Here is a 115343-nt window from a genome sequence, read left to right as displayed (position 1 = left end):
GGCGTCGACGGCCGCGGTCTGGTCGGTGGTCGAGCTGGAGGCCGCGCCGGTGCCCCAGGTGTCGTCGGCGTCGGTGAACAGGGTGCCCGCGGAGGAGGAGGTGGCCCGCGCCTTGTTGTACGTCTTGTGGCTGCCACGGGTGGTGTCGGTCAGCTGGTACGTCGAGCCGGACAGCGTCGTGGTCAGGGCGACGGTGCCGGAGTACAGGCTCTTGCCGGTGCCGGTCTCGATGCCCTGGTACTCGTACAGCTTCTTGCCGGTGGCCGCGTCGGTGACGACGTGCAGCTCGTTCGGGGTGCCGTCCTCCTGGAGGCCGCCCACGACGGTCTCGTACGCGAGGGTCGGGGTGCCCGAGGCGGCCCAGATCACCTTGCGGGGGGCGTTCGACGCCTTCGACTCGGTGGAGCCGGCCTTCTTGGCGAGCGTGACGGCCTGCTTCTCGACGGCGGTCGTGGTCACCTCGGGGGAGAGGTCGGTGACCTTGAGGGCGGCGTTGTGCGCCTTGGTCACGCCCGCTGTCTCACCGGCCGCGTTCTCGTGCACGACGAGGTCGCCGCCGAGGACCGGCAGGCCCGCGTAGGTGCGCTCGTAGCGGGTGTGGAGGGTGCCGTCGGCGTCCTTGAGGACGTCACGGACGACGAGCTTCTCCTGGGCGCCGAGGCCTATCTCGTCGGCGGTCGCCGGGGCTTCGGCGGCGGCTTCCTGGATGAGGGCCGTGCGCGTGGCCGGGGTCAGCGTCATCGGTACGGCGGCGGCCCCGGCCTTGGTGGCGGTCGGCTCGGTCTCGGCGGAGGCGCCGGTGGTCAGACCGGTGGTGAGGAGGGCTCCGGCCGCGAGGGCGGTGGCGATGGCCAGGGTCGTGCGCTTGTGACGCGCGTAGATGGGGGTCACGCGAACTCCTTTGTGGGGGATCCGGACGGTCTTGGGGTGATCGTCCGGAGGTGGTACCTGTGCAGTTGGAGTGCTGTTGCGGCGTGCGGTGGAAGAGTGACATCGGGGGCGCGTACATGTCAGGACCCCAAAGTGATGTTGGCCGAAAATCAACTGCCGGGTGAATATTTCGTGCACGTAACACGACACGACCGGACGCGATCCGGAGCAGTGCCGGGGCAGCCAAGAGGGGTGCCGCCCCGGTGAGTTGTTCCACCGGGGCGGCACCCCTCCCGCTGAGCCCCTACGGGCCGTGTGTTCAGGTCGTCGGGAAGGTGATCTTCCAGCCGTTGATCCTGCCGACGTCCTGCGCCGCCCGGTCCTGGACCCTCAGGACCCAGGTTCCGTTGGCGACTTCGGAGGAGGCGTTGACCGTGAACGGTTCGCTCACGTCGTCGGCCGAGTCACCTGAGCTGAACGGCTTCAGGTTGTAGACCGTGCCGTCCGGCGCCACCAGGTCGACGACGAGGTCGCCGCGCCAGGTGTGCGTGATGTCCGGCGTGACCACCAGGTTGGTCGGCGCGTTGCCGGTGATGCCGGTGACCGCGAGCGGCGACGTCACGGCGGCGCCGTTGTCCGGAATCGATACGTCGGTCGTGGACTCGAAGTTGGTGCCGGTACCACCGCCACCGCCACCGGGACGCGTGCCGACGTTCACACCGGCCCACGCGTTCTGCACACCCACGTACTCGGCGCTGTCGGTGCCGTACAGCTCGCCGGCCGCCGCGAGGGTGCCGGTGCGGGCCGCCGCGTAGTTGGTGGTCGTCGTGAACTTCGTGGTGAGCGCGCGGAACCAGATCTTCTCCGCCGCGGCCCGGCCGATGCCGGTCACCGCGAGCCCGTCCGAGGTGGGCGAGTTGTAGTTGACGCCGTTGATGGTCTTGGCGCCGCTGCCCTCGGAGAGGAGGTAGAAGAAGTGGTTCGCGGGGCCCGACGAGTAGTGCACGTCGATCGACCCGATGCCCGAGTACCAGCTGTCCCGCGACGACCCGTCCTTGTCCGGCTCGTCCATGTAACGCAGCGGCGTGCCGTCGCCGTTGATGTTGATCTCCTCGCCGATGAGGTAGTCACCGACGTCGGAGGAGTTGTTCGCGAAGAACTCGACCGTCGAGCCGAAGATGTCGGACGTCGCCTCGTTGAGACCGCCCGACTCGCCGGAGTAGTTCAGCCCCGCCGTGACAGAGGTGAGACCGTGCGTCATCTCGTGCGCGGCCACGTCGATCGACGTCAGCGGGTTGGCGTTGCCCGAGCCGTCGCCGTACGTCATGCAGAAGCAGCTGTCCTGCCAGAACGCGTTGACGTAGTTGTTGCCGTAGTGGACGCGCGAGTACGCGCCGACACCGTCGCCACGGATGCCGGAGCGCCCGTGCACGTTCTTGTAGTAGTCCCAGGTCAGCGCGGCGCCGTAGTGGGCGTCGGCGGCGGCCGACTCCAGGTTGGCCGGCAGGCCGTTGCCCCAGATGTCGTCGGCGCCCGAGAAGAGGGTGCCGGTGCCGGAGGTGCCGCGGTTCAGGTTGTACGTCTTGTGGGCGCCGCGCGCGGCGTCCGTGAGGTTGTACGTCGTCCCGGACTGCGTGGTGCCGAGGTTGACCGTGCCGCTGTACACCGTGTTGCCGGTTCCGGTTTCGATCGCCTCCCACTCGAAGAGCTGCTCACCGCTGGTGGCGTCCGTGATGACGTGCAGCTCCTGCGGGGTGCCGTCGTGCTGGAAGCCGCCGACGACCGTCTCGTACGCGAGGACGGGGGTGCCGCTCGCCGCCCAGATCACCTTGCGCGGCGCCTTGTTGACGTCGGGGCTCTTGGCCTCCTCCGCCTTCGCCGCGCCCAGCGCCTGGCTCTCCGCCTTCGAGGCGGCGATCTTCGGCGTGAGGGACGCGACCTTGATGGTGGCCCTGGCCGCCTTCACGATGCCTTCCGTGGCACCGGACTTGGCGGTCTCGACCACCATGTCGCCGCCCAGCACCGGGAGTCCGTCGTACGTGCGCTCGTAGCGCGTGTGCAGGGTGCCGTCGCCGTCCTTGAGGACGTCACGGACGACGAGCTTCTCCTTGGCGCCCAGACCGAGTTCGGCGGCCGTCTGCGCCTTGGTGGCGTTGGCCTCGGCCAGCAGCGCGGCGCGCTGGGCGGGGGACAGCTTGACGGACTCGGAGCCCGGTATGACCTTGCCCGCGGCCAGAGGTGCCTTCTCCGGGGCTGCGGTGGCGGCACCGGACTGAACGGCCGCTGCCAGTAGGGCGGTTACCGCGACGAGGGCGCCGGTGGCGACCCGTCGCTGGGTACTGCGGGAGAACCGGGAGGTGCTGGTGGGGGTCGCGTGGGGGGTGCGTCTGTGGGACTGGCGTCTCAACACTGACTCCTTCTGCTTGGCCACTGATCGAGCGGCCAGGGGGGACCGGACGGTGGTGGCCCGTCCGGGGCAGAACAGGTGCGTGCGGATGCGCGGCGAGAACACAGCGGTGTGGCTGTGGAGCCGCTGTGAAGGTGCCGTGGGAAGAGTCGCAGGCGAGCGCCTGCCCTGTCAGGACCGCGTCAATAAGTTGGCTGGAAACGGTCCGTTGTCCGGATGGTCATGTTCGCTATACGGGCTATTTAGTAGAAGTTGGCCGCGCGTCCCCGGAGTGGGACTCCGGCTGCTCCCCGTGCCACGACCGCCACAGTGCCGCGTACGCCCCGTCCGCCGCCACCAGCCCCTCGTGCGTGCCGAGTTCGGTGAGCAGCCCCTCCTCCATCACGGCCACCCGGTCCGCGTCGTGCGCCGTGTGCAGCCGGTGTGCGATCGCGATCACGGTCCGCCCTTCGAGTACGGCGGCCAGCGCGCGCTCCGTATGACGCGCGGTCGCCGGATCGAGCAGCGCCGTCGCCTCGTCCAGGATCAGCGTGTGCGGGTCGGCCAGCACCACGCGGGCCAGGGCCAGTTGCTGGGCCTGCGAACCGTCGGTCGACTCCCCGTCGCCGCCCAGCGCGGTGTCCAGCCCGGCCGGCAGCCCGCGCACCCAGTCCTCGGCGCCGACTGCGGCCAGCGCCGCCCACAACTGGGCGTCCGTGGCGGCCGGTTCGGCGATCAGCAGGTTGTCCCGGACCGTGCCGAGGAAGACATGGTGCTCCTGCGTGACGAGCACGACCTGCCGCCGCAGCTCCTCGGGCCCCAGCGAGGCGATCGGTACGCCGCCCACGGTCACCGTGCCCGAACGCGGCTCGTCGATCCCCGCGAGCAGCCGGCACAACGTCGTCTTGCCCGCACCCGACGGCCCCACCACCGCGAGCCGTTCACCCGGCCGCACCGTCAGATCGACCCCGCGCAGCACCTCGCCCCCACGGTCGTACGCATACCGCACACCCACCACGTCGATCCGGTCGTCCACCGGCACCGGGGACTCCTCCGACCCGCTGGGGCCTGTCGTCACATTCCCGCCTGCCTGGCGACGCCATGCACGCCCTCTCGCCGCACCGGGCACAGACCCACGTACAACCAGTACGAGGGCCAGTGCCCGGCACGCCGAGAGCACGCACCTGACGCCGCCAGGCCCGCCCTTCGGGCGGACGACGGGAATGTGACGACAGGCCCCAGGCGCCTGGCCGAGCCCCTCCACTCGTGCGAACGAGGCGCTGCTGGACTGGAGTTGCTCGGCCCAGGTCAGCACCTCGTCGAGCGGCGCCTCCAACTGCCGCAGATACAGGGCAGCCGCCACGACCGCACCCAGGCTCACCGCCCCCTCCCCGAGCAGCGCGCCGCCCACCACCAGCACGGCGACCACGGGAAGGACGTACGACACCTCCACCGGCGGAAAGAACACGGTCCGCAGATACAGCGTGTGCAGGCGCCGGCGACGGGACTCGTCCAGCGCGTCCCGGCTCACCGCCACCCGCCGCTCCGCCAGCCCGAACGCCTCGACCGTGCGGGCCCCGGTGGCGGTCGCCGCGAGGATCTCCGCGACCTCGGAGTTCGCGGCACCCTCGGCGAGATACGCGGTGCGCGCCCGGCGCAGATACCAGCGCAGCGCGAACCAGATGCCGGCCTGCGCGAGCAGCGCGGACAGGCCCAGCAGCGGGTCGAGCGCGAACACGGCGCCGACGATGAACAGACACTGCACCGAGGCGATGAGCAGCTCCGGCCCCGCATCCCGCAGCGTCGCGCCGACCGTGTTGACGTCGGCCGTCCCCCGGGCCGTGAGATCGCCGGTCCCCGCCCGCTCCACCACCGAGGCGGGCAGCGCGAGCGCCCGGTCCACGAACTCCTCGCGCACCCGCGCCAGCGTCCGCTCCCCGAACCGGTACCCCACGTACCGCGCCCAGCGCGCCAGCAGCAACTGCGCCACCGCGCACACCACGATGACCAGCCCGAGCCGGTCCACGGCCCCGACCCCGGCGCCCGCCCGCACCTCGTCGATGATCCGCCCGAGCAGCCAGGGCGCGACGAGCCCGGCACCGGCCGCAGCCGAGTTCAGCAGCAGCACGGCGGCGAAGGCACGGGAGTCGGCGCGGATCAGCCGGACGGCGGCCCGGCGTACGTCGGCGGCGCCGGCGATGGGCAGTTGGGCACTCACCGTACGGACTCCTCGATGTCTGCGATGCCTGCCAGCTCTTCTTCTTCGTCGGTCTCGTCCGCGTCGCGCGCCACCAGGGCCCGGTATCCGGGTTCCTCCGCGAGCAGCCGCTGATGACTCCCGACGGCCGCCGTCTTGCCGTCGACCAGGTAGTACACGGTGTCCGCCCGGTCCAGCAGCAGCGGCGAGGTGGAGGCCACCACGGTTGTACGGTCCATGCGGTCGCCGCGCTCGGCGCGCAGCCGGTCCGCCACGGCGGCCTCGGTGTGCGCGTCCAGCGCCGAGGTCGGCTCGACGGCGAGCAGCACCTCGGGGTCGGCGAGCAGCGCCCGCACCAGCCGTACGCGCTGCCGCTGCCCGCCGGAGAGGTTGCGGCCCTGTGCGTCGATCGCCGAGCCGAGCCCGTCCGGCAGCCCGAGGACGATGTCCTCGGCGACGGCCGCCCGCACCGCCCGCGCGATGGCCTCGTCGGTCGACTCCCGGCGCCCGCAGACCAGTTCGCGCAGCGTCCCGGCGAACAGATCGGCCTCGTTGTCGGCGACCAGGATGCGGGCGCGGACCTCGGCCAGCGACATCCCGTCGAGCCGTACGCCGCCCCAGGTCACCGCCGACGGCACGAACCGGCCGAGCCGGTCGACGACGACGGCGGCATCGGCGGGCCGGGCACCGGTGAGCGCGGTCAGCCGCCCCGGTACGGCGTGTACTCCCGACTCGGGGTCGTGCAGGGCGGCGGGCGACACCGGCGCGTCCAGGCAACCCCCGCTGTCCGCCCCCGTGTCGGTGTGGTCGGGTTCGAGGCGCAGGAATCGCACGACCCGCCCGGCGGCCACCAGGGCGCGGCTGATCTGGAAACCGCACTCGATGAAGAAGGCCACCGGCACGATCAGGACGGCGACATAGCCGTACACCGACACCAACTCGCCGATGGAGATGTCCCCTTGGGCCGCCAGCCGGGCCGCGAGCCAGGTCACCAGGGCCAGGAACAGCGTCGGCAGCCCGACCCCGAGCGCCTGGATCCAGCTGCTCACCGCCCCGACCCGGTACCCCTGCTCCTGGAGGCGGCGCGAGTCACGGCGGAACGCGTCGGCGAACAGCCCTTTGCCGCCGAGTCCGTTGAGGACGCGCAGCCCGCCCGAGAGGTCCCCGATCCGGGCGGTCAGGACACCCTGCCGCTCCCGGTACGACGACTCCACTCCCTGCAGCCGCCCGAGCAGTGGTCCGACGAGCAGCGCGACGACCGGCACGCCCAGCAGGATCACCGCGGCGAGCGTCGGCGACACCGACAGCAGCAGCCCGGCGACCACCCCGTAGGAGACGATCGCGCCGACGCCCGGCCCGACGAAGGTCAGCGACTGCGCGATCGTCGACACATCGCCGACGCCGATCGTGACGACCTCCCCGGCCCCGACCTGCCGGGGCAGCGCCGCCCCCAGCCGCACGGCCTGCCCGATCACGACCTTGACCGTACGGAAGTTGGCGTCCATCCGGACCCGGGTCATCGTGCGGTGCCGCATGATGCTCAGCCACGCGCTGAACGTCCCGGCGGCGAGTATCCCGGCGGCCCAGCCGGCCAGCACCGCCTGGTCGCCCGGTTCGAGACCGTCGTCGATGGCCCGCGACATCAGATACGGCGACAGCGCCATCAGCGTCGTCCAGCTGCTGCCCAGCAGCGCCCCGACGGCACACCGCCGCCACTGCTGCCGCACCAGCCACAGCAGATATCGGGCGGAGCCACGGGAGTCGGGCGTGCCGGGATCCTCGTACGCGTCGATCATTTTCCTTCTCGTCCCCGTTCCGACCCGGTTCCCGTCCTGCACCTACGAACTCACGACGTCACGAACTCTCGAACTCACGCCAGGCTGTCCCGCCAGGCGCGGTGCAGATCCGCGAACCGGCCCGTACCGGCGATGAGTTCGTCCGGTGGCCCGTCCTCGACGACCCGTCCGTGCTCCATCACCAGCACCCGGTCGGCGATCCCGACGGTCGACAGCCGGTGGGCGATGACCACGGCGGTACGCCCCTTCAGCACCGTCGACATCGCGCGCTGCACGGCCCGTTCCCCCGGGATGTCGAGCGAGCTGGTCGCCTCGTCGAGGATCAGCACCGCCGGATCGGCGAGCAACGCCCGCGCGAACGCGACCAGTTGACGCTGCCCGGCGGAGATACGGCCACCTCGTTTGCGTACGTCCGTGTCGTAGCCCTCGGGCAGGGCGCTGATGAAGTCGTGGGCGCCGATGGCCTTCGCCGCCCGTTCGATCTCCTCGCGCTCGGCGTCGGGGCGGCCGATGGCGATGTTGTCGGCGACGCTCCCGGAGAACAGGAAGGCCTCCTGCGTCACCATCACGACCCCGCGCCGCAGGTCGGTGCCCGACAGGTCGCGCAGATCGACGCCGTCGAGGAGGACGTGTCCCTCGGTGGGGTCGTAGAAGCGGGCGAGCAGCTTGGCCAGGGTGGACTTGCCTGCGCCGGTCGAGCCGACGACCGCGACGGTCTGCCCGGCCGGGAGGGTGAGGTCGAAGCGGGGCAGCACCTCGCCGCCGGTGCGATAGGCGAACCGGACCCCGTCGAAGACGACCTCGCGACCCGGGTGCTCCGACTCGAGTACCGGGAGCTGTACGGGAGTTGACGGCTCCGGAACGGAAGGTGTCTGGGCGAGCAGCCCGGAGATCTTCTCCAGGGAGGCGGTGGCCGACTGGTACGAGTTGAGGAACATGCCGAGCCGGTCGATGGGGTCGTACAGCCGGCGCAGATAGAGCACGGCGGCGGCCAGCACACCCAGTTCGAGGGAGTCGTTCGCGACCCGGTGGGCACCCCACAACACCATGCCCGCGACAGCGGTGTTGGCGACGATCCGGGAGCCGACGACGTAACGGGCCATCTCCAGCAGCGCGTCGCCGTTCGTGCGCTCGTGGCGCCGGTTGAGCACCTCGAACTCGGCGTCGTTGGCGCGCTCGCGGCGGAACGCGCGCACCGGCCGGATGCCGTTCATCGTCTCGACGAACTTGACGATGACGGTCGCGATGGCGGTGGACCGCCGCCCGTACACCCGGGCGGCCCGGCGCCGGTAGAGCCGGATGAGGAGACCGAGGGGGACGAAGGACGCGACGGCGAGCGCGCCGAGGCCGAAGTCCAGCCAGAGCAGGACCACCGAGATGTAGGCGAACGACAGGGCGACGGTGACGAGTTCCTGGAGCCCGTCGTTCAGCAGCTCGCGCAGCGACTCGACGTCCGCCGTGGAACGGGAGATCAGCCGGCCCGAGGTGTAGCGCTCATGGAAGTCGAGGCTGAGCGCCTGCGCGTGCCGGAAGATACGCCCGCGCAGATCGAGCAGCGCGTCCTGACTGACCCGGGCGGCGGACGAGACGAACCAGTACTGCAGCGCGCCCGACGCCACCGCGCACAGCAGATAGCCGACCCCGACGGCGACGAGCGGCCCGTTGTCGTGGTCCCGGAAGGCCGGTACGGCACTGTCGATCGCGTACGCGACGAGCAGCGGGCCCGCCTGGACGGCCGCCTGCTGGAGCAGCAGGAGCACGGCGGTGAGGACGACCCGGCCCTTCATCGGAGCGAGCAGGGAGCGCAGCAGGCCGGCGGTGGCACCGGGCGGCGTGGGGAGGTCGTCCTGGTCGAACGGGTCGCCGGTGGCAGGGAGTTGGGGAGCGCCGGGGGCAGGGGAGGTGTCCGCGTCGGAGTCCTGCCGGGGGTGTTCGTCCGGGGTCGGCGCGGTGGTCGTGGGCGCCGTCATCGGGCGGCCTCCTCGAAACTGTCGGTGCCGTGAGCGGTGTCGCTGCGATCGGTCTCCTCGTCCGCGCCGGCCATCAGCCAGGCGTACTCGGCGTTCGTGCGCAGGAGTTCGTGGTGGGTGCCCACGGCGGCGACCCGGCCGCCGGAGAGCAGGGCGACCCGGTCGGCGAGCAGGACCGTGGACGGGCGGTGCGCCACGATCAGGGCCGTGGTGTCGGCGAGGACCCGGCGCAGCGCGGCCTCGACGGCGGCCTCCGTGTGCACGTCCAGCGCGGACAGGGGGTCGTCGAGGACGAGGAACCGGGGCCTGCCCACGACCGCCCGGGCCAGCGCCAGCCGCTGCCGCTGGCCGCCGGACAGGCTGAGGCCCTGCTCGCCGACCTGGGTGTCCGTCCCGTGCGGAAGCGAGTGCGCGAACTCGGCCTGCGCGACGGAGAGCGCGTGCCGCAACTCGGTCTCGCCCGCCTCGTCCCCGGCGCCCATGAGGACGTTGTCGCCGACGCTCGCCGAGAAGAGGGTGGGCTCCTCGAAGGCGACGGCGACGAGGGCGCGCAGCTCTTCTCTGGGCAGGGCGGCGATGTCGCGCCCGTCGAGGGTGATGCGTCCCGAGGTCACCTCGTGCAGCCGGGGGACGAGCGCGGTGAGCGTCGTCTTGCCGCTGCCCGTCGTACCGACGAGGGCCATGGACTCGCCGGGCCGGATGTGGAGGTCGACGCGGTCCAGGACGGGCGGGGAGTCGGCGGGAGCGTCGGGATACCGGAAGGTGACGCCGTGGAAGCGCAGCCCGGCTCCGCCGGTTCGCAGTATTTCGGCTGCGGGCTCGGTGGGGGCTGGTCGCGCAGTTCCCCGCGCCCCTTCGGGGGCGCCGTAGTGACCGTGGGGGGTCGCGTGCCCGTCGGACGCAGCGGGGGCACCGGAGTTGGGAAGCGCCTCGTTCCCCGCCTCCCCGGCCCCCTCGGGCTGCTCGTCCATCACCTCGAAGTACCGTTCCGTGGCGGTGGCCGCGTCCTGGCTCATCGCGAGCAGGAAGCCGATGGAGTCGACGGGCCAGCGCAGGGCGAGGGCGGTGGAGAGGAAGGCGACCAGCGTGCCCGCCGACAACTCACCGTCGGCGACCTGCACGGTCCCCAGCACGAGCGCCGCCCCGATCGCCAGCTCCGGCAGCGTGACGATCACCGCCCAGATCCCCGACAGCAGCCGGGCCTTGTGCAGTTCGGTCCCGCGCAACGTCCGCGACAGCTCACGGAACGCCCGCGCCTGACTCCGGTGCCGCCCGAACCCCTTGATGATCCGGATGCCGAGCACGCTCTCCTCGACGACCGTCGTCAGGTCGCCCACCTGGTCCTGGGCCCGCCGGGCCACGAGGTGGTAGCGCCGCTCGAAAATGATGCACACGATCAGTACGGGGATGGCGGGCCCCAGGATCACCAGCCCGAGCGACCAGTCCTGAACCAGCATGATGATCACGCCGACCAGGATCGTCACCCCGTTGACCAGCAGGAACGTCAGCGGAAAGGCCAGGAACATCCGCAGCAGCATCAGGTCCGAGGTCGCCCGGGACAGCAACTGACCGGACGGCCACCTGTCGTGGAAGGCGACCGGCAGCCGCTGGAGCCGCCGGTACAGATCCGCCCGCATCGCCGCCTCGACCCCGGCCAGCGGCCGGGCCACCAGCCACCGCCGCAGCCCGAACAGCACCGCCTCCCCGAGCCCGAGCAGCAGCAGCCACAGCGCCCCGAACCACACGCCGCGGGAGTCCCCGTCGGCGATCGGCCCGTCCACCATCCACTTCAGGACAAGCGGGATCACCAGCCCCATGCACGACGCGAGGACGGCGACGAACGCGGCCGTGAACAGCCGTACGCGCACCGGCCGCACATAGGGCCACAGGCGCAGCAGCGTGCGTACGGCGGAACGGCCGCGGGTGTTTGCAGTTTCAGGTTCCTTGGTGTTTGCACGTGTCGTGGACATCAGAGCCGAGCCTACGGATCCCCACTGACAGTGCCTACCGGGTTTTGGCCCGGATCGGGTCGGGCGCAGGTCCTACGACCTGCGTGTTCGAAGAGTCGTATGTGAAGTCGTACGTGTGCATCAACCGATCGGCTGATGCCGGTCCGAGCGCGTCGGCCGATGTGCCGTCCGTTCCCGTACCGCGACTCTGATGGGCATGTCCGTCATCGAAGTAAGCGAACTGCGCAAGTCCTACGGCGGCCGACCGGTCGTGGACGGCGTCTCCTTCGCCGTCGAGGAGGGCGAGATCTTCGGCATCCTCGGCCCGAACGGCGCCGGCAAGACCACCACCGTCGAGTGCGTCGAGGGCCTGCGCGTCCCCGACGCCGGCCGGGTCCGCGTCACCGGCCTCGACCCGGTCGCCGACCACGAGGCCACCAGCCGTGTCCTGGGCGCCCAGCTCCAGCAGAGCGAGTTGCAGGCGAAGCTCACCGTCCGCGAGGCCCTGGAGCTGTACGCCGCCTTCTATCCTCTCCCGGCCGACTGGCACCCTTTGGCCGAGCGCCTCGGCCTGACCGCCCACCTCACGGCCAGGTTCGGCAAGCTCTCCGGCGGCCAGAAACAGCGCCTGTTCATCGCACTCGCACTGATCGGCAACCCGAGGGTGGTCGTCCTCGACGAACTGACGACGGGCCTCGATCCCCGCGCCCGCAGGGACACCTGGCAACTCATCGAGGACGTACGGGCAAGCGGCGTGACGGTCCTCCTGGTGACCCACTTCATGGAGGAGGCGCAGCAACTGTGCGACCGGATCGCCGTGATCGACAAGGGGCGGATCGCCGCCCTGGACACCCCGGCCGGCCTGATCCGCCGCTCGGCGGGCGCCACGTTGATCAGCTTCACGCCGTCCGCGCCGCTGCCCGAGGACGCGCTGCGGACGCTTCCGGCGCTCGCCTCGGTCGAGTACAAGGACAGCCGAGTCACCCTCTCCGGCACCGACGAGACCGTCGACGCCGTCCTCACGCTCCTCGCCCGCAGCCATGTCACCGCCCACCAACTCCGTGTCACCGACGCCACGTTGGACGACGCGTTCCTCGACCTCACGAAGGAGGAAGCGGCATGAGCGCCATGAGTGCCACGAGCACGTCCGTCGTCAACACCGCCGTACTGAAGACCGAGTTCCGCCTTCTCCGCCGCGAACCCGGCGCCCTCTTCTGGATCCTGCTCTTCCCGACCCTCCTCCTGGTGATCCTCGGCGCGATCCCCGCCTTCCACGACCACGAACCCGGCCTGGGCGGCCTGCGGACGATCGACGTGTACGTCCCCGTGGCCGTGCTGCTCGGGCTGATCGTCGGCGGGATCCAGGCCATGCCGCAGACCCTCACCGCTTACCGCGAGCACGGCGTCCTGCGCCGGATGTCCACCACCCCGGTCCGCCCGGCAGCCCTTCTCTCCGCGCAGATGCTGGTGTACGGCGGGGCGGCCCTGACGTCGTCGCTGCTCGCCCTCGCGGTCGGGCGCCTGGCCTTCGACGTACGACTGCCACAGCAGCCCTTCGGCTACGCGGCGGCCCTGCTGCTGACGGTCCTGGTCGCCCTCGCGCTCGGCGCCGTGATCTCCGCACTGTCCCGGACGACGAAGATCGCGGGCGCGATCGGCTCGGCCGTGTTCTTCCCGGCGATGTTCTGTGCGGGCGTGTGGCTGCCGGTGCAGACCATGCCGGACGTGTTGGCCGAGGCCGTCGGCTACACACCGTTCGGCGCGGCGTCCGAGGCCCTGAACCAGGCGGCGGCGGGAGACTGGCCCGGCTGGGACCACCTGGGCGTGCTCGTGGCCTGGACCGTGCTGCTCACGGCGGGCGCCTCGCGCTGGTTCCGCTGGGAGTGAGGGGAGAGCCCGTGCAGACCGGGGAGACTCGGCAGACTGGGGAGATGACCGCGGCGGACCAGCAACTCGAGCATCGTTGGGACCAGCTCCACACCTGGGGTCCGTACGGGCTGCTCGTTGTCTCCTCTGTCCTTTCGATCCTCGCCGGCGAGCTGATGGCGGGCCCCGCCGAGTGGTACGCGGCCGGCGCGCTGGTGGTCGCCGCGGTGGCGCTCCAGCTGTGGCACGGGCCTCGCCGCGGCCGCCGGACCCCGTCCCGCCGCGGGACCGTCTACTACGTCCTGCGCTGGGTGATCTCCTTCGCCCTCACCTGGCTGAACCCGTTCTTCGCGTTCTACGCGTCCACCGGCTACTTCGACACCGACGAAGTGGTGGCCGGAACGCGCCGGCAGCGGCTCGGCCTCTTCGCCACAATCGTCGTGGTGGCGGGCGCACAGGCAGGCGGGCTGCCGTTCCACAACCCGGTCCAGTGGGTGCTGTTCGGCGTGATGGTGGTCGCGAACAACGCCCTGCTCATGATGATCGGCCATCTCACCCAGCAGGAGGAGCAGCGCTCCCGCGACCGGGCCGTCACCATCGCCGAACTGGAGCGCACCAACACGGCGTTGCAACAGGTCCTCGACGAGAACGCCGCCCTCCACGCCCAACTCCTCGTCCAGGCAAGGGAAGCGGGCGTCGCGGACGAACGCCGCCGGCTCGCCGCCGAGATCCACGACACCATCGCCCAGGGCCTGACCGGGATCATCGCCCAGCTCCAGGTGGTGGCGAACACACCGGACCCGGCGACCGCCGGTGAACACACCCGCCGCGCAACGGAGTTGGCCCGCCACAGCCTCGGCGAGGCCCGCCGTTCCGTACAGAACCTCGCTCCTGTGGCACTGGAGAACGACGGCCTGCCGCAAGCCCTGAAGAAGACGGTCGCCGAATGGGCCGAACGGACGGGCGTACGCGCCGAGTTCACGGTTGCCGGCCCGACGGAACGCCTCCACACCGAGCTCTCGGCCACGCTCCTGCGCATAGTCCAGGAGGCCCTGTCGAACGCCTCCCGCCACGCCCGCGCGACCAGGGTGGGCGTCACCCTCACCTACCTCGGCGACGAGGTGATCCTCGACATCCGCGACGACGGCAAGGGCTTCGACCCGCACGCGGCCCGCGAACGCACCGGCACCGGCGGCTTCGGCCTCGACGGCATGCGCGCCCGCGCCGAACGCATCGCGGGCTCACTCACCGTGGAGTCCGAGCCGGGCCACGGCACGGCGGTCTCGGCCCGCGTACCGTTGGTACGCCATGACAACTGACGCGCCCGAGAAGAAGACGATCTCTCTCCTCATCGTCGACGACCATCCCGTCGTACGGGACGGTCTGCGCGGCATGTTCGAGTCGGCACCGGGATTCACGGTCCTCGACGAGGCGTCGAACGGCGTCGAGGCGGTCGAGAAGGCCGCCGCCCTGGACCCGGACGTGATCCTGATGGACCTGCGGATGCCGGGCGGAGGCGGCGTGGAGGCGATCGCGCGCCTGACGGGAACGGGCGCCCGCGCGAAGATCCTGGTCCTGACGACCTACGACACGGACTCCGACACCCTCCCCGCGATCGAGGCGGGCGCGACGGGCTACCTCCTCAAGGACGCCCCGAGGGACGAACTCTTCACGGCGGTAAGGGCAGCCGCCCAGGGCCGCACGGTCCTCTCCCCGGCGGTCGCCTCCCGCCTGGTCTCGGCGGTCCGTTCTCCCCGATCTCCCGGCAAGGAGCCCCTCTCCGCCCGCGAACGCGAGGTCCTGGCCCTGGTCGCCAAGGGCACGTCGAACCGGGAGATCGCCCGCGTACTCTTCATCAGCGAGGCCACGGTGAAGACCCATCTGACCCACCTGTACACCAAGTTGGGCGTGAAGGACCGGGCAGCGGCGGTGGCGACGGCGTACCAGCGGGGGATCCTCGGCTAACTCGGCTAACTCCGCTAACTCGCCTGAGTCGCGGTGCCAGGGGGACGGCGGGGGCGTCAAGAAGGTATCCACGGACCGGAACCCGGGGTGAAACTCACGCGACAGCGCGGGACGACTCTGGAACGCTACGGGACCGGGCCGGCCCCGGCCCGGACCTGGATGGGGGAGATCGATGGGCTTCACGCTGGACGGACCGGTTCTTGAAGGCTCGCTCGTGCGCCTGGAGCCCCTGGACCACCGTCACGCGCCGGACCTGGCCGCCGCGGCGGAGGAGGACCGCAGCTCGTACCGGTTCACTTGGGTACCGAGGGCGCCCGAGATCGGCGCATACATCGACGCCCAGCTCGCCCGTACCGCTGCGGGCCGACTGGCACCGTACGCACAGGTGGACCGGGCGTCGGGGCGTGCGGTCGGGGTCACGGCCTACTGGGAGCCGCGGCTGTGGCCGACGGGAGACGGCCTGTGCGCGATCGAGGTCGGCTTCACCTGGCTCGCGGCGTCGGCCCAGGGCACCGGGCTCAACACCGAGGCCAAGTACCTGCTGTTCCGGCACGCGTTCGAGAGCTGGGACGTGGCCCGCGTCGACCTGAAGACGGACGCCCGCAACGACCGTTCACGGGCCGCGATCGCAAAGACGGGCGCACAGTTCGAGGGCGTACTGCGGAACTGGTCCCCTTCCTGGGTACCGGGCGAGGAAGGCCGCCTCCGTGACTCCGCGATCTTCTCGATCACCGCGGAGGAGTGGCCGACCTGCCGGGCGAGCCTCGAACAACGCCTCACACGCGCTGGTGCACAGGGCGAACCCAGTACACCGGGGACCCCGAGTACAGGCCTCTCCGCCCCGGCCTGAACCGCACCTGCGGGCGGCGAGCGGGAAGAAGCCGCTCGGTCAGTCCTTGCGCCCGGTCGCGGCCACGGTGACGCCGAGGCCGATCATCGTGATCCCGCCGATCCCGCCGACGATGGAGAGCCGCTGGGGTGAGCGGGCGAACCAGTTCCGCGCGGTGACCGCGGCCAGCCCCCACACCGAGTCCGACGCGATCGCGATGGCAGTGAAGACCAGACCGAGCACCAGCATCTGAACGGCGACATTCCCCTGGGCGGGATCGACGAACTGCGGCAGCACGGCGGCGAAGAACACGATGGTCTTGGGATTGCTCACCCCGACCGCGAACCCCTCCCAGAACGTACGCCGCCCGCCGTGCGCCGCCTGGTCACCGGCGAACACGGCCTGCAGCGACCGGCGTTCCCGCCACGCCCTGACACCCAGGTACACGAGGTAGGCGCCACCCGCCACCTTGAGCAAGGTGAACACGAGCACCGACCGCTCCACGACGGCCCCGACCCCGAACGCCACGGCCACGACGAGCGCGTAGGCACCGAGCGTGTTCCCCACGACGGTGGTCAGCGCGGCACGGCGCCCCTGCGACAGCGCCCGCCCCACCACGAACAGCACACTGGGCCCAGGGATCACGATCAGCAGGAACGACATGGCAGCGAAGGCGAGCAAGCGGTCGGTAGACACCATGGAGCCCATGTAAACACCGGGGGTGTTCGCCCTTCCAGCCCTTTTCAGGAGACGCGGAGCGCCGTGCGTCGGTCACCTCACCCCACCACCCGCAACAGCAGAACAGCCCGCCCCGGCACCTCGATCCCCGCCCCCGCCCGATGCACCACCCCCGGCGCCTCCCCCTGCTCCTCCCGCGACGTGTCGACGACCACCTCGTACCGTTGTGCCCACGGCGCCCCCGGCAGTACGAAACTCGTCGGGCGGTCGCCCGCGTGCAGTACCGCCAGGAAGCTGTCGTCGACGATCGGGGCGCCCCGGGCATCGCGTCCCGGGATGTCGCGCCCCGAGAGATACATGCCCAGCGTCGCCGCCGGGGCGTACCAGTCCCGTTCCGTCATCTCCGTGCCGTCGGCCGTGAACCAGGCCAAGTCCCGCAGCCCGTCCGCCGAATGGGCCCGCCCCGAGAAGAACGCCCGGCGGCGCAGTACGGGATGGCGATGCCGTAGTGCGATGAGCCGTGACGTCAGTTCGGTCAGAGCCCGCCAACCAGGCTCCTCCAGCAACCCCCAGTCCACCCAGCTGATCTCGTTGTCCTGGCAGTACGCGTTGTTGTTGCCCCGCTGGGTGCGCCCCAGTTCGTCGCCCGCGACCAGCATCGGAACGCCCGTCGACAGCAACAGAGTTGTCAGCAGGTTCCTCAACTGGCGGCGCCGTAGCGCCTGTACGTGCTCGTCGTCCGTCTCGCCCTCCACGCCGCAGTTCCAGGCCCGGTTGTCGTCCGTGCCGTCCCGGTTGCCCTCACCGTTGGCCTCGTTGTGCTTCCGCTCGTACGACACCATGTCCCGGAGCGTGAAACCGTCGTGCGCCGTGACGAAGTTGACCGAGGCGTAGGGGCGCCGGCCGCCCCACGCGTACAGGTCGCTCGAACCCGACAACCGGTATCCCAGATCCCGTACGTCCGGCAGCGCGCCCCGCCAGAAGTCCCGTACCGCGTTGCGGTAGCGGTCGTTCCACTCCGTCCAGAGCGGGGGGAACGCGCCTACCTGGTAGCCCCCGGAGCCCACGTCCCACGGCTCCGCGATCAGCTTGACGCGGCGCAGCACCGGGTCCTGCGCGATGACCGCCAGGAAGGGGGAGAGCATGTCGACGTCGTGCATCGAGCGGGCCAGGGCCGCCGCCAGGTCGAACCGGAACCCGTCCACCCCCATCTCGGTCACCCAGTACCGCAGCGAGTCCGTGATCAGGCGCAGTACGTGCGGCTGGACCACGTGCAGGGTGTTTCCGCAGCCCGTGTAGTCCGCGTACCGGCGGGCGTCGGTCTGCTGGAGCCGGTAGTAGCCCCTGTTGTCCATGCCGCGCAGCGACAGGGTCGGGCCGCGTTCGTCCGCCTCCGCCGTGTGGTTGTAGACCACGTCGAGGATGACCTCGATGCCCGCCGCGTGCAGTGCGTGCACCATGCGCTTGAACTCGCCGACCTGCTGGCCCGCCGTGCCCGTGGCCGCGTATCCCGCGTGCGGGGCGAAGTAGCCGATCGAGTTGTAGCCCCAGTAGTTCTTCATGCCCCGGCGCAGCAGATGGTCCTCGTGCGCGAACTGGTGCACCGGGAGCAGTTCCACCGCCGTCACGCCGAGCTTCGTCAGGTGCTCTATCGCTGCCGGGTGTGCCAGGCCCGCGTAGGTGCCGCGCAGTTCCTCCGGGATGCCCGGGTGCGACTTCGTGAAGCCCTTGACGTGGACCTCGTAGATCACCGAGTCCGCCCAGGGGGTTTTCGGGCGGCGGTCGTCCGCCCAGTCGTCGTCATCGTGGACGACGACGCCCTTCGGGACGTGCGGTGCCGAGTCGCGGTCGTCGCGCACGGTGTCCGCGACCTGCTGCTGGGGCCAGTCGCGGACGTGTCCGTACACCTCCGGCGGGAGGCTGAAGTCGCCGTCGACGGCCCGCGCGTACGGGTCGAGGAGCAGCTTCGCCGGGTTCCAGCGGGCGCCGGTCCAGGGGTCCCAGCGGCCGTGTACGCGGTAGCCGTACCGCTGACCTGGCATGACACCCGGCACGAAGCCGTGCCAGATCTCGTGCGTCAGTTCGGTGAGGGGGACGCGGGTCTCCACCTCTCGACCGCCCCCCTCCCCACCGCCGTCCTCTCCACCGGCGTCCTCCACCTCTCCGAACAGGCACAGCTCCACCGCCTCCGCCCCGCCCGCCCACAGCGAGAAGTTGGTGCCCGACACCCCGTCCGGGCCGGTGCGGAATCGTGCGCCCAACGGCATCGGTGTCCCCGGCCACACGGGCACGGCCGGCAGCGCGGCGCGTGACGCGCCGTTCAGCACGGTGTCGGTGCCGGTGTCGGGCAACACGGAGTCGGGGCGCCCCTCCTCGACGGCGTGCTGCTGGGCCACCGCCTTCTGCTCGGCTGCGCTGGACACCTTTCCGCCTCCCGCGGCTCGTGGAACGAAGCGAGAACAAGGTGTACGGCATCCCGGCCGCGGCGCCCTGTCGCGTCGTTCTCCTCCCTGTTCTGCCCAGAGCGCGGCTCGCACTCACGTTTCCCCAGGGCGGGCCGCGTCGTTGGGTCGTGCGTGAGGCACGTACAAGGGCGCGCTCGGCGCGCGAGGGCCGGGCTGGCCGCCGTAATGACATGGGCAGGACTGCTGGCCGGAGCCGCCGGCTGCACTTCGGAGGAGGTGGGCGGGACGGACTCGGTGTTCGGGAAACCCCGGGCACCAAAGGACGTGATCCGCGTCTCGCCGGACGACGGAAGCCGTTCCGTGCGTCCTGGGGACCCCCTTCTCGTACGGGTGCCCAGTGGGCGCCTGGAGTCGGTGAAGGTCGTCAGGTCCCAGGACGCGCAGGAGTCGGCGGTGCCCGGGCGGATCTCCGACGACGGGCTCTCCTGGCGGCCCGACGACGCGCGGCTCGCGCTGGCCGCCAGGTACACGGTCGACGCCGTGGCGCTCGACGGCCACGGACGCCGTTCGGCACGGCACACGACCTTCACCACGTACGTACCTGATGAGCGGTTCATCGGATACGTCACCCCGGAGCACCGCGCCACCGTCGGCACCGGAATGATCGTGTCGCTGGAGTTCAACCGGGAGATCACCGACCGTGCGGCCGTCGAACGCGCCGTCCGCGTCACCGCGGAACCCGCCGTCGAGATCCGGCCCCACTGGTTCGGCGACGACCGCCTCGACTTCCGGCCCGAGGAGTACTGGGCACCGGGCACCGAGGTCACCGTCGACCTGCGGCTGCGGGACGTCGAGGGGGCGCCCCGGGTCTACGGGATCCAGCAGAAGACGTTCACCTTCACCGTCGGCCGCAGCCAGGTCTCGCTGGTCGACGCCGCCGCCCACACCATGCAGGTGCGGCGCGACGGCGAGCTGCTCGCGACGGTGCCGATCACGGCGGGGGCGCCGAAGACCACGACGTACAACGGGAAAATGGTCGTCACGGAGATGCTGGAGCTGACCCGGATGAACGGCGCCACGGTCGGCTTCAAGAAGAAGGACGGCAAGGGCGAGTACGACATCCCCGATGTGCCGCACGCGATGCGCCTGACCACCTCCGGCACCTTCCTGCACGGCAACTACTGGGCGTCGGGCGTCTTCGGCAACACCAATGTCAGCCACGGGTGTGTCGGTCTGAGGGATGTGAAGGGCGGTAGCTCGGACAGTCCGGCGGGCTGGTTCTTCGACCGGAGCCTCGTCGGTGACGTCGTCGAGGTCGTCCACAGCAATGACAAAAAGGTCGCTCCCGACAACGGGCTCGGCGGGTGGAACATGGGCTGGAAGGAGTGGAAGACGGGCGGTGCCGTGAAGTAACGGTCACTGAACCGACGTAAAGAGTCGGGTCCGACTATCTGATGATGTTGGGACGGAACGGTGACCTTCGAGGGCCGCCGGGGGGTGTGACCTTGTGCTTAATATGCGCCGGGGTGCGCGGGACGCGCCGGGGAAGTGGGCCTGACCAGGCCACGGGAGGGGAGAAAGATTGAACGCGCGACCAATATCGGGGGTAACGGGCGCACTGCTCGCCGGAGTTCTGCTCGTCGCCGTCACCGCGTGCGGCGGCGGCGGTGACTCGGACCCCGGGACCGACGACGCCAAGCCCAAGGGCAAGGACTCCAGCACGGCGCAGACCCAGCAGTCGGAGGCGGTCGTCACCATCGCCCCCAAGGACGGCGCCAAGTCCGTGAACACCAGCGGCGCCCTCACCGTCAGCGCCGCCAAGGGCAAGCTGACCGAGGTCAAGGTCGAGGACTCCAAGGGCAACGCGGTAGCGGGCGCGCTGGCCGCCGGTGACACCAAGTGGGCGCCCGCGGCGCATCTCGCCGCGTCCACCACGTACAAGGTGCACGTCGTGGCGAAGGACGCCGAAGGGCGTACCGCGGCGGAGGAGTCCTCCTTCACCACCCTCACCCCGAAGAACACGTTCGTCGGCACGTTCACGCCCGAGGACGGCTCCAAGGTCGGCGTGGGCATGCCGTTCTCGATCCGCTTCACGCGGGGCATCACGCATCCCGAGGACGTCGAGAAGGCCATCACGGTCAAGACCGAGCCGGCCGTCGACGTCGAGGGCCACTGGTTCGGCAACGACCGCCTCGACTTCCGCCCGGAGAAGTACTGGAAGCCGGGTACGAAGGTCACCGTCTCCCTCGCCCTCGACGGCGTCGAGGGGCGCCCCGGCGTCTACGGCAAGCAGGCCAAGCAGGTCTCCTTCACCATCGGCCGCAGTCAGGTCTCCACGGTCGACGTCAAGACCAAGACGATGGTCGTACGACGGGACGGCAAGGTCGTCAAGACCATCCCCGTCACCACCGGCGCGCCCGGCTACGAGACCTGGAACGGCCAGATGGTCATCACCGAGCGCCTCGAAGTGACCCGGATGAACGGCGAGACGGTCGGCTACGGCGGCGAGTACGACATCAAGGACGTCCCGCACGCCCAGCGCCTGACGACCTCCGGCACCTTCATCCACGGCAACTACTGGGGCGGCGACGCCTTCGGCAACTACAACGCCAGCCACGGCTGCATCGGCCTGCGGGACGTACGCGGTGGCTACGACGGCAAGATCGCGGCGGCCTGGTTCTTCAACCGGTCGATGATCGGCGACGTGGTGGTCGTGAAGAACTCCAACGACCGGATCGTCGACCCGGACAACGGGCTCAACGCCTGGAACATGTCCTGGGAGAAGTGGAAGGCGTAACCACGGTCATGTGGTGGCGGGCCCGGTGTGACGGACGGCACCGGGCCCGTTGGCGTTAGCCACGGTTAACCTGCTCTGCATGACTGTGCATCTCGAAGTCGCCGAAGGTGTCGGCACGCTCCGGCTGGACCGGCCGCCCATGAACGCGCTGGACGTCGCCACCCAGGACCGTCTCAGGGAGCTCGCGGAGGAGGCCACCCGTCGCGAGGACGTGCGGGCGGTCGTCGTCTACGGCGGGGAGAAGGTGTTCGCGGCCGGCGCGGACATCAAGGAGATGCAGGCCATGGACCACGCGGCGATGGTCGTACGGTCCAGGGCCCTTCAGGACTCCTTCAGCGCCGTTGCCCGGATCCCCAAGCCGGTCGTCGCCGCGGTGACGGGCTACGCGCTCGGCGGCGGCTGCGAGTTGGCGCTCTGCGCCGACTACCGCATCGCCGGCGACAACGCGAAGCTCGGCCAGCCGGAGATCCTGCTGGGCGTGATCCCCGGCGCGGGCGGCACACAGCGCCTCGCCCGGCTGATCGGCCCGTCGAAGGCCAAGGACCTGATCTTCACCGGCCGGATGGTCAAGGCGGACGAAGCGCTGTCCCTCGGCCTGGTGGACCGGGTGGTACCGGCGGCCGACGTGTACACCGAGGCGCACGCGTGGGCGGCGAAGCTCGCGCAGGGTCCGGCGATCGCGCTGCGCGCGGCCAAGGAGTCGATCGACGCGGGTCTGGAGACGGACCTGGAGACGGGGCTCGCGATCGAGCGGAACTGGTTCGCGGGCCTGTTCGCGACGGAGGACCGGGAGATCGGGATGCGCAGCTTCGTGGCCGAAGGTCCCGGTAAGGCGAAGTTCCTCTAAAGCGCTTGCAGTTGACGCGCTGTCTTATCCGGGTCCCTCGATGGGGCGGTTTATGGGAGCCTTGGGGCAACCTTGAGCCTGTCCTGCCGAGAGGGCCTGTCGCTTGCCCGAAAGTGAGCTTCCGCCGCAGGTCAGAGAGGCTTTAGCGGCCAACGAAATGCCTCCGGAATATGCCGGAGGGTCAATTCGGAATGACGTGTTCCGGGGGGCGTATTCCTCGGGAACGGCCCCGGGGAATGGCCCGGGCGGCCATGATGGGGGCATGGCGGGGCTGGAGGGCATCGAACAGCCGCGGGGACACGGCCGTGCGACCGCGGCGCGCTGGTCGCCTGCGGTGGAGGACGAACGGGCACTCAAGGCGCTCGAGTTGTTCGGGAACCCGACGGAGGCCGAGGTTCCGCTGCCGTCCCGCCCCGAGTCCGCCGCGACCGCCCGCCGCCTCGCCCAGGTGGTGGTCCTGCGCCAGTGGGGGCTCACCCCCAAGATCACGGAAGACGCGGTCCTGCTCGTCTCCGAACTGGTCGGCAACGCGGTGCGCCACACCGGCGCGAGAGTGTTCGGCCTGCGCATGCGCCGCCGGCGGGGATGGATCCGGGTGGAGGTCCGGGACCCCTCGCGAGGGCTGCCGTGTCTGATGCCGGTGCAGGAGATGGACATCAGCGGACGGGGGCTGATGCTGGTGGACAAGCTCTCCGACCGATGGGGCGTCGACCTGCTGCCGCGCGGGAAGACGACGTGGTTCGAGATGCGGGTCGCCGACCGGTAGGTGCCCTACGGCCCAGTAGCACTGTGGTGCTACTGGCTGCGTAGCACTGTGGTGCTACGGCCGTACCGCTCCACGGTGCTACGGCTGCGCAGCCGCCTGGGCGGGCCGCCGATCGGGCTAATCGCCCGTTTTCCTCCCCAACCCCCCTTAAATGGTGCGGGTGACCACGACCGACCGTCGGGCGGTGCTGCGTGCGGGTGCCGGGATCGTTGCCTCGGGGGTGCTGACCACCGGGTGCGCGACCGGCGGTGCCGCCGATCCTCCCACCGCCCCCTCGTCCCGTGCCCCGACCAGGCGCACTCCCGCCCCCGCTCCCGCACCCCTCCTCCGCTACCCCGCCCAGATCCGCCACGGACCCCGCGACCGCCCCCAAGTCGCCCTCACCTTCCACGGCAACGGCGACCCCGCCACCGCGCACACGCTGCTCTCCGCCGCCGAGAAACACGGCTCCCGAATCACCGTGCTCGCCGTCGGAACCTGGCTCGACGCCCACCCCGCCCTCGCTCGCCGCATCCTCGACGGCGGCCATGAACTCGGCAATCACACCCTCCGTCACCTCGACATCAACGCCATGCCGCAGACGGACGCCGACGCCGAGATCAGAGGGTGCGCCGAGCGGCTGAAGGCGCTCACCGGGTCCATCGGCACCTGGTTCCGGCCCTCGCGCGCATCCCGCGCCTCCCCGCTCGTCGAACGGCTCGCCCGCCGGGCCGGCTACCCGCACGTCCTGTCCTACGACGTCGACTCCCTCGACTTCACCTCGCCGGGCGCCCCCGCCGTCGTACGCAACGTCATGGCAGACGTCCGCGCCGGATCGATCGTGAGCCTGCACTTCGGGTACGCGGACACGGTTGCCGCGCTGCCCGGCCTCCTGCACGAACTCGACCGCCGCGGCCTGCACGCGGTGACCACCACGGAGCTGCTGAGCTGATGCCCACCACCCCTGTTGCCCGCACTCCCGTCGCCCGTGCCCTCGTCACGGGAGCAGCCCTCACCGTCCTGGCCGGACTCGCCGCCTGCGGCACCGAGACCAGGGACCGGCCGGACCGGACCCTCGGCGCCGTGAAACCGGCGAAACCCGCCAAGCCCGCCGCACCGGCCAGGCCCGTCGTCCAGGGGCTGCCCGGAATGCCGCCCGTCCTCGACCCGCGTGACGTCTACGCAGCCGACCGGCCGGGCAAACTCTCGCCCGTCGTCCGGGACTTCCCGTCCCGCGTCTACGTGCCCAACACCGAGTCCGACACCGTCTCCGTCATCGATCCGAAGACGTACGAGATCGTCGAGACGATCCGCGTCGGGCGGCAGCCCCAACACGTCGTCCCCTCCTGGGACTTGAAGACCCTCTGGGTCAACAACAACCGCGGTCACACCCTCACGCCCATCGACCCGAAGACCGGGAAGGCGGGCAAGCCGGTCGACGTCCACGACCCGTACAACCTCTACTTCACGCCCAACGGCAAGTACGCCGTCGTCATGGCCTCCCTCGACCGCGAGCTCGTCTTCCGCGACCCGCACACCATGAAGACCGTCAAGACCGAACCCGTCAGCTGCTACGGCGTCAACCACGCCGACTTCTCCCTCGACGGCAGGTACTTCATCGTGTCCTGCGAGTTCAGCGGCGAGCTGCTCAAGGTCGACACGGAGAAGATGAAGGTCGTCGGGCAGCAGAAGCTTCCCTTCGAGGGCGCGATGCCGCAGGACGTCAAGATCTCGCCGGACGGGAAGCGGTTCTACGTCGCCGACATGATGGCCGACGGTATGTGGGTCCTCGACGGGGAGAAGTTCGACACCCCCACGCTCCTGCCCACCGGCAAGGGCACCCACGGGTTGTACGTCAGCCGCGACTCCCGCGAGATGTACGTCTCCAACCGGGGCGAGGGCACCGTCTCCGTCTTCGACTTCCAGAAGGGGGAGGTCTCCCGGAAGTGGCGGCTGCCCGACGGCGGCAGCCCCGACATGGGCGGCGTCTCCGCCGACGGCAACGTCCTCTGGTTGTCGGGGCGTTACGACGACGAGGTGTACGCCATCGACACCCGGACCGGGAAGCAGCTCGCCCGGATCGCGGTGGGCCGCGGCCCGCACGGCCTCGCCGTCTACCCGCAGCCCGGCCGCTATTCGCTCGGCCACACGGGCATCTTCCGCTGATCCGGCGCCAGTTGGCTCGCCTTCGCCAGGCGACGTCATGTGACACGCCGCCGATCGAGTGATGATCCCCGGCCCGCCGCCGCAGACCCGACATGGTGCATCCATGATCACAACTCGCCTGCGGCGGCGGACCGCTGCCGTCGTCCTCTCCCTGGCCGCGGTCTTCGCGACCTCGGCCGCCACGGTTCCGGCAGCCGCTCCGAAGGCCGCCGCCAAGGCCGCCCCCGTCTGTCCCCAGTTCGACGACCCCATCAAGGCCGCCGTGGACCGTCGCGTCGACGTCGACCGCATCACGCCCGAGCCGGTCTGGCGGAAGACCTGCGGCACCCTCTACCGCAGCGACGGCCGCGGCCCGGAGATCGTCTTCGCGGAGGGCCTCAAGCCCAAGGACGTCATCAACGGCCAGTACGACATCGAGCAGTACGTCCTGGTCAACCAGCCCTCCCCGTACGTCTCCACGACGTACGACCACGACCTGTACAAGACGTGGTGGAAGGCGGGCTACAACTACTACATCGACGCCCCGGGCGGCGTGGACGTGAACAAGACCATCGGTGACACCCACAAATGGGCCGACCAGGTCGAGGTCGCCTTCCCCGGCGGGATCGAGCGGAAGTACATCATCGGCGTCTGCCCGGTGAACAAGACCACCAAGGTCGAGAACATGAGCGGCTGCCAGAGCAACCCGCACTACGAGGCCTGGCACTGAGCGGATGAGGAGCGCCCCGTGAGGAGCGCCCGAAAGGGGCGCGGGGAACTGCGCGACCAGCCCCCACCGGGCCGGCAGCGAAAGAACCACACATCCCGCGGAGCAATCAGTGAGCGAGGAGCAAAGCCTCCCCGCCCACCGGCATAAACCCCGCCCCCAGGAACGCCCGCACACTGCGGGCGTTCCCCGGAGCCATCTGCGCCCACACAGCCTCCCCACCGCTCAGCTGCCGCGCGGCACCCGCCAGGGCCCGGCCCAGCCCCCGGTGCCGTACCGCCTCGTCCACCTCCACCGCGGCCTCCAGCCGGCCCGCGACCCCGCGCCCGAGGATCAGCATCCCGCCCTCGGTGGCCCACACCCGGACATCGTCGCGGTGCTTGTGGGCCCGGGCGACCCGGTGATGACCGGCGTCGTCGACCTCCGTCAGCGGCAACGGCGGCTCGCCGCGCACCGGGGAGGCGACCGCGAGCACGTCGATCGTCTCGTTCGAGCGGCCCGTACGGTCCATGAGGGCGGCCAGGAAACGCGGGTTCATCGGCGCGGAGAGCGCGTCGCTGTCGACGCCGGCCAGGGTCCGGCGCACCCAGTCCGGATCCTCGTCCGTGAAGACGACCGCGTGCGCGGTGAAGGCGAGGACTCCGGCGTCGCGGTGGCAGGCCTGGGGTACGACGGTCGTACGGCCGTCGGCGGGCGGGAAGACGCCCCGCGCCACGCGGTCGAGAATGTCCTTCAGCGCTTCCCCCACAGTGCCCCTCCCGGCCTCTTGAGTCTCCACCCGCTGGAAGGCCCAGACTCGCCATCATGATCGACGACGGCACCGGACATCTCACCATCGGCGAACTGGCCCGGGCCACCGGACTGACCGTACGGACCATCCGTTACTGGTCGGACGAGGGCGCCCTGCCGCCCGTGACCCGGTCGGCGGGCGGCTACCGCCTGTACGACGCCGGCTCCGTGGCCCGCCTCGAACTGATCCGCACCCTGCGGCAACTGGGCCTCGGCCTGGACCACGTACGCGCGGTGCTGGCCGGGGAGACGACGGTCGCGGAGGTGGCCGCCACGCATGTGGCGGCGCTCGATGCGCAGATCAGGTCGCTGAAGGTGACGAGGGCCGTGCTGTCGACCGTGGCGAGACGCGGTTCGACCGCAGAGGAGATGACGCTCATGAACAAACTGGCGCGGCTGTCGGCCGCCGAACGGAAACGCATCCTGGAGGAGTTCGTGGACGAGATGTTCCACGGCCTCGACACGGCGGACCCGGTGATCCGCGAGCGGATGCGGACCGTCGCCACCGACCTGCCGGACGACCCGACGCCCGAACAGGTCGACGCCTGGGTGGAGTTGGCCGAGCTGTTGCAGGACCCGGAGTTCAAGGCGCAGATGCGGGCGGTCGCCGAGTTCAACGCCGCCGACCGCGGCTACGACACCGAGGACGGGGCGTCCCTGTGGTTTGCCCAGCGCATGATCAAGCTGGCGGCCGAGGCCCGTGAACGCGGCGTCGCCCCCGACGCCCCGGAGGCCGCCGAGATCCTGCGGGACCTGCTGGGCGACGCCGACCCCGCCGACGTACTCGCACGCCTGGAGTCGCCGACGAACGACGCGGCTGCCCGCTACCGCGAGTTGCTGCTCGCGGTGAAGGGCCAGGAATCCGGGGCGGCACACCGGGAGGAGTTCGCGTGGGTGACCGCCGCGCTGCGTGCCCGCCCGGCCAGCTAATCTGACCTCGTCAGCAGTACGTACATGAAGGGGCGGGGCCCGGTGGCGGACATCGAGGAAGCACGCAAGCATTTCGAGCGGATCGACACGAACGGTGACGGCTTCATCACCGCCGCCGAATTCAAGTCCGCCCTGGCACAGCAGGGCGACTGGAACGTCACCGAGTCCGTGGCAGAGGTCATCATCGCCTCCCGCGACCTCGACGGCGACAAGCTCCTGTCGTTCGACGAGTTCTGGACGTACCTGAACAAGTAGCAGTACGTGCGTATGCGTGTGGGGCGCCCGCCGGATCATCGGTGGGCGCCCCTCGCTGTGCGCCCCTGTGCGCCAGTTGGCGTAGACGCTGCTCATGTCAGGCCTTTGGATGAAGCCACCCGGACTTCCCGCGGATCCGGGGGAGCCGCCCGGTGGAGCACGAGGGGGAGCTCCGGCTCAGGGCGGCCGAGCGGGAAGAGCCGGCGGCGGAACCGACACGGGGAGCCCGGTTCCGCCGCCTGCGCTCGTACGCCCGTCACTCCCCGAACGCCTGCCCCTTCAGCCGATCCACTGACCGGATCAGCAACGACTGCCGCCCCGTCACGATCCAGCCCTGCTTCCGCCACTGCTCCAGTACCCGGCTCACCGTCCGCCGCGAGCTGAGCACCAGCCCCGCCAGGTCGTCCTGGGAGAGCGGCAGGGCGATGCGTACGCCGGTGGAGTCCGGCTCGGGACGGCCGCAGCGTTCGGCCAGGTCGAGGAGGAGGGCGGCGAGGCGGACGGGGACCGGTTCGGTGATGCCGGTGCGCTGGAGGTCGGCCTCGCGCAGGCGCTGGGACAGCGTCTGTTCCAGCGCGGCGGCCATACCGGCACCGGAGCGGGCCAGCGCCTGGAAGCGGGCCGCCGGCAGATACAGCAGGTCGGCCGGCGTCGCCGTGAGGAGCGACGCCGAGCGTCGTCTGCGCTCCAACCCCGCCTGTTCGCCCAGGAGTTCACCGGGCCCCCGCAGGGCGAGCAGCGCGCGGTAGCCGGCATGCGACTGGGCGACGACCTTGACCCACCCGCGCAACAGCACCACCAGGTGGTCGGAGTCCTCGCCCTGCGTCAGGAACTGCTCGTCCGCGGGCAGCGAGGCGCGCGTCGCCGCCTGCAGCAGCGCGGCCCGGTCCGCGGGCACCAGAGCCTCCCAGAAGGTGGCAGGACGGCCGCTGCCCGTCATGTGTGCGTCGGCCATGGAGCGCCCCCCGGTCCCCAGTGCGCGGGTGTGCAGAGGGTCAGTGTGGCACCGAGGGGCGCGCGCGGGACCCGTCAGTCGACGGCCGCCCATTCCTTCAGTGCGGCCTTGGTCGCGAAGTCGCCGACGTTCGTGTCGACCGGGTCGTCGGTGTACTGGTGGAACATCCAGTCGGCCTTGATGCGCGGCTTGCCCGCCGTCACGTAGTCGGCGATCCAGAGTCCGTCGCCCGCGTACGAGGTCGTGTCGACGTTCAGCCAGTAGTTCCGATTGCAGTAGAGGACGACCCGGTTGTCCGGCCGGAGTTCCTTCACCTTGCGGATGAAGCGGTCCTTCTCGGCGTTCGACGCGTGGGTGCCGTCGCCTGTCGTCTCCCAGTCGACGGCGAGGATGTCGCCCGCCTTCTCCGGGGCCTTGCTGACGAAGTACTCGGCCTGGGCGGTCAGGTTGCCGGGCCACAGGAAGTGGTAGAAGCCGACGACGCAGCCGGCGTCGCGGGCCCGCTTCGTCTGGGCCGCGAGCTTGGGGTTGACGTACGAACGGCCCTCCGTCGCCTTGATGAAGACGAAGGAGAGGCCGTCCGTGTCGTACGTGGAGGACTGGTACGCGCTCACGTCAATGCCGCGCAACATGGGGAGCTCCCTGAAGTGCCGTTGGGGGGACAGGAGTTGGCACTCACCACCTTTGCACAAGTGATTCTGCGGGCGCATGTGATGTCGTCGATACCATTGCGGCAACGGAGAGTTGGGGGAGCCGGCGTGGAAGCGTTGATGGGCATGGTCGTCTCGGCCGTCGGTACGGTCGCTTCGGGGGCTCTTTCCGGAGCCGGTGGCGAGATGGGCAGGCGGACCTCCGAGAGGCTCTACGACCTGCTGAGCCGTGGCCGCGCCGGGAACGGGGAAGCGGACACCGGGGCCGGCGGGGGCGATCCGGGCCGGCCTGCCCTGCCCGTCACCGAGTCCGAGCGGGCGGCGGCCGGGTTACGGCTCGTGGAACTCGCGCGCAGCTCACCGGAGTCCGCCCGGGAGGTGGCGGAGTGGGTTCGTGAGGCCTCGTGGCTGGCGCCGCGTGCCGTGCCCGCCGTGGCGCACGGTGCCTCCCGTCCGCAGATGCTGCCGCCGACGACCGCGGTGTTCACGGACCGGACGGACGTGCTCGCGTGGATCACGGCACTCCTGGACGAGGAGGGCCGCACGCCGGGTGCGCCGACGCTCGTCGCGCTCACCGGACCGGGTGGCATCGGCAAGACCGCGGCCGCCGTCCAGTGCGCGTTCGAGTTGGGGGAGCGGTTCCCCGACGGTGTCCTGTTCGCGGACCTGGACGGGGCGTCGGCCGGCAGTGCTCTCGCGCCCTCCGACGTGCTCGCTCGGTTCCTGGAACGGCTCGGGGTCCCGCCCGCCATGGTGCCGGGCGACGAGGCACGGCAGCGGGATCTGTACCGCGACTGCACGGCCGACCGGCGCATGATCGTCGTCCTCGACAACGCTCATGACGACGCCCAGGTCATCCCGTTGCTCCCGGCCTCGCCGGGGTGTCTGGTCCTGGTGACGAGCCGGCACCGGCTGGGGCGCCTCGTGGCCGGTCATGGGGCCCGGCCCTACCCGCTGGGGCCGCTGTCGACCGAGGACTCCGTCCGTCTGATCAGACGCGTCGTCGGAGGCGACCGCCCGCCCGCCGCGGACGCGATCGTCCGGGCCGTGGCGGAGAGCACCGGTGGGATCCCCCTCGCGGTGTGCACCACGGGCGCCGGCCTGGCCGTCCGGGAACACCTGACCTGGGAACGCGTCGCGCGTCAGCTGTCCGACCGGCTCCACGGCCACCACCGGGAAGGCGCCGCCATGGGAGACGGAAGCCCCGACGCCCCGGAGGCTCCGGCCGATCCCGTCCGCCTCGCCCAGGACGTCTCGTACGGCGAACTGACGCCCGCCTGCGCCGCCTTGTACCGCGCGATCGCGGTGTGGGCATGGCCGACCGTGACCGTCAGGTGCGCCGCACATGCCGCCGGTGTCGCCGAGGCGGAGGCCCGGGCGCTGCTGGAGCAACTGGCCCGTGTGCATCTGCTGGAGGAGGTCGGGGAGGAGCGCTACCGGTTCCACGATCTGACCCGGGTGCACGCCCGCGAGCTCGCGTCCGCCGAGGACGGCCACGGCCGTATGGCGGCCGCCGTGCGCCGGGTGGCGGTCGCGCAGCTGCGCTTCGCGGCGGGCGCGGACTTCCGGGTCATGCCGCTGCGGTGGCGGCTCGGCCCCGCCTATCAGGGTCTCGTCCTCCCGGAAGGCCGTGGCCAAGGGGACGGCAAGCTCGCGCTGGCGGAACTGCGCGATGAGCGGGAGAACCTCGCGGCGGTGATCAGGGCCGCCGCGCACCACGGCTTCGACGACCTCGTGTGGCAGTTGTGCGAGGCGATGTGGGGCCTGCATCTGCTGCTCGGCTTCCACGCCCAGTGGATCGACACCCATGAGCTCGGGGCCGAGGCCGCCCGGCGCAGCGCGGCGGAGTTCGGTGACCCGCGTGCCGTGGGCCGCATGTGGACGCAACTCGCCTTCGGTCACATGGGGCTCGGCCGGGCGGTCGACGCCGAGACCGCCCTCGACCGGGCCAGGGCCGCGGACCGGGCCTGCGGCCACCACCGCGGGGAGGCGACCGCCGTCGAGGCGCTGGGCCTTCTGCGCCTCAGACAGTGGGAGTTCGCGGCGGCCCAGCGGTGTTTCGAGGAGGCGCAGGAGATCCTGGGCCGTATCGGCCGGGGTGACGACGGCTGGGAGGATGTGCCGCGTGCCACCGCCCTGTTGGAACACCACATCGGCCGAGCCCTCACCAAGCGGGGACACCGCACCGCCGCCGTCGCCCGGTTGAACGACGCCCTCGCGCGGTTCCGCCGGCTGCCGGGCGGCGATCCCTACAACGAGGGCCGTGTGTACATGAGTCTGGGCGACGCGCACCTGGCCGAGGGAGACGCGGACCAGGCGATCGTGTGCCTGGACGAGGCCGTCAAGGCCATGACCGGGGCCGGCGCGGGGCTGCAACTCGCCGAGGCCGTCATGGCGAGGGCGGAGGGCCATCGCGGTTCCGGCCGTCCGGCGCAGGCAGCGGAGGATCTGCGCACCGCCGCGGCGTGCTTCGAGGAGAACGGCGACCAGGCCGGCCTCGAACGGGTCAGGGTCCGGCTGGCCGAGCTGGAGGCGTGAGGGGCCGGCTCACGGTGCTGCTGAGGGGAGCGGCTCCACGGCGACGCGGTGCACCGTGGCACCGGTGCGCACGCTGATCTCGGGGGCGGCCTGCGCCAGGGGCCGGCCGCTCGCCGTCCAGGCGTAGAGCGCGGAGGCGTAGACGGCGGGATCACACAGGTCGGGCCGCCCGTCGGGATCCGCGGCGGCGGACAGCCGTACGAGGTCGCCCTCGCGGGTGCGGACGACACAGCGGTCCGGGCCGTCGACGTAGGCGACCAGCCCGCAGTACGGGTAGCGGTCGAGCGCCTCCGACGCCCAGGCGGCCGGGGGCCCGAGCCGTGCGTCGTCGGCCGCCGCATACCGTACGACGATGTCGGCGAGGCGCAACCGGCCGGTCTCCCGGGTCTCCTCGTCGACCACCGTGTGCGCGGTGTCCACCTGCACCGCCGGGTCCTCCGACGGGCCGGGCTCGTCTCCGGCGACGGCGTACCGGACGAGGGCGAGTTCCGGCGGGGCCGTGCCGATGTGCCGGGCGAGGACCCGGACCGGTGCGGTGACGCGGGCGGGGAGGTACGGCGGCAGCGGCAGCGGGTCGAGCAGCGCCGGGTGGTCTTCGGGCTCGGGGAGGCCCAGGAGGCCGTAGAACAGGCGGCGCAGGAGAACGGCCGACTCTCCCGGCGACGAACTGGTCTGCTCCGCCAGCTCCTTGTAGCGGCCGGGGTCGTGCGCCGCGATCGCCCGGTCGATCTGGGCGCGGAGGCTACCGCGGGGGAGGAGCCGGGGAGCCGTACGGCCGAGTGCGGCGACCGGGGAGTGCGGGTCGAGGTCGTCCTGGGGGAACGCCCCGAGGACGACGGGGATGCCGATGGCCGCCGCGTAGTAGGTGACGCTCGAGTGGTCCCCGAGGACGCAGTCGGCGGCTATCAGGGCCTGTCTCCACCCGTCGAGCGGCGGGATCGCGTCGAGGCCGGCTCGACGCGCGTTGTCCAGCCACGCGCGGACCTGTCCGGGACCGTGGCCGTACCAGATGTTCGGATGCAGGACAGCCGTCGTCCGGTACTCGTCGGCCGGCAGCTCAGCCGCCAGCCGTTCCAGCAGCCACGGCAGCAGGTCGTCCGTGCCGCCGAAGAGGGAACGCGGCGCCCAGGTCGAGCTGACGACGACCAGCCGCCGGCCGGGCCCCACGCCCAGGGCGCGACGGAAGCGGTCGCGTTCGGGCAGAGCGGCGAGGATACGGTCGTAACACGGGTCCCCCGCGAGCACCGCGGTGGGCGCTGCCTCCGGACAGGCCGAGCGCAGCCTCGTCAGCTGCTCGGGGTGGGACAGCACGGTAGCGGTCGCGAGGGGACGCCCGTCTTCCAGGAGCCATTCGGGGGCCAGGCCGAAGACCGGTCGTCCGGTGTCCGGTGTCCGGTGTCCGGTGTCCGGTGTGGCCAGCCTCTTATTGTATCCGACCCCATGGGACAACACGGCCAACTTGCCTCGTACCGCCCCGAGTTCGCCGCCGTAGCTCGCAGCCACCGTCAGGTCGAACGTCGTGTCCTTGGCCTGTTCCCAGGAGAGGACCGGCAGCCCTGCCTGAGCCAGCAGCTCGGGCACTCCGGCGAGGAAGGGCGACGAGCCGGTGCAGGTGGCGAACATCTGCACGCGAACATCGCTGTGGAACAACGGGATGATGTCCAGCAGACGCGTCGCGGACGTCACGTTGTGCACGATGAACAGGACGCGACGACAGCCCACGCGGGTGATCCACCGCTCCGCGTCCTCGCCCACCGGTACCCGCAACCACGCCGCCCCGCTTGTCACCCTTGGCCTGGTCCCCTGACGTGATCGAGTCCGTCGCTGCTGTTGTCGCACTCGATGCTATCGGGGCCCACACCGCGGAAACCGGGAGGTCGGTCAGAGGCGAGTCACCGGTTCGTGACGTACGGGAGGTCGCGGCGGGCGTTCCGCAGGACCGAGCCCCACCAGAGCAGTTGGTCGAGCATGACCTTGGCGGCGGCCTCCGCGCCCTGCGGGTCGCGGAGCGTGCCGTCGGCTTCGAAGAGCTCGTAGTAGCGGGGGAAGGACACGTAGTCGCGGACGGTGTGGGCGTGCAGCTCGTTGAAGACCTGTCGCAGCTGCTCGATCGCCAACAGGCCGCCGCTGGAGCCGCTGTAGCCGACGAAGCCGATCGGCTTGGCCTGCCACTCGGTGTAGTGCCAGTCGATGGCCGCCTTGAGGGAGGCGGGGAAGCTCCGGTTGTAATCGGGTGTCACCACGACGACCGCGTCGGCGGCATCGAGGCGTGCGGTCAGGTCGGTCATTCCGGCCGGCCGGAGCAGGTCGGGCTGAAGTGCCGGCGGCACGGCCGGCAGTTCGAGCGGAAGCCCGGTGTCGGCCAGATCGATCAGCTCGACCGCGAACTCCCCGTGCAGATCGGCCTGGTGGCGGAACCAGTCGGCCACCACCGGACCGAAGCGGCCCTCCCGGACACTGCCGACGATCACGTTTCCGGGCCGGGCGAGGCGGAGGAAGACCGGGCCGAGAGTGGTAGTGGCAGGGCCACGATCCGTACCGGCAGCGGGTGTTACGTTCGGGGGCGTGAGCGACAATGAGCTGGGCCTGTTTCTGCGCCTGCGCCGTGAGGCCGTCACACCGGCCGACGTGGGGCTGCCCACCGGGCCCCGCCGTCGCACGCCCGGACTGCGCCGCGCGGAGCTGGCGACAGTGGCCGGGGTCAGCGTCGAGTACGTCACCAGGCTGGAACAGGGCCGGGATCGCAGGCCGTCGGCCCCGGTGCTGTCGGCGCTGGCCGACGTACTGCGGCTCTCGCCCAGTGAGCGCGTCCACCTGCACCGGTTGGCCAAGGGCGCCGACCCGGGCTTCAGTTGCATGGGCGGAGCCGGACCGAACAGGGTGGTGCGCCCCGCCGTACGGGCCGTGCTCGACCGGTTGGAGCCGGCCCCCGCCGTGCTGCTGAACCGGCTGTGCGAAATCCTTACCTGCACGGATGCGTACCGGCGGCTGGCCGGGCCGATCGGACTGCTGGACGGCAGCCGGCCCAACCTCGCGCGCTTCGTCTTCACCGATCCACGGGCACGCACCGCCTACCCGGACTGGAACCGTGTGGCCGACGAACAGGTCGCCTGGCTCAAGGCGGGGCCGGGGTGCTCCGACGTTCATGTCGCCGCGTTGGTGGACGAGTTGACCGTCTCCAGCGGTGCGGAGTTCGCCGGGCGGCTGGAAGCGCTGCCCGGGCTGCCGAAGGCGAGTGACGTGACGCGGATGGCCCATCCGGAGGTGGGGGAACTGCGGTTGGCGTACGAGACACTCGAACTGCCCGCCGACGACGACCAGCGCATCGTCGTGCACCTCCCGGCCGACAGCGCGACCACGGCCGCCCTCGACCGCCTCGCCGGCCGTCACCCGGGCTCCCTGCGAGCCGTCTGAGCGAGCCGTCTGAGGGGCGGGTCACCGCTTCAGGGCCGTGTCACGGCAGACGGCCGTCCGGCCTGCGCCGCGGTGGTTGCCGGATCGGCCGGAGAGGGTCCGTCCGGACCAGACCGCCGGAGACCGGCGTGGTGCCGAGGTCGCTGTCGCCGTCCTCGTGGCGTCGTACCCAGTCGTCGAGGTCGAGGGCCGTTTCCAGCGGTTCCCTGGCCATGCAGACGCGCAACCGGGTCACCTCACCGGCGGCTCCGATCCCTTCCGGGCAGAGCAGTCCGTCCCGGAAGCCGGCCTCGGCCATCGCGAAGCGCACTCGCGCGGTGTGCGGAGACACCTCCAGGACGTCACCGATGAGCTGCCAGTCGGCGCCGCCCACGCGCTCGAACACGGCCGCGGCTTCGAGGAACCGCTGCGCGGCGGCGAGCACCCGGGCGGCGTCGGCCAGCACGGCACCCGGCGAACGGGTGGTGCCGTCGGGTTGCAGCTCGTCCTCGCCGATCGGGACGACGGCACGCGCGCGGTCGGCCACCTCGCATGCCTCGTAGGCCATCACCACTCTCGCGCGCGCAGCATCCGTGTACGGCGCGGTGGCTCCGGTGTCGCTTTCGGTCATGTCAGCCAGCCTCGGCTCCGACGACGGGGGCTGATCACCGCGGTTCCCCGCATGGTCAGCCGCGCAGGAAATACAGAACGGTCATGATCACGGCGGTGGTCAGAATGACGCCCCGAAGCAGCCGGGCGGGGAGACGGCGGGCGAGGTGGGCGCCGGCGAAGCCGCCGGCCACCGCGCCGACCAGCATGCCGGTGAGGAGAAGCGGAGCGCTCAGCGTGTCCGAGGCGATGAGGAACAGCACGGTCGCGCTGAGATAGATGGCGGCGAGCTGCGCGATCCGCATCGGGTTGCTGACCGCCGCGTCGAGGCCGAGGCCGATGCTCCACAGGGCCAGCATCATGATGCCTACGGCTCCGCCGAAGTATCCGCCGTAGACGGCGAGGACGAACTGACCCGTCAGGACGACTCGGGAACTCATGCCCACCGAGCGGCCGAGCGCGCTGTTCAACGCCCTGGAGAGGTGGGGTCCGAAGGCGAGGATCACCGTGGCGAAGGCGAGCAGCCACGGCGCCGCGGCGTCGAAGGACGATGCGGGCAGCGCCAGCAACAGGCCGGCACCGACTCCGCCACCGATCACACTGATCGCTGTCAGGGCCCTCGTGGATGTCGGCCCGACCGGGGTGAGTTCGCGTCGGTAGACCCACGCGCCGGCCACGGCGCCGGGTACGAGGGCGACCCGCGACAACGCGTTCGCCGTCACCGGTGACAGGCCGAGCGCGACGAGAACGGGCAGCGCCACGAACGTACCTCCACCGCCGATGGCGTTCAGCGCTCCGGCGGCGGCACCGGCCAGCAGGACAAGCAGTATCTCGGACACACGCCGAGCATCACCCCGTCACCAGGGGCTCCACAATGTGTGATCGACGCACCCAGCCTAAGGCTGATCCGTAGGCTGGGACGGTGCGCTATGACTTGGACGACCTGAGGCTCTTTCTCCACATCGTGTCGGAGGGGTCGATCACGGCGGGTGCTCACCGGATGCACCTGAGCCTGCCTTCGGCCAGCGCCCGGGTGCGCTCGCTGGAGCACCACGCCGGCGTGGCGCTGCTGATCCGCGGCCGGCGGGGCGTGCGGCTCACGCCGGCGGGGACGACTCTGGCCCGCCATGCACGCGACGTGCTCGACCGGACCGCGCGGCTCGAAAGCGCGGTCGCGAGCTACACCCGGTCACCGACCGCTCCGCTGATCCTGCTGGCAGGCGGTTCAGCGATGCATCGGCTCGTCCCGCGGGCCCTGGTCTCGTTCCTCCGGGCACACCCGGACGTCGACGTCACGGTGTCCGAGAGCCGCACCCCGCAGACCGTGCGCATGCTCGCCGACGGCGAGGCGGACCTGGGAGTCGTCCTCGACGACGAGGCCCGCGACCGCGGTGTGCTCCTGGAGCCCCTCGGTGACGACTCCCTTGTCGTTGTCGGCCAGGCCGGAGGGGTCCTCGCCGGGCGGACCGCGCTGACCTACGACGAGGTCGCCGAGCACCCTCTCGTCGGGCTCGACGCCGACTCCTCGCTGCGCCGCTGGATCGAGAAGCACCTCGGGCCACACGCTCCGGTGGTGCGCTACCGCACCACCGTCGCCGACCTCAACGTCCTCGTCGCTCTCGCCGGCGCCGGTGTCGGGCTCGCCGTGGTGCCGCGCCGCGCCATCGACCCCCACCAGCCCCTCGACGTGTGCGAGCTGCAGGACCCCTGGGCCCGCCGTCACCATCTGCTGGCCTGGGGCGTCAAGGACCGAGCCTCACCGACGGCCACCGCGGCGCTCGCCGAGCACCTGCGCCGGGCGGCACTCTCCGAACCTCTCGGTCGAACAGGACGCTGAGATCGTGGCCTTCACCGCGCCCAGGGGCAGGGGACGAGAACGGTCCGCTGGCCGCCTCGGCGAGGTCTCAGGGCTGGGCTGTCACCGGTGGTGGGGTCCACCGGTTGGTGCGGGGGGTGGTGGAGGTGACGCCGTACTCGCTCTTGAGCTGTTCGGGAATGGCGTACTGCATGACCCGGCCGCGGGTGAGGGAGCTGAGTTCCAGGTGGGTGGTGATGTTGCCGAGGTGATCCAGGACCCAGGCCCCCAAGGGCGAGTTGTCCTCGATGCGTTCCAGGATCCCGAGGAGGGCGGGGGCTGCTTTGACGGCTGTGTCCCAGGCGGTGCGGGGGACTTGGAGCCAGTCGGCGCAGGTGTCGCCGATGAGGTAGCGGATGAGGGCGGCGACCACGGGGTCGAGGAGGGTCCCGGGGACGACCTCTTCGTAGAGGTCGATGAGCTGGCGGGTCAGGCGCGCTCCCTCTTCGGAGGGGCCCATGTGCCGGGTCATGTAGAGGTCGGAGAACTGCCGGGCGCTGCCCACGTCGGTCGGAGTGTGGTCGAGGCTGATGCCGAGCATGTCGCCGACGACGCGCCAGGCGTAGAAGTAGGACTCGGCGCCGTCGATCGACATGTGGATGCCCAGGCGGTGCAGTGCGTCGAGGACCTGGATGGAGAACATCATCTGGCCGCCGATCATGTCCTCCTGACAGATCGGTGTGCCGAGGGCGGCCACATCCCAGCGGCCCTCGCGGCGCAGGTGGTAGCGGATGGAAGCGTGCAGCAGGCGGACCTTCTGTGCGGCGGGGATGAACCGGCTGCCCGCTTCGAACGCGTCGGGCTGCATCAGGTAGACGGTGAACTGCCCGGTCTCGGCCATGCGCCGGGAGGGGTACTCCAGGGAGTGGGTGGCGCTGAGCAGCTTGGCCACGTGCGGAATGGCGTAGCAGGCGGGCATCGCCGCGAAGGACAGGGCGGTGGAGATGTGCACGTTGTTGTCGATGAAGAACAGCCGGGCTTTCTCCATCTCGCCCCAGTCCACCCAGCTCGGTGGTGTGCTGGTCGCGTGCAGGTAGTCACGGGCCACGTCGGGCAGGCCGTCCGGCAGGTCCTGGCCGACGGTGGAGAAGTAGCGCATGAGGGTGTTGAACTTGCCGATCTCACCGCGCTCGAACAGGGTGTTCACCGTCGCGTCGGCGAGTTCGTCCCCCATGTCCCGCAGGGCGTTCATGGACTGGTCGGTGTAGGACATGGGGTCCTTTCGGCAGGTCAGGACTGGCGGGCTGTGGCCGAGGTCATCAGCTGGGACAGTGCGCGGGTCGCGCCGGCCGGCAGATTCGCACGGGTGAGGGTGGCGGTCGCGGCGCTGACGCGCTGACTGATCATTTCCTCGACGCGGTGGGGTGCTCCGGTGCGCCGTACGATCGCTCGGACCTGCAGCAGGCCCTCGCTGTCCAGGCCCGGTCGGCCGAGCAGGCCGCGCAGTTCTTTGCGCTCGGCTGTGGTGGCGGCCGACCAGGTTTCGGCGAGCAGGGCGGTGGGCCGGTTGCCGGTGATGTCGTCCAGGTTCGACTTGCCGGTGCGTTCCGGGTCACCGAAGAGTCCGAGCAGGTCGTCCCGCAGCTGGAAGGCCTCGCCGAGGGGCAACCCGTAGGCGGTGAAGTCCTTCATCAGCCGATCCGGAGCGCCGGCCAGTGCGCCACCGATGTGCAGAGGATGTTCGACCGTGTACTTGGCTGTCTTGTACCGGATCGTCTGGAGGGAGTTGCCCGTGTCGGGCAGGGCCCCCGTGCGGAGGATCTCCAGGCACTCGCCGGCGATCAGCTCCCTGGCCATGACCGCCCACAGTCCGCGGGCGCGGGCCAGGTAGGCCGCGGGCAGGCCGCAGGAGGTGAACAGCTGCCCGGCCCATGACATCAGCAGGTCACCGGTCATCATGGCCAGAGCCCTGCCACCGGCACTGCTGCGCGCACGGTCGGTGAACGCCGCCCGCAGAGCGATATGGGCGCTGGGTACGCCGTGCCGCATCGAGCTGTCGTCGATGAGATCGTCGTGGACGACGGCTGCGGCGTGCACCAGCTCCATCGCGGCGGCGGCTCGCACCAGCGCGTCACTGTCCGGTTGCCCGGCTGCCCGCCACCCCCAGTAGCAGAAGGCCGCGCGCAGACGTTTGCCACCGGTCACGGCCACGGTCAACTGCTCCACCACCGGCAGCAGTTCGGCATCGATGGCGATGAGCTGGTCCGTCTCCTGCCGCGCGAACGCCTGCAACGCCGCGTCGACGCGCGCTCGGAGTGCGACCTGGTCCTCTGCTTCAGGTTCAGGCATCTTCTGAAACATCGCTCCGACCGCGACGAGCGGCGACCCGCCGGGCCAGCAACTCCATGTGGGGCTCGGGCACGGAGGTGTACCGCTGGATCGCCAGCCGCCCCCGTTCCCTCATCTCCTGCTGACCGTCCTGCGCCAGCTCGGCCAGGTCCGACCGGCCCAGCAGCCCCCGCACTCCCCGCAAGGCCGCCCCGATACCGCTCAGAGCCAGGTCGGCCACTCCGGCGGCAATCAGCACGGCGTCGCTCTCGCGGCCGGCTTGCGCACCGCCATCGGCTTGCGTCACGGCAATCCCCTCATTTGCTGGCCGACATGAAAACGGGCTGGAGCCGAAACGGGCCACCGCCCCGGGAAAGTCTGTCCAGTTGGCCGGCACTTGCACCGCGCACAGGCGTTCGGGTGATCATCTTTGTAATCATAGAGTCTGTCAAATGGACGTATACGGTACTGAGTTCAGAGCTGACGTCCCTCACCACCGGCCTACTGACTGAGCTGCCGGCCGTGATCATTCCGCCGTTCGCAAGGACTTACGATCTTCGACGTGAGCGGATGCGACGTTTCCCTGCACCTCAACAGGCGCCGGACAGCCAGGTGGACGACTCGACGTGCCGGGGCAGCGGTGGGAACTCTTGTGCTGTGCTCGCTTCTTGTCGGTGCGTCGGGCGGGGCCGTCGACGAAGGCTCCAAAAACGACCGTCCCGGTATCGGGGTCCGAATATGTCTGGCTCTTGAACTGCCCCTGCTTCCCGGCACAGTGGGGGTGGACCTCGGAGCCTCGCTGCACCTGCCGCCGAATGGCCCACCCGTGCATCTCCCGGACTGCCCCGAACCGACACCGTCGGCGCCACCCTCCCCTTCCCCACCACCTTCCCCTTCCACGTCGCCGTCCACTCCTGCGCCCTCGTCGACTGCGGCGCCCACCTCCACTCCCGCGCCGCCCTCCACTCCGGCGCCGTCCTCCCCCGTGACACCGGTCCCGGCGGGGAGCGCGGCCCGCCCGCAGCCCGGCCCGTCCACCACGCCGACTCCGTCCGCATCGCTGTCTTCCGCCTCGGCGAAGACGGTCCGCGCCCCGAAGGCGTTCGCATCGACCGCCCCGTCGGCACAGGCAAGTGAGAGTGGCGCTTCCCCGCGGCCCGCGAAGACGTACCTCGTCCCGAGCCGCCGCGACGCGTCCTCATCTCCTGACGGTCAGAGATCATCCATGGTCACCACGATGCTGGTGATCACGGTTCCCGCGCTGCTCGTAGCCGTCGCTCTGCGCCCACGTTCACGTTCGTCCCGGCGCGCCGGACGCTCCTGACCCCGCCGGGTCCCTGTACTCGTCGATCAAATTCTTCAAGGGAGTTATGCATGTCGGAGTGGGTGGTGCTCGCCATCGCCATGGCGGCTGCGTGCGTCATAGTCATCGCAGTTGTCGTACTGCAGCAGCGACGGGTCGGAGAAGACGACGACCCGTCCGAGACCCCGGACGTCATCGAGTACATGGCGATGATGATCGGCGTGATCTACGCGATCGTCCTCGGCCTCGCCATCTCGGGCGTATGGGAGGCCAGGAACACCGCGCAGGACAACGCGTTCAACGAGGCCCAGGCGCTCCACGAGATGAGCGCGCGTGCGCAGGTCTACCCGGCCGCGGTGCGTGACCAGGTCCGGACCGACATCGACGCCTACGTCACCTACGTCGTCGACACCGAGTGGCCGCACATGCGGGAGCACGGCGCCCTTTCTCCGCGTGGGGCGGAACTGCTCGGAAAGGTACGCCACGACGTGACGACCCGCGTCCCGCAGAGCGACCTCGAGAGCCAGACGTACCAGTCCATGGTCGATCTTGTCGCCGAGGCCGACGAGGCCCGCAACATCCGTGGGCAGAACACGGGGCCGACGATGCCCGGCCTCGTGTGGTTCGGCCTGATAGCGGGTGCCGTGGTCACCGTGGGCATGATCTTCACCCTGCAGATCCGCCGGTCCGCGCGGGAGTTGCTGCTGGCAGGGGCGTTCAGCGCGCTGATCGCCTTTCTGCTGTTCCTGATCTGGGACTTCGACGATCCCTTCACCCGGGGACTCGGTGTCACCACCCAGCCGTTCCTCGACCTTTTCCCGTCGCTCGGCCTACCCCGCTGAAAGTGACGAACGCGCTGGTCAGGGCCACCCCCTCAGCACTCGATGATGTTCACCGCAAGCCCACCCCGGGCCGTCTCCTTGTACTTGACGGACATGCGGGCGGCTGGTGATCATGGGGTTGACCTGCGGTTTTGATATACCCAGGCTTGCCTTGAATCACGTCAGGGACTTTTTTTGGGACTTCTTGTCGGGGGCTGATGACAACGTATCCCATGCTGCGTGAGACGCCTGTGGGGTTGGGTCGTTGATGCTCGGGCGGCATCCGATGGCTTCGGTGAGCCCCGCACTCGTAATGCGTAGGTCTCGGGTTCGAATCCCGAAGGCGGCTCCAAAGAATACCGCAGGTCAGGCCTCTGACCTGCGGTTTCTTCGATTTCTTGACCTTGGAATGTGCGTGCCGAGGGCTTCTTGAGGCTCTGCATGTAATGCGTAGGTCAGAGGTTCACTATCTGGCAGTGGTTGCGCGTCTGTGGTCCGCATGCGTGGTTCTGACCTGCGGTTTTCTTATGTACTGCTGAATGGCTGGACAGTGTCCGCGGAGGGTGGGGTGGCCAAGTGGTGGCCATCTGTGCGGCGTCGGTGCATCGGGCGGATTGTGGTGCGGGTGGTAGTCGCTGATCGGGGCGCCATGGTTTTATCGATTCTATACAACACGATCTGAACGTCGCGTCAGGTCAGGCGACGGCGCGTCCACCAGGCGCAGAGGATTCCGAGGCTGAGGGCGAGGCCGAGACAGATGCCCGTCTTACTGGTCGCTTGTCTTCTCCACGAGGAACCCCTCAATGTAGAGACGGTCCATGGATGTCCTCAGGAACGTCTCGATGGCCATGGACGGAGCCATAATTAGGGGTTGTCCTTTCACGTTGAACGACGTGTTCACCACACAGCCGAACCCGGTTCGCCTCTTGACCTCGCTCAGCAGGGTCCAAAAGACATCGTTGGTCTCGTGGCGAACTACCTGGACACGCGCCGAACCGTCAGCGTGAACGATGCCGGAGACGGCGGATCGGTGCTCGTCGCGCACCTGCGCCGTGCACAGCATGTATGCCGTGGGGGACAGCCTGCGGGTCTGGAAAATCCTGTCGCAGTCTTCTTCCAGTACCGCCGGGGCGAAGGGCCGGAACGGCTCACGGAACTTCACCATGCTGTTGATGCGTTCCTTGATCCGATCTCCCTTTGGCAAGCCGAGGATCGAGCGGTTACCCAGGGCGCGCGGACCGAACTCCATACGTCCGTGGAACCAGCCGATGATGCGATCGGCGGCGAGGTCGGCGGCCGCGGCGGAGAAATACTCACTGGTCAGACCCACATGGCGCCAGCGGAAGCGACGGGACGCTGCGCGTTCCAGTTCCTCGTGTACTTGCTCGGTGCTGTACGAAGGCCCCGAGTAGGGGTCGAATCCGCTGGACGGGCCGACGTAGGGCACCCCCCGTTGATGCGAGGCGTACAGTGCCGCACCCAGGGATGTTCCGTCGTCGCCAGCGGCAGGCTGGACGAAGACTCGGTCGACAGTCGGCAGATCACACAGTGACTGATTGGCCTTGCAGTTGAGGAAGGTCCCGCCGGCCAGGCACAGAGACGATTCACCCGTCCTGGCGAGCCAGTAGGAGACCAGCTCGGTCAGGACGGTGGTGAGTCTCGCCTGGAGCGCTGCGGCGAAATCCGCGTGTTCGGGCCGGTGGCCGTTTTCCTGGCTGGCCACCGGAAAGGCCGCCTTCGCGAGGAAGGCCATGGCCTTCGGATAGCCGAGCTCGGGTGAACGCAGGCTTCCACGCGGCCAGTTCACCCGCACACCACCGGTTTCAGTGTCGAATTGAACCAGATCCGCGAACAGAGCGCGGTACGGTGCGGGATCTCCGTAGGCCGCCAGGCCCATCACCTTGTACTCGTCGGAGTTGGAGGAGAAGCCCAGGAAACGGGTGCAGATCGAGTAGAGGAAGCCGAGCGAAGCGGAGATCGGCTGGCTGAGCAGCTTCTCCAACTGCCCGTCTTGCGCGTGGTACACCGAGAGCGACTCAGTTTCACCCATCCCGTCCGAGACCACACACAGCGCGGAGCCGAAGCCGCTCGGCAGGTATGCGGAAGCCGCGTGTGCCAGATGGTGATCCACGGGCTGGAATCGGTCGGCGACACCGTCCCAGCCGTGTTTGCTCAGGCCGTCCACCACCGTACGGCCCGTCAGTACCTGGTCGAAGTAGTCCAGGGATCCCGCGAAGACCCGCCGGTAACGGTCGTAGTTGAAGCCGTGTGCGACGACGTCCACATCCTGTGGCCCGATGCCTGCCGCCGCCAGACAGTAGTCGATCGCGCCCAGGGGCAGTCGCCCGGTTCCCTTGTCACCGGAGAAGCGCTCCTCGGCCGCGGCGGCCACCACCCTGCCGTTGACCACTAGGGCGGCCGCGCTGTCCAGCCCCTGACAGTTCCGTGCGTCGAGACGATCGATGGCCGGAGTGTCCCTGGCCAGCCGATCCTGAGCGTGGGGAAGGCCGCTGAGGCCCATGATGATCATTCAGCTCATCACCCTTGTCGTGTGATCGCCGGAGCCACTGCGGCACCGGTTGATTCCGTGAACTCCGGGCGCCACCAGTGGTGTACGGCCCGGAACGGGAGCGCTCCCGTCAGTGCCACCGCCGCGGCGTGGTCGCGTGGAGCGCGTATGTCACGCAACCGTAGCGAACCGGTCCGGTTCCCCGGGGCCGGGACGACCAGGGAGCGGCACCGGCCCGCGACCGGGAGGGGCAGACCGTCGCCCAGTCGGCCCCCCACCGCTTTGACGCTCGCTTCCTTGCGGGTCCACAGGCGCAGGAAAACAGCCTCACGCCGGCCGCACGGTGTGGCGGCCAGCCAACGCGCCTCATTCCGCGCGAAGTGACGGGCCGACACGGCCGACACGAACTCGGCGTCGCGGCGGCGCTCGATGTCCACCCCGATCTCGCGGGTACGTGCGATCGCCAGCAGGGCGATCCCGTCGACGTGGGACAGGTTGAAGCGCAGGATCGGCTTGATCCCGTCGAGTTCGGGCTTGCCCCACCGGCTCGTGGTCGTCCGGATGTTGTGCGGTCGTATGCCGAGGTAGCGGGCCAGGACGCAGCGGGCGGCACCGTGCGAGACGGTGAAACGGACACGACTGCCGGGCGAGGACAGTTTCCCGCAGCGCTGTCGCTCGGAGGGATCGAGCACGTCGAAGAGCCTGTCGCATTCATAGGGGTCCTGACCGTCCAGGGCGATCCACCAGAGGTGCGCGAGGTCATGGGCGGGCAGCGAGAGACGGGCGGGCGGCGCCGGGGCACGTCCCATGGTTCACCCCGTCCCAGGAGACGGAGACGGCGGCGGACCTGCGGCGGCGGGGCCGCCCCGGGCGAGCGTGTTGAAGACCTGGAGTCTCTGGATGTTGGACGTGCCCTCCATGTATTCGAGGCCTAGGGCGTCCCTGGCCCATTTGTCGAGCAGCGGGTGCTTTAGGCGGGCGCCGCAGCCGAAGAAGCGGAGCACTTCGAGGGTGGTCCGCTCGGCGAGCCGGGACGCACCGACCTTGGCCGCGGCCGAGAGGTGTCCGTGGCCGGGGTCGGCGTCGACCGCGCGGGCCGCCTGGTAGGTCAGCTGTCGCACGGTGTCTATGCGGTGAGCCATCCGGTCCAGACGGTCGCGCTCCCGCGCGCTGGGCGTCGAACGGTGCTCCCTGGCGTATTCGTGGGCGGCCCGGGCGATTCCCACGCCCATCGCCGCTGCGGCCACTCGCAGGAGGTTGAAGGCCCGCAGCCACCCCCACATGCCCCGCTTGACGGGTGACAGGTGCTGCCCGAGCACCCGCTCGGCGTCGATCTCGACCGCGTCGAACGTGAGGCGTCCCAGTGCACCGGACAGTCCGATTGTCGCCACGGGCGCGGAGGCGAAGCCCGGCGCGTCCGTCTCCACCAGCACGGCGCGCAAGCTCAGTGGCCCTTCGCCGGTGCGGGCGAACACCACGCCGGTGCCCGCCCGGGTGGCGTTGCCCACGTAGGTCTTCGCTCCGTTCAGGCTGTACCCGGTGGCGTCCGTCGTCCGGCTTCGAGCGAGAGGGCTCAGGGAACTCCGCATCCCGCCCGCGTCCGACCCGTGTGCCGCCTCGGTCATGGCCAGCAGACTCCAGGCCGCCCCGCCCAGCAGCCGCTCGTAGAACCAGTCCTGCTGGGTACGGTCGCCGAGCGATTCCACGACCGGGCCGGCCGTCAATGCTCCCGGCGCGGCCATCAACAGGGCCGCGTCCCCCCAGGCGCCTTCCTCATAGAGGACGACCCGTTCCAGAGCCGACATGGTGCGCAGGCGCCGACCCCGCACCAGCACGGGTGTGCCGCCGTACCGTTCGGGGACGGAGAGGGTGGCCAACGCGGTGTGCAGTTCCAGTTCCGGAGGCCGGTGGTGCGTGGTGACTCCGGAACCGGCGGCGTCCCAGACCAGAGAGTGCGACCGCATCTCCTTGGCCCACTCCCTGGCCTGCCGCCGGAGAGAGGAGAGCTCCTTCTCCTCCATTTCCACGTCGCTCATATCGCCGCGCCCACGTCGCACGTGCCCAGATACACGTCACTGAGCAATTCGGATGTGTAAGCCAGCACGCCAGGTTCTTCGAGGGTGAATCCGTGAGCACCGCACAGGTGCAGGAGTGTCCGCGCGTTGTCCGTGATGCGCTCGTGCAGTACCGCAAGAGTGGGAAGTTCCCAGGAGCCGGAAGCTGTGGTGGCCAGCACGCTGAGCAACTCGAGGCGCTCGATCTCGACGTCGGCCAGAGATCCCTTCAGCAACTGCTGCCGGAGCAACGGCTCACCATCGAAACTCCGTTCGGACAGATGGGCGAGAACGATGTCCAGCAGCCGGTCGCACAGCCCGAGGCGCAGCCAGGTGAGTGCCTCGCACCACTGGTGATACGCGGCGTCGGGCACCGCGGTGGCCATGCCGCTCATATCGGCGCAGCGCAACGCGGCCATGTCGGCGCCCACCAGGATGGGCGCGGAGAGCGGTTCCGCGCGTAGGGGCACGCGGTGCCCGGAAGGTGTCCGGGCGAGAGCCGCGCTCCGGTCGAGAGCCGCAGGCACGACAGCGTGCCCACCGGGTCCGAGTACAGGGATGCCCTCGCTCAGGGCACTATGCTGGGCGGTGAGTGCCATGCGGAGGCCATGAGACCGCGCCGTATCGTAGATCCGGTCCGGTGTGTACGCCGGCGTGAAGGGCATCGAGGCCACTAGGCGTCGAGGTGGCGGCGCACGTAGCCGACGAGGCTGTCGACGGTTTCGAAGGCGCTCGGCCCGAAGGTATCCGGATCGAATTCCACCCCCAGGTCGGCCTCCACGCGCATGAGCAGTTCGAGAACGTTGGTGGAGTCGAAGTCCAGGTCCTGGACCAGGCGGGTCGTGGGTGAGAACGTCTCGGGCGCACGGCCCAGCATGCGGGCGAGTGACCCCGTCACCTCGGCGGCTATGTCACGGCTGTCTTGGGGACTGGCTGCTGCGCTCACCCTCAACCTCCCTGTAGCGGTTGCGAACTGTCACTCCGGTGACGGCGACTTGCTTCAACCTCTCGGGGGCGCCGGGGTCGCACAAGGCTCGGAAGGACGCTCCAGGGACCTGACGAATCAGGCATAGCCCAAGGAGGGGCTGCCGCGGTGCGGCTCCGTGTTGAAAGCTGAAGCGGAAATTCCTCGACTCCCGGTGGGGACCGGGGAGCCAGTCCCAAGCCTGAATGCCGTGGTGGTCGTCAGATGGAACCTCTCCCCGAAAGGCTGGACACGGGCACGCGTGCCCTGGCCGGCGGACATGACGGTGCCGCCGCCGAACGACTTCACTACACGTGTGTCGGGATCGGGGTCGGGCCGGCCAACCTGAGCCTGGCTTCCCTGCTGTGCCGGCATCCCGCGCTGCCTCACCTCTTCCTGGACGGCAAGCCGGCCTTCAGCTGGCACGACGGCCAGCAGATCGCCGGGTCCTCTCTGCAAGTGACGTTGTTCAAGGACCTGGTGACACTTGCCGATCCCACCAACCCCTTCTCCTTCCTCGCCTACCTGCACGAGCAGGGGCGGATCCATCACTTCCTCAACGCTCAGTTCAGTGATGTGCCTCGGCAGGAGTTCCGTGACTACCTGGACTGGGCCAGCCGGAAGAATCGCCATGTCGTGTTCGGTGAGCGCGTGTTGCGGGTCGAGTTCGACGGCCGTTTCACCGTGCACTCGACCAAGCAGACGGTCACCGCCGACAACATCGTGGTGGGAGTCGGCAGGGCGCCCTGGGTGCCACCGCAGGCCCAGCATCTCCTGGGCGCCACCCAGTTCCATGTGGGCGAATTCCTGGGCCGGGCCCAGGACATGGGCGGCAAGAGGGTCTGCGTCGTCGGTGGCGGACAATCCGGGGCCGAGGCGTTCCTCGATCTGATCTCCCGCTCGGACGGCGACCGTCCGCAACGTGTCACCTGGGTCTCCCGCCGGGCGAATTACTTCCCGATCGACGACTCGCCGTTCACCAACGACTACTACACGCCCTCTCACGCGGATCACTTCTTCGATCTGCCGCGTCATGCTCGCGAGGGGTTCATCACCCGGCACGTTCTGACCAGCGACGGCATTTCGGAGTCGACACTCCGTGCTGTCTACCAGCAGATATATCGCCTGCGGTTCCTGTCCGGAGCGAAGGATGTGACCTGCCTGCTGCCCAGCCGCGAGGTGGTCGAGGTGACAGGGGACGACGACCGCGGCTGGGATCTCACGACGGTGCATCACGAGGACCCCAACGCCACGGAGACGCTCACCGCCGACGTGATCGTGTGGGCCACCGGATTTCAGCAGGCGCCACTCGACTTCCTCGCCCCCATCGCACACCGCATGGAACGCGAGGGCCGCGAGTTCCGGATCGACGCGGATTTCGCGGTGCGCTGGGACGGCCCGGCCGATCGAAACGTGTTCTTCCAGAACGCGACCCACCGCCAACGCGGACTCGCCGACCGCAATCTGAGCCTGAACGCATGGCGTAGTCAGCGCATCCTGGACCGCATCGCGGGGATGCGTACAGACAGTCAGCTGCCCTCTTTCATCGAGTGGGCCTCTCCTGAGTCTTCCCGAACACGAGACCCGCGATGAACGCGGGCCACGTTGATTTCGCCGTAGTGGGCGGCGGCATCGTGGGATGCCTCATCGCCAGGGAAATCGCCTGCCGCTCTGCCGAGGCCTCAGTGGTGCTCGTCGAGCGGGACGCCATAGGCAGCGGAGCGAGCCGACGATCGGCCGGACTGCACTTCCCCCGTGGGGCCACCCCGCGAATCCGGGCGATGACGGAGTACAGCCAGGAGTTCTACCGGCGTCTGGCGGAGAACTGGCCGGCCCGCACCGGACACGCCCTGCCGATCCACGCGATGCCGATGACCGTGGTCGCCTCGGCCGACCGGGCCCCGCTGCTGCGGGAGCACTATCTCGACGGCGCCGGCCTGACCAGCCTTTCCACCGCACCAGCCTGCCTGGGGCCGCTGCCGTCGCAGTCCCGGATGTGGCAGGGCGACGGCTGTCAGTACGCCGACGTCGGCGCCCTGTCCCGGACACTTGCCGACGCCTTGCCGGAGCGGGTCCGTATCCGTGAGGGCATCCGCGTCGAAGCGGTCGAGCATCGCTCGGACCACGTGCTGCTGCGCCTCAGCAACGGAGAACACCTGGTGGCGGACCGGGTGGTGCTGGCGCCGGGTCCCTGGCTGGCTGATCCGGCTTGGCAGGGGCTGGTGGCGCCGCTGGCCGCCCGGGTGAAAAAGGTGGTCGCCCTGCACCTCGCCGAGCGGCCCGCGCCGGACGATCCGGTCGTCGTCTTCGAGGACGAGGACGCGTTTTTGCTTCCGCTGCGAAACCGGGGTCACTGGCTCTTCAGTTACACCTGCCGGCAGTGGGACGTCGATCCGGACGCCGCCCCCACCGGACTGTCTGCAGAGGACCTCTACGAAGCACGGACGATCCTGCGCCGCTACGCCCAGCCGCTCGCCGAAGGTCCGGCCGCGGGCCGGGTCTTCTGCGACGCGTACAGCAGCAGTCGGGAACCGGAAGTGCGCGATCTGAGTGGCGATCGTCGTCTCCTCTTTGCCGGCGCCGCCAATGGCTCCGGATACCGGATGGCACCCGCCATCGCCGCGCAGGTCGCCGACGTATTGGCGCCACCGACTGTATGAGGAGCGCTTTGTGATCATCAGTACCTACACCTCGACTGCCCTGCGAGCCATGTTCGGGATCGACATGGGCGCGGTGGAGGGACTCGGGGTCGGTGCCAGTTGGGCCAGGGTCCCGCCAGGCTCCAGGTCGGACATGGACCGACATGACGAGAGTGAGACGATCGTTATCGTCGCCGGTGAGGGCACCGTCCTTGTGAACGGCGAACCTCACCTGGTCTCGGCGGGCACGGTCGTGTCGTTCGACCCATTCGAGGCGCACATGATCGAGAACACCTCCGCCACCGATCTGGTCTTCCTCAGCCTGTACTGGCGTGACGCGGAGCGGACAGCCGGCGTGGTGAAGAACCGGGCACACCACGTGTTCGGCGACCGCCCGGTCTTCGTGTTCTCCACCCCGCCCACCCCCAACGGTGACCTCCACCTCGGACACCTGTCCGGCCCGTACCTGGGAGCGGATGTGTTCGTGCGGTTCCAGCGTCTGAACGGGGTCGACGCCTGGCACCTTACGGGCAGTGATGACTTCCAGAGCTACGTAGTCGACGCTGCCCGGCGCGAGGGTAGAACGCCAGCGGAGACCTCGGCGCACTACAGCGCCGAAATCGCCGCCACACTGAAGCTGATGGACATCGAGCCCGACCAGTACACCGCCACCAACCAGGACCCCACATATCCGGACGGCCTAAGGGCGTTCTTCTCCCGGCTGGTCGACTCCGGAGCGGTCGCACCGAAAGAGGGCGACGCCCTCTTCGACGCCGAAACCGGCCGCTATCTCTACGAGGTGGATGTGCACGGTGTCTGTCCGTCTTGTCTGTCTGCGGCGGGCGGCAACATATGCGAGGAGTGCGGTGAGCCGAATCACTGCGCCGACCTCGTCGACCCGAGGGCCTCCCAGTCGACGGCACCTCCCGTGGTTGGCACCGCCACCCGGTTCTCCCTTTCGCTGCACAACATGTTGCGCTCCCACCTGATGGAACATCACGGATCAGGCCGGGTACCCGCCCGACTGCGCGAGCTCGCGGAGCGGCTCTCCGAACGGTATGCACTGGATGTGGCGCTGACCCACCCCTCCTCCTGGGGGGTGTCACCAGCGGAGTCCGGGACACCCGGCCAAGTCATCTGGGTCTGGCCGGAGATGGCGTACGGATTTCTGCATGGCATCGAGTTGCTCGGGCGCGGCCTCGGCGAGAACTGGCGTGCCGAAAGCCCGCAGACTGATTGGCAGTTGGTCCACTTCTTCGGCTACGACAACAGCTTCTACCACGGAATCCTCTACCCGGCCCTCTACCGGCTCGCCTTCCCCTCATGGACACCGCGAATCGACTACCACGTCAATGAGTTCTATTTGCTTGAGGGTGAAAAGTTTTCCACCAGCCGCCGGCACGCGATCTGGGGCAAGGAGATCTTGAGTCCCGAAACCGTGGACGCGGTGCGCTTCCACCTCTCGCTCACGCGGCCCGAGGGGCGACGTACGAACTTCGAACGTAAGACGTACGAGGCCGTCCTGCGGGAGACGCTGCTCGGCGGCTGGCAGGCATGGCTGAACGCCCTTGGTGACCGGGTGGAGAAGGAGTACGCGGGTGAGGCACCGGATGCCGGGAGATGGACCCCGGAGCACAGCGCCTTCCTCAGTCGCTTGGGAGACCGGCTTGCCGAACTGACAACAAGTCTCGGCAAGGACAGGTTCTCGCTCAATGATGCGGCGGCTGCGCTCGACGGCATCGTCCAGGACTCTATCCGCTTCAACCGCGCCGAGAACGCGACACTGATGGGTCACGGCGCCTGGCGCGCCGAGGCACGTACGGCGACCGCCCTGGAACTCGCGGCGGCACGGCTGCTGGCCCACGGCGCCGCTCCGGTTATGCCGCGCTTCTCCGCCAGGCTTGCCGCTGCCTTGGGTGAAGCCGCGCCATCGGCCTGGCCGAAGGATGTGGAACTGCTGAGAGCCGGAAGCCGCGTCCACCTTAGCCAGGAGGTCTTCTTCCGTCTCGTTCACGAGGGGGATCCCTCGTGAACGAGACGGTGATCAACCGGATCGTCTCCGTTCCTCCTGCCCGCGGTCACCGGATCACTCTGCACCGGCGGGGTTCGACACAGTCCGTCGAACTGACCGAGCTGTACCAACAGGTCGGCCGGGTGGCACGGTTCCTGGCAGATCTGGGAGCCCGGCGGGGACACCGGATCGGGGTGCTCGCGGCCAACTGCCTGGAGTGGGTGTTGCTGGACCTGGCCGGATTGAGGCTCGGTGTGGTCATCGCCGGCCTCGAACACGGGAAGTTCGACGCCACGCCTGAACTCCTGGACCGCTACCGCCTCAGATTCCTGTTCACCGATCAGCCGTCGGACACCCCCGGGGTGCGGCAGCTGACCGAGGTCGCGCGGGCTGCCGCCGACCTGGACAGCCGCGACGTGCCACCTCCCGTCACGTATCGCCCTGAGGACACCACGACGCTCAAGTTCACCTCGGGAAGCACGGGAGAACCCAAGGCACTGGCAGCCACCGTCGCGAGCATCGACGGTTCCATAGGGGCGGTTCAGGAGATGTTCTCCCATCGCCCGGGGGACAACCTCTTCGTGTTCCTTCCGCTGTCACTGCTCCAGCAGCGGTACTGGATCTACTCTGCCCTGCGCTTCGGACACGACGTGACCGTGACGTCGTACGCCGACTCCTTCGTCGCACTCAGGCGTGCGCGGCCAACAGTCGTGATGGGCGTGCCGGCCTTCTACGAACTGGCGCGACGGAGGATCGAGGCGTGGTCCGAGCGGGCTGTCCCGACACCCGCGCCCACCGGCGACCAGCTCCGGTCGGAGGCGTCCCGGGTGTTCGGGGGACGGATCCGCTACCTGTGGACGGGGTCGGCACCCGCCGACGCGGCGATGCTGCGCTTCTACGACGAGGTAGGCCTGCCCCTCTACGAGGGCTACGGCCTGAACGAGACCTGCATCGTGGCCAAGAACCACCCCGGTGCCCATCGGGTGGGCAGCGTGGGGCGTGTCGTGCGCGGCAAGGAGGTCCTCTTCGACGAGGACGGTGTCATCAGCGTGCGCAGCGCACACCCGGTGAACGTGGCGTACGCCCATGCGGCGCCCGGCGAGTCAGAGCGTGTGTTCGGCGAGGACGGGCTGGTCAGAACCGGGGATCTCGGCTACCTCGACGGCGACGGTTTCCTCTTCATACGTGGCCGGGGGGACGACGTACTGGTCCTGGAGAACGGCAGAAAAATCGATGTCCGACCGATCGAGGAGTTCCTTCGCGGTAGCCCGGCGATCGAGGAGTGCGTTCTCTTCTGCCCGAACAGGGCCGCGTTGGTTGCTGTGGTGTCCCCTGGGCCGGGAACGGGCGACGAGCAGGCGATCGCCGAACGGCTCGCCGAGGCCAACGCGGCCTTCGGCAAGGACTTCCGGATCAGAAGGGCGGTGGTGGCCCGCTCCCCCTTCAGCATCGAGAACGGTCTGCTCACCTCCCAGTACAAGCCCAGGCGCGGCGACATCCTCGACGCGTACCGCTCGGAGGTCGAGGACGACAGCGGGGGCGTGTATCCCGAACCGGTCAGGACATCATCGGAAGGGTGACTTCTATGAGTTGGAACGAATTCCTCAAGGAACCGCTGGAAAACGAGTACGTGCTGCTCAGCCCCGTGGTTCCGGAAGACCGGGACTCGCTGCGGGCCGTCGCGATGGCCCCGCGGATCTGGCGCTATTTCGTCTCCAGAGTCGAGTCCGACGCGGACTTCGAGCGACTCTTCGACGCCATGCTCGCGGACCAGGACGCCGGACGCCGGACCGTATACGTCATCACCGACAAGAGCACGGGCCGCACCGCCGGCAGCATGAGCTTCGGAAACCTGGCCGAGAGCGACGGCCGGATCGAGATCGGCTGGTCGTGGCTCGGCGTCGACTTCCACGGCACCGGCATCAACGGCTGCGCCAAGTACCTCCTGCTGGAGCACGCCTTTGAGCGACTCGGCGTCGAGCGCGTCGAGTTCAAGACGGACCAGCTGAACACTCAGGCCAGGAAGGGACTCAGCAACATCGGCGCACAGGAGGAGGGTGTCCTGCGCAGCTTCAACCCCATGCCCGGCGGCCGACGCCGTGACGCCGTCTTCTACAGCGTCCTGCGCGCGGAATGGCCCGCTGTCAAGCGCCGGTTGTCGGCGAAGGGGCGACCTGCCGCGCCAGGTTCGCCGCATTGACCGTGGCCGACCGGTCACTGCCGTTCGTGCGCGCCACCGGCAGTCCCTTCGACCTCGGGGTGCGGCACGGCGAGTACCGGGCCGAGGCCCTTCGAGCCTTTCTGGATGACGGCGTCGCCCGCCTGAACCTCGTCCTGCCGAAGGAAACCTCGTTGGCGGAGCTGAGTCCAGGTATGGCCGGCTACCGCGCCGCGATCGAGGCCACCGCACCAGAACTCCTGGACGAGATCATGGGACTGGCCCAGGGCGCCGGTCTCAGTGCGGACGAGGCTCTCCTGCTCCAGCTCCGCCGCGAGATCATGGGGTACCGCCGGGTGCCTACCGCGGGCGACTGCACCACGTACGCGATCTGCCCGCCGGGTCGTACCGGACCGACGGTTCTGGCGCAGACCGTCGACCTGAATGGCAATCTCGACGACCAGATCTGTGTCCTGGACGTCGGCAGGACGGGTTCGGGCCGCCGGGCCCTGGTGCTGAGCTTCGGGGGGCTCCTCGGCTACCTGGGGATCAACACGGACGGGCTCGCTGTGGGACTCAACCTCGTGCTCGGGGGCCGATGGGGTCCGGGACTTCCCCCCTATCTCGCCATTCGCCACCTGTTGGACAGCGCGTCGAGTGTCGAACAGGCGATTTCGATCCTTCGGAGACTGATACCGCTCGCGAGCTCGCGGTCGATCACTCTCTGCGACCCGGCCGGCGCCGCATACGTGGAGATGTCCGACAACGAGATCAGGGTGGTGACGGCCGAACGCCAGGTGGTACACACCAATCACTTCCTGCATCCCGACCTTGCCCGGGCCGATGGCCTGAACGTTTTCGCCCGCAGGTCCTCGCTGCGCCGTTTGCGAGCCGCACGGGACGGGCTGGGCGAACTGGCGCCGTCGGCGGACCCGGAGGAGCATTTCGCGCTGCTCGCCACCGGACCCATCCGGGTCCCGGACCGGGGCGATGTGCGCGCGGAGCGGACCGTCGCCGCAGTGGTCATGGTGCCGTCGCGTGGGGAACTGCACATACGGCCCGGGGACCCCGCCCAGAGCGGTACACAGGTGTTCAAGCTGGAGTGAACTGCCGTGTTCAGCAAGGCCCTTGGTGTCTGATCTTGTGCCTGCAAGATGCATGTAAGACCATGAAAGCGATTGCAGGCCCTTTGCCTGGGAATTAACATTACGGGGCGTCGGACGGGGGGCGTACTACCCTGACCGGCGGTTCAACCACTGTCAGCATCACGGCTGACAGTACGGGTGGACGAACGAGGGAAGCCGTGACGCAACTTGAGGACATCGCTCCGGTACGACCCGGAGTACGCACCTGCAATGTGATCCTTCTGGTCGACAACCCCGTGGTCGAGGCGGGCCTGGAGGCAGTGCTGCGGCAACTCGCCAGGGTGGGCGACGTCGCCACTTGCGACGCCTCCAACTGGTCCCAGCAAGTGGATTCGGGCGACTTCCACGTCCTCGTCGTCAGCCTGGAGCAGTGGGAGTTGCTCGGCGCCCGCAGCGGGGAGAACCACGAGCCATTACCGGCCGTCCTCGTGCTCGGTGAGGCGCCGTACGACCGGTACAGCGAACTTTTCGTCTCTCTTCCGGTCGACGGCTTCCTCGCCCTCAGTGAACTGACCGCGTCTTCGCTCGACGACACCTTGCACCGTGCGCTGGCCGGCGAGATGCCGATGCCGACCACGCTGGCCCGGCGGCTGCTCTCCGGCAGTCAGACCCGGACTCGCGTGGTGGGTCAAGGGGCCCGCAAGGTCTCGCTGACCCCGCGGGAGACCGAGACGCTCGGTCTGCTCGCCAAGGGGCTGAGCAACAAGCAGGTCGCCAGGGTTCTGGGGATATCCACCCACGGTGCCAAACGCCTCGTGGGGTCGATCCTCCTGAAGCTGGGCTCACCCAACCGGACGGCCGCCGTGATCACGGCGCTCAGGGAAGGGCTGGTCTGACCGGCCCTTCCCTGAGCCCCACGCCGCACCCTGTCCTCGGGCGCGGGCCGCCGGATCAGGCCTCGGCCGGCTGGGGCTCCTCCGCCGTGGGTTCCGGCCTGTGCTCAGCGGCCCTGATCCGACGCCGGCCCGCCGCAGTGACGATCAGGGCCAGTGCCGCGGCGCCCGGTGCCATCCAGTATCCGGTGAGGGGATTCACCCGGTCGACCACCAGACCCGCCAGCGCCGAACCCAGAGCGGTACCGCCCAGGATGCTGGTGACCGCCAGTGCCATGCCCTCGTTGATCTGCGCCCGGGGAACCAGTTCCTGCACCATGGTCATGCTGGTCACCATGGTCGGGGTGTTCGCCATGCCCGCGACGAACATCAGCAGACAGAGGGCGGGCAGGTTCTCCGCGAACTGGAGCGGCAGCATCAGCAGGCCCATCGCGAACAGCCCGGTCAAAAGCCTCGTGGTGTTATGGCCCCTGGGTGTCACCAGCCCGAACAGGAATCCGGCGACGGCGGACCCCACCGCTTGGAGGGCGATCACCACACCCGCCGACGACGCGTGTCCGAGTTCCTCCGTGTACGCGACGGAGACGATCTCCAGAGAGCCGAAGGTCGTGCCGGTGAGGAACAGGGTGACCATGACGACCTGCAGCCCACGGTTGCGCAGCGGGGACTTGGCCGTCTTGTCGAGTTCCTGCACAGGGGGTTCGCTCGACTTCTGAGCCACCAGTAGGAGCGTGCCGCCCAGCGTCAGCGCCCCGGCCGCCAGGCGGCCCGCCTCCGGGAACAGCCCTGTGCACAGGGCGACGGTGATGATGGGGCCCAGGATGAAGCAGATTTCGTCCAGCACCTGTTCGAAGGAGTTCGCCACGTGGAGCGACTTCTCGTCGTTCCGGTAGATCTCGGCCCAGCGCGCTCGCACCAGGCCGCCAGCGTTGGGAGCCGTGGAGAGGGATCCGGTCACGAAAAGAGTCCACACCGGTGCTCCGTTATGGGCGCAGAGCACCAGTGCGACGGACCCCAGCGCCGAGATCGCGGCGGCGGGAACGGCGACTCTGGTCTGACCGTACTGATCGATGAGCCGGCTGATCCGCGGGACCGTGATAAGGGTGGCGGCGAGCGAAACGCCCCCCACGGCGCCGGCCAGAGTGTAGGAGTCACGCAGGGTAGCCACCATGATGACGGTGCTCACACCGTACATGGCCAGGGCAAGGCGTCCGAAGAACCCCGCCATGGTGAACGCGATGCTCCCTCGTGCCGAGAACAGACGGCGGTACGGCGCTAGCAAGTGGCTCTCCTTAGTGATTGACGCGTCGGGTGTCGGTGGTGACCGACGCCGCCGGGAGCCGTGTCAGGCTCGCACCGGCGAAATCGAAGTGGAAAGGTTGCTCCGCGAGCCCCAACGCGGCCATGGCGGCGCGCACATCGGGCTGTGCGGCCACCTCGGTGTACAGCAGGAGGTAGCCTCCGCCGCCCGCGCCGAGCAGCTTGCCGCCGATGGCGCCGGCCTCCACGGCGTGCTGGTAGGCGCGGTCCACACCGGGCGACGTCACCCGACGGCCGAGCTCACGCTTCAGCTCCCAGTGCCGGCCCAGCAGGCGGCCGAGCGTGGCCGGGTCGCCGTTTCGCAGCGCGGCCACCGCGGGCGGGACCATGTCCTTGATCTCGTGCAGCCTCCGCTCTGTGTCGGCGTCGCCTCTGTCCACCCTGGTGTGCTGGTCCGCCAGCACCGATCCGGTGTCCCGGGTGGTACCCGTGAAGAACAACAGCAGTTCCTCGTCCAGACGGTGCCGGGTGGCACCCGGGACCTCGACGTCCTCGGTCTCGACACCGCCGTCATTGGCGAAGTGCAGCAGGCGGAAACCGCCCAGCGCGGCCAGGTAGTGATCCTGCCTGCCGACAGGGCGGCCCAGTCCGGTCATCTCTATGTCACTCGCGGCCTCCGCCAGGGCCGCGCCCGTGGGAGAGGGCTGGGCGAGGCCCGCGGTGAGGGCCACACAGAACGCCGCGGAACTGCCGAGCCCGGTACCGCCGGGCACGTCCCCGAAGGACGCCAGCTCCAGGGGGCCTCCGCGCCAATGGCGCCGCACGGCTTCACGCGCGTAGGGATTCGCTATCCGGTGCACCGTTTCCGGCCGACCGCAGGAGTCGAGACAGACGCGAATACCCGATCCGGACGGCCCCTCCCGGCCCACCACCGTTACGCGCAGATCGATCGTCGCGCCCAGCACCGTGCCGCCGAACCGGCGGGCGTAGCTCGGCAGATCGGTTCCACCACCGGCCAGGGAGATACGCAGAGGAGCGCTACTGACCCACATGGTGTCCCCCTCGCTGCCGCGATCCGTCCCCGGCCGTGCGGACTCCGTCTGGCTGCCGCCACGACGGGTCCGCCTTCCTCAGCGCCGCCGCGGCCTGCTCGGGGTCGGCCTCGCTGACCCACGCTCCGGTACCGAGTTCGCCCGCCGCCAGCCGCTTGACCCGTCCCGTGGCGCCGCGGTCGGAGAAGATCTGAACGTGCAGGTGGCTGAGTTCGCGGTCCTGCCGGGCCGGAGCCTGTACCCACACCGCCATGTAGGGCAGGGGGTTCTCGCCCACCGCCGCGAAACGCCGCAGCACCGAGCGGTAGACGACTGCCAGTTCCGCTCGCTCCTCCTCGTCCAGGGCGGGCAGGTCCGGTAGATGACGACGGGCGAAGAGATGTACCTCGAACGGCCATCGGGCCGCGAAGGGAACGATCGCGATCCACCGACGGCCGGCCACCACCACACGCTCGCCCGCCGCCGACTCGGCCGCCACGATGTCGCAGAAGACACACGTCCCACGAGCGTCCCGGACCCGCCTGGCCGCCTCTCGCATCTGCCGGAACCTGGACGGCGGAAACGGATAGCCGTAGATCTGACCGTGTGGATGAGAGAGCGAGGCCCCGACTTCGGCACCGTGGTTCTCGAAGCAGACGACCTGGGCGATGTCCTGGCGGTCGTTCAGGAAGAGGGTCCTGTCCGCCCACGCCCCGATCACGGTCCGGAGGCGGCGCAGCGGCAGCTCGGCCAGGGTCCGTGTGTGGCCGCTGTCGAAGGACACCACTTCGCAGGCTCCGGCCGCGGGCGCGTCGGTCAGCAGCCCGGGGGCGCCGGGGACCGGCGTACGCAGGGGGAGGCCGGCGAACGCGGGGTACCGGTTGTCGAACACCGCGACGTCGTACTCACCTCCCGGGATCTCACACTCCTCGGTCTCCCACTCCTCCGATGCCGGCGCGGGGCACAGCGGACACAGGGACTCGGCGTGGAACGGACGCCGCGACCGGTGCGCGGCCATCACCACCCATTCCTCGGCCACGGCGTCCCAGCGCAGCCGCGAGCGTGTCCCGGCCGTCGTCGGCGCGGAGGACTCCGCCAGGTCGCGTGGGGGCGAGCCGTGACAGCCGTCGGCGTACACGTGGACCCAACGGCCGTCGCCCCGTCGGAACGAGCCGGGCGCCCGGGTCACGAGTGTTCCTTCACCATGGTGCGTGCCGCCGTGTGCAGGCCGACGATGTGGCACAGAGCCTGCTCGGTACTCGGCACGCGCAGGTCCGGCCGACCGGACGACGGGTACGAGCCGTCGTCCGATCCCGCACGCACCAGCGCTGTACGGCAGCCCGCCCGGCGTCCGGCCTCGACATCGCTGTCGAAATCGCCGATCATCCACGAGCCGGCCACGTCCAGGTCCAGCTGCCGTGCCGCGCGCAGGAGCATGCCGGGGGCCGGTTTGCGGCAGTCGCAGGTCACTGCCAGGGCGGTCACCACGCCGTCGGGGTGGTGCGGGCAGTCCAGCACGGCGTCCAGGGGCACGCCCAGCTCGGCGAGACGGTCCCGCAGATGCCGGTGCATGGCATCGAGTTCCGGGCGGCCGAACAGCCCCCGGGCCACTCCTGACTGGTTGGTCACCACCACGAGTGCCACGCCCAACCGGTACAGGGCACGCAGCGGTGCCCCGACTCCCGCGCTCAGAACCAGGTCCTCGGGGCTGCTCGGATAGTGGCGGGGTTCCGTCAGGGTGCCGTCCCGGTCGAGGAAGACCGCGGGGCGGCCGATCACCACGGAGTGCCCGGCGCCGTGGAGACCATCGACGCCCGGGCCTTGATGTGATCGCGCATGTGCCGGGTCAGGATGTGCGCCAGCGACATGTGGACGTCCTCCTGCTCCTCGATGGAACGGGCCGGAGCCGCGATCCAGTGGTCGCAGAGTTCCGCGGCCTGGCCGCCGGACGGGCCGAGCAGACCCACCGGGCGGGCACCCAGCTTCCGGGCCGCGCGCAGTGCGTTCAGAACGTTCGCCGAATTGCCGCTCGTACTGATCCCGATGACGATGTCACCCGGCCCGGCCAGTCCGTCGAGCTGTCCGCTGAAGACTACGTCGTAGCCCACGTCGTTGGCCCACGCGGTCAGCGCGGCGACGTGATCGACCAACGAGTGCACCCGCAGCGGAGGGGCTCCGTCGCAGCGGGTGTTCTTCGCCAGGTCCACGGCGAAATGTGATGCGGTCGCGGCGCTGCCGCCGTTGCCGCAGGTGAAGATGGCGCGACCGTTGTCGTACGCCTCTTCCAGCAGCTCGGCCACTGTGACCACATCGCGTGGCGAGATCTCGTCGATGGCTTGTTTGAGCCCGCGTAGGTAGTCGAGGACGTCCGAATGGCGGTCGTCGTTGTTTCCCATAGTCAGGGTGCCTGTTCTCTAATGTGAGATGTCCGGGGGATGGTGCCGCGAGAGGTGTGGTGCCCGGGCTGTCGGACGGCCTCCACCAGTTCGGTGCACAGAGCGGCCGTCTCCCGCGCGCTGCGCTCCCAGCTCCAGTCCTGCTCCATCAGCCGTCGCCGCAGCGCCGTGACCTCGGCGCTGCGGTCGGCGAGCAGACGCACCGCGCGCTCAGCCGTGTTCCGGACCGCCTCCGCGGTGTGCTCCGGGACGACCAGCCCGGTCCCGCGGGACGCGTCGGCGGTCAGATCCGTCACCGTGTCGCGCAGACCCCCGACGGGCGTGGTGAGGGGAATGGTGCCGTAGGCCATGGAGATCAGCTGGTTGAGCCCGCAGGGCTCCATCCGGGAGGGCATGGGAGAGAAGTCGGATCCCGCGTAGACCTGCCAGGCCAGACCCTGGTCGAACGCGGGGCTGTGGTGGACCGCGCCGGGGGCGGTCGCCATGAGGTCGGCGAGAGCCTTGAGGTGGACGTCGTCACCCGGCCCGACCACCACCAGTTGGGCTCGACCCGCCGTCACCAGCGGCTCCAGGCCCTCCAGCAGCAGATCGGTGCCCTTCTCCCACACGAGCCGCGAGCAGACGCCGAACAGGGCCACCGCTGGATCGGGTGTCAGCCCCAGCCGTCGCTGCAGAGCCCGTTTGTTCTCCCGCTTGCCCGCCTCCACGGTGGCGGGGGAGTACGGATGCGAGGCCCGGCCGGGTGTTCCCGGGTTCCAGATCCGGGTGTCCACTCCCGCGACGATCCCGGTCAGTTCCAGTCTGCCGAGGGCGTCGGCCAGCGCCGTTCCCGCGAGATCGTCCGTCAGTTCCCTCGCGTAGCCGGGACTTCCGGTCGTCGCCGCGTCCGCGGCCAGCAGGCCGGCCAGCAGCAGGCTCGGTGGTTCGCCGGTGCACCGGGTGAGCGAGTCGGCGTACTCGGGCGGAAGTCCCAGGGCGGGCAGCCGCTCGGGCGGGAGTTCACCCCGATAGTGGGCGCTGTGGATGTTGAGAAGCAGTGCCGGAGACTCCTTCGTACCCCGCTGCGCGCGCAGATGGGCCAGGGCCGCTCCGGACTGCCAGTCGTTGCCGTGGACCAGGTCGTAGTGCCGTCCGGACCTGTGTGCCCATTGCGCGGCGCCGCGACCGAAGAAAGCCGCACGATCCCCGGCGTCCGGGAACTCCACGTACAGCCCGTCGCGGTAGATGCCCTCGCGGTCGTACCACTCGTCCGCCCTGAGCAGAAGGACCTCCGGACCGTCGCCGGTACCGAGCAGTCTCTCGACGACCGGTTCGGTCACGACGCCGCCCACACTCGACTCCGGCAACCGCAGCACCGGTTCGGTCCGCAGCCCCTGCTCGCGCACCAGCCGCGGGTAGTACGGCAGGAACACGTCATGTACGAGCCCGTGCGCACGCTGAAGAGTGGCGGGCAGCGCCCGGGAGGTCAGCCCCAGCCCTCCCTCCGCGAAGAAGGGCGCCAGTTCCTGGGTCAGATAGAGACATCTCATGGCGTACGTCCCTGGATGTCGGCCGGTGTCAGCCAGATACCGAAGAGATGTAGGTCGGGGTTGAAGGGCAGGTCCACCCGGGCGCACACGACCGGCTCGGCGAGCCGGGCGGTGGCGTGCCACAGCCGGGGCCAGACGCTCGGTTCGGGGCGGCCCCCGGTGTCGTACAGGAAGTCGGCCTGCTGGTAACACCTCGCACCGGGCACGTGTCCACGGGTCAGGAAGTCGCCCAGTTGCAGGGCGACATCGGCGCCCTGTGTTCCCGTACCGGCGGGGTGGAGGCGGAACACTTCGCGGACCACTCCCTGGGTTCCGGCCCCGACCACATGGATCGCGATCACCGTCGGCTCGTCGCCGACCGACACTGTCTGACCCTCGCAGGTCACGTTGTCCGCTTCCCCTCGCCCGAAGCCCGAAGGCAACCGAAGCTCCCGCTCGTGCGGCTCCAGGGCATGGGCGGGAAAAGCACGTCCGAAGCCGTCGAAGCCGTCGGACGCCCCCGCACCCGGAGCCCAGCAGGCCGTGTTGTTGCGGTGTTCCGAGAGGTCCAGCGCCGGGCCGGTGATCCACGGCTGTGTGCCGGTCACAGCGCTGCTCCGGTACGGCCGGTCAGCTCTGCGGCGACGGCGGTGAGGTCGCGCAGCATACGTGCGAGGCGGGACTCCAGTTCGGACCGGAAGGCCGCGGCCCGGGGAGCCCCGGGAGCGAGGATGCCGATGCGCGTCATGAGGCCGTTCGCGACGACGAGGTCGCGGGCCGCCCGGCGGACGGCCTCCACCGTTTCGGCGGGCTGTGAGAGGAGTTCGAGGTGTCGGGCCAGCCAGCGCAGCGTGTGGTGGTACCAGAGCAGGCCCAGCGGCAGGGTACGGCCGAGGCGGTGCGGCGACGGGGCGTCGTCGCGTGGCCGGGTGCGGTCGCGTACGGCGTCCAGGTAGTCGTCGAGGCCTTTCGTGAGCGCCTCGACGAGCCCGGTCCCGCTGATCCATCGGCCGGCCTGACCGGCCAACTCGTCTGCCAGCCGCCGGAGTTCGGCGGTCGGCTCGGGTGCGGGCCGCTCCGGTGGGCGTGAACTCGCGGTGACCTCCACCCACGACTGGCCGTGGTTGTCCGCGTACATGGCCGCCCTGACCTCGGCGAGCGGGACTCTGGCGTCGAAGAAGACCTCTTCACCCGCGTCCAGCAGACGTACGGTTTCCGCCTTCGGGTCGAGGTCCCGCAGGACGACGGTGTGCAGGTCGTGGCTTCGGCCGTACGCGGGCCAGTAGTAGGGCAGATGAAAGGGGTCCGCGGCGGCCGCGACGGTCTGACCACGACCCATGGCGCGCTCCGCCGCCTCCCAGGACGCCGCTCCGTCCACCCGGTGCCGGTCCAGCGGAAGGTCCCAGCGGTCGAAGGCCACGGACAGTACCGACAGCGGATCGCCGAAGACCAGCAGACCGCTGTCGTCCAGCCATGCCCCCGTGAGAGCACTTCCTCCGATGACGGCCACCGGGTCCGCCCGCTCGTCCGTGGACTTCAGGAGGACTGCGAACGCCGCGTGATAACAACTCGCATCGGTGAACTCCGGGCCCTCGGTCACTGTCCCCCGCCCTCGGTCGGCTCGTGTGGCAGTCGACGGCACAGCCGTCCACGAGGGAGGAGCACCGCCGGGTTGCCCGCCCGCAGACTGGTCGGTACGACCGGCAGGGCCACGGGCGACGCTACCGACGGGCAGGGGAGACCGACAAGGAGCCGCTTCGGGTATAGCCCCTTGTCCACCACTCGGGCCGCGCTTTGGCGGCGGTCCAAGCTCTCCGCGGTGACCGCGTCGCCAGAGGTCGGAGCCGGTTGTACCGCCGGGCGGGCCTGCTCCCGAGGACCGACGGCGCCGGTCCGCGGCCGGTCCGCGGCCGTACGGTGCCTGTGCGGGGCCTCGCTCGCGCCGGCCCCGCACTGCCGCGCCGAGGCTCGTCCGCCGCCCGGACATGCGTGGGTCCGGGGCCGCACCTCCCTCGCGCCCACTAGTACACAGGAGCTGCCGACATGCTGACGCACCGTCATCCCACCGGGCCGCCGGGTGAGGAGCAGACCGAGGACTCCGACGAGATGGCGGGGGACAGCGCCGGCCTTTTCCGCCTGGTAGGTGACGTCCGCGCGGGGCGGCGCAGCACGCGGCGCGGCATCGGTCCGGCGCTCGCCAACCAGGAACTAGCCCGCGTCCTGCGGGACCAGGACACGCTGCTGCGGCCCGCTCCACGGAATTCGGTCTTCACCTGGGACAGCCCGCACTCAGAGGTCCGCTTCCTGCCACGGGAGCGACTGCTGTCCGACGCGGAGCGTGCGGCCGCGCTGCGCGCGTTCACCGGCGTGCTCCGGACCGGGGAGTTCACCAGCGGATCAGGAGTGAGCGCGTTCGAGGAGGCGCTGACGGACTTTCTCGGCGTACCGCATGCTGTGGCCACCAGCAGCGGCACCGACGCACTGATCATCGTGCTCCGTGCGCTGGGCGTCGGACCTGGTGACGAGGTCGTTATGCCCGCCAACAGCTTCGCGGCCACCGAGAACGCGGTCCTGGCCTGCGGGGCAGAGCCGGTGCTCGCCGACGTCGACTCCCACTACACCCTGGCCCCGGCTGCCGTGGAAGCGCGGATCACCGCGCGGACCAAGGCCGTACTGCCTGTGCATCTGCACGGGAAACTGGCCGACATGGGCGGGCTGCGGGCGGTCTGCGAGCGGCACGGCCTCCTTCTTGTCGAGGACGCTTGCCAGGCGATGGGGGGCACGGGTGTGGCACAGCACGCGGACGCGGCAGTACTGAGTTTCAACCCTTACAAAAACTTCGGGGTCTGCGGAAAGGCGGGAGCAGTCGTCACCCGCTCTCCGGAACTGGCGCACAGATGCCGAGTCGTGAGCTATCACGGGTTCGCGCCGGGGTCGAAGAACGTGAAGGCCGAACTCTTCGGATTCAACTCGGGAATGGACAACACCCAGGCGGAGATAGCGCTCGGACTGCTGCCGTTCCTGAGCCTCAACAACTTCCGCCGGATGTTCCTGGCAGCCCGCTACCTGGACGCCCTCGCCCCCCTGGCTGAATCGGGAACCCTGGGCCTCCCGGAGTTGACCCCCGACCACGTCTGGCACCTGTTCCCGGTCCAGGTGGAGCTCGCCGCGGGCGGGCGGGACCTTCTGAGAGAACGGCTGTGGGCTCGGCACGGCGTGGAGACCGATATCTACTACCCGGTCCTGACCCACCAGCAGAAGCCGTACGCCCACCGTGGCAGGGTGCCGGTTTCCGCTCTCCCCCGGACCGAGCACCTCCACTCCCGGGTACTGCATCTTCCCTTGCACAACGCTCTGTCGATCGCGGAGCAGGACCGCGTCATCGAGGCCTTCTACGAATGCGTACGTCATGCCGAATAGGCGTCCGTCCGAACTGCCTCCTCCCGGCCCGGGCGGAGTGAGAGGCGCGGTGTTCTCGGACTTCGACGAGACCTATCTCGCGCATGAGCCGAGCCGAGAACAGCGCAGGGATCTGGCGGAGCTGGAGGATCTCCTGCTCGACCTCGCCGGACAGGGCCGTCTGCTGTTCGGGTGGGTCACGGGCAGTTCGCTGAGCTCCGTGATGTCCAGGGTCGAGCGCCATCGGCTCGGAGTCCTGCCGCATTTCCTGGCCAGTTCGCTGGGAACCGAGCTGACCTTCTTCACAGGCGGTCAGGGCCGCCGGGATCCACAGTGGCACCGGCGGATGCGCGAGAGCGGATACACGAAGCAGGCCGTCACGCGGGTGGTCGAGGAGCTGCACGAGGCCGACGTCGTGCTGCGCCCGCAGGGCGGGCAGGAGCGGACCGAGTTCCTGGACAGCTACTACTACACCTCGCTCGGTGAGCGACCGGACGCCGTCGCGGTACGGAACATCGAGCTGGCCTGCCGTCGCCATGGGCTCGGGGTGAGCGTCAGCCGGTGCAATCCGAAGGCCGGGGACCCCGACGGTTCCTTCGACGTCGACTTCATCCCGCGCGGTGGTGGAAAGCGGGCAGTCGTTGACCACCTGTGCCACCGGTTCGCCCCGGTCCGTTCCCTCGCCTTCGGCGACAGCGGGAACGACATCGAGATGCTGAGAGGCGTGCACCGCGGACTCCTGGTGGCGAACGCGACGGCGGACGCCCGGGTGGCACACCCCCACGTGGCATCGCACTCCTACGCGGCTGCGATCCGACACACGATCCAGAGCATCCCCGAGTTGTTCTCGGAAGGGGGAACGCATTCATGCGGGTAGGAATAGTGGGGGCGGGGAACATCGCCTCCGCGCACATGCGCGCCGTCCAGGACAGCGCCGAGGCGGAACTGGTGGGCCTCCACGACATCGACGAGGGCCGCGCCCTGGCGACCGCGGCCGCCTTCGGATGCCGGACCTTCCGTTCCGCCGAGAGTCTGTACCGCGACGTCGACGCCGTTGTCGTCGCCTCGCCCAACCACACCCACGCCAAGATCGTCACAGACGCCCTGCACGCGGGCAGACACGTCCTGTGCGAGAAGCCGATGGCCGTCTCGACCGCCGAAGCGCAGAACATGGTCGAAGCCGCTCGGCGCGCCGGTCTCAGCTGCGGCATGGGCTTCAACTACCGGTTCCTGGAGGTGGTTCAGCGCATACGCGGGGCCATGGCATCCGGGCAGCTGGGCACGCCGCTGCTGGTGCAGGCCGGATTCCGCCGGAGCAGCGCGCTGACCCGCTCCACCTTCACCTGGCGTGACGGCAGCCTGGGCAGATCGACCAGCGGTGCCCTGGGTGACCTGGGCATCCATCTGATCGACCTGCTGCACTTTCTGTTTCGCAGCGAGCTGGACACGACGTCCTGCGTGTCCTCCCTTCGCACGCACGTACCGGAGAAGGAGGGACGCATGGTCGATGTCGACGATCACGCCTTTGTCGCCGGCAGGCTGGACAACGGCGTGTACGTCCAGCTGACCGCGTCGAAGTCAGCGCCCCTGGAGGAAGCCGGCCTGTCGATCAAGGTCGTCGGCACCCGGGGCGAGTTCGTCTACCACTCCCGCGCTCCCCGGCTCCTTCGGGTGAGGTCGGACATCGACTGGCGCCACGAGGAGTTGGCCGCAGCCGGCCACTTCCCCGACCCGGCCGGGGAAGTGGCCGGCTGGGCCGACTCCTTCCGCCTCCAGTTCAAGGAGTGGACCGACATGGTCGTCCACGGCAAGGAGAGCGGCTGGCTCGCCGGGTTCGAGGACGGACTGCGGGCTCAGCGGGTGCTCGGAACACTGCTGGACCGATCGCGGTAGCTCATCGACAGCACTCGCGCAGGACTTCCGCCAGTGCCCGCACGGATGCCGAGGCCGTCAGTCGCTCCAGGGACACCGCCTTGCCGTCCGGACCGGACACCGGCAGTTGCCAGTTCGGGTAGGAGCCGAACACCCCGGGAAGGTTCGGCGAGCGCAGATCTCCCACACTGTCCGGCAACCACACGCACACGAGGCCCGCCGGGGTGCGCAGCAGAAAGCGGTGCAGAGCCAGGGCGAGGCCGTCCGTGTCCTCGACATCGGCGGGAAGCAGCTCCTCGTGACGCAGTGCCTCAAGCCACTCGCCCCGTTCGGCGGCGGCGGCCGACCGCGCCTCACCGAACGGGCCGGGGAGCATCCCGTGCCGGTGCTGCTGATCCACGTGGCGGCCCGTCAACCGGCTCGCGGTACTGGGCAGATCGTGATTGGTGAGCGCGGCCAGACAGGAACGCCGCCACTCGGACGCCGGACGTGGCACCGAACCGCCCTGTCCGTCGGAGCGGCGCTCCATCCAGAGGATCGAGGTCCCCATGATTCCTCTGTCGCTCAACTGCTCGCGCACTCCGGTCTCCACCGTGCCGAGATCCTCCCCGATCACCGGGACACCGGCCCGGTGCGCTTCGAGCGTCAGGACGGCGAGCATGGCCTCGTGGTCGTAGTGCACATACGTGCCCTCGCCGACCGGGTACCCCTCCGGCACCCACCAGAGCCGGAACAGCCCCATCGCGTGGTCGAGCCGGAGAGCCCCGGCATGGCGCAGCACGCTCCGCAGAACCGTCGCGTACGGCGCGTATCCCTCGGCGGCGAGCATGTCAGGACGCCAGGGAGGCAGGCACCAGTCCTGTCCCCGGGCGTTGAAGACGTCCGGCGGCGCGCCGACCGAGATCCCGGAGGCGATGCACCGCCGGAGAGCCCATGCCTCGGCGCCACTCGGGTGAACCCCGACAGCGAGATCGTGGATGACGCCCATCGGCATCCCGGCTGCGAGCGCGGCCCGCTGCACGCCCGCCAGCTGCTCATCGGTGACCCAGGCCAACCAGCGATGGAACTCGACGTCCTCCTCGTACTGCTCGCGGGCGCGCACGACGTCGGCGCTGTGGACGTCCGAGAGCGCGCCGGGCCAGTTCCGCCAGTCCGGCCCGTGTCTGCCGGCGAGCGCGCACCAGGTGGCGTACGTGTCGAGCCGCTGACCCCGCTCCTCCCTGAACGACGCGTACGCGACGGCGCGTTCGGGGGTCAGACCGGTCCGGTGGATGGCTCGTAACGCCTGGCTCTTGAGGTCCCAGACCTGATCGCGTTCGATTAGCCCGTCCCCCCGGAGTACGTCCTCTCGCAGCCCGGCGGCCGTGGCGTTCAGCTGGTTGATGACGGAACGGGTGCCGGCATCGAGTCCCCGGTACTCCGGCACGGCGTCGACCCGGATGTGCACCGGGTCCGCGAAGCTCCGGTCGGACGGCCAGTACGGCGAGTGGTCGGCGAAGGAAGCGGGCAACATCGCGTGCAACGGGTTGACCACGACGAATCCGGCGCCGAGCGTCCGCCCCGCCCAGCTCGCGAGGCCGGCCAGATCGGAGAGATCACCCATCCCCCAGGACTCCTCGGACAACAGGGAGTACAGGTGGGCCGCGAACCCCCAGAGCCGCCGGGTCGGTTCGGCGATCCGCCTGGGGCAGACGATCAGCGCCGCCGCGTCACGGCGCTCGCCGAGCCGCGCGTGAAGACGGTGGTAGCCGAGCGGAACCCGCTCCAGGATGTGCCTCGGTTCGCCTTCCACCTGCCGGGGAGGGACAGCCAGCGTGCCGCCGTCCTCCAGCTCGATCCACACGTGAGCCGAGCCCGGTACGCCAAGAGTGACGGGACTTCCCTCGCGCAGCACCACGCAGCCCCCGAGCAGTCTTTCCGCGGCACGCCGCCGTTGTGCGGCGATCGCCCCGGTGATCGCCTCCGGTGTGCCGGCGTCGACCCCCAGAGAACCGAGGACCGCCACCAGGGTGCGCGCGGGCACCTGAAGCAGGACGCCCTCCTCGGTCCGGTACTCGCTGTCGACCTTGTGGAGCTGAGCCAGTTCCCTGAGGTTCACCGGCACGGTGGCGGCCTCAGCCGCGATCGGACGGGGCACGAGGTCTCCTGAAGATCGAACGGGGCATTGCCCTTCAGTCTCGGACCTGGGAGGCGGAGAAGGGACCTCCCCTTTGGGGCATACCACTTCGGCCGAGCGGATGCCGTCCGGCTGTGACCAGTGCGCGAAGGCCGGGGTACAGCGCGGGTCCGGCGGCGATGACGCCGTCGTCGAACGGCAGGGCGATGCCGCCGGCCTCGGTCACGATGAGCTCGCCCGCGGCCCGGTCCCAGAGGGCGAGTTCGTCCTCGTAGCAGGCATCGCACCGGCCGGCCGCGACCCAGGCCAGATCCAGCGCGGCGCTGCCGCTGCTGCGGATGTCGCGCACCGCCGGCAGCAGGGCGGGGAGGACGGCCGCCTGGCGGGCCCGCGCCCCGGAGCGGTACGAGAAGCCGGTGGTGACCAGTGCCGAGGAGAGACCGACGGGGTTGTTGACCGACAGCGGCTCGCCGTTCAGCCGGGAGCCCTGGCCGCGGGCCGCCGTGAACATCTCGTCCCGGGCCACGTCGTACACGACACCGACGATCGTCTGCCAGCCGTCACCGTCCGCCCGCTGGCATGCGATGCTCACGGCGGAATGCGGGATGCCGTACAGGTAGTTGACCGTGCCGTCCAGCGGGTCGACCACCCAGCGCAGTCCACTGCGTGAGGTTCTCTCGGCGCCCTCCTCTCCCAGGAGGCCGTCCGCGGGGCGTTCGGAGGTGAGGAGGCCGACCACTGCCGACTCGCTGGCCAGGTCCGCGTCCGTGACGGGGTCGGTGGGCGAGGACTTGGCGCCGGTCTGCACGAAACTGTGGACCCGGCGCAGGAGTTCGCCGCCACCCAGCCGGGCCGCTCGCACCGCGAGATCCAGCAGGGCGGGGGCAGGGGCGGGGGCAGGGGAATGGGACAAGGGTGTGCCTTTCGTCGTTCACTTCTCAATCGATCAGGACGCGCATCCACCGGCGACGCAGCACTCTGATTCCGCTGATGAAGAACCGGGCGATCTCCTCGGCGTTGATGGCCAGGAACACCAGCGGGAACGGGACGTCCCACACAAGCGTCATCAGGGCGGTCAGCGGCACCGCCAGCGCCCACTGGGTGAGCAGGTCCACCCGGAGGACGAACAAGGTGTCTCCGCCCGCGCGCAGCAGACCGTTCTGGACGGTGATGTTCATCGCCCGGAAGACGAAGACGGCTCCCAGCACGAGAGCGGTGTCGCGGGCGACGTCGAGTGTCGCGGGGCCGACCCCGTCGTAGAGCACCGGCAGCCAGAAGTACGCCGACATCAGGAGGAGGCCGGTGATCAGTGCGATGCCCGCCGTCCAGACCAGGAGTGCCTTGCTCAGGTTCCAGGTCCGCTCCGGGTCCCGTTCGCCCAGGCTGCCGCCGACCATGACGCCGGCCGCTGTGGAGACGCCGATGAAGACGGCTATGGCGAACGACTCGAGCGGGTTGACCATGGACAGCACGGCCAGCTCCATGGTGCCCGCCCTGCCCACCAGGATGCTGTAGGCCAGGATGCCCAGTGCCCAGGAGGTGGAGCTGAGGGAGACCGGCACGCCGACCCGGCGGATCTTCGTGAGGATCCCGTCCTTGACGCCGTCGACGATGTCGCGGAGCCGGAAGGCCATGACGTTCCGGGTCAGGTACACATAGCCCGCGAGTAACAGCGCCTCTACGCAGGTGCTGGCCAGGGTGGCCCAGGCGGCGCCCCGGACGCCGTACGCGGACAGACCCCAGTGGCCGAAAATGAGCGCGTAGGCGAGCAGGAGGTGCAGGACGACCCCCACGAGCGCGCAGCTGGCGGCGACTCTGGCCTGGCCCACGCACCGAAGGGCGGCCGCCAGCGACGAGATGACCGCGAAGGGCATGATCATCCCGATGACGGCCCTGATGTACTGCGAACCCAGGTCGACCACCCGAGGGTCTTCCGTGGCCACGGCGACCATCGGCTCGGCCCAGAGCAGACAGGCCGTGCAGGAGACCGCGGCGATGCCGAGAGTGATGGCCGTGGTCAGCGCGGTCGCCCGGCGGGCCCGTGCCATGGCACCGCTGCCGCGGAACTGGGCGATGATCACAGCACCGCCGTCGGCCATGCCCAAGGTGGCGAGCATGACCACGAAGACGACGCGGCTGCCGTAGCCGATGGCGGCGATCTCGTCGGTGCCGAGGCGGGCCACCAGAACGGTGTCGACCATGGTGCGGGACGTCGACATCAGGGCCTGGAGGGTGACCGGTACCGCGGTGGCGACCAGTGCGGAGATGAACGCTCTGTCCCGCGCCAGCCGTAAACCGCCGCGGTCGACGGTGGCGGCCGGCACGGTCTCACCCATGAAGATCCCGGGAGATCGGCTCGGTGATCGCGAAGTCGCTGAACCGACCGGTGAACCCCGCCCGTTGGGGAGAGCAGGACATGACGCCGACCTGGCAGGTCACCGGCAGCGGCAGATACCCGAGCCGCAGCAGCTGCCACTCCCCGCCCGTCGTCAGGTACTGGACCCGGACCGCGGTGCCGTGCCGGGTCATCCGCAGCGTGATCTCGTCGCCGACCTCGGGCGTCGCGACCACGGACCAGTCGGAGTGGTCCCGGGTGATCACGCAGCTGAGGTGGGCTCGGCCGTCGGTGAATTCGACGCCGGTCTTGATCCAGTTGGCCTGGTCGACCCTCAGCATCAGTCCCATCTGGTCGTAGAGCGTCTCGTACTCCCCGGCCAGCGTGACCTGCGCGGTGAAGTCACCGGTCACCTCCCTTGCGAGAAAGTGTCCGTCGTCGCGGATGAAGTCGTAGAAGGTCTCCCGCCAGAAATCGGTTCTGTCGGCGGTGGTGACGACCAGGGTGCCTTCGTTCACGGACCAGCGGGGCGGCTCGTTCAGCCACTGCATGTCATCGAACACGTGGGCCCTCCAGAAGCGGGTCGGGACGACTGACTCGGGGTCAGGCGGTGAGGTGCGGCTCCTCTTCCACGGGCCCGGCAACAGCCTTCGCCACGCGGTCGGCCTCACCCAGGATGATCTTCCGGTATTCGTCGGACAGCCGTGCCACCGGGGGCAGCACGTAGCAGGTGTCGATGCTCTGGTCGGAGAAGGGCAGGGCCAGCCCCGCGATCGGGAGCACCTCCGGCCGCACATGGGCGTCGAACCGGACGCCCAGGCCGGCCGGGAGACGGGTCTGCCCGGCGTCGACGACCGCACCGATCACCAGAACGCTCTCTCCGCCCACCTCGCCCGCGACCACGGCGAGCCCGTGGTCGTCGGCTCCGAGGACGGCCGCCAGCTCCCGCCTGAAGTCGATCACCTTGCCGTTGGCCTCGAAGTCACCGAAGGCCGCGGCGAGTTCCACCTCGGCCCCCGGCCACTTCCGAACGAAGCGACGGTAGTTGAGCTTCTCCGTCGTGCGGTTTCCCGCGATGCTGCGGGTGTGCGGCAGATGGATGCCGTACACATCCTGGGCCATCACCAGCGGTGTCCCGGTGGCACAGATGCGGTGGGCCCATTCGAGGTCCTCCACGCCGTATCCACGGAAGTCCTCGTCGAAGTAGAGGTCGTGCTCCCGGACCAGCGCGGTCGGCAGCGCGATCAGAGCGGTCCAGGCGAAGGCCCAGGGGATGACGTGGTCGACGTGCATCCGCATGTCCAGCCGGACCCCGTCCGCCGCGTCGAGCTCGGCCAGCTGCTCCCGGTAGTGGCTGAACGGCCTGACGTCGACGGTGTCGACATCGCTGTTGTTGTTGTCGTAGCCGATCATCTGGCCGATGACGCAGACGTTCTGGCCGTGGGCGAAGTGCTTTTGATAGAGGTTCTCCAGGAACCGCGGTGGCAGCGCCATGTCCACGTCCAGCTGGAGCGTCACCTGTCCGGAAGCCTGCCGCATGGCCAGGTTTCTGGCCTTGGTGATCTGCCACTCGTCGGCGGACAGCACGGAGACGATGGTGAGACGGTCCGTGAACTCCCGGCACAGGGCGACGTACTCCGGCGAGTACTCCATGGCCCCGACCAGCACCTCGAACCGGGACCTGTCCAGAGTCTGTTCGGCCAGCGACTCGAAACAGAGCCGGATGTTGTCCAGCCGCTGCTTGTACGGGATGACGATGCTGAACTTCATGGCGCTCACTCGGAGCTTCCCGCGGACGCGATGTCGAAGAGAACCTTGCAGCTCGCCGAACGCGTCGTCGTCATCGACTTGTTCTCGATGTCGCACCCGAGGGTGGCGAGTCCATCGGCGAAGTCGGACAGCGGCATCACGTGGCTCACCAGTCGCTCGGCAGGAACGCGTCCGCTGGTGATGAGGTGGAACGCCTCCAGGAAGGAACCGTGGAGGGAGTCGATCGAACCGATCACCGACAGGCTGCGGTCAGCCAGGTGCATGCCGTCGATCGTGAACTCCTTCTCCTTCAGGCCGATCGACATGAAGGTGCCACCGCACGCCATCAGCGGATAGAGCTCCTCCAGCAGTCCCGAGGTGGTGTCGACGACGACGTCGAGTGGTGCGTCGGGATCGTTGAAGTGGCCGGACCTGGCCTCCGCCAAGGAGGCGTAGGCGGCTGCTCCGACCGGGAGGCGGCTTCGCGCGAACGCGAGGCGTTCGGGCGAGGTCTCGATCACGGCGGAGGCGAGACCCTTCAGGCTCAGGGCCCAGGCGTACAGCAGCCCGAGCGGTCCGGCCCCGAAGACATAGGTGTGAGCGGCCATCGTCGGCGGCTGGATCTTGCGCACTCCGGACACCACACAGCTGAGGGGCTCGGTCAGGGCCGCTGCCTGGAGCGACACGTGATCGGGGATCACGTGGACGAATTCCGACGTGGTCAGGAAGCGGTCGGCGAAGGCACCGTCGTAACTGACGCCGCTCTCGGTGCCCATCTTGTTGACGCAGTGGTTGATCCGCTGCGTACGGCACATCCTGCACCGTCCGCAGTACGGCGTCGGGTTGATGACCACTCGGTCCCCGACCTTGACGTTCGTGACGGCCGCCCCGCACTCGGCCACGACACCCGTCGCCTCGTGCCCGAGGGTCACGCCGGGAACGGCGATCGGGTACGAGCCCGACACGATGCCGAGGTCCGTTCCGCATATTCCGCAGAACTTGATGTCGACGACCACGTCGTCGGGGCCGGAGGCATGGAGGTCGGGGACCTCCTCAAGTGCGACGTTCCAAGCGCCGTGGTACTTGAGAGCTCGCATGCGGATTACTCACTTTCCAGTTGACGAAGAGACGATCGGAGTGAATCGAGGACGTCCTGTACTTCTGCCTCGGAGATGGTGAGCGGAGGTCTGACCTTCACCGTGTTGCCGAACCCGTACCGACTTCCACGGACGATCACGCCGTTCTCCCGCGAGACAGCGATAAATCGGGACATGTCGGCAGCTGTGGGAAGGTCGAATGCGAGCATCAGCCCGATTCCCTTGACATTGCTGACGCACCGGAAGTCCGCCGAGAGTTCGGTCAGTCCGTCCCTGAGTACCTTGGACACCAGCGCCACATTGTCGAGGACTCGGTGGTCCCTGATGTACTTCACCGTTGCCTCAAGGGCGACCAGGGCCAGCGGATTCGCTCCCGAGGTGGTGGAATGCTCCCAGGGTTCGAGGACGTCGAGTTCCTTGCGCATGAGCACGCCGGCGACGGGGATACCGATACCTCCCGCCCCCTTGGCGAACGTGATGATGTCGGGCCTCAGTTCCTTCGCGAATCCATTGGACGCGAAGAACGTGCCGGTTCTGCCGAACCCGGTCTGTACCTCGTCGGCGATGATGAGGATGCCGTGCCGGTCGCAGATCTCCCGCAATACGGAGTAGTATTCGACGGGCGGTGTGATGTTGCCGCCGTTACCGAGGACGGGTTCGACGATGACCGCGGCGACCCGTCCGCTCGACGCGAACTCGACGAAGTCCTCGAGTCGCCGGGCGCACAGCATGCCGCAGCTCTCCGGCACCTGGCGGTAGAAGCAGTTGGCACAGTCGGGCGCCGGTATCTTCAGGGAGCCCGCGAACGGGAGGGTGAAGCTGCGCTGCCGGAACGCGTTTCCGGACATCCCGGTGGCCGTGATGCTCTGGCCGTGGTGGGAGAGGAACAGGGAGACGATGTCTGTTTTCCCGGTGGCCTTCTGGGCCATACGGACGGCGCATTCGTTGGCCGTCGAGCCGGTGAGGTCCCTGAACCAGTAGCTCTCGATATGGTCCGGCAGGAACTCGCGCAAGAGTTCGAAGATCTCCCGGGATTTCGGTCCGGTCAGGTCCGAGGACAGGTGCGCGCACCTGTCCAGCTGCGCGTGTACGGCTTCGGTGACTTCAGGCAGTGCATATCCGAGGGAGACATTGAATGTCCCGGAAGCGCAGTCAATGTACTTCTTTCCCTCGATATAAAGATGGACGCCACTCCCTGTATGGGACTCCAGCGGGGCAGGTCCTGCTTCGGTAGCTGATTTCACATGCTTCCTCTGCTCGAACGGCGAAACCCGTAAGGGGTCAGGCTTCCAAAACGCTACGAGTGCCGGATACACGGGCCATTTCGGCGTGCGAGTAGGTGGAATGTATGTCGGACATGTCCTGGCACTCGGCGACGGCTCTGGCTTAAAACGATTCAGGCGGCCGTTGACACGTGATATCAATCGGTCGCGGCGTCAATGGCGGCGGAATCGGTCCGCCCGGCCGCTGAACGTACTGCGTGCTGCGGCCGAGCCATTTCCAGTACGTTTTGTAAGGAGTTGCGGTGAGTTCTGCGGGGCGTACGGGGGATCCTGCGAGCGAGGGCCTGGCCCATGTCGCGGAGTGTCGGCAGATGGTGGAACAGTCGCCTGTGGTGACGGTGGCGGTGGCGGCACTCGCCGCCGCCGACTCTCCGCGGGTGGCCGGTGAGGACAGCGAGTATGTGAGGACGCTCGCGGAGAGCGAGGACGCGTTCCCGCCGATCACGGTCCACCACGACTCGATGCGGGTCATCGACGGGATGCACCGCCTCAGAGCCGCGAAGCTGCGGGGCTGGACGGAGATCGCTGTGAGGTTCTTCGACGGTGAGCGGGCGGATGCCTTCGTGCTCTCCGTCGCGGCGAACACGTCACACGGACTGCCGCTGTCCCGCGCGGACCGGCTCGCGGCCGCGAGCCGTATTCTGGGCTTCCGCCCCGAATGGTCCGACCGTGCGATCGCCACGGTGTCGGGTCTGGCGGCCAAGAAGGTGGCCGAGATTCGCCGTAATGACCCGGGGGAAGGCGGAACGTCCGCGGTCCGCGTGGGTATCGACGGGCGCGCACGGCCTGTGAACTGCGTCCGGGGGCGCGAGTTGGCGGGTGAACTGATCAGGGCCGACCCGGGGGCCTCGTTGCGTCAGATAGCCAAGGCAGCGGGTATTTCGCCGGCCACGGTGGCGGACGTGCGCGACCGTCTGCGTCAGGGACACGACCCTGTGCCCACGAAGTTGCGCACGAGGACGACTCACCAACACCCGCAGAACCAGGCATCCGGAGAGGGCGCGGTGCCACTGCGGCGAAGCCGGCCCTTTTCCGAACTTCTGCCCACCTTCGAAACGCTGTGCAAGGACCCCTCGCTCCGGTTCAGTGAAACGGGCCGCCTCGTCCTGCGGTTGTTCGATTCCTGCGCGGCCGCCACCAAGGAACGGACACGGATTCTCGACAGTCTGCCCGCCCACTGCCGCGAGCCGGTCGCGGAACTTCTGCTGAGTTATGCCGAGATATGGCAGGGCATCGCGGTGCAGTTGGGCGAGGACAACGGTGTCTCGTCCCGTCAGGCGATATGAGGGGGACGGAGGTTCCGATGCGCGTGGACCTGCTCACCCGTGAGTACCCGCCCCATGTGTACGGGGGAGCGGGAGTGCACGTCCAGGCACTGGCCGAGCACCTGCGCAACCTGGTCGACCTGCGGGTCCACTGCTTCGGGCCGGCGGACACAGACCCCTCGATCCAGGCGCATGCTGTGCCGAGCGACCTCGCGACAGCCAATCCCTCCCTCCAGGCACTCGCGGTGAACGCGTCCATGTCGCACATGGTCGCGGGCGCATCCGTGGTGCACAGCCACACCTGGTACACCAACCTCGCCGGCCGACTCGCCCAGCAGCTCCACGGCATACCGCATGTGGTCACCGCGCACAGCCTGGAGCCGCTGCGCCCTTGGAAGGCGGAGCAGTTGGGCGGCGGGTACGAGATCTCCCGCTTCATGGAGCGGGAGGCACTGACGGGTGCGGACAGAATCATCGCGGTGTCCCACGCCATGGCCCGGGACATCACGGAGATCTACCCGGGCGTGGACCCCGAGCGGGTCGTCGTGGTCCACAACGGGGTCGACGCCGACCGCTACGCGCCCGACCTCGGCACGGACGCCCTGGCGGCAGAGGGCATCGACATCAGCCGGCCGACCGTGGTCTGTGTGGCGCGCATCAGTGCCCAGAAGGGCCTGCCGCACTTGCTGCGAGCGGCCCGGCAGTTCGTACCGGGTACCCAGCTGGTGCTGGTCGCCCAATCCACCGACACGGCAGCCCAGGGCGCGCGATTCGCCCGGGCCGTGGAGGGGATGCGGGACAGCGCCGTCGAGGTCCACTGGGTCAGCGGACCCTTCCCCAAACGGGCTCTGATCCAACTCCTGAGTCATGCACGGGTTTTCGTGTGTCCCTCGCTGTACGAACCACTGGGCCTGGTCAATCTGGAAGCCATGGCTTGTGGGACTCCCGTTGTCGCGACGGCGGTCGGGGGCATTCCGGAAGCCGTCGTGGACGGCGAGACCGGGTACCTCGTACCGCTGCGGGCGGCGACGAGACGCGGCGACGGGGTGGACGAGCCGTCCGTCCTGGCCCGAGAGCTGGCCGCCCGGGTGAACGAGCTGCTCAAGGACGAGGCGACGGCGGACCGCATGGGTCGGGCAGGCAGGCTCCGCGTGCTGTCCCACTTCTCCTGGGAGCGGGCCGCACACCTGGTCGCCGACGTCTACCGGGCCGTCGTCTGACGGCCCTTTCCGCCGGCCCGCGCGCGGGCCGAGGTCCCGCGCACCACGTACTCGAGTGCTCTCGTCACACGAGTAGGCGGCGTGTATGCGGGACCCGTACGCTGCTCGGCAGACGGCCCGACGTCAGCTCTGGAGCAGGGTCCGGTGCAGGGTGCTGAGCCGGTCGTCCGGGGCAATGCCCAGCTCTCGGCGGAACGTCGCCACAGCCGTCCGGTAGGCGTCGCTCACCTGGCCCAGCTCGCCGAGCCGGTGATGGGCAAGCATGCGCAACTCCCAGCTGCGGCCACGCAGAGGTGAGACAGCCAGCAGGTCTGACAGGTGGCTCAGTGCCGCATGCGGCTCGCCCAGTCGTATGTGGGCGTCGGCCAGGTCCTCGGCCGCCCGCGTCCGTTCCTCGTCGAGGTGGTTGAGCCATCCGTGGAGGGGGCCGTACCGCGGCACGCCGATGGCGGCCCGGTCGCCGTCCCACAGGGACAGTGCGGTGGCCAACGGCTTGATCGCGTGCGAGATGTCGCCGTCGGCCAAGGCGGCCCGGCCGACGGCCACCTGATCGAGGAACCGCAGGTGATCACAGAAGTCGATCGGGACGTCCAGACGATATCCGCCCGGCACCCCCGCGAGAGTCGCCTTCGCGTCCAGCACGCGGCGCAAGGCACTCACCTGGGTGCGAATGTTGGCGACCGCGGATCTCGGCGGTTCACCGTCCCACAGGCTCTCGGTGATCGTCTCCAGAGATACTCCGCCGTTGGCACGCAGCATGAGTGTCACCAGTAACGCGCGTGTCTTGGTTCCCTTGATGATCGGGGCACCGTCGTGCAGCCGAACCTGTCCTAGTACATGAATCCCCGTTGTATATCCCACACGAGGTCACGATAAGTTGATCTTGAATAGCGCGCAAGCGCTTACCGCTGCCTGGTCCCGCTCGCTCTCCGGCGACTCGATGTCCGCCCGTTCCCTGGCATAAGCGCCTGCGAGGCCGGACAGCCGGAACGTGGGCACGCTCCCTCGGCGGCCCGGGTGCGAGACGCTCAACAGCCGGGCGTCCGTGAGCCGTTCGAGCGCCTCCGCGGCCTCGGCTTCGGGTCGGCCGAGCAGCACGGCGCCGTCGAACCCGGTATAGACACCCGCACCGCTCAGCCCGAGTACGCGAAACATCCGGCGGTCCCCCTCGGCCAGGCGGTGGTAGGCGGGTTCGAAGCAGGAACGTACGCTCAGCGCCCCGTGGGTGAGTTCGGTCAGCAGGCCGGAGCCATCGGTCAGGCGCTGGACCAGATCCCCCACGCTCCAGTGCGGTCGCGCGGCGAGCCTGGCGCCGGCGATGCGCAGGGCGAGCGGCAGGTGGTCGCACAGGCGTGCCACCTCGCGGACCGCCGTCGGCTCCCGGTCCGTCCGGTCGGCGCCGGCGACCCGGCTCAGGAGCAGGACGGCATCGCACGGGCTCATGCGATTGTGCTCCACCCGCGCGTCGAAGGGGATACCGGTGAGCCAGGACCGGCTGGTGACGATGACGCCGCTTTCCGCGTTCCCGGGCAGCAGGTCACGTATCTGCGCCTCGTCCGCGGCGTTGTCGAGGACGACGAGGACACGGCGGCCGTCGAGCCGGTCGCGGAAACACGCGGCCCGCGCGTCGACGCCTTCGGGCAGGGCCGACGCCGGGTGGCCGACCGAGCGAAGCAGCTGGGCGAGCGCCTCCGCGGGCTCCGTCGGGTTCGGACTGCCACCGCCCAGACCGATGTAGAGCTGGCCGTCGGGGAAGGAGGACCGCAGACGCCGGGCCAGATGCACGGCGATCGTGGTCTTCCCGGCCCCGCCCTGGCCCGTGATCGCTGTGACGGCGGCTGTGGCGCGACCGCTTTTCGTCAGTACGTCGGCCACCAACTCCATGTCCTCGCCCGGCACGAAGTCGGCTATTTCGCCGGGAAGTTGGGCAGGCGGGGACCAGCGACTCGGCGCCGCTGCGGCCGACACCCGCACGACTGGCCCGTCGGTATCCGTCGAATGGTGCCGCAGCAGGTTCCAGTGCAGGTCGCGCAGGGTGGCGGCCGGTTCCGTACCGAGTTCTTCCACGAGCGTGGAACGCAGCCTGGCGTACGTGGCGAGAGCCTCGGCCGAGCGGCCCGACGCGTGCAGGGCAGCCATGAGGTGGCCGTGCAGGGTCTCGCGCAGGGGATGCCTCTCGGCCACGGGTTTGAGCACGTTCACCACCTGTGAGTGCGCTCCGAGGGCAAGCAACACCTCAGCCTGCCGTTCCAGGGCGACCAGGCGCAGTTCGGTCAGCCTTCCCGCCTCGGTCACGACGCATTCACTGGCGACGTCGGTGAAGGCCTCGCCCTCCCAGAGGGACAGCGCGCGGTCCAGCAAGGCGGCGGCCGAGTCGAGGAAGCCCTTCTCCTGTTCCCGCATCCCGGCTGTCAGCAGTTGCTCGAATCGCCTGGCGTCACATTCCTCCGGGGTGAGGAGATAAGCGCCGGGCTGGGTCGTGATCACCGTCTGATCGCTCGCCGGGCCGGCCATGGACCGAAAAAGCGATCTGAGGCGCGAAACCCTGACATAGACGGCGTTGGCTCGGTTGACCGGTGGGTTGTGCGGCCATATCGATTCAATGATGTGATCGATGGAAACCGCGCGCCCCGCATGCGCCAGCAATTCCCCCAGAAACGCTCTGTCCATCGCTCCAGCCGGAGTTATCGGCGGTGTTCCACCGTACGAGATCCGCAATGAACCGAGAACACAGAAATGCACGGACGGATCATGCCACGGTGTCGGGAGAACGTCACCAGGTGTGGTTCCGCGCGGTGTTCACGGACTGAGCGGGCCCCGGGTGTTCAACTGCGGCACCGGCGCAGTTGAACAGTTGAACGCCTGGCTTCCCCGTGTCAGACGTCTGGTCGGCCGCTGCCTTGCCCGGGTCCGGAGCCGCCGTTCCAATGAGGGTTCTGCCCGTCATCGTCACCCATTCGCTAGGAACCCGCGTGTCACTGACAGGAAAAGGGGCGGACGGCGACTCCGCCGTGACACTCAGCCCACCCAGCACCCATCGGACCGCCGCGCTGGCACTCCTGGTGAGCAGTCACTTCATGCTCAACGTGGACTCCGCGATCATCGAGGTCGCGTTGCCGACCATCAAAGATGAGCTGGGATTCTCCTTTTCCAGCCTTTCCTGGGTCGCCAACAGCTACATCCTCACCTTTGGCGGTTTCCTGCTCCTGGGCGGCAGACTGGGGGATGTGCTCGGCAGACGTCGGGTGCTCACCGGCGGACTCGTGGCGTTCGCGCTGGCCTCCCTGCTCGGCGGACTCGCCTCCTCACCCGAGGCCATCATCCTGGCCCGTGCCGCCCAGGGCCTTGCCGCAGCCGTCATCTCACCCACCGCGCTGTCCGTGCTGGTCGGGCTCTACCCCGACCGCACAGCCGATGAACGGGCACAACGGCACAAGGCCCTGGGGACGCTGGGCGCGGTAGCGGCGGCCGGTGGCACGGCCGGGTACTTTCTCGGCGGGCTGCTCACCGATGTCGTCGGCTGGGAGGCGACCTTTCTCGTCAACGTACCCGCGGCAGTGGCGGCGGCCTATTTCTCCCGCCGGATCCTGCCGCGGGATTCCGTGAGCAAGGCGGAAACGCACATCGACTTCGTCAGTGCCGCGGGGGTCAGCCTCGGTCTGACCCTGCTCGTGTACGCCTTCGTCGGATCGGATCCGACGAACCTCTTCGCGCCGCGCACCTGGGGACTGGTCCTGCTGTCCCTGGCGCTGTTGTTCACCGTGGTGGTCCGTCAGAACCGAAGCGCCGACCCGCTGTTTCCGCTCCGCATCCTGCGCAGCCGGGAGATCCGAGGGGCGAACGCGGTCGCGGCCCTGGTCAACATGTCTGTCGGCCCGGTCATCTTCTTCCTCAGCCTCTACATCCAACAAGTCCTGGACTTCACACCGTTGGCTGCGGGCATGGCCATCCTGCCCATCGTCGCCGCCGTCACGGTCTCCTCACGCCTGACCGGCCCCCTGCTGGCACGCCTGGGCGCTCGTGCGGTCACGATCGGCGGGCTGTCGCTCTTCACGACCGGTCTGGTGTGGCTCGGGGGAATCTCCGGTGACACCTACTGGGCCGAGGTGCTCGTTCCCGAACTGCTCATCGGCTTCGGCGGCGGGTTCGTGTTCGTCACGTTCACCGTGTGCGGAACCAGCGGGCTCGACGAGCGGGAGACCGGCGCCGCCTCCGGTCTGCTCAGCACGTCCCAGAAGATCGGCAGTGCACTGGGCCTCGCGTTGATGAGCACCGTCGCGGCCACCTTCACCCGGGGTACGGGAGTCGGAGACCTCACAGACGGCTACCGGGCGGCCATGTTCGCCGCCGCCGTCCCCGTGCTGGCCGCGATCGCGGTCAGCAGTCTGTGGTTGCCGGGCCGTGATCGCGCATGAACTCCACGCGGCCCTGAGAACGAGGCGATCGCTCCGCTCCACTCAGCCGCCCGCCGCCGCTCACCGAGGGCTCAGCCGGCGGCGGTTGCCGCCTGGCTCGGGCACCGTCTCGCGTAGCAACCGGTCAAGCACCACGGCCACCCCGTCCTCGTCGTGGTGGGGGGCGATTTCGTCAGCCACGGCCTTGAGCCGCGGATGTCCGTTCGCCATGGCGAACGCGTGACCGGCCCACGTGAGCATCGGGATGTCGTTGGGCATGTCGCCGAACGCGACGACGTCTCGTGGAGCGGCGCCGATGACCGCACAGACCCGGGAGAGGCCGGTGGCCTTGTCGAACCCGGTGGGCAGCAGTTCGACGATGCGGGGGCCGGCGTGCGTCACCCGCAAGCCGGGCGCACAACACACGTCGGCTTCGGCGACCAGTTCGGTGTCGGACAGCGTGTCGTGGCGGAGCAGGACCTTGTCGATGGGGCGGCTCCACAGATCCCCGCTGTGCACCGGAGGCAAGGGAGAGAGCTCTCGCTCGTCTCCCCGGCTGAAGGCCGACGTGGTCAGAAACTCGCCCCGGGGCCCGGATGTGACCACGGCCAGGTGTACGGGGCCGATCCGGGAGGTCAGCCGGGCGACAAACGCCTGCGCGGCTCCTCGGTCCAGTTCGGCATGAGAGAGCAGGACGTCACTGTCCACGTCGTAGATCTGGGCGCCCTGACCGCACACGGCGAGGCCCCGGTATCCGAGGGAGCGGAAGAGGGCGCCACAGCCCGACGCGGGGCGGCCCGTCACGATGATGTGCCGGATGCCCGTCTCGTCCAGGCGGCGCAGCATCGCCCGGGTGTAGGAGGAGACCGTCAGATCACCGCGCAGGAGCGTGCCGTCCAGGTCTGTCGCCACCACCATGGGGCGCCGGCCGGACATCAGGCGGCCCGCTCGCCCAAGCGGGCGTAGACCTGGGCGTACCGCGCCGCTGTTCTGGCCCACGACCAGTTCTGGCGCATCACCCTGGTACGGACCTCGGCCAGTCCGGCGGGGTCGCGTTCCAGCCACTCCAGCGCGTGAAGGACAGTGGATCGTACGGATACGGCAGTGTGTTCGGGGATCAGGAAGCCACCGCCATGGACCGGATCCACCCGCACATCGGTCACGGTGTCGCGGAGCCCGCCGACGGGACTGACCACAGGGAGCGTGCCGTAGCGGTAGGCGATCAGCTGGTTGAGACCGCAGGGCTCCACCCGTGAGGGCATCACGGTGAGGTCGGCCCCGGCATAGGTGAGCCAGGCGATGTCCTGGTCGAAGCGGGGGACATGGGCCAGGTGCTCGGGAGCATCCGCGCTCAGCGCACGTAACCGCTCACTCAGCACACTGTCGGCAGGACCTACGAGCACGAGTTGGAGTCGCCCCTCTCGTACCAGCGGCTCCAGGGCTTCCAGCAGGAGGTCGGTGCCCTTCTCGGGAACCAACCGGGAGCATGCGCCGACCACCGGCACGGAGCCGTCCGCGCGAAGGTCCAGGCGCTTCTGCAGTTCCTGTTTGTTCAGGTGCTTGCCGACCTGCACGGTCGACACGTCGTAGGGGTACGTCGCCCGGTCGATCGCGGAGGGATCCCACAGGTCGTCATCGACGCCGAAGACGATGCCGGTCGGCCGTGTTCGCTCCAGGACGGTTCCGATGGCGCTGCCCCGGGTCTCGGTGAGCAGTTCCTCGACGTATCCACCGCTGCACGTCACCACGGCGTCCGAGGCAAGGAGTGCGGCCAGCAGCAGACTCGGCCGCGCCTGCTCGTGTTGGCGGAGAAGCTCGATCTGGCCGGCGGGGAGACCGAGTTCGGGCAGCTCCTGGGCGCGTACGTCGCCCGAGTAGAGGCCGTTGTGGATGGTGAGAATCTGCGGCAAGGCCGGGAACCGGTCACGCAAGTGGGCCATTGCCGCCCCGGACTGCCAGTCGTTGCCGTGCACCAGGTCGTAGTCCTGGCGGCCGGTGCCCACCCACTCCGCCACACACCAGCCGAAGAAGGCGCCTCGGGCGGCCTCGTCCGTGAACGGGCGGTACTCCTCGTCCCGGTAGATTCCCGGACGGTCGTACCAGGCATCGGCCCGGACCAGAAAGATGTCACCGCTGTGCCGGTGGTCGAGGAGCCGGTGCACCGTGGCGCCGGACCGGATGCCAGTCACCTGCCGTTCGGAAAGGACGGACACTTCCTCGGTCCGCAGACCCAATTGATCCACCAGGCGTGGATAGTAGGGGAGGACCAAATCGTGATGCGTAGCGTGCAGACGATCGAGAGCGGCCGGCAGTGAAGCGCTTGCCAGCCCCAGTCCGCCTTCAGAGAAGAGCGGGGCGTATTCCTGAGTGATGTAGAGGCACTTCATCGATGTGTACTCCGAAGGACCGAGTGAGGCAGGAAATGAGGTGGTGCGAAGAGCAGAATCCTGTGGGGCTCACCAATATCCACGGGCGGCCTTTCAAGGCGCTTGCTGACTCGTTTCGCGATGGCGGCTTGCTGAAAGGTGCCAGCCTGCTCATACAGGCGCCTGGCTGGTTGGTCAAGTCCTTGTCCAACTTGGAAGTCGAACAGCAGCCGGGAGCTGGTGCGGGTTGTCCTGCGGGTAATATGGACTTCCCAAACTCCATGTGCTTGGCGAGTATGGGTCGCAGTGCTACTTAGGTCGGGAGCTGAAGCCATGGCTCGGTTGCGTCTGGCGGACATAGCGAAGAAGGCGGGAGTGAGCGAGGCGAGCGTCTCTCGCGTACTCAACGACAAAAATGGAGTCTCCCACCGAACGCGGCAGGTTGTGCTGGACGCTCTTCAGGAATCCGGAGTGGCGAGCGGCCGATCGGTTGCGCCGGCGGGCCTTATCGCGCTCGTCACTCCCGAGCTGACGAAGACGCTGGTCGCCTCGCTGGTCCAAGAGCTCGAGGAAGCCATTCGGCGGAGTGGATATGTAGCCGCCGTATGTGTTCAAGCGTCCGATACAGTCTTTTCCCAGGAGGCGGTCGATCTGCTTGTCGAGCGCGGAGTGGGAGGTATTATTTTCGTTTCCGGCTGGCCCGGCACGAGCACGCTCTCGGCTGACACACGCGCTGGACTACGAGGGCTCAAGCTTCCCTGCGTCTTTGTCAACGGGCCTGACGGGGCGGGTGATGCTCCGTTCGTCTCTGTCGATCACAACGCCGCGATGCGGATGGCCGTGCAGCATCTCGTCGAACTCGGACACGATCGCATAGGGATGGTCGTTGGGCACCACCGGAATCAGTTATCCGCGCGGAGAAGCGATGGATTCGTTGCCGCATTGGAAGAGGCGCGTTGTCCTGATGCGGCGACTGCGGCGGATCGGGTTCATCACACTCTGCCCACAATCGAAGGCGGTCGTACGGCGGTGGGTGCTCTGCTCGAAAAGGCCTGTACAGGAATCCTGTGTGACAGCGACCTGGCCGCCCTGGGCGTCATCCAGGCACTGAAGGAGCGTGGACTTTCAGTACCCAAGCACATCTCGGTCGTCACTTTCAATGACTCGCCGTTCATGGAATTCACGAGGCCACCGCTCACCGCCGTCCGTCAGCCGGTCGAGTCCATCGCCATGACCGCCATCGCTACCCTTCTGGCGGACGGCGTAAGCAGTACGACTCAGCACCGTGAGTTCATGCTCCAGCCCGAGCTCATCGTTCGGGGGTCAACCTCGGCTCGCTGGCCGAGGCTTGAGGCTGTACTTGCGGAAGGAGCAGGCGCTTAGATGGGTGGAGGTTGCCCGACGGACTTCTTCCGGGTCGTACTGCCTGGCGTCCACCGCAAACACGGTTGGCTGTGCAGGACCTGCCGCTGGTGGCGCGTGGCCATGACCCGGTCGATACCTGAACCTCACCCGCGTAACACGTCATTGGCTGCGACGTCGTTCGGCGGGCTCTGGCACAGATCTTGTGGCGTCGTCGCAGAGCGTCACCGGGCAGGTCGATTCGTGGGTGTGCTCACACCTGTTCCTGGTAGACCCTGATTTCCGTGGGATGGAAGTTGCGGACGATCGTCCAGAATTCGTGAAGCCCGAGGCCGTCGGCCCAGCCGTCGAGTTCCTCGTCCGTGTCGTGGAAGAACCAGGACTCGAAGTGCCCCAGCGCCCGAAGTTGAAGGACGGGTTCGTACCGAAGTTCGCAGTGCAGCTGGATGTAATGATCATGCTCGCCGGAAGCGTCGTTGACCTCGAACTGGCGGGCAAAGTCCAGCGTGAAGGCAGGCGGCCCATCGAAGGCGTGGGTCCCGTACTGGCAGAGCAGGCCATCTGCGTCGGGTGTGTTCGCGGTGTCGAAGCGTTGTGAGCCGAAGCGCACGAACCTCAGCCACATCTCGTCCAAGTCCAGTTCGACGAGAGGCTGTTGTCCAGGGCTCACCTCATGTCGAAGTCGCTCCTGGGCCTGCTCTATGGGCAGTCTCCTCGACATTCCTGTCCTTCGCGGTCTCGAGGGAATCTGAAGTGTCGCGGCGATCTTCTCAGCCCGTCACAGTCGCGGGCGTGACCAGGGTTGGCTGCCGAGCCTGTGGTGAGACGCTACTGGAGCAGGATCATCTTGCGGAGGAGTTCGAATCCGGCATGGCCGTAGAGCTGCCTTTTGATCTTCTTGATGCGGTTCCCGGCACCTTCTGTGCCGCCGGAGCTCCAGTGCACGGTGAGTCCGGCGGTCACGGCTTCGAGATCGGTGGTGAGTCCGTGAGCGAAGCCGGTCACCCCCGGCAGCCGTGCGGCGCGGGCGGTGCTGATCCAGTCCGGCAGGTTGGCACCGGTGCGCTGGGCGAGCATCTGAGCGAAGTCCCGTACGTGTTGGTGGGTTTGATCCAGTTCGGGGCAGGCGTCGAGGACGGCCTTGAGCTGGGTGGTTTCGTCTTCGGTGAGGGTGTCGGGGTGGCGGGTGATCCAGCCGACGACGGTGCGCACGGACGGCGCCGCAGCGGTCGGCGCGGGGGCGTTGGGCCACTCCAAGCGGCTGCGGGCCCAGTCCCGCAGGCTGCTGTAGGGCACTCGGTGGCCTCGCGTGGCGAGTTCCTCGCGCAGGTCCTTGATAGTGATCACGCCGTCGGTGTCGTCGATGCGCCGTTGCAGGTAGGACTGGTGCATGTCGAGGTGGCTGGAACGTTTCGTCGTCCGGTGACCATGTCCTGCCAGCGGACGGCTCGTGCGTATCGCTGGACGGTGTGCCGTCCCCAGCCGAGGTGGCGCGCGATGGCCCGCAGTCCCATTCCTTCGCTCAACAGGCCGTGGACCAAGGCGTGATGGGCCTGCATCCGCTCGGCCCGGCGACCGGCGGGCACCACGGTGACGGGCAGCTCGATTTCACTCTCTGCGGTCCGTGTGTTGGTGGTCGCAGGTTCCGGTGGCGGGGCGGCGGTGCGCAGGCAGTCGCGATGCGCTGCGACGCACTTCTCGACGGCCTGGGTGAGGTTCTGGAGAATGTGGAACCGGTCCGCGACCTGCAGCGCGTCCGGGGCGCCGAGCGCGGCGCCCTCGGCATACGCTCCCGCACGGTCCCTGCAGATCACTTCTACTCCTGGATGCGCCCTCAGCCAGGTCGCAAGCGGCGCGGCCTCGCGGCCGGGCAAGACATCGATGGGGTGGTGGCGTTCACCTTCCGTGATCACGGTGGCATACGAGTGGCCGCGGCGGGTGGCGAAATCGTCGACCCCGATCACCCGCGGCGTGTTGAACTGCGGATCCGGCAAGGTCATCACTCGGCGCAGAAGCGTCATCCGCCCGGCATCAAGGCCCAGTTGGGCCGCCATCCGGGCGCCGGCCCGTCCGGCCAGTGCGAGCCCTATGTGCTCCAGGGGACGGCCGAGCCGGGTGGTGAATCGCGAGTACGGGCAGGTCAGCCACGCGAACGATTCGACGAACGTGCGGCGCGGACATGTCCTTGCGTCACAGACGAAGCGCCGGACCTTCAGCAGGATCACGACGCTCCGCTCACCGAGCGGCAGATCCCGCAGTCTGCGCTGGTAAGAGCCGTGCACGCGCTCTGAGGGGCTGCCGCAGTCAGGGCAGGTCGCGCCCGTCGTGCGGCCTTTGGCCACGATGTCGATCGTCCCGAAGGCGGCGGTCACCTTCTCGACGTCCACCTCGTCGACTCCGTCGAACACGAGCGTCTTCCAGAACAGCGCGTCGGTCTGCATAACCGGCACCGTCACTGGCTGCCGCTGCGAAAAGCGGAGTTCCGCACCGACTTGATGGAGCGTCAGTATCCGTTGTTCGGGGGCACGGCGCACGCGGTCTCACAGGGAAGCAGCTCTCCACATTCGAACACCGTGGTGACACTCTGCGACGACTCCACAAGATCTGTGCCAGAGCCGTTCGGCGGGCCCACCCGGGCGAGTTGAGGCGGCCCCACTTGGGCAGCGGCGGCCTTCGCAGGCTCCGGCAGAGACCGGGATGCCGGCCGGTACCGCTTCGGGCCGTTATGGATCTTCACGAAACGGGGCCGAATGACGACGTCGTAGCCACCCGTACGGATTGGCCGGAGAAGTACCGCCAGGGTCCTACTGCCTCTGAACGCCTGCTATGTGCCCGGAGATGCGCCGCTTCTCCTGCCGGGGAGCGTGGCGCAGGCCGGATGAGTTCGGTCAGGCGCTCTCTTCCGAGTCTCCTGGTTCGGGCCATGGGAAGCCGAGTGCCTCGGCGTGCGAGCGGCTGCCTCCGCTGACCTGTGCGTAGGTCTTCGGGTCCTGCTCGGTGAGTTGCCGCAGCGCCGCGGCAGCCTGATTCTCGGGAGGTGTGCCGTCGTCGGGGAGACTCCAGATGAACTGCAACCAGGGGCCGTCCTTGTCACGCTGCCCGGCGGCAAGGCCTGGCCAGTATGTGAAGGAGATCATGGTCGAGTCCTGATTCTGGAAGTCGGTGCCGATCCAGCCGACCTGGCCGTCCCATCGGGTGAGGAGATCGGGTTGTTCGCGTAGCCCCGCGGCTATCAGGCGGGCGGTGTTTCGAGCCGGCCAGGCCCAGGACCGGTCGTTCTCGGCGCGCTCGATCTCCGTTTCGTAGTCGCCCGCATCGAAGCGGTACTCGGGGAGTTCCGCCCGGGGTTGCCGCGTCGGCGGGCGACGCCAGTCACGCCACACGACCTGGTCACCTTCCCTGCAGATGGTCACGTAGAGCGCGCCGCAGCAGCCCTCGGTGCAGTACGCCTCGGCGAGTTGCACCTCTCGGGGCTCGGCCGCGGCCCGCAGACGGCCGCTGTCGAGAAGGTACTCGGGGGAGTTGGCTGAACCCTTGCCGAATGCTTCGGGTACCAGGGGCCGGCCGTCGATCAACAGCCGTGCCTCGACCGTGTCCAGGTCTGCCGGGTCCCGCACGGTGGCCTCCACCCGGAACCGGGAGACCGTCGCGCGGTGGAAAGGCTGCCGTGCCGCGCGCCGTATCCAATGAACCCGGCGGCGTTCGGCGGGTTCTTCGGGCTCGCTCTCCGCGACGGCTGTCCAGGACTGGTTGCTCAGGACGGCTTCCAGGGCGCGCAGGAGGGCTTCCCTCTGTCCCGGCTGCCAGTCGAGGAGCACGCTGGGGCCACTGTGCAGGTCCAGGGCGACGGACAGCAGGATGGCGTAGTGGTCCAGCGTCGGGGGCAGTTGGGAGGCGCGTGCGACGAACGCGTCGTAGGCGGTGGTGGCCTGTTGGTAGCTGAGGATCTCGGGCTGGTAGTCGCGCAGTCCCGTCATTCGGGAGAGGAGACGTCCGGCCTGGGCCACGACCTGGGTGTCGATCTGCTCCTCGCTGAGAATGTCGGCGAGTTGGACGGCCTTGGCAATCCTGCGGGCGGTGGACGGTCCGACAGCACCTGAGTCGAGAGGGGCATTGATCAGCCATGTGCGGGCCTCGTCGTCATCGCGCGCGGCGATCGCGTCGATCAGGTGGCGCAGTGCACGCTTCTCGGCGTGGTTGGCCAGCCATACCAGGGCTGCTGTCGGGCAGTCGAGGGCGGTGAGCGCGCCGACCACGGGAGTGGCGAGAACCCTCAGCAGGCCGAGAACCTTGAGGTAGGGCACGTCCTCCGGCTCACCGAGGCGAGCCAGGAGCGCGATGCCGACGTTCACGGCCAGGGTGCTGGTGCCGGTGCGCGTCAGATGGCGGCCGAGAGCACGGGCTGCCGCTGTGTCCTCCAGGGGCAGATCAGCCATCGCAGTCTGGACATGACGATCCCGAATGCCCAGTGTGTGCAGCCTGCGGTGGATCTCGTCGGCGGCGCGGGCCGTGTCCGGATCGGACAGCAGGGGAGCGAGGGTCTCCCGCACACCTGCTTCGGCCTCGCGCCAACCCAGCCCTGCGCGCCTTTGCGGCGAGTCAGGCAAGGGGTAGCCACCGTGGGGCAGTCGACCGTCGGGCTTCGACTGGTACAGGCGTAGCGCGTATGCGTACAGGGAGGGCCGAGGGGCGGGGACTCCACCGCCTGCCTGGGCGCTCATCGGGTGGGGTAGGACTCGATTCCATAGGTCATGCTGCGGATCTTGTCACCACTGGTTGGTCGATGGCCAGGGGATTTAGCTGGTCAGGAACGGACCTGAAGGACTGTCTCGGGAACAGCCAACCGGCCACGCTGGAAGGGGCCGTCTCTGGAGTGACCCGCGGGAGACTTACCCGGTACACGTACGAAGAGTCTGTGGGAGGCCCACAATCTCGGTGAGTCTGCTCTTGCCACCTCTGGCGGCCTTCCCGGTGGCCAGCCGGTGGTCGGACGCCTTTGGACGGTGCAGCATCGGGTGGCACGGGTCAACCTGTTGCACGTGCTCTGATCAGGCACAACGTCACTACGTGGCACGGCGAAACACCACGCGACACGATCCCTCACGGTCTCGTAATGCGTAGGTCTCGGGTTCGCCCTGAAGGCCTGGTCGGTCGGCCGGGTCTGGTTCATGACCACGTGAGGGTCGCCGAACTCCAAGTGAGAGTGAGGGCCTCGCCGTTGAGAAGTGTGTCCGCGAAGGCGGCGACCTGCCAGACGACGTCCGTGAAGCGTTCGGGGTAGCTGGTTGCGGCGGGGCCTTGCCGGCGGCGCCAAGCGGTGTAGGAATTCTGGCGGCGCTCGCCGAGGTCGGTGATGGTGGAGCTGAGCGGTTTCAGAGTGATGCCGCGGTGTGTGGCCGTGGCGGTCAGTGCTGTGGTGAGTTCTTGGCCGTCCAGGTTGTTGAGGGTAAGCAAGCGGTAGAGGTCGCCGTAGTCGCGGTCGCGGGTGTTGAGGTCGCCGAGTGAGACGGCGGTGGAGAGTTTTTCGGCGATGACGGTGGCGAGTGGGTAGCCAAGGAGCTGGAAGCTGTCCGTCGTGAGCTGCTGTGGGTAGTCGATGATCCGGGGGCCGGGAGTGACGGGATCCCCGAAGCTGACATCCAGTTGGAGCTTGAGTCGTGCGCGGGCGATGGAGCCGGCCATGGACAGGCGTAGGCCGTGGTACTCGTCCTCCTCGCGGATGGGCACGGTCTTGAGCGTCGCGGGATCGAATACGACTCCGTCGTCGATCTCGGTAGCGGCGATGGCCGCGATCCTGTGGACGATCTCGGTCTCGGTGCCGGGGAACGAGCGGCCGAGGATGTCGATGTCGCGGGTCATCCGGCGGGCGCCGAACTGGGCCAGCAGCAGGCCGCCCTTGAGGACGAAGTGTTCCCGGCCAAGGGGCGATGCGGCCAAGCGGTAGAGGAAGCGTTCGAGGACGTACTCGACCATGATCTCGTCCGTGGACCGGCTGGTGCGGCGGGCCAGGTTGCGCAGGTCGTTGTAGACGCGACCGGCGGCGGTGTCACGCGCGGGGTTGGCCATCAGGCGAGCACCGCCTCAACGGCGGGGCGGATGACGGAGAGAGCACCCAACTCGCGTGCGAATTCCTGGAGTTCGCCGACGTCGCTGCGTCCACCCCGGCGCAGATAGCGGCCGAGTGCGGACAGGGCGAGGGTCTCGCCGATGCGGCTGCGGTGGCGCATCGCGTCGACGACGCTGCGGGCTGCGTTGTACATGGGGATGGTCTCTCCCGGGGCTGCTTCGAACCGTTCGATACCGAGGTCGAAGGTCTTCGCGGCGTACTGCGCCACCACGGTCGGCGGGTAGGAAATCGTCGGGCGGCGTGTACCGCGCGGCACGGCGATGTGTACTGCTGCGGGGATGTCGTCGATCAGTTCATGCAGGGCCAGGGCGGATTCACCGCACACGACGGCGCGAGGGGCCCGTGCGCACACGGCGAGCAGATCCGAGTGCGCCGTCTCCGGGGCGTCTGCCCGCCGGTACACCCCGCGGGACAGTTCGTCTATCTGTGCTTCTGCGACCAAGTGCGCCAGGTCGCGGGGGGAGAGCAGGGCCTGACGCGCCTGCGCCGTCGTGAATGTGTGGGAGAGGCCGACCAGCCGCTGTTCCAGGCGCGAGTTTTCCGCAGCGTCCATGTATCAAATGATACCCCTCGGGTTGACTTAGGGGATCGGTTTGATACGTCCAGTGGCGGATGAGCGGCGTATCCGGTGTTGATCACGTGCTGCGAAACCGCAGGTCAAGAGCTCCTTCCAAGGGTACTTCCCGGGGACTTTCCGCCGCGTAACCAGGGAAGGCCCCGACAGCGCCGAAAGACACGAACGCGCTGGTCAGGGCCACCCCCTCAGCACTCGATGATGTTCACCGCAAGCCCGCCCCGGGCCGTCTCCTTGTACTTGACGCTCATGTCGGCCCCTGTCTCCTTCATCGTCTTGATGACCTTGTCCAGGGACACCTTGTGCGAGCCGTCGCCCCGCATCGCCATCCGTGCCGCCGTGACCGCCTTCACCGCGCCCATGCCGTTGCGCTCGATGCACGGGATCTGGACCAGGCCGCCCACCGGATCACAGGTCAGGCCGAGATTGTGTTCCATGCCGATCTCGGCCGCGTTCTCGACCTGTTCGGGGCTGCCGCCCAGCACCTCGGCGAGCGCGCCCGCCGCCATTGAGCAGGCCGAACCGACCTCGCCCTGGCAGCCGACCTCCGCGCCGGAGATGGACGCGTTCTCCTTGAACAGCATGCCGATCGCGCCGGCGGCGAGCATGAAGCGGACCACGCCCTCCTCGTCGGCGCCCGGCACGAAGTTGATGTAGTAGTGCAGGACCGCCGGGATGATGCCCGCCGCGCCGTTGGTCGGGGCCGTGACGACCCGGCCGCCCGCCGCGTTCTCCTCGTTCACCGCCATCGCGTACAGCGTGATCCACTCCATCGCGCGGGCCAACGGCTCGCCCTCCGCGCGGAGTTGACGGGCCGACATCGCCGCGCGGCGGCGGACCCGGAGCCCGCCCGGGAGGATGCCCTCGCGGGACATACCGCGGGACACGCACGCCTGCATCACGCGCCAGATGTCCAGCAGCCCGGAGCGGATCTCGTCCTCCGTGCGCCAGGCCCGCTCGTTCTCCAGCATCAGCGCGGAGATCGACAGGCCCGTCTCCTTCGCCAGGCGCAGCAGTTCGTCGCCCGTGCGGAAGGGGTACTTCAGAGGCGTGTCGTCGAGCTTGATCTTGTCCGCGCCCACCGCGTCCTCGTCGACGACGAACCCGCCGCCCACCGAGTAGTACGTCTTCGTGAGGAGTTCGGCGCCTGCCGCGTCGTACGCCCACAGGGTCATGCCGTTCGCGTGGTAGGGGAGCGTCTTACGGCGGTGCAGGACCAGGTCGTCGTCGAAGGAGAAGTCGATCTCGTGCTCGCCGAGGACGCGGAGGCGGCCCGCCGCCTTGATCTGCTCCACCCGTTCGTCCGCGCCCTCCACGTCCACCGTGCGCGGCGAGGCGCCCTCCAGGCCGAGCAGTACCGCCTTGGGCGTGCCGTGGCCGTGTCCGGTCGCGCCCAGGGAGCCGTACAGCTCCGCGCGGACCGACACCACCGCACCGAGGACCTTCTCGTTGCGCAGCCGGCGGGCGAACAGCCGGGCCGCGCGCATCGGGCCGACCGTGTGGGAGCTGGACGGGCCGATACCGATCGAGAACAGGTCGAAGACCGAGATGGCCACGGGGACTCCTCCAGAGAGGGCGGGGGCACACGTCGTCGGGTGCCCCCGCCAGGGAACTACTTGTTGAGACCGGGGTACAGCGGGTGCTTGTCGGCCAGCGCCTTCACACGTGCCTTCAGGGCTTCGCCGTCGTACGACGGCTTGAGGGTCTCGGCGATGACGTCGGCGACCTCCGTGAAGTCCTCGGCGGTGAAGCCGCGGGTGGCCAGCGCCGGCGTGCCGATCCGCAGGCCCGACGTCACCATCGGGGGGCGCGGGTCGTTCGGGATCGCGTTGCGGTTGACGGTGATGCCGACCTCGTGGAGGCGGTCCTCGGCCTGCTGGCCGTCCAGTTCGGAGTTCCGCAGGTCGACGAGGACCAGGTGGACGTCCGTACCGCCGGACAGGACGGACACGCCGTGCTCCCCGACGTCCGCGCGCACCAGGCGCTCGGCGAGGATCCGCGCGCCCTCCACCGTACGGCTCTGGCGCTCCTTGAACTCCTCGCTCGCCGCGACCTTGAAGGAGACGGCCTTCGCCGCGATCACGTGCTCCAGAGGGCCGCCCTGGAAGCCCGGGAAGACGGACGAGTTCAGCTTCTTCGCGAACTCCTTCTTGGCGAGGATGATGCCGCCGCGCGGGCCGCCCAGTGTCTTGTGGGTGGTGGAGGTGACGACGTCCGCGTACGGCACCGGGTTCGGGTGCAGGCCCGCCGCGACCAGACCGGCGAAGTGCGCCATGTCGACCCAGAGGTACGCGCCCACCTCGTCCGCGATGCGGCGGAACTCCGCGAAGTCCAGCTGACGCGGGTACGCCGACCAGCCCGCGATGATCACCTTCGGCCGGTGCTCCTTGGCGAGCTGCTCCAGCTCGGCCATGTCGACCAGACCGGCCTCGTCCACGTGGTAGGCGACCACGGCGAACTGCTTGCCGGAGAAGTTCAGCCGCATCCCGTGGGTGAGGTGGCCGCCGTGAGCCAGGTCCAGCCCGAGGATGGTGTCGCCGGGCTGGGCCAGCGCGAACAGCGCGGCCTGGTTGGCGGAGGCGCCCGAGTGCGGCTGCACGTTGGCGTACTCGGCGCCGAACAGCTCCTTGACCCGGTCGATCGCGATCTGCTCGGCGACGTCGACGTGCTCGCAGCCGCCGTAGTAGCGGCGGCCGGGGTAGCCCTCGGCGTACTTGTTGGTGAGGACCGAGCCCTGGGCCTCCATGACCGCGACCGGAGCGAAGTTCTCCGAGGCGATCATCTCCAGGGTGGACTGCTGGCGGTTCAGCTCGGCGTCGAGGGCGGCGGCGATGTCCGGGTCGAGCTCGTGCAGGGGAGTGTTCAGAAGCGACATGGGTTCAGTACGTCCTTACGCCTGTCTTAAGCCTGTGTCTCAAGCCCGGGTGTCTCAGCTGCCGGAGAACGCGGTGTACTCGTCCGCGGAGAGCAGGTCGCCCGGCTCGTCCGCGACCCGCACCTTGAAGAGCCAACCGCCCTCGAACGGGGCGGAGTTGACCAGCGAAGGATCGTTGGAGACGTCCTCGTTGACCTCGGTGACCTCACCGGAGACCGGGGAGTACAGGTCGCTGACCGACTTGGTCGACTCCAGCTCACCGCAGGTCTCGCCCGCGGCCACCGTGGCACCGACCTCGGGAAGCTGGACGTACACGACATCGCCGAGCGCGTTGGCCGCGTGCTCGGTGATACCGACCGTCGAGACGCCGTTCTCGGCGCCCGACAGCCACTCGTGCTCCTTGCTGTAGCGCAGCTGCTGGGGGTTGCTCATGGCCTGAATTCTCCTGTACGCGGGGGACTGGTCCTGCATGGGGTACTACAGGGAGACTGCCTGCCCGTGAGCGGGCAGGAAACGGGTCGTTTCCGACGCTGCCGAAGTTACTTCCGGCGCTTGTAGAACGGCAGCGCCACGACCTCGTACGGCTCGTGACTGCCCCGGATGTCCACGCCCACGCCCGGCGTGCCCGGTGCCGAGTGCGCGGCGTCGACGTACGCCATCGCGATCGGCTTCCCGAGGGTGGGGGAGGGGGCGCCCGAGGTGACCTCGCCGATCACCTGGCCGTCGGCGACGACCGGGTACCCGGCGCGCGGGACGCGACGGCCCTCGGCGACCAGACCGACGAGGACGCGCGGCGGCTCCTGCGAAGCGCGCTCGGCGGCCTCGCGCAGGGCCGCACGGCCCACGAAGTCGCCGGCCTTGTCGAACTTGACGACCCTGCCGAGCCCGGCGTCGAAGGGGGTCAGCGAGAGTGACAGTTCGTGCCCGTACAGCGGCATGCCCGCCTCCAGGCGCAGGGTGTCCCGGCAGGACAGACCGCAGGGGACCAGGCCGACGCCCTCGCCCGCCTTGGTCAGGGCCTGCCACAGCTCCACGGCGTGCTCCGGCTGCACGAACAGTTCGAAGCCGTCCTCGCCCGTGTAGCCGGTGCGGGCGATCAGCGCGGGGACGCCGGCGACGGTGGCGGGCAGGCCGGAGTAGTACTTGAGGCCGTCGATTTCGGCGTCGGTCACCGACTTCAGGATTCCCGGAGACTCGGGTCCCTGCACGGCGATCAGCGCGTAGGCGTCGCGGTCGTCGCGGACCTCGACGTCGAACTCCTCGGCGAGGTTGCTCAGCTCGTTCAGGACGTGCTGGGCGTTGGAGGCGTTGGACACGATCATGAACTCGGCGTCGGCCAGCCGGTACACGATGAGGTCGTCCAGGATGCCGCCGTCCCGGACGCAGATCATGGTGTAGCGGGCGCGGCCCACGCCCACCGCCGCGAGGTCGCCGACGAGGGCGTAGTTCAGGAACTCGGCCGGCTCGGCCCCGGACACGGTGATCTCGCCCATGTGGGAGAGGTCGAAGAGGCCGGCCTTCGTGCGCACGGCCAGATGCTCGTCGCGCTCGGAGCCGTACCGCAGGGGCATGTCCCAGCCGGCGAAGTCGGTCATGGTCGCGCCGAGCGCACGATGCAGGGCATCGAGGGCGGTCTTACGCGCAGAAGTGCTGCTCATCGGTTGTGCTCCCAGGGCATGACGGCGAGGTCGTTCCTCCCCATCTGTCATCGGAACCTGAGAGGTTCGCCATGAAGACATGGCTTGCACCGTGGGTGGAGCCGCTGGTCACCAGGACCGGCGGCCCGCTTTTCAGATGTGCCTCGCCCGCGCGGTAACGGGGCCTGAGAGATTCAAGGGAGGGACTTGCTCCTTCGGCGCCCGGCCACCCGTAGGTGTCCGGAACTCTCCCGCGCGGATTCAAGCGGCCGGTATGCAGTTGGCGCGCACATCATCGCACGCATTCTCCGGGCGCGGCAGGGGGACCCTTCACAGAGGACACACGGCTCCGCGACAGGCGCGCATATCGCCCTGTAGCAGGCCTGTTGCAGTAAGGGGACCCAATCAAGAGACACCGCGTATTACCTTCTCTTTACACTCGACGGGGATGGGTTTCCCAACCCCATGGGAGGACGATCACGGTGAACAGGACCACGGCGTACGCGACGACCCCAGCCCTCGCGCTGCCCGAGCAGCCGGCCGCCCCGGCCCGGGAGGTGTGCGCCTCGCACTCGGCACCCGTGATCCGCGACCTCCGGGAGCGTTCGGGCCACAGCCCGCACGGCCTCACCTTCGGTGCCCGCGACCTCGTCGTGGTCACCGGCCTGCCCGGCAGTGGCAAGTCCACGCTGATGCGCCGGGCGGTGCGCGGCACCGGCATCGACTCACAGAACACCCGCGACCGCTGGGACGCCCGTACGCCCTCCTTCCTCCCCTATGCCGTCTACCGCCCCCTCGTCCGCCTCGCCCACTACGCCGGGCTGCACCGCGCCCTGCGTTCCGGCGCCGGAGTCGTCGTGCACGACTGCGGTACGCAGGCATGGGTGCGCGGCTGGCTGGCCCGCGAGGCCCGCCGCCGGGGCGGCACCCTGCACATGCTGCTCCTGGACGTCACCCCGGACCAGGCCCTGGAGGGTCAGCGCGAGCGCGGCCGGGGCGTCTCGCGCTACGCCTTCCTGCGCCACCGCCAGGCCGCCTCGCGGCTGCTGCGCGCGGCGGAGAAGGGGCTTCTGCCGGAGGGCTGCGGCTCGGCGGTGCTGATCGACCGGGACGCGGCGGACGTACTGCGCAGGATCGACTTCGCGGACTGACCCTCGTACCTCCCGGGGCCGGTTAGGGTTTTGCTCATTAAGAGGAGTCATGGCAGCGGTTCACAGCAGGCGGTAGGCAGATGGACATCCCGGCGGACATCCCCCCGGACTTTTCCGGGGGTTTCCCCGCACCGGCGCATCCCCGTTCCCACGGCGGCTGGCCCGGCAACGAGCTGGAGGAGGTGCTCTCGGCGTCCCTCGGCGTCCCCGGCGCGGGCGCACGCATCGTCGAGGTCCTGGGCCGCAGCTTCGTCTGGGTCCCCCTCCCGTCCGGCGGGGGCCCGCACACCGGGCCCCTCGACCTGCCCACGCTCGACATCGAGGGCCAGGCGTACGTACCGGTCTTCAGCTCCGAGGAGCAGTACCGGCAGGTCGTCGGCCCCCATGTGCCGTACACCGTGGCGCCCGCCGTCGAGTTCGCCCGCGGACTGCCGCCCCAGGTCGGCATCGCCGTGAACCCGGACGGCCTGGTCGGCGTCCCGCTGCCCCCGCCGGCCGTGGCCGAACTCTGCCGCTCCGGCCGCACCGTCCTCGACGGCGCCGGCGGCGGCCGGGTCCGCCTCTACGAACCCCACTGGCAGGAGGACCCCGTCGACTTCCTCACCGCCGCGTCGGCGGAGTTCGCCGGCACCGGCGTCGTACTGACGGCCCGTCGCTGCCTGGCGACCATCGAGACCTCGGCCCCCCTCATGTTCGTGGGCGTCGAACTCTCCCCCTGGGACCCGGTCGCCCGCACCATCCCGATGGACGCCCTGGCCAGGGCCCTCGGCAGAGCAGACCCCGGCTGGCCGGTCAACCTCGTCTTCCTGGACGCGGCAAAGGACCCGGTAACAGACTGGCTGAGAGACCGAGTCCGCCCCTTCTACCAACACGGCTACTGATGAACTCGCCCCGGGGGGCAGCCCCGCAGGGGCAACCCCCAGGGGCGCGGGGAACTGCGCGACAAGCCACAACGCACCCGCGGCCGACAGCCGACAGCGAGCCCCGAGCTCTCAACGGCTTACCCCGCGGAGCACCTAAGCTAGAACGCACAACAAGGTCAGGGTTACGAAGGGGCGGTAATGGTGAGCGCGTCGGGCACGGCCGCGGCCGGTCAGGTCGAGCACATGCTGCGCCAGGTGACGCCCGGGCGTTACGACGCCTACGAGGCGCTCCTGCGTGCCCTCGCGACCCCGTCCTCCGGCCAGATCTGGATGCTCCTCTGGCACGGCCAGGCCGGCTCCCCCGACGCGCAGTACGGAAACATGCAGGTCGAGGGGTACGGCTACGCGCCCTGTGTGACCTCGGCCCAGGAGCTGTCGGTCAGCGGCTGGAACAGGTCGTACGAGGTGGTCGACGGCCTCGACGTGGCCCGCACCCTCTACCCGGACCAGTACGGCCTCTGGCTCAACCCGCACTCCCCGGGCGGCGGCGTCGGCATTCCCTGGCTCGACCTGCGCCGGATCGCGACGGGCCTGGAGCGACAGCCCGCCGGACCCCTGCGCCTCGCCGAACCCGGCATCGAGATCCCGCAGTTCTACGCCCTGCTCTCGCAGAACGCCCACCGCACCCAGGCGGTCCGTTCCCTGCGCCGCGCCTGGGTGCAGCCGGCGCTCGGGGCGCCGTATCTCGCCATCGGGCTCGACGTGTACGACACCTCGCCGCCGGCCGTCGACTCGGTGCGCGCGATGATGCAGCAGTCGATCGGTGCGGTGCCGGACGGGCTGCCGGTGTCGACGGTCGCGATGTCGGACGAGCAGGACCCGGTCGTGATGTGGCTGCGCGCGAACGCCCGCCCGTTCTACGACCGTGAGGCCCACGCGATCGCCGCTCCGCCCCAGACGCACCAGGCTCCGGCGGCGGGATACGGGTATCCGCCGGCGCGGGGTCGTTACTGACCGCAGTTTCACACAGACGGTCGAATCGGCGAGCCGCTGTCTTCGCGCGTAGATCGCGGCGGATAGTCGCTATTATCACCTCGTGTCCCTTGTGTCCCAACTGCCCCGCGTCCGAGAGCCGTTACCCGCTGTTCGGATAACGGATTCCCCAGGACAGCATCACGGTTGCGCATACTTTCGCCGACAGACCTTCCACGTGATCGCTGAATCACTGAAGACTCGCCTGTCAGACGATGGGGTCATCGATCCGTTCAGTCGGCAGTGCATGGCTAAGTCGACTCATCAGCACGGATCGTCAGCGGGAGTCAGCAGGAACAGCTCAGCGACAACAGCTCAGCAGGACAGCCGTGTCCACGGGCCGCACCATCTGCGGCCGGTACCCGGTCAGCAAGTGAATCAAGCCGCAGACAGCGGCAGGCGTAGGCCGGTCACCACCGGCGAGAGGGGTCGGGTCACTGTGACCGCACCGATCGAGACCACCGCAGCGGCAGCCGAGGCACAGCCGGAGGCTGTGCTCGCCGGTGTCGGTAAGGGGCAGATCGAGGGCCGTTCCCTTGGGCAGATCGCCTGGACCCGGTTCAAGAAGGACAAGGTGGCGGTGGCCGGCGGGGTCGTCGTCATCCTGCTGATACTGCTCGCGATCCTCTCCCGGCCCATCCAGGCACTGTTCGGCCTCGACCCCAACGCGTTCAACCAGGACCTGATCGACCCCAACACATCCCTCCCCAAGGGTGACTTCGGCGGCATGAGCTGGGACCACCCGCTCGGTGTCGAGCCGAAGTTCGGGCGTGACATCGCCACCCGCATCCTGGAGGGCTCCTGGGTCTCGCTGGTCGTCGCGTTCGGCGCCACGATCCTGTCCAACGTGATCGGCACGATCCTCGGCGTCGTCGCCGGGTACTACGGCGGCCGGGTCGACGCGGTCATCAGCCGGCTGATGGACACCTTCCTGGCCTTCCCCCTCCTGCTGTTCGCCATCGCCATCTCCGCCACCCTCCAGGGCGGCGCGTTCGGCCTGGAGGGGCTGCCCCTCCACATCAGCGTGCTGATCTTCGTCATCGGCTTCTTCAACTGGCCGTACCTGGGACGCATCGTCCGGGGCCAGACGCTCGCCCTGCGCGAGCGCGAGTTCGTGGACGCCTCCCGGGGGATGGGGGCCAAGGGGCCGTACATCCTCTTCAGGGAGCTGCTGCCGAACCTGGTCGGCCCGATCATCGTCTACTCGACGCTGCTCATCCCGACCAACATCATCTTCGAGGCGTCGCTGAGCTTCCTCGGCGTCGGTATCCAGCCCCCGCAGGCGTCCTGGGGCGGAATGCTCAACGATGCGGTCGACTTCTACAAGGTCGACCCGCAGTTCATGATCGTGCCCGGTCTTGCCATCTTCGTGACCGTCCTGGCGTTCAACCTGCTCGGCGACGGTCTCCGAGACGCTCTCGACCCGCGCAGCCGCTGATGCGGTCGCGGCGGGAGTTCAGCACGTTTCCAACAATGGAGGAGAAGCAGACCATCATGCGAAGGTCAGGGCTGGCCGCGGTTGCGGCAATCGGAACTGTGAGCCTGCTGCTCGCAGGCTGCAGCAAAGCCGAAGACGATTCCCCGGACAACACCAAGGCGGCTGGAGCCGACGCAGCGACCAAGGATGTCGTCAACGCCTCCACGCAGAAGGGCGGCACGGTCACCTACGCGTACTCCGACGTGCCGGACTCCTTCGACCCCGGCAACACGTACTACGCGTACATGTACAACTTCAGCCGGCTGTACGCCCGCCCGCTGATGACCTTCAAGCCCGCCGCGGGCGACAAGGGCAACGAGCTCGTCCCCGACCTCGCCGCGAGCGCGGGCGTGCCGAGCGACGGCGGCAAGACCTGGACGTACAAGCTCCGTGCGGGGCTGAAGTACCAGGACGGCACGGCGATCACCTCGAAGGACGTCAAGTACGCCGTCGAGCGCTCCAACTTCGCGCGTGACGTGCTCTCCCTCGGCCCGAACTACTTCCAGCAGTTCCTCGACGGCGGCGACAAGTACAAGGGCCCGTACAAGGACAAGAGCGCCGAGGGCCTGGCGTCCATCCAGACGCCGGACGACACCACGGTCGTCTTCAAGCTCAACCGCGCCTTCCAGGAGTTCGACTACCTGGTCGCGACGCCGCAGACGGCGCCGGTGCCCCAGTCCAAGGACAAGGGCATCGACTACGTCAAGAGCATCGTGTCCTCGGGCTCTTACCAGTTCCAGAGCTACGACGAGGGCAAGCAGGCCGTCCTCGTCCGCAACAAGAACTGGGACGCGAGCACCGACCCGCTGCGCAAGCAGTACCCGGACAAGATCGTGGTCAACCTGAAGGTCAACCCGGAGACCATCGACCAGGACGTCCAGGCCGGCAACGTGATCGACCTGGGTGGTACGGGTGTCCAGGCCGCGACCCAGGCCGATGTCGTCAGCGACCCCGAGAAGAAGGCCAGCACCGACAACACCTACGGTGGCCGTCTCGTCTACATGGCGATCAACACCAAGCTGAAGCCGTTCGACAACGTCGAGTGCCGCAAGGCCGTCGAGTACGCCATCGACAAGACCTCGGTGCAGACCGCCCAGGGCGGCCCGATCCGCGGTGACATCGCCACGACCGTCCTTCCGCCCGACATCCCGGGCTACGAGAAGGCCGACATCTACGCCACCGACGGCAACAAGGGCGACCCGGCCAAGGCCAAGGAGCACCTGAAGGCCTGCGGTCAGACCACGATCAACACCAGCATCACCGCGCGCAGCGACCGTCCGGCGGAGATCGACGCGGCCACCGCGATCATCAACTCGCTGAAGGCCGCCGGCATCAACGCCACGATGAAGCAGTTCCCGGCGGGCAAGTACTTCACCGACTACGCGGGTGTCCCGAAGTGGGACGCGGACAACAACGTCGGTCTGATGATGATGCAGTGGGGTTCCGACTGGCCGTCCGGCTACGGCTTCCTGCAGCAGATCCTGCACGGTGACGCCATCGGCGCCTCGGGCAACACCAACCTCTCGCAGTTCGACAACAAGGAAGTCAACGAGCTGCTGGAGAAGGCGATCGGCACGGAGGACAAGGCCGCGCGCGACGCCATGTACACCGAGATCGACAAGAAGACGATGGACGAGGCTGCCCTCGTCCCGCTGACCTACTTCAAGGTCCTGCTGTACCGCCCGGCCAACTTCACCAACCTGGTGTCGACGGCGGCGTTCAGCGGTCAGTACGACTACCTCAACATCGGCACGACCAAGAAGTAGCCCGGAAGGCAGGTGAAGGCATTGGTGCCCGCGGGCTTCGCAGCCCGCGGGCACCAGGCCGGTCCCCGTGATCTCGTACATTCTCCGTCGGACGTTCGCGGCAGTGATCCTGCTGCTGGTCGTCACCGCGGTCACCTTCGCCATCTTCTTCCTGCTGCCACGGCTCGCCGGCCAGAGCGCCGACCAGCTGGCCCAGCAGTACATCGGGAAGAGCCCGACGGCGGCGGACATCGCCGCGGTGAAGCGAAACCTCGGTCTGGACGACCCCCTTTACCTCCAGTACTGGCACTTCATCAAGGGGATCGTGTCCGGTGCCACCTATGACCTGGGGCCCACCACGACACACTGCAGCGCGCCGTGCTTCGGCTACTCCTTCAAGACCCACGTCGAGGTCTGGCCGCAGCTCACCTCCCGTCTGCCGGTGACGATCTCGCTGGCCGCCGGTGCCGCCGTACTGTGGCTGGTGTCCGGTGTGACGGTCGGTGTGATCTCCGCGCTCAAGCCGGGCTCGGTCTTCGACCGGTCCTTCATGGGCGTCGCCCTCGCCGGTGTCTCGCTCCCCATGTTCTTCACGGGCAACCTGGCCCTGCTGCTCTTCACCTACCAGTGGCCGATCTTCGGCCGCACGTATGTGCCGTTCACCGAGAACCCGGCGCAGTGGGCCAACACGCTCTTCCCGGCGTGGTGTTCGCTCGCCCTTCTCTACTCCGCCATCTACGCGCGGCTCACCCGCTCGGGGATGCTGGAGACGATGAACGAGGACTTCATCCGCACGGCCCGCGCCAAGGGCCTGCGGGAGCGCAAGGTCGTCGTCCGGCACGGTCTGCGGGCCGCGCTGACGCCGATCATCACCGTGTTCGGCATGGACCTGGGCCTGCTGCTCGGCGGTGCGCTGATCACCGAGACGGTGTTCTCGCTGCACGGCGTCGGCGAGTACGCGGTGCAGGGCATCAAGGACAACGACCTGCCCCCGATCCTCGGCGTCACCCTGCTCGCCGCCCTCTTCGTCGTTGTCGCAAATCTTCTGGTGGACCTGCTCTACGCGGCCGCCGACCCTCGGGTGAGGCTCTCGTGACCGAACTGTCCAAGACCGGCGCCGCGGTGGGCGAACCCTCGCCCTCGAACGCGCCCAGTGCCTTCCTCGAAGTCCGTGACCTCAAGGTGCACTTCCCGACCGACGACGGTCTGGTCAAGTCCGTCGACGGACTCAGCTTCCAGCTGGAGAAGGGCAAGACCCTCTCCATCGTGGGCGAGTCCGGCTCCGGCAAGTCCGTCACCTCGCTGGCGATCATGGGCCTGCACCGGCTCGGTGCCCGCGGCAAGAACGTCCGGATGTCCGGCGAGATCTGGCTCGACGGCAAGGAACTCGTCGGCGCCGACCCGGACGAGGTGCGCAAGCTGCGGGGCCGCGAGATGGCGATGATCTTCCAGGATCCGCTGTCCGCGATGCACCCGTACTACACGGTCGGCAACCAGATCGTGGAGGCGTACCGCGTCCACCACGACGTCAGCAAGAAGGTCGCGCGCAAGCGCGCGATCGAGATGCTCGACCGTGTCGGCATCCCGGAGCCCGCCAAGCGTGCCGACAGCTACCCGCACGAGTTCTCCGGCGGTATGCGCCAGCGCGCGATGATCGCGATGGCGCTGGTCAACAACCCCGAGCTGCTCATCGCGGACGAGCCGACGACCGCCCTCGACGTGACCGTCCAGGCGCAGATCCTCGACCTGATCCGGGACCTCCAGAAGGAGTTCGGGTCCGCGGTCGTCCTCATCACGCACGACCTCGGCGTGGTCGCCGAGATCGCCGACGAGGTCCTCGTGATGTACGGCGGCCGGTGCGTGGAGCGCGGCCCGGTCTACGAGATCTTCGAGCAGCCGCAGCACCCGTACACCTGGGGTCTGCTCGGCTCGATGCCGCGCATCGACCGGGAGACCTCGGACCGGCTCATCCCCGTCAAGGGTCAGCCGCCGAGCCTCATCAACGTCCCCTCGGGCTGCGCCTTCCACCCGCGCTGCCCGTACGCGGACATCCCCAAGGGCGACGTCACCCGTACCGTGCGCCCGGAGCTGCAACAGGTCGACGGCGGGCACTTCTCCGCCTGCCACCTCTCGCAGGAGGACCGTACGCGGATCTGGACCGAAGAGATTGCGCCGAAGCTGTGAGCGATTCGAAGAAACCTGAGGCAGCGACCGGTACGGCGGCTTCCTCCGACGAGCGTGAGGTGCTGCTCAAGGTCGAGGGGCTGACCAAGCACTTCCCCATCAAGAAGGGGATCCTGCAGCGTCAGGTCGGCGCGGTCAAAGCCGTCGACGGCATCGACTTCGAGGTGCGCAAGGGCGAGACCCTGGGCGTGGTCGGTGAGTCGGGCTGCGGCAAGTCGACCATGGGGCGGGTCATCACCCGGCTCCAGGACCCGACCGCCGGTTCGATCCACTTCGAGGGCCAGGACATCACCCGGCTGAAGTCGGCCGGGATGCGTCCGCTGCGGCGGGACATCCAGATGATCTTCCAGGACCCGTACGGCTCCCTGAACCCGCGTCACACCATCGGCTCGATCGTCTCGGCGCCCTTCCGGCTCCAGGGCGTGGAGCCGGAGGGCGGGGTGAAGAAGGAGGTCCAGCGGCTCCTGGAGCTGGTGGGCCTGAGCCCCGAGCACTTCAACCGCTACCCGCACGAGTTCTCCGGCGGCCAGCGCCAGCGCATCGGCATCGCCCGCGCGCTCGCCCTGAAGCCGAAGCTGGTCGTGGCCGACGAGCCGGTGTCCGCGCTGGACGTGTCGATCCAGGCCCAGGTCGTGAACCTGATGGACGACCTCCAGAAGGAACTCGGCCTGACGTACGTGATCATCGCGCACGACCTGTCCGTCGTACGCCATGTCTCGGACCGGATCGCGGTGATGTACCTCGGCAAGATCGTCGAACTCGCCGACCGGTCGTCCCTGTACGAGGCGCCGATGCACCCGTACACCAAGGCCCTGATGTCGGCGGTCCCGGTACCGGATCCCCGGCGCCGGGGTGCCAAGAGCGAGCGCATCCTCCTCAAGGGCGACGTCCCGTCGCCGATCGCCCCGCCGAGCGGCTGCCGTTTCCACACCCGGTGCTGGAAGGCGACGGAGATCTGCCGGACGACCGAGCCGCCGCTCCTGGAGCTGAAGGTCGGTCAGCAGGTCGCCTGCCACCACCCGGAGAACGCCGAGGACCAGGCCCCGCAGGACACCGTGCTGCTGTCGGCGGCCCGGGAGGCGGTGGAGCTGGTGACACCGGCGGCGACGGAGCCCACCGAGGAGAAGTCCACCGACACCACTCCGTCCGACGCCCCGGAGCCGGAGAAGTCGGAGAAGTCGGAGAAGTCGACGGACAAGTAGGGCATGGCGAGTTGGCGAAGTCATGGACATCCAGCAGCTCTTCAGCCCCTCCGTCCAGCACACCCTCGATCTAGTCGGCATCTTCGTCTTCGCGATCTCGGGTGCCCTGCTCGCCGTACGCAAGAACTTCGACGTCTTCGGGATCGCCGTTCTCGCCGAGGTCACCGCGCTGGGCGGAGGGCTGCTGCGGGATCTGGTCATCGGGGCCGTGCCGCCGGCCGCGTTCACGGATCTCGGGTACTTCCTGACGCCACTGCTCGCCGCCCTGCTCGTCTTCTTCCTCCACCCGGAGGTGGAGCGCATCCAGGCGGGCGTCAACGTGTTCGACGCGGCGGGGCTCGGGCTGTTCTGTGTCACGGGCACGGTCAAGGCGTACGACCACGGCCTCGGCCTCACCGCCTCCGCCGCCCTCGGTCTCGCGACCGCCGTGGGCGGCGGAGTGCTGCGTGACGTCCTCGCCAACGAGGTTCCCTCGCTGCTGCGTTGGGACCGGGACCTGTACGCGGTCCCGGCGATCGTCGGTTCCGCGCTGGTCGTTCTCTGCATCCGCTACGACGCGCTCACCCCGTTCACCAGTGGGCTCGCGGTCGTCACGGCCTTCGTCCTGCGACTGCTCGCGATGCGGTTCCACTGGCGAGCGCCGCGCGCGTGGCACCGGCGGTCGACGGCTCGTGAGGAAGAGGCCGCGCAGACCTAGGGGAGCCCGTGGTGTTCGTCGTGCCGCCCGCCTTCTGGCCGCCCGCGTCGAACTGCTGGGTGAGCCAGCGGAACACCGTGGTGATCTGGGGCCGCCACAGCGCCATGTTGTGGCCGCCCGCACTGCGCGGCAGGTAGACCACGTCCACGGCTGTCGGCGACTTCGCCACCTTCTGGAGGGCCATGCCGGCCTCGTAGCCGTCGCCGGACTCGCCGGAGACGTAGAGCGCGACCGCGGGCGGGGTGCGGTCGTGCCGGAGGATCAGGTACGGGTTGTCCGCGGCCCGCAGGCGCGGGGTCTGCGCGGCCAGCGAGAGGGGCTCGCTGATCGGGTCGTTGTAGCCGGACATGGACACCGCGGCCCGGTAGCGGTCGGGGTGCGCGACCGCGAGCTTTGCCGCGCAGTGCGCCCCCGCCGAGTACCCGGCCACCGCCCAGCCGCCCGGCCCGCTCTCGGCGCGGAAGTTGTCCGTGACCATTTTCGGTACGTCGATACTGAGCCAGCTGTCCGCGTTGACCCGGCCGGGAATGTTGGCGCAGCCCGTGTCCGCGTCGGCGATGAGGGTGGTGCGCGGCGACACCAGGATGAAGGGGGCGATCCGGCCGCTTCTCATCAACGGGAGCAGCTGCGCGGGCGTGTGCAGCGAACCGAACCAGGACTTCGGCGAGCCCGGATAGCCCGGCAGCAGCTCGACGACCGGGAACCTGCGGTGCCGGTAGGCGGCCTGGTGGTACTGCGGGGGCAGCCATACGTAGACCTCGGCGTCGACGCCCGAGACCTGGCCCTTGAGGTCGGTGACCTGGACGCCGCCGGCCGCGTGCATGCCGGGTCCGTCGGCCTCGCGGAACGTCTGCCGCACCTTCGGCAGGTTGCGCAGCGAGATACCGCCGGTGCCGTCCGGGCCGAGGTCGGCGGCGGCCTGGACGTGGTCGCCCGTGCCGAGCAGGTCGCCCCAGTTGTCGTACAGGTTGTTGGAGTTGTTCACCAGCAGGAAGACCAGCGTGATCGCTGTGGCCTGGGCGAACAGCACCATCAGCAGCCGGGCCGCGCCGCGCACGAGGGCGGGCCCGCGCACCCGGGACCAGACGGCCAGGGGCAGCAGTACGGCGACGGCGGCGAGCGCGATCGTCGTGAGGAGGAACGGCGTACCGGTGAGGCTCATGTCTCCGAGGAGGGGAATCCGGCCGCGTCGGTCACGGACGCGGACAAACCCTTACCCAAGACATTCCGGTCACTTACCAAGTGCGCGTCACCATAAAAGCTACCGCTTAGTATTTTTCTGTTGTACCGTTCACGCATGCGAGAAGCAGCTTCCGTCCAGGCCGTGCGAGCCAGCATCGGCGACAGCGAGTTCGACCGCGACACCGCCGTCACCCGGCGTGCGCCCGGTGTCTACGACATCGATCTCTCCGCCGGCTGGACGATCATCAACGCCGTCAACGGCGGCTATCTGCTGGCCGTTCTGGGCCGCGCCCTCGCGGACGCCCTCCCGCACGGCGACCCCTTCAGCATCTCCGCGCACTATCTGACCGCGTCCCGCCCCGGCCCGGCCGTCGTCCGCACGGACGTGGTCCGCACCGGCCGCACCCTGTCGACCGGCACGGCCTCGCTCTTCCAGTACGACGACGAGGGCCAGGAGGTCGAGCGGATCCGCGTCCTCGCCTCCTACGGCGACCTGGGCGCCCTCCCCGACGACGTCCGTACGACGGCGAAGCCGCCCGCGATGCCGCCCGTCGAGCAGTGCTTCGGGTCCCAGGACGCACCAGCCCCGATCCCCGGTAGTTCTGCCATCACCGACCGGCTGATGCTCAAACTCGACCCCGCCACCCTCGGGTGGGCGCTCGGCTCGCCCTCCGGCAAGGGGGAGATGCGGGCCTGGTTCGGACTCGCCGACGGTCGTGACGCCGACCCGCTCTCGCTGCTCCTCGCCGTCGACGCGCTGCCCCCGACCGCCTTCGAGATCGGCCTGTCCGGCTGGGTCCCGACGGTCGAGCTGACCGTGCATGTGCGCTGCCGCCCGGCGCCGGGCCCGCTGCGGGTCTGCATCACGACCCGCAACCTGGCCGGCGGCTTCCTGGAGGAGGACGCCGAGGTCTGGGACAGCGCGGACCGACTCGTCGCCCAGTCGCGGCAGTTGGCGAGCGTACGGCTCGGCTGACCTGCCCCCGGGTGCGGCTTCTGTCACGGGGCTGTACCAGTGGGTAATGTGATTGCCGAAGAGAAAGTCCAGGTCAGAGAGGTGCCTTGAGGCGCGCTTTGCCGCACGCACAGGCAAGGGACAGCGCGGGCCCAAGGAAGCGCAAGGCGCCGTTGATTCGATGCCCGCCTCGAAGCTCTCTCATCTTTCCTGGAGTTGTTTCTCATGAAGCGTGTGCGTCTCGTCCCTGCCGTGGCCCTGCTGGCGCTGTCGCCGCTGATGCTCACCGCCTGCGGTTCCGGTGACTCGTCGTCGTCCTCGAACAGCGGCAACTCCGGTACCTCAGGCCAGAGTTGCCAGGCTCCGTCCGGTGCTCCCTCGGGCGCGCCGAGCGGCGCTCCGTCCGGTGCGCCCTCGGGGGCCCCATCGGGTCAGCCGACCGGCGCGGCCCCGTCCGGTGCTCCCTCGGGCATGCCGTCCGGCGGTCCCGGCGGTGGTGGCCAGGGCGGTGGCTGTGGTGGCGGCCCCGGCGGTCAGCAGGGCCAGCAGGCTCAGCAGCAGGGCTGACAGCGGCGGGGCCCGGGAGCCTCGCGGGTACGACATGGGCGGCGCGCTCGACGGACGGGCGCGCCGCCCACGTACGTTCCGGGGACGCTCCGCGCGGGTCAGCCCAGCCAGTTGCGGCGGCCGATGACGATCAGTCGCATCCGGCGGGTCGCCAGATGGGCCACCCGCTCGCGCTCCGCCTCGGTGGCGTCCAGCGTCTCCATGAACTGGGAGGCGGTCACCAGCATCTGGTCGACGTACAGGCCCGCGAGCATCAGCAGGTCCTCCTCGCCCCACCCCTCGGACTCGGGCTGTTCGGCCAGCGCGTCCCGTACCTCCTCGGCGAACCGGGCGAGTTGGTCCCGGATGGCGTCGCGGACCGGCTGGACCCCGCCGTGCCGCTCGCGGGCGATGAAGCGGACGTGGGCGGGCTGCGCCTGGACGTGACGGGCGATCAGATCGACCGCGCGGACTATGCGGTCCTCGCTGTCGCCGCCCCCGGACACCGTCGTGGCGATCATCGGGTGCAGGCTGCCGAGTGCCTCCTCGACGAGGGCGACCCCCAGGTCGGCCGTGGAGCGGAAGTGGCGGTAGAACGCGGTCGGGGCGACACCGACGGCGCGGGTGACCTCCCGCAGCCCCAGGCTGCTCAGGCTCTGGTCCTCCAACAGGCCGAGCGCCGCGTCCAGGAGTGCCTGGCGGGTCTTCTGCTTCTGGGCCTGGCGGATGCCGAGAGTGTGACTCATGCCATGCAGTTAACAACTGTTCTCTGTAATTGAAAAGCCGGGAAGCGCGCTAGACTCAAGAGTCAGTGAACAACTGTAACTACAAGCGTTCACTGAAATGTAACGAGAGCTGTACCGAAGAGCTGTAACGAAAGGGATCTCCCCCCATGTTCTTCCTCGTGGCCGTCCTTCTGCTGCTGGGCATGGTGCTGGGCACCGTCGCCCACGTCCCGGTCTCGTTCACCGTCCTCGCCGCCGCCGGTATCGCCCTCTGGCTCGGCATCTTCGCGCTCCGTGAGCGCCACGCCCGTCGGAGCTGATCACCATGCAACTCACCGCATCGGCCACCGGCCGTACCGAGCGCACCGTTCCCCGCGAGGCCGACGGCATGGCCGTCGCGTCCTTCATCCTCGGCCTGCTCGGCCTGCTGGTCCTCAACCTCCTCCTCGGCCCGGTCGCCATCACGCTGGCGATCGTCGCCCTCTGGCGCGGTACGAAGCGGCGCGGCCGGGCACTGCTGGGCCTCGGCCTCGGCGTGGCCGACCTGGTCGTGCTCGTCACCCTGATGCAGCTGGACCAGACCGTGTCGTGGAGCTTCTGATCCGTCGGTGTCCGCGCCAAGCCCTACGCGGCCCCGGCCCCGTCACCGGGGCGCCGTAGAATCACGTCACCATGGCATACCTCGACCACGCCGCGACCACCCCGATGCTTCCTGAGGCGGTCGAGGCAATGACCGCGCAGCTCGGCGTCACCGGAAACGCCTCCTCACTCCACGCGGCCGGCCGGAGAGCCAGGCGTACGGTCGAGGAGGCCCGCGAGACGCTCGCCGAGTCGCTCGGCGCCCGCCCCAGCGAGATCGTCTTCACCTCCGGCGGCACCGAGGCCGACAACCTCGCCGTCAAGGGCCTGTACTGGTCCCGCCGCGACGCCGACCCGGCCCGCACCCGCGTCCTCGCCAGCCCCGTCGAGCACCACGCCGTGCTCGACGCCGTGCACTGGCTCGGTGAGCACGAGGGCGCCACCGTCGAGTACCTCCCGGTCGACTCGTACGGCCGGGTCCACCCCGACGCCCTGCGCGAGGCCATCGCCCGTAACCCCGACGATGTCGCCCTGGCCACCGTCATGTGGGCCAACAACGAGATCGGTACGGTCTTTCCGGTCCGTGAACTCGCCGAGGTGGCAAGGGAGTTCGGCGTGCCGTTGCACGCCGACGCCGTGCAGGCCTTCGGCCAGGTGCCCGTCTCCTTCGCCGACTCCGGGCTCGCCGCGATGACCGTCTCCGGCCACAAGATCGGCGGCCCGTACGGGATCGGCGCGCTGCTGCTCGGCCGTGAGTACAGCCCCGTACCCGTGCTGCACGGTGGCGGTCAGGAGCGGCACGTGCGGTCCGGGACCCTCGACGTGCCCGCCGTCGCCTCCTTCGCGGTGGCCGGCCGGATCGCCGCCGAGCAGCAGGAGTGGTTCGCGAACGAGATCGGCGCCCTGCGCGACTCCCTGGTGGAGGAGGTACGCCGGGTGGTGCCGGACGCCATCCTCGGCGGCGACCCGGTGGACCGGCTGCCCGCCAACGCCCACTTCACCTTCCCCGGCTGCGAGGGCGACTCCCTGTTGCTGCTCCTGGACGCGCAGGGCATCGAGTGCTCGACGGGGTCCGCCTGTACGGCCGGGGTGGCCCAGCCCAGCCATGTCCTCCTGGCCTGCGGTACGGCCCCCGACCTGGCTCGCGGCACGCTCCGCTTCTCCTTCGGCCACACCTCCACGCAGGCGGACGTGGAGGCGGTGGCGAAGGGGATTGGCCCTGCCGTTGAGCGGGCTCGGGCGGCGGGCCTGAGTTGAGCTGAGCGCTCCGCGGGGTTGGCGGTTCTTTTGCCGCGGGCCCGGTGGGGGCTTGTCGCGCAGTTCCCCGCGCCCCTAAAAAGGGGGCGCGGGTGTGCGACCGGGTTTACAGGTGCGGCATCGGGTTCACGAGGCCTGCGCCTGGTGTCAGTTGGTTTGCTGCCGCCTGGCTGCTGCCCGGCCAGATTGCTGGGCAGTGGGTGTTCTTCGGGGGTGTTGTCAGGGTGGTGAGGTAGGTGTCTGTCGCCGCGCGCATGCAGGGGCTGCGCCAGTAGGTGATGTGGCCGACTCCGTCGTACGTCAGCAGGCGTGCCTCGCGGCCCATCTGGCGGGTCGCGTTCGCCGCCCAGGCGTGGGGTGTCGCCACGTCGTACCGGCTGTTGGTCACCAGGATCGGCGGGGTGCCGTCCACCCGGAGCGGGTGCTGCGGGTTGGCCACCCGGTCCGTCCAGTTCTGGCAGGTGGTCATGTACGACCAGCTCAGCGAGGCGACCCGGGTGAGCGGGGCGATGCGCGCCAGCTCCGTCTCGTACCGGGCCATCGTCGCGTACGAGGGAACGTCCAGGTCGAAGTCCTGGCACAGGACCGGGTCGTACGTGAACGCCACCGGGTCGGCCGCCGCCGTCACCGCGGTCTCCGTCGCCGTCTGTGCGGGCGGCGCGGGCACGATGCTCAGGTACGACAGGACGAGGGCGAACGAGGACCAGTCGTCGGGGTCGTACATGTAGCTGTAGGTGGTGCCCCGGAGCGACGAGGCGGGGAAGGGGCGGTTGGAGAGGGTGTAGACGAGGCGGCCCTCCTCGGCCGCCCGGTAGTACGACTCGTAGAGGGCGCGCACGTCCTTGCCGTACAGCAGGCAGCTCGGCGTACGCTCGCACCAGTCGGCGAACAGGCCGAACGAGGCCTCCAGGGTCTCGGTGCGGCTCTTGAGGATGCCCCACGCGCCCAGGCTGTGGTCCATGTTCGAGTCCAGCACCATCGCCCGGACCCGGTGCGGGAACTGTTCGGCGTACTGCTGGCCGATCAACGTG

At 69.1% G+C, this 115343-nt stretch carries 101 protein-coding genes and 1 riboswitch (2 of these 102 running past the window's edge); of the genes, 46 read left to right on the top strand and 55 right to left on the bottom strand.

Features of this window, described 5'->3' with window-relative positions:
• From ACH4TV_RS30110 to ACH4TV_RS30085, 6 genes are all read right to left on the bottom strand, one after another.
• Positions 1–891: the 5' portion of a M4 family metallopeptidase gene (locus tag ACH4TV_RS30110; RefSeq protein ID WP_398403532.1), read on the bottom strand. Its footprint begins 771 nt before the window's first position; 891 of the gene's 1662 nt are visible here — the first part of the coding sequence; its start codon is at positions 889–891; the stop codon falls past the left edge of the window.
• 298 nt (positions 892–1189) lie between these two features.
• Complete coding sequence (locus ACH4TV_RS30105; RefSeq protein WP_398403530.1) at positions 1190–3280, bottom strand: M4 family metallopeptidase; 2091 nt, start codon at positions 3278–3280, stop codon at positions 1190–1192.
• A 235-nt stretch (positions 3281–3515) separates the two neighbouring features.
• Positions 3516–5474, bottom strand: coding sequence for an ABC transporter ATP-binding protein (locus ACH4TV_RS30100; protein WP_398403528.1), 1959 nt, complete (start codon positions 5472–5474; stop codon positions 3516–3518).
• Complete coding sequence (locus ACH4TV_RS30095; protein WP_398403526.1) at positions 5471–7249, bottom strand: ABC transporter transmembrane domain-containing protein; 1779 nt, start codon at positions 7247–7249, stop codon at positions 5471–5473. The genes ACH4TV_RS30100 and ACH4TV_RS30095 overlap by 4 nt, the downstream gene beginning before the upstream one ends.
• Before the next feature lie 74 nt (positions 7250–7323).
• Positions 7324–9219, bottom strand: coding sequence for an ABC transporter ATP-binding protein (locus ACH4TV_RS30090; RefSeq protein WP_398403524.1), 1896 nt, complete (start codon positions 9217–9219; stop codon positions 7324–7326).
• The gene (locus tag ACH4TV_RS30085) at positions 9216–11189 is read right to left on the bottom strand and encodes an ABC transporter ATP-binding protein (protein ID WP_398403522.1); all 1974 of its coding nucleotides are present in this window, start codon (positions 11187–11189) and stop codon (positions 9216–9218) included. Before ACH4TV_RS30085 ends, ACH4TV_RS30090 begins: the two co-directional genes overlap by 4 nt.
• Before the next feature lie 196 nt (positions 11190–11385).
• Here ACH4TV_RS30085 and ACH4TV_RS30080 point away from each other — a divergent pair, with 196 nt between their 5' ends.
• From ACH4TV_RS30080 to ACH4TV_RS30060, 5 genes are all read left to right on the top strand, one after another.
• Entirely contained in the window at positions 11386–12291 is a 906-nt protein-coding gene (locus tag ACH4TV_RS30080; RefSeq protein WP_398403520.1) for an ABC transporter ATP-binding protein, read from the top strand.
• The gene (locus ACH4TV_RS30075; protein ID WP_398403518.1) at positions 12288–13055 is read left to right on the top strand and encodes an ABC transporter permease; all 768 of its coding nucleotides are present in this window, start codon (positions 12288–12290) and stop codon (positions 13053–13055) included. Before ACH4TV_RS30080 ends, ACH4TV_RS30075 begins: the two co-directional genes overlap by 4 nt.
• A 44-nt stretch (positions 13056–13099) precedes the next feature.
• Positions 13100–14353: a sensor histidine kinase gene (locus tag ACH4TV_RS30070; RefSeq protein ID WP_398403516.1), complete on the top strand. Its 1254-nt coding sequence runs from the start codon at positions 13100–13102 to the stop codon at positions 14351–14353.
• A complete protein-coding gene (locus tag ACH4TV_RS30065) occupies positions 14343–14999 on the top strand; it encodes a response regulator (RefSeq protein ID WP_398403514.1) in 657 nt (218 codons plus the stop codon). The genes ACH4TV_RS30070 and ACH4TV_RS30065 overlap by 11 nt, the downstream gene beginning before the upstream one ends.
• Positions 15000–15171: 172 nt before the next feature.
• On the top strand, positions 15172–15849 hold the full coding sequence (locus tag ACH4TV_RS30060; protein WP_398403512.1) for a GNAT family N-acetyltransferase: 678 nt from the start codon (positions 15172–15174) through the stop codon (positions 15847–15849).
• 39 nt (positions 15850–15888) lie between these two features.
• Here ACH4TV_RS30060 and ACH4TV_RS30055 read toward each other — a convergent pair whose 3' ends face one another.
• Both ACH4TV_RS30055 and glgX read right to left on the bottom strand, forming a co-directional pair.
• Positions 15889–16536, bottom strand: a complete 648-nt coding sequence (locus tag ACH4TV_RS30055; protein ID WP_398403511.1) for a LysE family translocator — start codon at positions 16534–16536, stop codon at positions 15889–15891.
• Between the two features lie 68 nt (positions 16537–16604).
• Positions 16605–18929: a glycogen debranching protein GlgX gene (gene glgX / locus ACH4TV_RS30050; RefSeq protein WP_398403509.1), complete on the bottom strand. Its 2325-nt coding sequence runs from the start codon at positions 18927–18929 to the stop codon at positions 16605–16607.
• A 153-nt stretch (positions 18930–19082) separates the two neighbouring features.
• Between glgX and ACH4TV_RS30045 the strand changes: the two genes are divergently transcribed.
• The 7 genes from ACH4TV_RS30045 to ACH4TV_RS30015 all read left to right on the top strand — a co-directional run bounded on the left by ACH4TV_RS30045 (position 19083) and on the right by ACH4TV_RS30015 (position 26175).
• On the top strand, positions 19083–20324 hold the full coding sequence (locus tag ACH4TV_RS30045) for an Ig-like domain-containing protein (RefSeq protein WP_398403507.1): 1242 nt from the start codon (positions 19083–19085) through the stop codon (positions 20322–20324).
• A gap of 169 nt (positions 20325–20493) precedes the next feature.
• Entirely contained in the window at positions 20494–21708 is a 1215-nt protein-coding gene (locus ACH4TV_RS30040; protein WP_398403505.1) for an Ig-like domain-containing protein, read from the top strand.
• A gap of 79 nt (positions 21709–21787) precedes the next feature.
• Positions 21788–22555, top strand: a complete 768-nt coding sequence (locus ACH4TV_RS30035) for an enoyl-CoA hydratase/isomerase family protein (protein ID WP_398403503.1) — start codon at positions 21788–21790, stop codon at positions 22553–22555.
• A 262-nt stretch (positions 22556–22817) separates the two neighbouring features.
• Positions 22818–23321: an ATP-binding protein gene (locus tag ACH4TV_RS30030; RefSeq protein WP_398403501.1), complete on the top strand. Its 504-nt coding sequence runs from the start codon at positions 22818–22820 to the stop codon at positions 23319–23321.
• Positions 23322–23472: 151 nt separating this feature from the next.
• Positions 23473–24252, top strand: coding sequence for a polysaccharide deacetylase family protein (locus ACH4TV_RS30025; protein ID WP_398403499.1), 780 nt, complete (start codon positions 23473–23475; stop codon positions 24250–24252).
• Positions 24252–25466 (top strand): YncE family protein, encoded by a 1215-nt coding sequence (locus ACH4TV_RS30020; protein ID WP_398403497.1) that lies wholly within the window; start codon positions 24252–24254, stop codon positions 25464–25466. The genes ACH4TV_RS30025 and ACH4TV_RS30020 overlap by 1 nt, the downstream gene beginning before the upstream one ends.
• A 103-nt stretch (positions 25467–25569) precedes the next feature.
• Entirely contained in the window at positions 25570–26175 is a 606-nt protein-coding gene (locus ACH4TV_RS30015) for an ADP-ribosyltransferase (RefSeq protein ID WP_398403495.1), read from the top strand.
• A gap of 106 nt (positions 26176–26281) precedes the next feature.
• Here ACH4TV_RS30015 and ACH4TV_RS30010 read toward each other — a convergent pair whose 3' ends face one another.
• On the bottom strand, positions 26282–26920 hold the full coding sequence (locus ACH4TV_RS30010; protein ID WP_398403493.1) for a GNAT family N-acetyltransferase: 639 nt from the start codon (positions 26918–26920) through the stop codon (positions 26282–26284).
• 56 nt (positions 26921–26976) lie between these two features.
• Between ACH4TV_RS30010 and ACH4TV_RS30005 the strand changes: the two genes are divergently transcribed.
• Together ACH4TV_RS30005 and ACH4TV_RS30000 are read left to right on the top strand one after the other, a co-directional pair.
• A complete protein-coding gene (locus tag ACH4TV_RS30005) occupies positions 26977–27891 on the top strand; it encodes a MerR family transcriptional regulator (RefSeq protein ID WP_398403491.1) in 915 nt (304 codons plus the stop codon).
• A gap of 42 nt (positions 27892–27933) precedes the next feature.
• Positions 27934–28146, top strand: coding sequence for an EF-hand domain-containing protein (locus tag ACH4TV_RS30000; protein WP_398403489.1), 213 nt, complete (start codon positions 27934–27936; stop codon positions 28144–28146).
• Positions 28147–28402: 256 nt separating this feature from the next.
• On the opposite strand, the gene ACH4TV_RS29995 is transcribed toward ACH4TV_RS30000, so the two are convergent.
• Both ACH4TV_RS29995 and ACH4TV_RS29990 read right to left on the bottom strand, forming a co-directional pair.
• Positions 28403–29101: a Crp/Fnr family transcriptional regulator gene (locus tag ACH4TV_RS29995; RefSeq protein ID WP_398403487.1), complete on the bottom strand. Its 699-nt coding sequence runs from the start codon at positions 29099–29101 to the stop codon at positions 28403–28405.
• A 74-nt stretch (positions 29102–29175) separates the two neighbouring features.
• Positions 29176–29733 carry a glycoside hydrolase family 25 protein gene (locus tag ACH4TV_RS29990; RefSeq protein WP_398403485.1) on the bottom strand — a complete coding sequence of 186 codons (558 nt, stop codon included), beginning with the start codon at positions 29731–29733 and terminating at the stop codon, positions 29176–29178.
• A 126-nt stretch (positions 29734–29859) separates the two neighbouring features.
• On the opposite strand from ACH4TV_RS29990, the gene ACH4TV_RS29985 reads away from it, so the two are divergent.
• Positions 29860–32289 (top strand): tetratricopeptide repeat protein, encoded by a 2430-nt coding sequence (locus tag ACH4TV_RS29985; RefSeq protein ID WP_398403483.1) that lies wholly within the window; start codon positions 29860–29862, stop codon positions 32287–32289.
• Positions 32290–32298: 9 nt separating this feature from the next.
• On the opposite strand, the gene ACH4TV_RS29980 is transcribed toward ACH4TV_RS29985, so the two are convergent.
• Together ACH4TV_RS29980 and ACH4TV_RS29975 are read right to left on the bottom strand one after the other, a co-directional pair.
• On the bottom strand, positions 32299–34077 hold the full coding sequence (locus tag ACH4TV_RS29980) for a hypothetical protein (RefSeq protein ID WP_398403481.1): 1779 nt from the start codon (positions 34075–34077) through the stop codon (positions 32299–32301).
• Positions 34078–34181: 104 nt separating this feature from the next.
• A complete protein-coding gene (locus tag ACH4TV_RS29975; RefSeq protein ID WP_398403479.1) occupies positions 34182–34760 on the bottom strand; it encodes an NADPH-dependent FMN reductase in 579 nt (192 codons plus the stop codon).
• Positions 34761–34854: 94 nt separating this feature from the next.
• Between ACH4TV_RS29975 and ACH4TV_RS29970 the strand changes: the two genes are divergently transcribed.
• Positions 34855–35703, top strand: a complete 849-nt coding sequence (locus ACH4TV_RS29970; RefSeq protein WP_398403477.1) for a helix-turn-helix domain-containing protein — start codon at positions 34855–34857, stop codon at positions 35701–35703.
• A gap of 40 nt (positions 35704–35743) precedes the next feature.
• Here ACH4TV_RS29970 and ACH4TV_RS29965 read toward each other — a convergent pair whose 3' ends face one another.
• Positions 35744–36313 carry a hypothetical protein gene (locus tag ACH4TV_RS29965; protein WP_398403475.1) on the bottom strand — a complete coding sequence of 190 codons (570 nt, stop codon included), beginning with the start codon at positions 36311–36313 and terminating at the stop codon, positions 35744–35746.
• Positions 36314–36368: 55 nt separating this feature from the next.
• On the bottom strand, positions 36369–37130 hold the full coding sequence (locus ACH4TV_RS29960) for a sulfite exporter TauE/SafE family protein (protein ID WP_398403473.1): 762 nt from the start codon (positions 37128–37130) through the stop codon (positions 36369–36371).
• A gap of 83 nt (positions 37131–37213) precedes the next feature.
• Here ACH4TV_RS29960 and ACH4TV_RS29955 point away from each other — a divergent pair, with 83 nt between their 5' ends.
• Positions 37214–38128, top strand: a complete 915-nt coding sequence (locus ACH4TV_RS29955) for a LysR family transcriptional regulator (RefSeq protein ID WP_398403471.1) — start codon at positions 37214–37216, stop codon at positions 38126–38128.
• A gap of 67 nt (positions 38129–38195) precedes the next feature.
• On the opposite strand, the gene ACH4TV_RS29950 is transcribed toward ACH4TV_RS29955, so the two are convergent.
• The 3 genes from ACH4TV_RS29950 to ACH4TV_RS29940 are packed head-to-tail and all read right to left on the bottom strand — an operon-like array spanning position 38196 to position 40721.
• Positions 38196–39359, bottom strand: coding sequence for an oxygenase MpaB family protein (locus tag ACH4TV_RS29950; protein WP_398403469.1), 1164 nt, complete (start codon positions 39357–39359; stop codon positions 38196–38198).
• A gap of 17 nt (positions 39360–39376) precedes the next feature.
• Entirely contained in the window at positions 39377–40435 is a 1059-nt protein-coding gene (locus ACH4TV_RS29945; RefSeq protein ID WP_398403467.1) for a polyprenyl synthetase family protein, read from the bottom strand.
• On the bottom strand, positions 40428–40721 hold the full coding sequence (locus ACH4TV_RS29940) for a polyprenyl synthetase (protein WP_398403465.1): 294 nt from the start codon (positions 40719–40721) through the stop codon (positions 40428–40430). The genes ACH4TV_RS29945 and ACH4TV_RS29940 overlap by 8 nt, the downstream gene beginning before the upstream one ends.
• A 1067-nt stretch (positions 40722–41788) precedes the next feature.
• Here ACH4TV_RS29940 and ACH4TV_RS29935 point away from each other — a divergent pair.
• The gene (locus ACH4TV_RS29935) at positions 41789–42559 is read left to right on the top strand and encodes a hypothetical protein (protein ID WP_398403464.1); all 771 of its coding nucleotides are present in this window, start codon (positions 41789–41791) and stop codon (positions 42557–42559) included.
• 745 nt (positions 42560–43304) lie between these two features.
• On the opposite strand, the gene ACH4TV_RS29930 is transcribed toward ACH4TV_RS29935, so the two are convergent.
• From ACH4TV_RS29930 to ACH4TV_RS29910, 5 genes are all read right to left on the bottom strand, one after another.
• Complete coding sequence (locus tag ACH4TV_RS29930; RefSeq protein WP_398403462.1) at positions 43305–45068, bottom strand: carbamoyltransferase; 1764 nt, start codon at positions 45066–45068, stop codon at positions 43305–43307.
• An 8-nt stretch (positions 45069–45076) separates the two neighbouring features.
• On the bottom strand, positions 45077–45856 hold the full coding sequence (locus ACH4TV_RS29925) for a 4'-phosphopantetheinyl transferase family protein (protein WP_398403460.1): 780 nt from the start codon (positions 45854–45856) through the stop codon (positions 45077–45079).
• Positions 45857–45859: 3 nt separating this feature from the next.
• Positions 45860–47083, bottom strand: coding sequence for an acyl-CoA dehydrogenase family protein (locus ACH4TV_RS29920; protein WP_398403458.1), 1224 nt, complete (start codon positions 47081–47083; stop codon positions 45860–45862).
• Positions 47080–47520, bottom strand: a complete 441-nt coding sequence (locus ACH4TV_RS29915) for a hypothetical protein (RefSeq protein WP_398403457.1) — start codon at positions 47518–47520, stop codon at positions 47080–47082. The genes ACH4TV_RS29920 and ACH4TV_RS29915 overlap by 4 nt, the downstream gene beginning before the upstream one ends.
• Before the next feature lie 254 nt (positions 47521–47774).
• On the bottom strand, positions 47775–48047 hold the full coding sequence (locus tag ACH4TV_RS29910) for an acyl carrier protein (RefSeq protein WP_398403455.1): 273 nt from the start codon (positions 48045–48047) through the stop codon (positions 47775–47777).
• Between the two features lie 243 nt (positions 48048–48290).
• Between ACH4TV_RS29910 and ACH4TV_RS29905 the strand changes: the two genes are divergently transcribed.
• The 7 genes from ACH4TV_RS29905 to ACH4TV_RS29875 all read left to right on the top strand — a co-directional run bounded on the left by ACH4TV_RS29905 (position 48291) and on the right by ACH4TV_RS29875 (position 56854).
• Entirely contained in the window at positions 48291–49658 is a 1368-nt protein-coding gene (locus tag ACH4TV_RS29905) for a lysine N(6)-hydroxylase/L-ornithine N(5)-oxygenase family protein (RefSeq protein ID WP_398403453.1), read from the top strand.
• Positions 49655–50725, top strand: a complete 1071-nt coding sequence (locus ACH4TV_RS29900; RefSeq protein ID WP_398403451.1) for an NAD(P)/FAD-dependent oxidoreductase — start codon at positions 49655–49657, stop codon at positions 50723–50725. The genes ACH4TV_RS29905 and ACH4TV_RS29900 overlap by 4 nt, the downstream gene beginning before the upstream one ends.
• A gap of 49 nt (positions 50726–50774) precedes the next feature.
• Positions 50775–52736 (top strand): class I tRNA ligase family protein, encoded by a 1962-nt coding sequence (locus ACH4TV_RS29895; RefSeq protein WP_398403449.1) that lies wholly within the window; start codon positions 50775–50777, stop codon positions 52734–52736.
• Entirely contained in the window at positions 52733–54295 is a 1563-nt protein-coding gene (locus tag ACH4TV_RS29890; RefSeq protein WP_398403447.1) for an AMP-binding protein, read from the top strand. Before ACH4TV_RS29895 ends, ACH4TV_RS29890 begins: the two co-directional genes overlap by 4 nt.
• A 5-nt stretch (positions 54296–54300) precedes the next feature.
• The gene (locus tag ACH4TV_RS29885) at positions 54301–54915 is read left to right on the top strand and encodes a GNAT family N-acetyltransferase (RefSeq protein WP_398403445.1); all 615 of its coding nucleotides are present in this window, start codon (positions 54301–54303) and stop codon (positions 54913–54915) included.
• 2 nt (positions 54916–54917) lie between these two features.
• Positions 54918–55979: a C45 family autoproteolytic acyltransferase/hydolase gene (locus tag ACH4TV_RS29880; protein ID WP_398403576.1), complete on the top strand. Its 1062-nt coding sequence runs from the start codon at positions 54918–54920 to the stop codon at positions 55977–55979.
• Between the two features lie 197 nt (positions 55980–56176).
• Positions 56177–56854 (top strand): LuxR C-terminal-related transcriptional regulator, encoded by a 678-nt coding sequence (locus ACH4TV_RS29875; RefSeq protein WP_398403443.1) that lies wholly within the window; start codon positions 56177–56179, stop codon positions 56852–56854.
• Positions 56855–56909: 55 nt separating this feature from the next.
• On the opposite strand, the gene ACH4TV_RS29870 is transcribed toward ACH4TV_RS29875, so the two are convergent.
• From ACH4TV_RS29870 to ACH4TV_RS29835, 8 genes are read right to left on the bottom strand one after another with little or no spacing between them, the layout of a single operon-like run.
• A complete protein-coding gene (locus ACH4TV_RS29870; RefSeq protein WP_398403441.1) occupies positions 56910–58133 on the bottom strand; it encodes an MFS transporter in 1224 nt (407 codons plus the stop codon).
• Positions 58134–58143: 10 nt separating this feature from the next.
• Positions 58144–59163, bottom strand: a complete 1020-nt coding sequence (locus ACH4TV_RS29865) for a hypothetical protein (protein WP_398403439.1) — start codon at positions 59161–59163, stop codon at positions 58144–58146.
• A complete protein-coding gene (galT, locus tag ACH4TV_RS29860; protein WP_398403437.1) occupies positions 59150–60331 on the bottom strand; it encodes a galactose-1-phosphate uridylyltransferase in 1182 nt (393 codons plus the stop codon). Before galT ends, ACH4TV_RS29865 begins: the two co-directional genes overlap by 14 nt.
• Positions 60328–60924, bottom strand: a complete 597-nt coding sequence (locus tag ACH4TV_RS29855; protein WP_398403435.1) for a D-glycero-alpha-D-manno-heptose-1,7-bisphosphate 7-phosphatase — start codon at positions 60922–60924, stop codon at positions 60328–60330. Before ACH4TV_RS29855 ends, galT begins: the two co-directional genes overlap by 4 nt.
• The gene (locus tag ACH4TV_RS29850) at positions 60918–61538 is read right to left on the bottom strand and encodes an SIS domain-containing protein (protein ID WP_398403433.1); all 621 of its coding nucleotides are present in this window, start codon (positions 61536–61538) and stop codon (positions 60918–60920) included. Before ACH4TV_RS29850 ends, ACH4TV_RS29855 begins: the two co-directional genes overlap by 7 nt.
• A gap of 2 nt (positions 61539–61540) precedes the next feature.
• Complete coding sequence (locus ACH4TV_RS29845) at positions 61541–63067, bottom strand: glycogen synthase (protein ID WP_398403431.1); 1527 nt, start codon at positions 63065–63067, stop codon at positions 61541–61543.
• A complete protein-coding gene (locus ACH4TV_RS29840; protein ID WP_398403429.1) occupies positions 63064–63654 on the bottom strand; it encodes a hypothetical protein in 591 nt (196 codons plus the stop codon). Before ACH4TV_RS29840 ends, ACH4TV_RS29845 begins: the two co-directional genes overlap by 4 nt.
• Positions 63651–64646 carry a hypothetical protein gene (locus ACH4TV_RS29835; protein WP_398403427.1) on the bottom strand — a complete coding sequence of 332 codons (996 nt, stop codon included), beginning with the start codon at positions 64644–64646 and terminating at the stop codon, positions 63651–63653. The genes ACH4TV_RS29840 and ACH4TV_RS29835 overlap by 4 nt, the downstream gene beginning before the upstream one ends.
• Before the next feature lie 443 nt (positions 64647–65089).
• Between ACH4TV_RS29835 and ACH4TV_RS29830 the strand changes: the two genes are divergently transcribed.
• From ACH4TV_RS29830 to ACH4TV_RS29820, 3 genes are read left to right on the top strand one after another with little or no spacing between them, the layout of a single operon-like run.
• Positions 65090–66466 carry a DegT/DnrJ/EryC1/StrS family aminotransferase gene (locus tag ACH4TV_RS29830; protein WP_398403425.1) on the top strand — a complete coding sequence of 459 codons (1377 nt, stop codon included), beginning with the start codon at positions 65090–65092 and terminating at the stop codon, positions 66464–66466.
• Positions 66456–67322, top strand: a complete 867-nt coding sequence (locus ACH4TV_RS29825) for an HAD-IIB family hydrolase (protein WP_398403423.1) — start codon at positions 66456–66458, stop codon at positions 67320–67322. The genes ACH4TV_RS29830 and ACH4TV_RS29825 overlap by 11 nt, the downstream gene beginning before the upstream one ends.
• The gene (locus ACH4TV_RS29820) at positions 67313–68338 is read left to right on the top strand and encodes a Gfo/Idh/MocA family protein (protein ID WP_398403421.1); all 1026 of its coding nucleotides are present in this window, start codon (positions 67313–67315) and stop codon (positions 68336–68338) included. The genes ACH4TV_RS29825 and ACH4TV_RS29820 overlap by 10 nt, the downstream gene beginning before the upstream one ends.
• Position 68339: 1 nt before the next feature.
• Here ACH4TV_RS29820 and malQ read toward each other — a convergent pair whose 3' ends face one another.
• Genes malQ through ACH4TV_RS29785 form a run of 7 tightly spaced genes read right to left on the bottom strand, consistent with a single transcriptional unit; the run spans position 68340 to position 76930 of the window.
• On the bottom strand, positions 68340–70454 hold the full coding sequence (gene malQ / locus ACH4TV_RS29815; RefSeq protein ID WP_398403419.1) for a 4-alpha-glucanotransferase: 2115 nt from the start codon (positions 70452–70454) through the stop codon (positions 68340–68342).
• Positions 70455–70488: 34 nt separating this feature from the next.
• Positions 70489–71346, bottom strand: coding sequence for an inositol monophosphatase family protein (locus ACH4TV_RS29810; RefSeq protein ID WP_398403417.1), 858 nt, complete (start codon positions 71344–71346; stop codon positions 70489–70491).
• Positions 71347–71371: 25 nt separating this feature from the next.
• Positions 71372–72769, bottom strand: coding sequence for an MATE family efflux transporter (locus tag ACH4TV_RS29805; protein ID WP_398403415.1), 1398 nt, complete (start codon positions 72767–72769; stop codon positions 71372–71374).
• A complete protein-coding gene (locus ACH4TV_RS29800) occupies positions 72762–73331 on the bottom strand; it encodes a DUF1349 domain-containing protein (RefSeq protein ID WP_398403413.1) in 570 nt (189 codons plus the stop codon). The genes ACH4TV_RS29805 and ACH4TV_RS29800 overlap by 8 nt, the downstream gene beginning before the upstream one ends.
• A gap of 40 nt (positions 73332–73371) precedes the next feature.
• On the bottom strand, positions 73372–74538 hold the full coding sequence (locus ACH4TV_RS29795; RefSeq protein WP_398403574.1) for a glycosyltransferase: 1167 nt from the start codon (positions 74536–74538) through the stop codon (positions 73372–73374).
• A 5-nt stretch (positions 74539–74543) separates the two neighbouring features.
• A complete protein-coding gene (locus ACH4TV_RS29790; RefSeq protein ID WP_398403411.1) occupies positions 74544–75614 on the bottom strand; it encodes a zinc-binding dehydrogenase in 1071 nt (356 codons plus the stop codon).
• 5 nt (positions 75615–75619) lie between these two features.
• Entirely contained in the window at positions 75620–76930 is a 1311-nt protein-coding gene (locus tag ACH4TV_RS29785) for an aspartate aminotransferase family protein (protein ID WP_398403409.1), read from the bottom strand.
• A 209-nt stretch (positions 76931–77139) separates the two neighbouring features.
• Here ACH4TV_RS29785 and ACH4TV_RS29780 point away from each other — a divergent pair, with 209 nt between their 5' ends.
• Complete coding sequence (locus ACH4TV_RS29780) at positions 77140–78183, top strand: ParB/RepB/Spo0J family partition protein (RefSeq protein WP_398403407.1); 1044 nt, start codon at positions 77140–77142, stop codon at positions 78181–78183.
• A gap of 17 nt (positions 78184–78200) precedes the next feature.
• Positions 78201–79382: a glycogen synthase gene (gene glgA / locus ACH4TV_RS29775; RefSeq protein WP_398403405.1), complete on the top strand. Its 1182-nt coding sequence runs from the start codon at positions 78201–78203 to the stop codon at positions 79380–79382.
• Between the two features lie 123 nt (positions 79383–79505).
• Here glgA and ACH4TV_RS29770 read toward each other — a convergent pair whose 3' ends face one another.
• Positions 79506–80243: a BTAD domain-containing putative transcriptional regulator gene (locus ACH4TV_RS29770; RefSeq protein ID WP_398403403.1), complete on the bottom strand. Its 738-nt coding sequence runs from the start codon at positions 80241–80243 to the stop codon at positions 79506–79508.
• 6 nt (positions 80244–80249) lie between these two features.
• Positions 80250–82052, bottom strand: a complete 1803-nt coding sequence (locus tag ACH4TV_RS29765) for a BTAD domain-containing putative transcriptional regulator (protein WP_398403401.1) — start codon at positions 82050–82052, stop codon at positions 80250–80252.
• Positions 82053–82354: 302 nt separating this feature from the next.
• On the opposite strand from ACH4TV_RS29765, the gene ACH4TV_RS29760 reads away from it, so the two are divergent.
• Positions 82355–83797 (top strand): MFS transporter, encoded by a 1443-nt coding sequence (locus ACH4TV_RS29760; protein ID WP_398403399.1) that lies wholly within the window; start codon positions 82355–82357, stop codon positions 83795–83797.
• 60 nt (positions 83798–83857) lie between these two features.
• On the opposite strand, the gene ACH4TV_RS29755 is transcribed toward ACH4TV_RS29760, so the two are convergent.
• Both ACH4TV_RS29755 and ACH4TV_RS29750 read right to left on the bottom strand, forming a co-directional pair.
• Positions 83858–84712: an HAD family hydrolase gene (locus ACH4TV_RS29755; RefSeq protein WP_398403397.1), complete on the bottom strand. Its 855-nt coding sequence runs from the start codon at positions 84710–84712 to the stop codon at positions 83858–83860.
• Positions 84712–86163 carry a glycogen synthase gene (locus tag ACH4TV_RS29750; protein WP_398403395.1) on the bottom strand — a complete coding sequence of 484 codons (1452 nt, stop codon included), beginning with the start codon at positions 86161–86163 and terminating at the stop codon, positions 84712–84714. The genes ACH4TV_RS29755 and ACH4TV_RS29750 overlap by 1 nt, the downstream gene beginning before the upstream one ends.
• Before the next feature lie 312 nt (positions 86164–86475).
• On the opposite strand from ACH4TV_RS29750, the gene ACH4TV_RS29745 reads away from it, so the two are divergent.
• Positions 86476–87525 (top strand): LacI family DNA-binding transcriptional regulator, encoded by a 1050-nt coding sequence (locus tag ACH4TV_RS29745; protein WP_398403393.1) that lies wholly within the window; start codon positions 86476–86478, stop codon positions 87523–87525.
• Positions 87526–87757: 232 nt separating this feature from the next.
• Here the strand turns inward: ACH4TV_RS29745 and ACH4TV_RS29740 are convergent, their stop codons facing one another.
• From ACH4TV_RS29740 to gcvT, 10 genes are all read right to left on the bottom strand, one after another.
• Positions 87758–88225: a hypothetical protein gene (locus tag ACH4TV_RS29740; protein WP_398403391.1), complete on the bottom strand. Its 468-nt coding sequence runs from the start codon at positions 88223–88225 to the stop codon at positions 87758–87760.
• A gap of 107 nt (positions 88226–88332) precedes the next feature.
• Positions 88333–88896, bottom strand: a complete 564-nt coding sequence (locus ACH4TV_RS29735; RefSeq protein ID WP_398403389.1) for a transposase — start codon at positions 88894–88896, stop codon at positions 88333–88335.
• Positions 88848–89945 (bottom strand): ISL3 family transposase, encoded by a 1098-nt coding sequence (locus ACH4TV_RS29730; RefSeq protein WP_398403388.1) that lies wholly within the window; start codon positions 89943–89945, stop codon positions 88848–88850. Before ACH4TV_RS29730 ends, ACH4TV_RS29735 begins: the two co-directional genes overlap by 49 nt.
• Before the next feature lie 447 nt (positions 89946–90392).
• Positions 90393–92054: a hypothetical protein gene (locus ACH4TV_RS29725; protein ID WP_398403387.1), complete on the bottom strand. Its 1662-nt coding sequence runs from the start codon at positions 92052–92054 to the stop codon at positions 90393–90395.
• Between the two features lie 616 nt (positions 92055–92670).
• Complete coding sequence (locus ACH4TV_RS29720; RefSeq protein ID WP_398403385.1) at positions 92671–93570, bottom strand: nucleotidyl transferase AbiEii/AbiGii toxin family protein; 900 nt, start codon at positions 93568–93570, stop codon at positions 92671–92673.
• Positions 93570–94184 carry a hypothetical protein gene (locus tag ACH4TV_RS29715; protein WP_398403383.1) on the bottom strand — a complete coding sequence of 205 codons (615 nt, stop codon included), beginning with the start codon at positions 94182–94184 and terminating at the stop codon, positions 93570–93572. The genes ACH4TV_RS29720 and ACH4TV_RS29715 overlap by 1 nt, the downstream gene beginning before the upstream one ends.
• Before the next feature lie 209 nt (positions 94185–94393).
• Positions 94394–95761, bottom strand: a complete 1368-nt coding sequence (locus tag ACH4TV_RS29710) for an L-serine ammonia-lyase (protein WP_398403381.1) — start codon at positions 95759–95761, stop codon at positions 94394–94396.
• A 56-nt stretch (positions 95762–95817) separates the two neighbouring features.
• Complete coding sequence (glyA, locus tag ACH4TV_RS29705; RefSeq protein ID WP_398403379.1) at positions 95818–97080, bottom strand: serine hydroxymethyltransferase; 1263 nt, start codon at positions 97078–97080, stop codon at positions 95818–95820.
• Between the two features lie 54 nt (positions 97081–97134).
• Positions 97135–97512 carry a glycine cleavage system protein GcvH gene (gcvH, locus tag ACH4TV_RS29700; RefSeq protein WP_398403377.1) on the bottom strand — a complete coding sequence of 126 codons (378 nt, stop codon included), beginning with the start codon at positions 97510–97512 and terminating at the stop codon, positions 97135–97137.
• A 107-nt stretch (positions 97513–97619) separates the two neighbouring features.
• Positions 97620–98738, bottom strand: a complete 1119-nt coding sequence (gcvT, locus tag ACH4TV_RS29695) for a glycine cleavage system aminomethyltransferase GcvT (RefSeq protein ID WP_398403375.1) — start codon at positions 98736–98738, stop codon at positions 97620–97622.
• A gap of 142 nt (positions 98739–98880) precedes the next feature.
• Positions 98881–98981: riboswitch (glycine riboswitch) on the bottom strand.
• Positions 98982–99193: 212 nt separating this feature from the next.
• Between gcvT and ACH4TV_RS29690 the strand changes: the two genes are divergently transcribed.
• From ACH4TV_RS29690 to ACH4TV_RS29650, 9 genes are all read left to right on the top strand, one after another.
• A complete protein-coding gene (locus ACH4TV_RS29690; RefSeq protein WP_398403572.1) occupies positions 99194–99868 on the top strand; it encodes an AAA family ATPase in 675 nt (224 codons plus the stop codon).
• A gap of 80 nt (positions 99869–99948) precedes the next feature.
• Positions 99949–100749, top strand: coding sequence for an enhanced serine sensitivity protein SseB (locus ACH4TV_RS29685; RefSeq protein WP_398403373.1), 801 nt, complete (start codon positions 99949–99951; stop codon positions 100747–100749).
• A gap of 183 nt (positions 100750–100932) precedes the next feature.
• Positions 100933–101745: an enhanced serine sensitivity protein SseB C-terminal domain-containing protein gene (locus tag ACH4TV_RS29680; protein WP_398403570.1), complete on the top strand. Its 813-nt coding sequence runs from the start codon at positions 100933–100935 to the stop codon at positions 101743–101745.
• A 457-nt stretch (positions 101746–102202) separates the two neighbouring features.
• Positions 102203–103201 (top strand): ABC transporter permease, encoded by a 999-nt coding sequence (locus ACH4TV_RS29675; RefSeq protein WP_398403371.1) that lies wholly within the window; start codon positions 102203–102205, stop codon positions 103199–103201.
• Positions 103202–103236: 35 nt separating this feature from the next.
• Positions 103237–105006, top strand: a complete 1770-nt coding sequence (locus ACH4TV_RS29670) for an ABC transporter substrate-binding protein (RefSeq protein WP_398403369.1) — start codon at positions 103237–103239, stop codon at positions 105004–105006.
• Positions 105007–105073: 67 nt separating this feature from the next.
• Positions 105074–106081: an ABC transporter permease gene (locus ACH4TV_RS29665; protein ID WP_398403367.1), complete on the top strand. Its 1008-nt coding sequence runs from the start codon at positions 105074–105076 to the stop codon at positions 106079–106081.
• Entirely contained in the window at positions 106078–107169 is a 1092-nt protein-coding gene (locus ACH4TV_RS29660) for an ABC transporter ATP-binding protein (protein WP_398403365.1), read from the top strand. The genes ACH4TV_RS29665 and ACH4TV_RS29660 overlap by 4 nt, the downstream gene beginning before the upstream one ends.
• The gene (locus ACH4TV_RS29655; protein WP_398403363.1) at positions 107166–108371 is read left to right on the top strand and encodes an ABC transporter ATP-binding protein; all 1206 of its coding nucleotides are present in this window, start codon (positions 107166–107168) and stop codon (positions 108369–108371) included. The genes ACH4TV_RS29660 and ACH4TV_RS29655 overlap by 4 nt, the downstream gene beginning before the upstream one ends.
• Positions 108372–108393: 22 nt before the next feature.
• The gene (locus tag ACH4TV_RS29650) at positions 108394–109068 is read left to right on the top strand and encodes a trimeric intracellular cation channel family protein (protein WP_398403361.1); all 675 of its coding nucleotides are present in this window, start codon (positions 108394–108396) and stop codon (positions 109066–109068) included.
• On the opposite strand, the gene ACH4TV_RS29645 is transcribed toward ACH4TV_RS29650, so the two are convergent.
• Positions 108962–110230, bottom strand: coding sequence for an alpha/beta hydrolase (locus tag ACH4TV_RS29645; RefSeq protein ID WP_398403359.1), 1269 nt, complete (start codon positions 110228–110230; stop codon positions 108962–108964). The genes ACH4TV_RS29650 and ACH4TV_RS29645 overlap by 107 nt on opposite strands.
• A gap of 135 nt (positions 110231–110365) precedes the next feature.
• On the opposite strand from ACH4TV_RS29645, the gene ACH4TV_RS29640 reads away from it, so the two are divergent.
• Positions 110366–111226 (top strand): thioesterase family protein, encoded by an 861-nt coding sequence (locus ACH4TV_RS29640; RefSeq protein ID WP_398403357.1) that lies wholly within the window; start codon positions 110366–110368, stop codon positions 111224–111226.
• 204 nt (positions 111227–111430) lie between these two features.
• On the top strand, positions 111431–111772 hold the full coding sequence (locus ACH4TV_RS29635) for a hypothetical protein (RefSeq protein ID WP_398403355.1): 342 nt from the start codon (positions 111431–111433) through the stop codon (positions 111770–111772).
• Between the two features lie 98 nt (positions 111773–111870).
• Here the strand turns inward: ACH4TV_RS29635 and ACH4TV_RS29630 are convergent, their stop codons facing one another.
• Positions 111871–112497, bottom strand: coding sequence for a TetR family transcriptional regulator (locus ACH4TV_RS29630; RefSeq protein WP_398403353.1), 627 nt, complete (start codon positions 112495–112497; stop codon positions 111871–111873).
• A 146-nt stretch (positions 112498–112643) separates the two neighbouring features.
• Between ACH4TV_RS29630 and ACH4TV_RS29625 the strand changes: the two genes are divergently transcribed.
• From ACH4TV_RS29625 to ACH4TV_RS29615, 3 genes are all read left to right on the top strand, one after another.
• Complete coding sequence (locus tag ACH4TV_RS29625) at positions 112644–112796, top strand: hypothetical protein (RefSeq protein WP_398403351.1); 153 nt, start codon at positions 112644–112646, stop codon at positions 112794–112796.
• 5 nt (positions 112797–112801) lie between these two features.
• Positions 112802–113077 (top strand): DUF4190 domain-containing protein, encoded by a 276-nt coding sequence (locus tag ACH4TV_RS29620; protein WP_398403350.1) that lies wholly within the window; start codon positions 112802–112804, stop codon positions 113075–113077.
• Between the two features lie 71 nt (positions 113078–113148).
• The gene (locus ACH4TV_RS29615; RefSeq protein ID WP_398403348.1) at positions 113149–114312 is read left to right on the top strand and encodes a cysteine desulfurase family protein; all 1164 of its coding nucleotides are present in this window, start codon (positions 113149–113151) and stop codon (positions 114310–114312) included.
• Positions 114313–114418: 106 nt separating this feature from the next.
• Here the strand turns inward: ACH4TV_RS29615 and ACH4TV_RS29610 are convergent, their stop codons facing one another.
• Positions 114419–115343 carry the 3' portion of an alpha/beta fold hydrolase gene (locus tag ACH4TV_RS29610; protein ID WP_398403346.1) on the bottom strand. It continues 653 nt past the right edge of the window, so only the last 925 of its 1578 coding nucleotides appear in the window; its start codon lies beyond the right edge, outside the window; its stop codon occupies positions 114419–114421.

Source organism: Streptomyces sp. NPDC020898, from assembly GCF_044333925.1.
GTDB lineage: Bacteria > Actinomycetota > Actinomycetes > Streptomycetales > Streptomycetaceae > Streptomyces.
This window is presented reverse-complemented; position numbering and strand designations above follow the sequence as displayed.

Coding starts and splice junctions, on each gene's coding strand:
- ACH4TV_RS30095 (WP_398403526.1), bottom strand. CDS start 7,249: ATGATCGACGCGTACGAGGATCCCGGCACGCCCGACTCCCGTGGCTCC.
- ACH4TV_RS30090 (WP_398403524.1), bottom strand. CDS start 9,219: ATGACGGCGCCCACGACCACCGCGCCGACCCCGGACGAACACCCCCGG.
- ACH4TV_RS30085 (WP_398403522.1), bottom strand. CDS start 11,189: ATGTCCACGACACGTGCAAACACCAAGGAACCTGAAACTGCAAACACC.
- ACH4TV_RS30080 (WP_398403520.1), top strand. CDS start 11,386: ATGTCCGTCATCGAAGTAAGCGAACTGCGCAAGTCCTACGGCGGCCGA.
- ACH4TV_RS30075 (WP_398403518.1), top strand. CDS start 12,288: ATGAGCGCCATGAGTGCCACGAGCACGTCCGTCGTCAACACCGCCGTA.
- ACH4TV_RS30070 (WP_398403516.1), top strand. CDS start 13,100: ATGACCGCGGCGGACCAGCAACTCGAGCATCGTTGGGACCAGCTCCAC.
- ACH4TV_RS30065 (WP_398403514.1), top strand. CDS start 14,343: ATGACAACTGACGCGCCCGAGAAGAAGACGATCTCTCTCCTCATCGTC.
- ACH4TV_RS30060 (WP_398403512.1), top strand. CDS start 15,172: ATGGGCTTCACGCTGGACGGACCGGTTCTTGAAGGCTCGCTCGTGCGC.
- ACH4TV_RS30055 (WP_398403511.1), bottom strand. CDS start 16,536: ATGGGCTCCATGGTGTCTACCGACCGCTTGCTCGCCTTCGCTGCCATG.
- ACH4TV_RS30035 (WP_398403503.1), top strand. CDS start 21,788: ATGACTGTGCATCTCGAAGTCGCCGAAGGTGTCGGCACGCTCCGGCTG.
- ACH4TV_RS30030 (WP_398403501.1), top strand. CDS start 22,818: ATGGCGGGGCTGGAGGGCATCGAACAGCCGCGGGGACACGGCCGTGCG.
- ACH4TV_RS30025 (WP_398403499.1), top strand. CDS start 23,473: ATGGTGCGGGTGACCACGACCGACCGTCGGGCGGTGCTGCGTGCGGGT.
- ACH4TV_RS30020 (WP_398403497.1), top strand. CDS start 24,252: ATGCCCACCACCCCTGTTGCCCGCACTCCCGTCGCCCGTGCCCTCGTC.
- ACH4TV_RS30015 (WP_398403495.1), top strand. CDS start 25,570: ATGATCACAACTCGCCTGCGGCGGCGGACCGCTGCCGTCGTCCTCTCC.
- ACH4TV_RS30005 (WP_398403491.1), top strand. CDS start 26,977: ATGATCGACGACGGCACCGGACATCTCACCATCGGCGAACTGGCCCGG.
- ACH4TV_RS29995 (WP_398403487.1), bottom strand. CDS start 29,101: ATGGCCGACGCACACATGACGGGCAGCGGCCGTCCTGCCACCTTCTGG.
- ACH4TV_RS29990 (WP_398403485.1), bottom strand. CDS start 29,733: ATGTTGCGCGGCATTGACGTGAGCGCGTACCAGTCCTCCACGTACGAC.
- ACH4TV_RS29965 (WP_398403475.1), bottom strand. CDS start 36,313: ATGACCGAAAGCGACACCGGAGCCACCGCGCCGTACACGGATGCTGCG.
- ACH4TV_RS29950 (WP_398403469.1), bottom strand. CDS start 39,359: ATGTCCTACACCGACCAGTCCATGAACGCCCTGCGGGACATGGGGGAC.
- ACH4TV_RS29945 (WP_398403467.1), bottom strand. CDS start 40,435: ATGCCTGAACCTGAAGCAGAGGACCAGGTCGCACTCCGAGCGCGCGTC.
- ACH4TV_RS29935 (WP_398403464.1), top strand. CDS start 41,789: ATGTCGGAGTGGGTGGTGCTCGCCATCGCCATGGCGGCTGCGTGCGTC.
- ACH4TV_RS29930 (WP_398403462.1), bottom strand. CDS start 45,068: ATGATCATCATGGGCCTCAGCGGCCTTCCCCACGCTCAGGATCGGCTG.
- ACH4TV_RS29925 (WP_398403460.1), bottom strand. CDS start 45,856: ATGGGACGTGCCCCGGCGCCGCCCGCCCGTCTCTCGCTGCCCGCCCAT.
- ACH4TV_RS29920 (WP_398403458.1), bottom strand. CDS start 47,083: ATGAGCGACGTGGAAATGGAGGAGAAGGAGCTCTCCTCTCTCCGGCGG.
- ACH4TV_RS29915 (WP_398403457.1), bottom strand. CDS start 47,520: ATGGCCGCGTTGCGCTGCGCCGATATGAGCGGCATGGCCACCGCGGTG.
- ACH4TV_RS29905 (WP_398403453.1), top strand. CDS start 48,291: ATGGAACCTCTCCCCGAAAGGCTGGACACGGGCACGCGTGCCCTGGCC.
- ACH4TV_RS29900 (WP_398403451.1), top strand. CDS start 49,655: ATGAACGCGGGCCACGTTGATTTCGCCGTAGTGGGCGGCGGCATCGTG.
- ACH4TV_RS29895 (WP_398403449.1), top strand. CDS start 50,775: ATGTTCGGGATCGACATGGGCGCGGTGGAGGGACTCGGGGTCGGTGCC.
- ACH4TV_RS29885 (WP_398403445.1), top strand. CDS start 54,301: ATGAGTTGGAACGAATTCCTCAAGGAACCGCTGGAAAACGAGTACGTG.
- ACH4TV_RS29865 (WP_398403439.1), bottom strand. CDS start 59,163: ATGTGGGTCAGTAGCGCTCCTCTGCGTATCTCCCTGGCCGGTGGTGGA.
- ACH4TV_RS29850 (WP_398403433.1), bottom strand. CDS start 61,538: ATGGGAAACAACGACGACCGCCATTCGGACGTCCTCGACTACCTACGC.
- ACH4TV_RS29845 (WP_398403431.1), bottom strand. CDS start 63,067: ATGAGATGTCTCTATCTGACCCAGGAACTGGCGCCCTTCTTCGCGGAG.
- ACH4TV_RS29830 (WP_398403425.1), top strand. CDS start 65,090: ATGCTGACGCACCGTCATCCCACCGGGCCGCCGGGTGAGGAGCAGACC.
- ACH4TV_RS29825 (WP_398403423.1), top strand. CDS start 66,456: ATGCCGAATAGGCGTCCGTCCGAACTGCCTCCTCCCGGCCCGGGCGGA.
- ACH4TV_RS29820 (WP_398403421.1), top strand. CDS start 67,313: ATGCGGGTAGGAATAGTGGGGGCGGGGAACATCGCCTCCGCGCACATG.
- ACH4TV_RS29805 (WP_398403415.1), bottom strand. CDS start 72,769: ATGGGTGAGACCGTGCCGGCCGCCACCGTCGACCGCGGCGGTTTACGG.
- ACH4TV_RS29795 (WP_398403574.1), bottom strand. CDS start 74,538: ATGAAGTTCAGCATCGTCATCCCGTACAAGCAGCGGCTGGACAACATC.
- ACH4TV_RS29790 (WP_398403411.1), bottom strand. CDS start 75,614: ATGCGAGCTCTCAAGTACCACGGCGCTTGGAACGTCGCACTTGAGGAG.
- glgA (WP_398403405.1), top strand. CDS start 78,201: ATGCGCGTGGACCTGCTCACCCGTGAGTACCCGCCCCATGTGTACGGG.
- ACH4TV_RS29765 (WP_398403401.1), bottom strand. CDS start 82,052: ATGGACAGAGCGTTTCTGGGGGAATTGCTGGCGCATGCGGGGCGCGCG.
- ACH4TV_RS29755 (WP_398403397.1), bottom strand. CDS start 84,712: ATGTCCGGCCGGCGCCCCATGGTGGTGGCGACAGACCTGGACGGCACG.
- ACH4TV_RS29750 (WP_398403395.1), bottom strand. CDS start 86,163: ATGAAGTGCCTCTACATCACTCAGGAATACGCCCCGCTCTTCTCTGAA.
- ACH4TV_RS29745 (WP_398403393.1), top strand. CDS start 86,476: ATGGCTCGGTTGCGTCTGGCGGACATAGCGAAGAAGGCGGGAGTGAGC.
- ACH4TV_RS29740 (WP_398403391.1), bottom strand. CDS start 88,225: ATGTCGAGGAGACTGCCCATAGAGCAGGCCCAGGAGCGACTTCGACAT.
- ACH4TV_RS29735 (WP_398403389.1), bottom strand. CDS start 88,896: ATGCACCAGTCCTACCTGCAACGGCGCATCGACGACACCGACGGCGTG.
- ACH4TV_RS29730 (WP_398403388.1), bottom strand. CDS start 89,945: ATGCAGACCGACGCGCTGTTCTGGAAGACGCTCGTGTTCGACGGAGTC.
- ACH4TV_RS29720 (WP_398403385.1), bottom strand. CDS start 93,570: ATGGCCAACCCCGCGCGTGACACCGCCGCCGGTCGCGTCTACAACGAC.
- ACH4TV_RS29715 (WP_398403383.1), bottom strand. CDS start 94,184: ATGGACGCTGCGGAAAACTCGCGCCTGGAACAGCGGCTGGTCGGCCTC.
- glyA (WP_398403379.1), bottom strand. CDS start 97,080: ATGTCGCTTCTGAACACTCCCCTGCACGAGCTCGACCCGGACATCGCC.
- gcvH (WP_398403377.1), bottom strand. CDS start 97,512: ATGAGCAACCCCCAGCAGCTGCGCTACAGCAAGGAGCACGAGTGGCTG.
- gcvT (WP_398403375.1), bottom strand. CDS start 98,738: ATGAGCAGCACTTCTGCGCGTAAGACCGCCCTCGATGCCCTGCATCGT.
- ACH4TV_RS29685 (WP_398403373.1), top strand. CDS start 99,949: ATGGACATCCCGGCGGACATCCCCCCGGACTTTTCCGGGGGTTTCCCC.
- ACH4TV_RS29670 (WP_398403369.1), top strand. CDS start 103,237: ATGGAGGAGAAGCAGACCATCATGCGAAGGTCAGGGCTGGCCGCGGTT.
- ACH4TV_RS29650 (WP_398403361.1), top strand. CDS start 108,394: ATGGACATCCAGCAGCTCTTCAGCCCCTCCGTCCAGCACACCCTCGAT.
- ACH4TV_RS29645 (WP_398403359.1), bottom strand. CDS start 110,230: ATGAGCCTCACCGGTACGCCGTTCCTCCTCACGACGATCGCGCTCGCC.
- ACH4TV_RS29640 (WP_398403357.1), top strand. CDS start 110,366: ATGCGAGAAGCAGCTTCCGTCCAGGCCGTGCGAGCCAGCATCGGCGAC.
- ACH4TV_RS29635 (WP_398403355.1), top strand. CDS start 111,431: ATGAAGCGTGTGCGTCTCGTCCCTGCCGTGGCCCTGCTGGCGCTGTCG.
- ACH4TV_RS29630 (WP_398403353.1), bottom strand. CDS start 112,497: ATGAGTCACACTCTCGGCATCCGCCAGGCCCAGAAGCAGAAGACCCGC.
- ACH4TV_RS29625 (WP_398403351.1), top strand. CDS start 112,644: ATGTTCTTCCTCGTGGCCGTCCTTCTGCTGCTGGGCATGGTGCTGGGC.
- ACH4TV_RS29620 (WP_398403350.1), top strand. CDS start 112,802: ATGCAACTCACCGCATCGGCCACCGGCCGTACCGAGCGCACCGTTCCC.
- ACH4TV_RS29615 (WP_398403348.1), top strand. CDS start 113,149: ATGGCATACCTCGACCACGCCGCGACCACCCCGATGCTTCCTGAGGCG.